Here is a 101,846-nt window from a genome sequence, read left to right as displayed (position 1 = left end):
CCGTCGTCGCCCTCGCCGCAACCGTCATCTTCTGGCTATGACACAAGAACGAGTCCTGACCCTAGACTGGAGACAGGATGTATGACTTGTACGATGGTTTTGTCGCAGGGCTGTTGCGGGGTGGGACGCGCAACCATCCTGCAACTGAATGAAAACAATGACTTAGCTGTCGCAGGTATAGGCTGCTTCCCGCCCCCGCAACCAAAAAAACACAGACAGAGCAAAGCAAACTCAAATAAGACGCATAATGGCGTTCTGTGAAGGCAGATCAATGCCGTCAGGGCGCCGTCGCGCAAAACAACATGCTGGGCTTCCTAACCTCCCAGTAGTGCGATCGATCAAACCACGGATGACGTCTCGCGTCGCAACTCAAGTGGTTGGATCAGTAAGGCGGCGCGTTCCCATAGCTCGATCATTGACCTCTCTTCCTGTCGCGTGATTGGTTGGTCGATGCAAAGTAAGCTGACATCGGATATCGTTCTACAGGCCCTGCTCATGACTGTCTGGCGGCGCAAGCCGAAGGGAAAGGTGCTGATCCACTCCGATCAAGGCAGCAAGTTCACCAGCATGGATTAGGCTGTGTTCCTGCGCGCTCATAATCTAGAGCGCTTCTTGAGCCGCCGAGGCAACGGTCATGGTCGAGCCACGGGCGCCATTGATTCAAGCCCAATGGCGTGGGCGCTTGCCGAGAAGTTCTTCAACCTGCTCAAGCGTGAACGGATCAGGCGCAGGACCTACCGTACGCGCCAAGAGGCGAGGCAGGTCAGACGCGTTCAATCATATTAACATGTTCTATAATCCATAGCGCAGGCATCCGAGGAGTGGGAAGCTGTCACCCCCCGGCTTAGAACGGCAACAGATGATAAGATGCGAAGGCGTCTAAGCAACTCGAGGCCAGTCAAACGGCCATCTGACAGAGGCCTGAAACATGCTTCTCCTGCGCAATCCATGGGACTTTGCCCCTAGCAGCCATTGGTCAGGTCAAGGTTCGGATCACGGACGCGTGTGTCGACGTTCAGCAGGCCGAGCACGGTGGAGAAGAGGTTGTCATGGCTAATGGGCTGTGCAGCTCCTTGGCTGAGGCAGCTTCGGTCGAGCTTAAACGTGGAGGTGAAGCGAGCCGAAAGCCATAGGACGAAGGGCACATTGATTTGCTCTGGCGGCGCCATGAAAGCGGGGGCCGCGTGCAGATAAAGGCCATTCTCGCCCAAGGATTCTCCGTGGTCTGAGACAAAGACCAGCGCCGGGATGACACGGTCTTGTGCTTCAAGGATATCGATCGATTGCGCGATCACATGATCGGTTTCTCGGATCGAGTTGTCATAGGCGTTGACGATTTCCTCTGCTGTGCAGTCGGAAAACTGTGTGCTCTGGCAATCTGGGAGAAAGGCGGCCCGCTCCCGCGGGTAACGCCGAGAATAGGCAGGGCCGTGGCTGCCGATCATATGCAGAACCAGCACCGTATCGGTGGTAATTTCCTTAGCGGTTTTACGGATAATCGGCAGAAAAACCTCATCCGTGCATTCTTCCGCGCAGGCGGCAGGAGCGATCTCGCGGTCGATCCTGCTCCAGCCGATACGTTTGGCGACGGTCTGATCGCCGGTGTTGTTGTCGTACCATTTCACTTCCAATCCGGCATGGCTAAGCACATCGAGCAAATTTTCACGAGAAAGCGCCTCGCTGCGCGAATAACCAGACTTGCCAAGGCCCGAGAACATGCAGTGCACTGAAACGGCGGTTGAGGTGCCGCAGGAGGTCGCAGCGCTGAAGCCAATCACATCGCGCTTCGAAAGTTCCGGCGTGGTGTCGCGAGCATAGCCGTTCAGACCGAAGTTCTGGGCCCTTGCGGTTTCGCCCACAAACAAGACCAAAAGCACCGGCTTGGTCGCAGCCGCCAGGTAAGGGCCGGGGGCAGCATCCGTGCCATAGGCATGCACCACCGGATCGGCGGCCTTCCATTGCTCGCTGGCAAAATGCCAAGTCGCGGCCAGGCTTGCGCCGGGCTGATAGGCGCCCATCACATCATGGCGCTCGCGCAGCAAAGCTGAATAGTCCTTGTAATGGCTGAAGAGCGCCGCTGCCATCAGGGCAAAGCTCGCCATGACTCCCAGCGGCCAGCGCCACAGCTGGTGGAGCGGGGCAACGCGACGCATCTTCGGCCAGAACACCAATAGCGCGGGCAGAACCCCAATCAGTAAAAGCGTTACGATCATCCGGGGCGTGATCAGTTGACCGGATTCTGTCGGTGTGGTCTCAAAGATATTGCGCACCATTTCCCGATCGATGAGCACACCAAAGTCGCGCTCAAAATAGCTGGCACCGGCGGCGATCAGGATCAGCAGAGCCGCGATGGGTCGTTGCAGGCGTCCCGGTCCCAGCAGCTCTAAAAGCAGCATTGTCAGTGCAAAGACACCAAGGCCAAAAATGATCGCTCGACTGTCGCCGTCGGGGAATTGCGCGTGCAGCCGGTTCCAGAACCCGTGGTTCAGCGCCAGAAGGATGTAGCCCGCAACAATAAGGTTAAGAAGAGTATGGGAGAGGCGAGGGCGCCAAAGCGAGGGGAAGTTCATCTAAAGGTCTTATGCTTGCGCGATCCGATGCGTCGCCTTACGCCCCTAAACCGCCAAGCTTACAGCAAGCTTGCAAAATGGAGAGGGACAGCATTTCTCTCGCCAGCCATGACGACTGGGAGTATGCAGGCGGTATGCGCCTTCTCCTTGTTGAAGACAGCGATGATCTGGCCCGCGCCGTCCTGCGCTATCTGCGCGGTCAGGGGCATGCGGTGGATCATGTTGGCGATGCTGCCGGGGCCGAGGCCGCAATGGCCGTGGGCGGTTACGCTTGTGTCATCCTTGACCTTGGGCTGCCGGACGGCTCGGGCTTGGCGCTGCTGCGAGAGGCAAGGGGGCTAAAAGATCGCACGCCGGTGATCATCGCCACAGCGCTCGACCAGATCAGTGACCGGATCGCCGGGCTTGATGCTGGGGCTGATGATTATGTGGTGAAGCCCTATAACCTCGAGGAATTGGCTGCCCGCATCCGCGCCCATGCCCGCCGGGGACAAGGGGTGCCGGAAAGCCGGTTGCGTGTTGCTGATATCGAGGTGGACCGAGCCGCCGGAAGGCTTTGGCGAGACGGCGACGAGATCCGGCTGACCTCGCGTGAATGGGCGCTTTTTGAAGCGATCTTAGGGGCAAGGGGGCGCGTCGTCAGTAAAGCCGCATTGGAGGATGCGCTCTATGCCTTCGACACGCTGATTGAGGGCAATGCCGTTGAAGTCTATATCTCACGGCTGCGCAAAAAGCTTGGCAATGAGCTGATCGAGACGCGGCGTGGGTTGGGATATGTCTTGCCATGAGACCTGAACCACCCCGAAATCCGCCACGCCCGTGGTCGATCCGAGGGCGATTGACGCGGCGGATCTTGGCGCTGGTGCTTTTGGCTTGGCTTGGATCGATCGCGCTGACCGCCTTGTTTCTTGACCACGAAATCAGCGAGATGATGGATGAAGAGATGCAAGCTGTGGCGGAAACCACGGTGCAATATCTCGACTCCAGCCCCGGTCGGGTGATTGGCCGCAGTGTCGGGATCAATCCGGGTAATGGCGAGCAAGTGCTGCGGATCTTTCCACTTGAAGCCGAAATCCCGGATGCGCCTTGGCCCAAAATTGCGGCGGATGGTTTTCACGACAGCCGAGATTGGCGGGTGCTCAGGGTTACGGCTGAAGATGCGGTGATTGAGATTGGCCACAGTCGCGCCTGGCGACGTGAGGAGATGCTAGAGGCGGCTTCGGGCTTGCTACTGCTGATCCTGCCGATGATGGGGCTGTTGGTCTGGGGGCTTGGACACAGTCTGCGCCACGGCTTTACGCCGCTGGATCGGCTAACTGCGGCGATCCGCAGCCGTGCGGCAGCCGATCTTTCGCCGGTTGCTGATGCTGATTTGCCGGTCGAGCTTGCGCCCTTGGCTGGGGGCCTGAACCTTTATGTAAGCCGCATCGACGCATTGCGGCAGTCAGAACGTAGGTTCATCGCCAATGCCTCGCATGAGTTGCGCACGCCGGTTGCCGCAATCCGGGCCCAGATCGAACTGTCAGCCGATCCCGAGGCTCGCGCTGCTTTGCCGCAACTCGACAGCCTGACTCGGCGGATCGAGCGGCTGCTGCAATTGTCGCGGTCTGAGGCAGGCTTGGGGCTGGGGCGTGGGCCGACAGATCTGCTGCAGATCCTTTGCCTTCTTATACGCGAAGTCAGCGGTCGCTCGTCTGTACCAATCTACTTCGATGATGGCGACTTGGATCGCTTTCCTTTGGCCGCGGACCCGGATGCACTGGCCATTCTGCTGCGAAACCTGCTGGAGAACGCCGTCGAACATGGCAATGGACCGGTCAAGATTCGCCTTTCCGCCCGCGAGCTATGGATCAGCAACCCTGCCGCAAGCGGCTTTGAGGAAGAACAGTTTGCCAAAGGGGCTGGTTCTTCAGGCCTTGGACTGGGGCTGAGCATAGTGCGGGAATTGGCGGAGGCTATGCGGATTGCTGTGCAGCTGCGCTATGAGAATGGGAGGGCAGAGGTGGGTTTGCGCTTCTTAGAAGTGGACGAGGTTCCGTAAGACCTGCAACTGGCCCCGCTCCAAGACGGGCAGGGCCGAGCGCGAGGTTAAATCAGCATGTGCCGTTTGAGCAGGCCGCTTCGGGCGAAGCGAAAAGCTCTGAAGGTGCGGACCATTTTTGTGCGACCTCATAGTGCTCGCCGGTCAGCAGGCTGCGCATTTCCGCCAGATAGGTCTCGACAAAGAAAGCGGTCTGCGATTCCAGCGGCGTATAGGGGCCGGGACGGTAAGAGCGCGAGGCGATGCCATCGGCATTATCCTCGGTGATCTTCTTGTCCTGCACCGTGGTGACATCCCACATCCACGAGATCTTATCGGCCTCGACATCCGCCGGCGCATCTTCGGCCACCAGCCAAGTGATGATGACATCGGTGTCATGCGGGCCGCGCGGGATCATCTGGAACATGGTCAGATAATCATTGGCCGCGCTGATGAAGGACAGCCGCCCAATGCGGAAGCCGCTTTCGCTGCCGTCATATTGCGTGCGCCCGCCCATCAGCTTCGAGACTGGCTGGCCGTCGTCCGACAGGGTCACGCGGCCTTGGCCAATCGGCTTGCGGTGCATGGCAAAGGGCATAGTGGTGAGATTTCCAGCCTCCCAAGCGCCCTTGTTGAACTCGGCATCGCCGATCACGCTGTGCCAAGCATCGATTTCTTCTTGCCATTCTTGCGCGGCTGCCTCGTTGCGCATCGCGGTGACCTTGGTGTGGCCGTTGACGCGGAAATACTCGGGATGCGCCGGGCGGCAATGGTAGCATTCAAGGAAGTTTTCCATGACCAGCTTCCAGTTGGCCTTGGTGGGATAGCTCTTGCGCGCGATGATCCGGGACTTGTCGACGCCGTGCTCTTGCAGCAGGCCGGTCAGCCCTTCGGCGACAGGGGCGAAATCCGGCAGATCGCCTTCGCCCAAGCCGCACAGCACCAGCCCGGCCATGATGCGGACCGGCACTTTGTGCAGGCCCAAAGCTTCCGGATCGACGCCTTCGGGCAGATCGGCGCGGGTCTGCAACTCGCCCGTGAGGCGGAAGCTCCAGGCGTGATAGGGGCAGACCAAGAGCCGGCCTTTGCCATCCTTGGTGCAAAGCTTGGAGCCGCGATGGGTGCAGACGTTGTAATAGGCTGCGATATCTTCGGGGCCCTCGCCGTGGCGCACGATGATGATCTCTTCGTCAAAGAGCGGGCGGATGATGTAGCGGCCCACTTCGGGCATTTCGGTGGCATGGGCCACGATCACCCATTGGCGCGGAAACCAATGCTGGCGCTCCAACTCAAAGATCTCAGGGGCGCGATAAAAGGGCTGCTGCAGCGACCAGTTTTCCTGATGCGCCTCGATCAGGTCGAGAATGGCGCGATGTGGCGTGTCGGAGAGCTGATCTTTTGGCACTTGGGCTGATCCTGAAAGTGGAAATGACTTTGTGTTGGTGATCCCAGTGCCCTAGAGCAAAATCAAACATGAATTTTTGAGATAAGCATCTCATTTTGTGATGGACGGCCCGGCATGAAAACGTTGAAATCCGCCCTTCCGCATCTGAATGCGATGGTCGCCTTTGAGGCGGTTGCCCGGCATCGGGGCCTGACGGCCGCTGCCGGAGAGTTGGCGGTGGCCCAATCGGCGGTCAGCCGGCATATCGCGACCTTGGAAGAGCGGCTTGGCCTGCCACTGCTGCTGCGGCAAGGCAACCGGATCAGCGTTACGGCTGAGGGGGAAGCACTGGCCGCCGCCATCCGAGACGGGCTTGGCCGGATCCGCGAGACGGTGGAGCAATTGACCGCGGCCGAGCAGGACACGCTGACCATCGCCAGCGGCTATGATCTGGTGCAAGCTTGGCTGATGCCGCGGTTTGAGCGGGTGACCGCCCTTGCCGCGCATCGGCGGGTGATGCTGATGACCTCACCCGAGGCAAAGGACTTTGACCGCCCGGATGTGGCGATCTCGATCCGCTTTGGTCAGCCTAGCGATTGGCCGACTTACCATGCGCAGCGCCTGTTTGGTGGCGCATGGTTCCCGGTTTGCGCGCCAAGTTTCCTTGAGCGCTACCCGTTCTTGGCCGATGAAAACCCGACCGACTTCCTGAAGGTGCCGCTTTTGCATTTAGCGTCCCAGCCCGATGCGGTGGACAATTGGCGCGCTTGGACCGGGGCCGAGCGTGAGCTGCCCGGGCCAACCTTCGGCAGCTATATGTCGATGATGCATGAGGCGATTGCCGGACGCGGCGCGGCTTTGGCTTGGGCGGGGTTCAGCGATGAGCAACTGGCTTTGCGTCAGCTTGTGCGGCTCTCGCGCCAGCCGCGCCGTCACAGCAGTGCCTTCTATATTCTGACGCAGAGGACCGCCGATGCCACGGTGCAGGCGGTGGCTTCGGCGCTGCTGGCCAGCGCCAAAGAGGTGTAAACTTGCGCCGGACAGCGGACCGCCCGGCGCAAAGGCTTATTTCAGTTTGATCGCGAAGTGCTTTTTCACCGGCGCTTCAATGGTCCAAGTGCCTTTGAACGTCGGTTCGACCACGAAAGCATCCCCCGGGTTCAGCGTCACCGGCGTGCCGCCATCGGGGGTGATGGTGATCCGGCCCTCGATCAGATGCACGAATTCATAGAACTGATAGCTGGCGTGCCAAGTGCCGGTGGTTGCCTCCCAAGTGCCCGAAATCACGCTGCCATCGGCCGAGGTGTGCTGCACCCAATAGCGCATGGTCGGATTGCCCTCGATCTTGGTCCAGCCGGCCAGATCGGCGGTGATCGGCTCGGCGCCGGGGGCGGGGAAGCGGAAAATGGTTTCGGTCATATCAGTCCTCGTGCTGCGAATGCGGTTGGCACTTGGTAGGGGGCGGCGGGCTTGGGTGCAAGCGCGGTGCCAATTTGGGGTGCCAAAGGGGCTGGTGGCAGGGCCGCAAATCGTGGATGACTGCGGCGCGCGCATGGCGTGGGCCGAAAGGGGGACAGGGGTGACGATCCGCAAAGCAAAGGCATCAGATGCCGCAGATCTGGTGCGCTTCATCAATATGGCAGCCGATGATCTGCCGCTGCATTTCTGGCGCAAGAGCGTTGGCCCTGAGGGCGATGCTTGGGCCTTTGGCCAAGAACGCGCGGCGCGTGAGGCTGGAAATTTCTCGTTCAACAATGCGTGGTTGGCCGAGGTTGACGGCAAGGTTGGTGCCTGCCTTCTGGGCTATGCGGCCGAGGAAGAACCCGGCCCGATTGATCCCGACACGCCGGCGATTTTCGTGCCCTTGCTGGAGCTGGAGGCCCTGGCGCCCGGCTCGTGGTATCTCAACGTGCTGGCCACCTATGAGGCTGCGCGCGGCAAGGGTCTTGGCTCGGCTCTGTTGCAAAAGGCCGAAGAGGTCGCCGGTGAAGCGGGCCATAAGATCATCAGCCTGATCGCGGCTGACACCCACCAAGACGCGCTGCGGCTTTACCGCGCCAAGGGCTATACCGAGATCGCACGCCGGGCCGTGGTCAAAGGCGATTGGCGGGTCGAAGCCAATGAGTGGATTCTGTTTACCAAGCCAATCGCGGCATAGGCCGGGACCGTAAAACGCAAAGGGGCTTGCGCTAGGGTGCATCCTGCTGCGACATCAGCTTTCGATGTCAGCTTATGGGTGATGATTTTTCCATCATGGCGATGCAGAGCCTTGTGCAAGACCTAAAGCGCAGCTTGCGCCAAGCTTGGGGGCGATGATGGCAAAGATCGCCCCCAGCTTAAGCCGTGAGGGCCTTGGCCTTGCCCCCTCGCGGCATGGTACCGTTACGGCCGTGTCGATGATGAAGGACGAAGGCCCCTTTCTTCTGGAATGGGTGGCGCATCATCTGACGGTCGGCTTCAACCGGCTGGTGGTTTATACCAACGACTGCTCGGACGGCACGGATACGATGTTGATCCGGCTTGAGGAACTCGGGCTCGCGTATCATCGCCGCAATGTCATTCCGGAAGGCCTGCGCCCACAACCCTCGGCACTGAACCATGCACAAGATGAGCCTTTGGTTGCCGAAAGCGATTGGGTGCTGGTCTTTGACGCCGATGAATTTCTCTGCATCCGCTATGGCGATGGCACGCTGAATGACCTTCTGGACGGGGTGAAGGCCCAAGGCGCCAATGGCATGGTGATCACTTGGCGCATCTTCGGCTCGGGCGGCGTGCATGATTGGTCACGCGCCCCGGTGACCGAGCAATATCTGCGCGCCGCCCCGAAGGAATGGAACAAGGGCTGGGGCGTGAAGACGCTTTTCCAATTTGATCCCGCGCATTGGAAGCTGGGCATCCACCGCCCGAAGATCAAAAACAAATGGCTGGAGAGCGATTTTCCCGACAGCATCAAATGGCTGAACGGTTCGGGGCGGGCGATGGAGGACTACTTCAAGTTCCGCGGCTGGCGCTCGATCACCCGGACGGTGGGCTATGATTGGGCTCAGATCAATCATTACGCGGTGAAGTCGATCGACAGCTACGCGATCCGTAAATTCCGCGGTAATGTGAACTTGAAAAAGGACAAGTATAACGCGGATTATTGGGCTTTGCAGGACCGGAATGAGGTGCAGGATGACGCGATGCTGCGCTACTCGGCCGAGCGGAAGCGGGTGTTTGACCTCTTGCTAAGCGATCCTGAGCTGAACCGACTGCACCATGCTGCATTGGACCGGGCCGAGGCGCGTTTGGCGGAATTCAAGGGCTTACCGGCCTATGATGAGATGGTGGCGGGGTTGAAGGCCGCCTCTCAGGTGCCGATTGATGCGGTGGTGGCCAAGCCCCCGCAGGCGCGTGATCCCGAGAAGATCGCCGCTTTGATGAGCCGGGTGGAAAAGCAATCCAACGAAACCGAGCGCGTCGCGCGCAAGGCCTTGGGGCCGCAGCGCGGCACCGGATTGGCCGAGCCTGCGGCCCAAGGGCTGGCTTCGGGCGTGGAATGGGTGGCGAACCATGAGATCGCCCTGCCTTTGGACCCCGGCCATTTCTCGCCCTCAGGGCTTGAGCAAATTGCAGCGGGGAAGTTTGACCGCGGAGTGGCGCGGATATTGCCGCGTCTGCTGCAAGGCGCTGCACGGCATCTGGAACTGGGCGCGGGTTGCGGTTTTCGCGCGGCAGTGCTGGCGCGGGCACGGCCTGTTCTGCAACAGATCCAGCAAGAAAGCGACCCCGGCAGGGTTAAGCTGATCCGCGCGATCTGGGAACGCAATGGCTTGGAAAAGCAGAACAATCTGACCCTGCGTGCTGGGGCATTGGACCAAGAAGCCCTGCAAGAGTTGATCGAAACCTTCCGCCCCGACAGCCTGCTGATCGCCGATCCTGCGCTGGACCCGCAGATCTTGATGCAAGCCTTGCGGAGCGGCGCTCCGGCCTTGCGGCTGATCCTTGCCGGTCCTGCCATGGCCGAAAGCCAGCGCTGGCAGGCGATCTTCCCAGCCCTTGCCGCCGCCCGCCCCGATGAGACACAACCCGAATTCCTGCTGGCCCAGTTAGCCCGGGCCGATTGAAACCCTTTTCCCGGCGCAAGGCCGGATGCCTATGGGAGCATGACATGACCAACCCGACCCGCCGCCCCGTCGCCTCGCTCTGGATCGGCCCAAGGCTGCATTACATCAACCAATTCTGCCTGCTCTCTCACGTTCAGCAGGGCCATCCGACCACGCTTTACTGCACCGAAGCCGTTGAAAACGTGCCCGAAGGTGTGATCGTGCGCCCGGCGACCGAGATCATGGACATCGATATGGAGATCGTGCGCCAGACCTCGGAAAGCTTTCTGTCGAACGTCTTTCGCTACAAGATGATCCAGAAGACCAATGCGATCTGGATTGATTGCGACGCCTTTTGCCACAAGCCCTTCCCCGATGAGATGGAGCATATCTATGCGGGCCACGGCTTCCGCGGCGCGCTGAATTGCGGCGTTGTCTATATCCCGCAGCAGGGCGCGCTGATCGACGCCTTGCTGGATTACTACGACAACCTGCCCGACGCCCCGGCTTGGTTCAACAAGCAGCAGCGCAAGCGTTTGGACAAACAAGACAGTGCTTTGCCGCAAGCGGTGCGGATCTATAACGCCGAGCGCACCTCCTTTGGCCCGCAAGCCTTCACTTGGTTCGCCCAGCAGACCGGCGATTATGAGCGCGCCCTGTCGCATGACGTGCTTTATCCGGTGCCTTTCCAGCTGAACGATGTGTTCTTTGACCCCTATGGTCGGGTCGAGGGGCATTTCACCGATCAAACCCTGTCGGTGCACCTCTACACCAATGGCACCAAGCCTTGGTGGCGCAAGAATGTGCCGCTGGCGAACTCCTATGCCGCGCGGATGTGCGAACAAACCGGCGTCGATCCGGCAAAGGCTTTGGAGCAGTGATGCCAAAGCCTCGGCTGACCTTCGTCTATATCGTCGAGCCGCCCGATTATCAGACGATGGCCTGCATGCTGCTCGCTTCAATCCGCGAGAACTTTGGGCCTGAGGTGGCAACGATCGGCTATTGCCCCGAGCACCGAATGGCCGAGCTGCACCCCGGAGTGCTAAGGGCGCATGAGATGCTCGGGGCCGAGATCCGTCCGATGCGGACGCTTGGGATGTGGGATGCGCCCTATCCGCATGGCAATAAGATCATTGCGGCGATGCAGCCGCGCGAGAGTGAATTCTCGGCTTTTGTCGACAGCGATGTGCTCTTTTTGCAGCCCAATAGCGCCGAGGCTTTGGTGAAACAGGACCATGTGTCTTGTTCGGTCGCGGCCTCGATGAACTGGGGCGAGCAATCGGTCTGGGAGCGGATCTACGCGCGTTTCGACATGAAGGTGCCGCAAGAACGGGTGCGCCTCATGCGCCGCACAAGGCAAGAGGTGGTGCCCTATTTCAGCGCCGGGCTGGTGGTTTTCCCCGAAGCCACAGGCCAAGCGCAGCGCTTCCCCGATGTCTGGTATGACACCGCCCGACAGCTGGACCGTGACGTAGATTTGCCGCACCGGCGGCCCTATCTGGATCAGATGACCCTGCCTTTGGCGATCCAGCGGGCGGGGCTTGCATGGAACATCCTGCCCGAGGCGCAGCATTACATCCTTGGCGGCCTGATGCGTGGCAAAGCCTTGCCCGAAGATCAGGTGATCCACACCGTGCATTATCGCAACCCCACGGTGCTGCGCGAAGCGGGGCTGATGAACAAGGGCCGCGCGATGATGCGCAAGCATTATGGGGTAAATTTTGTGGGCCGTTTGGCACCTGAAGCCAGCGATCCCGAAGAAGGGCAGGGCTGATTATGGGTGTCTCGCTTTGCCCCGCCACCTTTTTGATGCGGCACCGCCATGCGGCGGCAGGCGCGCAGCGCGGGCTGATCCTTGGCCGCCAGAAGCTGCATCTCAACGGCCGCCGTCTCGCCCGCTTTCTGGCCGAGACCGAGCGCGCCGGATGCCCGATGACCGAGGCCGATATCGTGCAACCCGATGGTTTCACCGAGGCGCTTTTTACCAAACTCGGCTATCCCACGATCGAGGCGATGGATTTCACTGATGCCGAGGGCGCGCAGCATGTGCATGATCTCAACCACCCCGCGCCCGCCCATCTGCATGAGCAATTCGACATCGTGATCGACGGCGGTACCACCGAGCATATCTTCCACATCGGTCAGGCCTTGGATTCTTGTCATGCGATGTTGAAGCCGGGCGGGTTGTTTCTGTCATATGTCTCGGCCGATGGCTGGTTTGGCCATGGGTTTTTCCAGACCGGGCCGGATGTGCCGTGGCGCTATTGGCATCATGCGCGCGGCTATGAGATGCTTGAAGTCTCGCTTGTCTACCGCAAAGCGCCGATGCGGGTGATCCCGGTGGAAGACCCAACCGGCAAGCCGCGCGGCGGAGAGCGCGCCTTGATCGGGCCACATATGCTCTTGACCGCCGCCCGCAAGCCTTTGACCGCAAAACCTTATGCTCCGCCGATCCAAGGACATTACGTCAGGAGTGACGACGCGTGACGGAAGAACAGGCCGCCCCTGAAGCCGCATCGCCCGAGCTTGAAAAGCTGCAAGCGCAGGTCCGGCGCTATAAGCGCAACCTGCGCAAGGCCGAGGCTGAGGGCTTTCTCGCGGGCATCCTTGCTATGCTGAAACCGGGTGATCTGGTGCTCGATTGCGGGGCGAATGTCGGCAAGATCAGCACCCAAATGGCGCGCACCGGCGCGCAGGTGCTGGCCTATGAGCCGGACCCTTACGCCTTTGCCCAACTCAGCGAAGCCTGCGCTGGGCTGGAAAACGTCACCCTGCACAATGCCGCCGTCGGGGCCTCGGGCGGAAAGATCCGGCTGATGCGGGCGCAAAACTTTGCCGAGAACCCTGCGGCGGCCTCGGTCAAAAGCACCATCATCGGCGGCGGTCGTATGATCGAAGAAAGTGACGGGATCGAGGTTGATCTGATCGATTTCCCAGCGCTTCTGCGCCAGTTGACCGCCGATGGCCGCGAGATCGCTTTGATCAAGATGGACATCGAAGGGGCCGAGCTCGACATTCTTGAGGCGCTGGAAGAGCAAGGATTGTTCGAACGGGTGCGTTGCCTTATTGTCGAGACACATGAGCGCAAATTCAAAGACTTGCGGCCGCGCTACCGTGAATTGCGCGCGCGGGTCATGGCTGGACCCTACGCGCAAAGGGTCTTTCTCGACTGGATCTAGGAGCAAAAGGTGCCATCCGGAACGCTGATCGAGAGCATCCGCTTCGGCTATGGCCCCCGTCTTGAGGATGGCATTTTGCCCGCCGCAGGGCTCGATCCCGCGCGGCTCTTGGTCCAGCTGCAAGATCCGCAAAAGCCGATCCCGCGTGAGGGGCTGACGCTGACCCATCGGCTGGCACTTCTGGCCGAGCAACGCGCACTGAGCCAAGCCGCTAAGATGGGCGGGCCGAAGGAAAATCCGGCGCAAAAGGCCTTGCAGGCTTTGATGGCCGAAGAGCTTAACGATTGGGTTTGGGATGCGGTCGTCACCCCGAACGGCTTTGCCGAAAGGCTGGTGAATTTCTGGGCCAACCGGCTGACTGTGGCCTATAAAAAGGGCCCCGGCGTGGGTTTCCTTGGCCCCTACCGCGAAGAGGCGATCCGGCCCTATATCGCGGGGCGTTTTGCCGATATGCTGGAAGCCTCGGCTTGGCATCCGGCGATGCTTGAATACCTCGACCAAGCCGCCTCGGTGGGGCCAAGTTCCGAACTGGGCAAGAAGCGCAAGCGCGGCTTGAATGAGAATTATGCCCGCGAGTTTCTGGAGCTGCACAGCATGGGGCGCGGCTATGATCAGCATGACGTGACCGAGCTGGCCCGGCTTTTTGCGGGCATGGGTTATGATGAAAACGGCCCGGGTCTCGACCTGATGCGGGCCGAGCCTTGGAACAAAAAGATCCTTGGCATGGTCTTTGAGCCGGGCCTTGATGAGATCGCGCGGTTGATCAATTTTGTCGCCCGTCGGCCCGAGACGGCGCAAAGCGTGGCGCAGGCTTTGGCGGTGCATTTCATCGCCGACCAGCCCCCCGCCGATCTGGTCGATGCCATGGCTCAGGCCTATCTTCAGCATGATACCGCGCTGATCCCGGTCTATGAGGTGCTGCTCAATCACCCCGCCGCTGCCGATCCGAAGTTCCAAAAACTGCGCCGCCCGCAGGAATATATGGTGGCGACGATGCGGGTCTTGGGGCTGGGTCTCGACCAGTCCGAGGGCAAGAACCGCTTGCGGGTGGATAAACAGCTGAACACGCTCGGCCAGCCCGCCTTTCGTGCGCCGGACCCCGATGGCTGGCCCGATACGGCCGAGGCTTGGCTTTCAGCCCCCAGCCTTGCGGCGCGGCTCAACTGGGCCGAGATGCTGGGCCGTCGCTACGGGGAGAAGGCCGAACCGGCGGCCCTGGCTGCGATCGCCTTGGGGGCGGAGGCGCGCGAGACCATCCAAGCCGTGGGTCGCGCCGAACAGCGTTGGGAGGGGGTGGCGGTGCTCCTCGGTTCTCCCGGCATGATGCGGAGGTAGAATGGCCGGGATCTTGCTCTCACGGCGCGACTTCCTGATCGGCTGCTCGGCGGCAGCCGCGCCGATCCTGACGCCAATGACCTTCGCGGCGGCTCCGGGCGAGAACCGTTTGGTGGTGATCGTGCTGCGCGGCGCGATGGATGGCTTGGATCTGCTGCGTCCTCTAGGAGACCCGGACTTTGCGCGTTTGCGCCCCAAGCTGGCGCAAAATGCCGAAGAACAATCGCTGCCGCTGAATGGGTTTTTCGGCCTCCATCCGGCCTGCGCGCCGCTGATGCCCTTGTGGCAGGCGGGCGAATTGAGCTTTGCCACCGCCGTCGCCACGCCCTATCGCAGCCGCAGCCATTTCGATGGCCAAGATGCACTGGAAACCGGCTCGGGAGAGGCCTCGGGTGCCGCGACGTTGGCGCGGGATGGCTGGCTCAATCGCGCTTTGCAGGTCACGCCGGGGGCACAGTCCTTGGGCGCGGTCACGGTCGGGGTTGAGCCGATGCTGATCCTTGAAGGCAAGGCGCGGGTGCAGCATTGGTATCCGGTGGCCGATAGCCGGATGTCGCCACAAGGGCTTGATCTCTTGGGCGATCTTTATGACGAATCCCCCGATCTCAGCCCAACCTATGCCGAGGCGCAGCTTTTGCGCGGTGAGACCGAAGCTGCCTCGGGCAACAGTGGCGAGAAGGCCTTGGGCGGCTATGTGGCCGAGCGGCTGCGTGGTGAGGCGCGGATCGCCACCTTCTCCTTCAGCGGGTGGGACACACATCATCGGCAAGAATACCACATGGGCAAGCGCCTTGCCGCCTTTAGCGAAATGCTGCTCTCGCTGCGCGAAGGTTTGGGCGCGGATTGGGCGCGCACCTCTGTGATCGCCTTGACCGAATTTGGCCGCACCGTGGCCGAGAATGGCAGCGGTGGAACCGATCATGGCACCGGCGGGGTGGCTTTGCTGGCCGGGGGCGCGATCCGCGGTGGTCAGATCATGGGCGATTGGCCGGGGCTTGATGAGGCTGATCTGCTCGCCCGCCGCGATCTGATGCCCACGGCGGATGTGCGCGGCTATGCGGGCGCGCTTTTGCATGAGATGTTTGGGCTGGCCCTTTCGGATATTGAGGGGCAAGTCTTTCCGGGGCTCAATCTGCCCCAGACGCTGCAATTGGTGCGCTAAGAATGGCTGAGGATTTGGACCGCGAAGCCCGCAAGGCCCGCCGCCGCGAAAAGCGCGCGGCGGAAGCGGCTTTGCAAACTGCGGGGCTGCAACGGCTTGATCCTTTTGAGCTTCTTGGCGACATCGACGCGTGGAACTTGCGGGCCGAGGACGTTTGGCTGCGCTTTGATGCGCGGTTGGAAGACGGCCCGCGCGCCTATCTGCGCCCCGTTGCGGGGGGCGATACTCTGGCCGATGCGCCGGGCGATCTGATGGCGATCATCGGCCTTGGCAGCCCGCGCCGCGCGGGCTTTAACGCAGGTCCGCCGCGCTTTCGCTACAACATCTTGGCGGCGCGCGATCACATCGGCGCGGTGGGGCTGGAGGGCACCGATGCGGCCCCCCGTACCGCCGCGCTGCAACAGCTGCGCCACCGCAGCCGCGAGGCGCTGATCGCCGATCACCTCTTGGCGCGCCGCTACGACCAGCGCCGCGCCTTGCCGCTGATCGTCACGCGGGTCGAAACCGATGCCGCCTGCTCGATTGCGCGGTTGGGGCAGGGGCCAGCCTTCGCCAATTTCCTGACCGCGCTGGATAATCTTAGCGACGCGGCGGCAAGCCTGAACCGTAAGCCGCAGGTTCTGGCGGTGACGCTTGGCTTTGGCTTTGAGGATCTGACCACCTCGGCCACGGATTTCGCCGCCAGCCTGCGCGGCCTCATGGCGCAGATCACGGCCGCGATGCGCGTGCGTGGTATGCGGCCACCGATCTTCCTGACCGATGCCGAAAGTGGCACCGATCAAAGCGCTGAACATCCGGCTTTGCAGGGGTTCCAAGAGCTTAGCATCAGCCCCGGCCCGCATCATCTGATCCTGACCACGCCTGCTTATGCCGGGGCGCAAGAGGGCTACGGCAGGCTGACCGAGGCGGGGCGCAGCGATCTGGCGGAACTGGACGCTTACGCGCTCGACGCCGCTTTGGCGGGCGAGGATTGGCTTTGCCCGCAGCCTTTGCTGGCGGAATATGACGGTTGTCAGATCCGCGTTACCTTCCGGGCGATGGCGGATCTGGTGATCGATACAGCAGATCCGCACCGCGCTGGGCCCTTGGCAGGATTTGCGCTGCAAGCCGCGCCGGAAGGTTGCGCCCTTCTCAACGTCGCCCTTGCGCCGGATGATCCGCGCGCGCTGATCTTAACCACCTCGGCTCCGCCGATAGGCGCCACTCTGCTCCATGCTTACGGCCTTGCCGCGCAAGGCGATGGCTTGCCGATCAACCGCAGCGCCATGCGTGACACATGGCAGGCGCCAGCGGCTTCGGGGAGCATGCTTAATCGCTGGGCGCTGCCTGCGCGCTTGCCTTTGCATCCGGGGGCGCAGCATGAGCTTTGATCGCGCCAGCATTGCGAATGGCAATATCTGTCTGATCTGGATCGATGATCTGATCGATATCTTCACTTGGCGCGATGCCTTTGGGGTGACGATCCAGACCCCCAACATTGACCGGCTGATGGCGCAGGGCACGCGCTTTGCAAATGCCTATGCCACGATCCCGCTTTGCGCGCCTTGCCGGGCCGAGGTCTCCACCGGGCTTTCACCCTTTGTCACTGGCCTCGTCGATCTCAACCGCTTTTGGCGCGATGCTTTGCCGCCCACAGCCTCATGGGTCTATGACCTGCGCCGGGCGGGGTTTCATTGCTTCACGACCGGCAAGACCGACGCCAATTACAAGCCGATGCCGGAAGACTATCGCCGGGTTCTTTTTCATGAGGATGTGGCGGCGGATGATCGTGGTCGGCGGCGGCATATACATAAATACCTCGACACCGGGCCGGGGATTGAGGGCGTCAATCACCCCAATGATGACGGGGCCTATGACCACACCTTCTATGACCATTCCGTGGCGCAAAATGCGATCGATTTTCTAGGGCGCGCCGACCCGAAGCGCCGCAATCTGATCCAGCTGGGCTTCAAGCATCCGCATTACAATCTGACCTGCCCGGACAGGTTTTATCAGATGTATGATCCGGATCAGATCATCTGGCCGCGCTCGGCGCATCCCGATGACTACCACGGCCCCCAGCCCGGGATGGCGGTCTATGAGATGGCCTATATCGTCAACGGTCGCTGGACGCCCGAGAAGGCGGGGGATGCGGCTTGGCGGCAGGTGGTGCGGGCCTATTTCGCCGCTTGTAGCCATGTCGATCATGAGATCGGGCGGTTTTTGGATGCGTTGCAGGCCTCGGCTTTGGGGCAGAACACCACGGTGATGCTGGTCTCGGACAATGGGTTCAACCTTGGCACCCATGACAGCTTTCATAAGATGAGCCAATGGGATGCGGCGGCGCATGTGCCTTTGGGCCTTTGGCATGCCGGGATGGCGGGCGGGCAGGTGGTGGATTGCCCGGTGTCCTTGCACAATATCCCCAAGACGATCTTGGATCTGGCCGGGCTTCCCGCGCGGCCCGATTGGCCCTCGGGGCAGAGCTTGCTGCCTTTGCTGGATGAAAGCTTCGGCAGCTATGACCGCAGCCAATCGCCACTGACGGCGGTCTTTGGCACGCTTTCGGTGCGCCCCTCGGACCCCGCTTTGCAGCATCTGCGCTACTTCCGCTATCCGAGCGGCGAGGAGCATGTCTACGATCTGGTCCGTGATCCGGGAGAGACCACGAACCTAATCGGTTGCGCAGAGACCCAAGCCCTGCGCAATGAGTTGGTCGCTGCGGCGGCGCGGCTGGGCCTTGATCTTTCAGGGTTGGAAAAGCCTGACTCTGGGCTGAATGCCATGATGGCTATGGATGGTGCGGTGGTGCTGCAAGGCCCTCCGGCGGACAGCCATTTCTGGGCTTACGGGGCCGCTGCCGACCGGCTGCAACCGGCCCCCGGCGGGCAGCATGTGCTTTGGTATCTGGGCGGGCCGGATGGCCATGTTTTGCGGGTGCCTGCGGGGATTGGCACGGTGCGGATCGGCACCGTCACCGCCCGAGATGAGGCCGATGGCGAGACGCCGCGCGCCTTTGAGGTGGTGGCGCATCCCGAAAGCGCGATCCTGTTCGAGGCGTCCGAGCGGGTGCCGGTGCGGGTGAGGGGCAGCCATAAGGGCGACCGGATGTATGGCCCGGTCTATGCCGGGGCGCAGTTCGAGGGCGGTGATGGCGACGATCTTTTGGTGGCGATCTCGAACCGCCGCCATGATGAGCATGCCTTCTACGGCGGGGCAGGCAATGACACGTTGATCGGGGCCGAGGGGCGCGCCACGCTGGATGGTGGCGCGGGCGATGATGTCATCTATGGCGGCACCGGCTTTAACCGGATCTATGGTGGTCCGGGCAATGATCTGATCACCGATGGCGATCGCAGCTCGGTGATCCACACCGGGCCGGGGCGCAATGTCGTCACGGCGGGCGATGGGGCGCATATCTTCCACATCGGCCCCGGTGAGAACACCATCACCGGCGGACCGGGCGGCAACAGCTATCACATCGCCTATGGCGGGATCTGCCGCATCCTTGACTACCGGCCCGAGGATCGGTTGGTCTTGGAGGCTTGGCCGCAAGCGCCAAAGATCGCAGCGGAACCCAAGGGCGTCACCATCACCCTTGGTCTTTCGGCGCTGATCTTAGAGGGCGTCACCGATCTGGACGCGGTTGAGGCAAGCCTCGCCCCCGCGCCTAAAGCCAAGCGTCGGAAGTGAGCTGCGCAGGCTTGCCCAAATCGCGCGGCTCTGTCACCTGCCCCGCAAAGAGGAGTTTTTATGACCTCGCAGCTTGATCTTATTGCCGGAGTGCCGGTGCTTTTCGTCATGGCGGCCGAGGCTGAATATGGCCCCGCCTTGCGCGCGCGCATCACGCCTTTGATGACAGGCATCGGCCCGGTCGAAGGCGCGGTGGTCCTGACCGCAGCTTTGGCGGCGATGGCGGAAAAGCCCCGGCTGGTGGTCTCGCTCGGCTCGGCCGGGTCGCGCGGGCTGCAACAGGCGCAGGTCTACCAGGTCTCGGCCGTGGGCTACCGCGATATGGATGCCTCGGCCTTGGGTTTTGAGAAGGGGCGCACGCCGTTCTTGGACTTGCCCGCGCGGATCGATCTTCCGCACCGCATTCCGGGCGTCCTGACGGCCAGCCTGTCTACCGGGGCCAATATCGTCACCGGCACGGCCTATGACCAGATCGCGGAAGAGATGGTCGATATGGAAACCTTTGCCCATCTGCGCGCCTGCCAGCGCTTTGGCCTGCCGCTGATCGGGCTGCGCGGTATCTCGGATGGTGTGGCCGAGGTACATGAGCTGAAAGATTGGACGCAATATCTGCATGTCATTGACCAGCGGCTGGCCGAGGCGGTGGATGCTTTGGCTGCGGCTTTGGAAAGCGGTGCAATCAGGCTTTGAGGCGGGCAACGCGCCCCTTCTTTCACGCCTGAAAAGCTCAACCCGTTACGCGTGCGCGATAAATGCGAAAGCCGGATTCTGCCGGTGCAAGAGAAGCCTTTTCCGCACCTCTTCTCAATTCAGCCAGTTTTGTAGATTATTATTCTACAAGCGCGCCGCAATTTGCCCAGCCCTTCTATTGCGCCACCGGGGGGCAGGTCATTAGGTTCCCAGTCTAAGGCCTGAAAGAAATCGCATGTCCCTGACCGTTCAAAATCTGACTCGCCGCTTTGGCCAAACCGAGGTTCTTCGGGGCATCGACCTTGAAGTGAAATCGGGTGAGCTGGTGGCGTTGCTGGGGCCCTCGGGCTCGGGCAAGACCACGCTTTTGAAGATCATCGCGGGTCTGGATTGGCCGGATGCGGGCCGTCTGGTGGTGGGCGGCGAGGATTGGCTGGACAAGAAGGCACAAGAGCGCCGCACCGGCTTTGTCTTTCAGCACTACGCTTTATTCCCGCATATGAAGGTGCGCGACAACATCGCCTTTGGCTTGACTGTGATGGACCGCGCGCATCGCCCTGCGCCTGCGACCATCGCCAAGAAGGTCGAGGAACTCCTGCATTTCCTGCAAATCCCGCATTTGGCCGATCGCTACCCGGCCGAGCTTTCGGGCGGTCAGCGTCAGCGCGTCGCCTTGGGTCGGGCTTTGGCGATTGATCCCGCGGTCTTGCTTCTTGATGAACCTTTCGGCGCTTTGGACGCACAGGTGCGCCGCGATCTGCGCCGCTGGCTGCGCGAGGTGCATGACAAGGCTGGCACCACCACGATTTTCGTCACCCATGACCAAGAAGAGGCCTTTGAACTGGCCGATCGCGTCGTGGTGATGGGCGCTGGGCTGATCGAGCAGATCGGCAGCGCGGATCAGATCTATGATCACCCGGCCTCGCCTTTCGTGGCCCGGTTCCTTGGCCTCACGGTCGAGATCCCGGTGACGATGCGCGCCGGTCGGGCCGAGGCTGCTGGCCTTGATACTTCGGCCTTGCCGCGCCGCGCGATGGCGGATGGCCCGGCTACCTTGTTCCTGCGCCCCGCCGATATCACGCTTTTGCCCAGCCCTGAGGGCGCCTTCCGCGTGACCGAGATTGCCACCACCGGCGCTTTGCTGCGGCTGCGCATGGAAGGCCCGGCTGACTGTCAGGCCGAGGCCGAATTGCCGCGCCGCGCGGCTCCGGCTTTGTCCCTTGGGCAAACCGTCACCCTCCGCCCCGAAGTGGGCCATATTTTCCCCGGATCGCCAACCCCGGCGCAGCCTGCGCCCGCTCCGGCCCCTGTATCACTCATCAAGGAGTCCTCCAGATGAAATCCCGTATTTTTGCTGCAGCCATCGCGCTGAGCCTTGCCGGCCCGGTGCTGGCGCAAGACAAAATCCTCAACGTCTCTTACGATGTGGCGCGTGAGCTTTTTGAAGCGATCAACCCCGAGTTCGCTGCGAAATGGAAGGCTGACACCGGCCGCGATGTCACCATCGACCAATCGCATGGCGGCTCGTCCAAGCAGGCCCGCTCGATCTTGGAAGGTCTGGGCGCGGATGTGGTGACCTTCAACCAAGTCACCGATATTGACGTGCTGGCCGATGGTGGTCTGGTCGACCCGAACTGGCGTGACGCCTTTGGCAACAACGCCTCGCCCTATTACTCGCTGCCCGCCTTCTTGGTCCGCAAGGACAACCCCAAAGGCATCGAGGATTGGGATGATCTGGTGGCCGAAGGCGTGCAAGTCGTCTTCCCGAACCCGAAAACCAGCGGCAATGCGCGCTACACCTATCTGGCGGCCTATGCCTATGCTTTGGACGCCAATGCGGGTGACCAAGCCAAGGCGCAAGAGTTTGTGAAAGCGCTCTTTGCCAATGTGCCGGTCTTTGACCAAGGTGGTCGCGCTTCGACCGTGACCTTTGCTGAAAAAGGTATCGGTGACGTGCTGATCACCTTCGAGGCTGAAACCGGTGGCATCGCCAAAGAATATGCCGACCAAGGCTTCGTCCGCGTGACGCCGTCGCTGTCGCTTTACTCGGAATTCCCGGTGGCGATCGTGGCTGAGAACGCCAAGAAAGCCGGCAGCGAGGAAGTGTCGAAAGCCTACCTCGACTTCCTCTATGCGCCCGAAGGCCAAAAAATCCTCGCCGCGCATTTCTACCGCGTGCATGACGAGGCCGCTAAAGCTGAGTTCGCCGCCAACTTCCCGGAAGTCAAACTCGTGAACGTTGACGATGTCTTCGGCGGCTGGGATCAGATCCGCACCGAGCATTTTGCCGAAGGTGCGATCCTCGATCAGGTCTTTGTCAATCAATGACAAGCGCATCGCTTCCCGCTTCGGCCAAAAGGTCGAAGCGGGTCCTTCCCGGATTTGGCCTGACGATGGGCGTGACGCTGACCTATCTCGGCGTCATCGTGCTTTTGCCGGTCATCGCTTTGGTGCTGAAAGGCGCCGAGATTGGCCCGGCGCGCTTTTGGGCGATTGCCACGGCGCCACGCACCTTGGCCGCTTTGCAACTCACGCTGACCGCTGCGGCGATGGCCACGGTGTTCAACGCCATTTACGGCGTGCTGATGGCTTGGGTGCTGGTGCGCTATAACTTTCCCGGCCGGCGTCTGCTGGACGCTTTGGTTGATATTCCTTTCGCGCTGCCCACCGCCGTGGCCGGCCTTGCGCTTTCGGCGCTTTTTGCCGCGAATGGCTGGTATGGCGCGATCCTTGAGCCGATGGGCATTCAGGTGGTCTTTACGATCTGGGGCGTGGCGGCCGCGATGGCCTTCACCTCGATCCCCTTCGTGATCCGCACCGTGCAGCCGGTGCTTGAGGATCTGGATCCGCAATATGAAGAGGCCGCCCGGACATTGGGCGCGCATCCGTTCACCATCTTCCGCCGCGTGGTCTTTCCGGCGATCTTCCCAGCGCTTTTGGTGGGGATCACCCTTTCTTTCGCGCGCTCGCTGGGTGAGTTTGGCGCGGTGATCTTCATCGCGGGCAACCTGCCCTTCAAGACCGAGATCGCCTCGCTTCTCGCGGTGATCCGGCTTGAGGAATATGATTACAACGGCGCGGCGGTGATCGCTTTGACCTTGCTGATCATCGCTTTGGTGCTGCTTGCGATCTCGAACATCTTGCAGGCGCGTGCCCTGCGCTATCGGGGGAAAACCGGATGAGCGTTGTTGCCGCTCCGGGCGCGATGGCCCCACGGGAAAGCCGGTTGGTGCCGCGCCTCTTGATCGGGGCGGCGGTTGCGCTGTCGATGATCTTTGTCGTCGTGCCGATGGCCTTCATCTTCAGCCGCGCCTTTGCCGCTGGTTGGCAGGCCTTTAGCCAAAACATCCTCTCGCCCGACACCTTGCATGCCATCTATCTCACCATGCTGGTCGCGGTGATCGTGGTGCCTTTGAACATCGCTTTCGGCATTGCCGCGGCTTGGGTGGTTGCGCGGTTCAGCTTTCCGGGCCGCAAAACCCTGCTGACTTTGATCGAGATTCCCTTCTCGATCTCGCCGATCATCGCAGGGATTTGCTACCTGCTGCTTTACGGGCGGCAGGGGCTGCTGGGGCCGTACCTTCTGGCCAATGACGTGCAGATCCTTTTCGCTTTGCCCGGCATTGTGCTGGTGACCATGTTCGTCACCTCGCCCTTCGTGATGCGCGAAGTGCTGCCCTTGATGCAGGCGCAAGGCTCCGAGCAAGAGCAGGCCGCGCTCACCTTGGGCGCGAGCGGTTGGCAGGTGTTTCGCCGTGTGACCCTGCCCAATATCCGCTGGGCGCTGCTTTACGGCGCAATTTTGTGCGGCGCGCGGGCGATTGGTGAATTCGGTGGCGTTTCGGTGGTCTCAGGCAATATCCGGGGCCAGACCAACACGCTGCCGCTGCAAATTGATCTGTTGTTCCATGATCTTAACGTTGCAGGCTCTTTCGCGGCTGCCACGACTTTGACGCTTCTGGCTTTGGTCGTTCTGATCGGCAAAACCATCATGGAAAGCCGGCGCGCTTAGGCTTTCCATCAATTCTCTTGACGAACGGCCCAGCGATCCGGTCAGCTAGCCCCATATAGCGGCATTCAGGCCCCGATTCCCGATAAGCGTAGCGTCGCCTGTCGGGGCGGGGCTTTTTTCGTTTGGGGCCTTATGAAGCGGCAGATTGACCTTGGGCTTCTCTACTCCCGCTCGGGCAGCTATGTGCTGATCTCCGAGGCCTGCCGCTTGGGCGTTTTGACCGCGATTGATGAGGTCAATGCCGACCCGGCTTTGGACATCCGCTTCACTCCGGTGGAACGTGATCCCGGCGGCAATCTCGATCTTTACGGCCCGCTTTGCGAAGAGCTTTTGCAAAGCAGCACGGCGCGGCATGTTATTGGCTGCGTCACCTCATCCAGCCGCAAAGAGGTGATCCCAACGCTGGAACGCGCGCGCGCCAGCCTGTGGTATGTGGTGCCCTATGAAGGCTTCGAGGCATCGGACCATGTGGTCTATACCCATGCCTGCCCAAACCAGCATCTGCTGCCGCTTTTGCGTTGGAGCTTTGAGCGTTTCGGCAAAAGCGCCTATCTGACCGGCTCGAACTACATCTGGGGCTGGGAGATGAACCGGCTGGCCCGTGAGCGGATCAGCGAAGCCGGGGGCGAGATTCTGGGTGAACGCTACCTGCCGATCGGCTCAACGGATGTTGAGCGGATGATCGCGGAAATCCGCGCCACGCGGCCCAATTTCATCCTCAACAATCTGATCGGCCAAACGCAATATACCTTCCTTAGGGCCTATGCCGCCTTGGGGCAGCTGGACCCGCATTTCACCGCGCAAAGCTGCCCGGTGCTGTCGTGCAACCTCACCGAATGTGAACTGCCAGCGATTGGCGAGGCCGCCGAAGGGTTGATCGCCGCTGGCCCCTATTTCCGCGCCACCCAAGGCCAGCCGACAAAGGGGCGCTTTGGTTCATCGCATGAGGCTTCGGGCTATGCGGCGGTCTGGATGTTGGCGCGGCTTCTCAACGGCCGTCCGGGGGCCGAGCAACTGCCGATCTCTTCGCTGCTCACGCCCGAAGCGGCGGCGCAGATCCGCGTGGATCGGCACACCCATCACACCGCTTTGCCAGCGCTGATCGGGCAGGTGCGGGCCGGTCAGTTTGAGGTGATCGCAGATTTTGGAAGGGTCGATGCCGATCCTTGGCTGACCCAAGCTCGGTCCGAGGCAGGTCAACCAAAGCTGCGGGTGGTGCCATGAAGCGCCGGGTCCGCAGCCAGAACTTGGGCGGCGCGCGCGCAATGATGCTGCATCGCCCGCATCCCACCGTGCAGGCTTTGGAGCGGCAATTGACCGCGATTGGCCTGCAAGTTGAGCCCTGCTGGCCCGATTTGCCGCCTTCGGTGATGACGGCGGATTTTGTCTTCTTCGACGCCGATTACGGCCATGACAGCCAGTTTCCATGGGAGGCCGGAGAGGCACCGATGCCCTTGATCGCCCTTATCGGCAGCGAGGCGCCGGGGCGCATCGAATGGGCGCTGAATGCCGGCGCGGATGCGCAACTTGTGAAGCCCATCGGCGGCAGCGGCGTCTTCTCGGCACTTTTGACCGCGCGGGCGGCTTTTGATGCAAGGCAGGCTTTGGCGGCCGAGATCGCCTCTTTGCGCCAGCGGCTCGACCAGAGGCAAACCGTGGTGCGGGCGGTGGGAATGTTGATCGGGCTTGGGAAGTCCGAGGATGAGGCCTATGCCCAGCTGCGCGCCATGGCGATGGCTTGGCGGATCAGCTTTGAGGCCGCGGCCGAGCGGGTGGTGGCAGCGCAACGACCCCCGCGCGCCGAAGGGGGCCGTGATGAGTGATCTGACCGTCCTTCCCGCGCCCCCGAACACGACCCTGCGCCGGTTGATGCGCCGCAAGCTCGCGGTGCTAGGGCTGGCGATCATTGCCTTGGTGGTGCTTGGCGCGGTCTTCGCGCCGCTGATCGCGCCCTATGCGCCGCAAGAACAGCATTTTGACGGGCTGACGCTGGAGGGCGCACCCCTGCCGCCCAATGCGACCTATCTGATGGGCACCGATCTTCTGGGCCGCGATCTTCTCAGCCGGATGCTTTACGGCGCGCAAACCTCGCTGGTGATTGGCGTTCTGGCCAATGGTATCGCTTTGGCGATTGGCACTTTGGTCGGCGTTACCGCGGGCTTTTTCCGCGGCTGGATCGGCAGCGCCTTGATGCGGCTGACCGATCTGATGATGGCCTTTCCCGCACTTTTGCTGGCGATCTGCCTTGCGGCGATCTTCTCGCCCTCGCTTTGGATCGTGGTGATGGTGATCGCTTTGGTCAATTGGGTGCAGACCGCGCGGGTGATCTACACCGAGACCACGGCGCTTGCCGAGCGCGAGTTCATCGCCGCCGAGCGGGTTTTGGGCGCGAGCACCGGACGGATCCTCTTCAAACATATCCTGCCGCATCTGGTGCCGACGGTGATCGTCTGGGGCACGCTGGGCATCTCAACCACCGTGCTTTTGGAGGCGACGCTCTCCTTCCTTGGCGTTGGCGTGCAGCCCCCCACCCCAAGCTGGGGCAATATCATCTTCGAGAACCAAACTTATTTCCAAGCCGCCCCTTGGCTGGTCTTCATCCCCGGTGCCGCCATCGTGCTTCTGGCCCTTGCCTTCAATCTGGTTGGAGACGCTTTGCGCGAAGTGCTGGACCCAACGCAAAGAGGGCGCAGCTGATGGCCTCTTATATTCTGCGCCGCTTGGTCCAATCTGCGCTGATCCTGCTGGGCGTCAGCTTCATCACCTTCGTGCTGCTTTTCGTCCTGCCCGCCGATCCGGTGCGCCAGATCGCGGGCCGCGCCGCCACTGCGGCAACGGTTGAGAATATCCGCCAGCAGCTCGGCCTCGATCAGTCTTTCATCGTGCAATACGGCCGCTACCTCGCGAACCTTTTGCAAGGCGATCTGGGCCGCAGCTATCTGCAAAAGACCGATGTGGCCGAGCTGATCTGGTCGCGGCTTCCCGCCTCGCTTCTTTTGATGCTGGCCGGGATCGGGGCTGAGCTGGCGATTGGCCTGACGCTTGGCGTGGTGGCCGCGCTTTGGAAGGGCAAGGCGCTGGACCAAGGGCTGATGGTCGGCAGCTTCGTCGCCGTCTCGGCCCCGCAATTCGTGGTCGGGCTGCTGCTTCTTTACGTCTTCGCGGTGAAGCTTGGCTGGTTCCCGATTGGCGGCTACGGCACCGCCGCGCATCTGGTCCTTCCCGCCGTCACTTTGGGCATCCTCGGCTCGGGCTGGTACAGCCGGATGATGCGCTCTTCGATGATCGAGGTATTGCGCGCCGATTACATTCGCACCGCCCGCGCCAAGGGTTTGGGCCGCGCGCGGGTGATCCTGCGCCATGCTTTGCCAAATGCCGTGCTGCCGATCATTGCGATGATTGGCATCGATATCGGCATCTTCATGGGCGGCATTGTCGTGGTGGAATCGGTCTTTGGCTGGCCCGGCATTGGTCAGCTGGCTTGGCAGGCGATCCAGCGTGTCGACATCCCGATCATCATGGGCGTCACCCTCGTCTCCGCTGCTTTCATCGTGCTCGGCAACTTGCTTGCCGATCTGGTCGCCCCGCTGATCGACCCCCGCATTCGTCTTCGCTGAACATAAAAAAACCAACGGGAGAGATAAAATGAAACATTGGCTTGCCTCCACTGCTCTGGCGCTCTGCCTTGCCACCCCAACCCTTGCACAAGACTATACGCCGGACCCGAATGCCAAAGCGGGCGGGGATATTATCATCACCTATAAGGATGATGTGGCGACGCTGGACCCGGCGATTGGATATGACTGGCAGAACTGGTCGATGATCAAATCGCTGTTTGATGGGCTGATGGATTACGTCCCCGGCACCACGACGCTGCGCCCAGGTCTGGCCGAAAGCTATACTTTGTCCGAGGATGGGCTGGTTTATACGTTCAAGCTGCGTGCTGGTGTGAAATTCCACAACGGGCGTGAGATGACGGCCGAGGATGTGAAATACTCGCTCGACCGCGTGGTGAACCCCGAGACGCAATCGCCGGGCGCGGGCTTCTTCGGCTCGATCGCTGGGTTTGAGGCGGCGGGGCCTGAGGGGCTGTCCGGTGTGAAAGTGATCGATCCCTTGACGGTTGAGATCACCCTTTCGCGCCCCGATGCCACCTTCCTGCATGTCATGGCGCTCAACTTCTCTTACGTCGTGGCGAAAGAGGCGGTTGAAGAGCATGGCGCTGATTTCGGCAAGAACCCGGTTGGCACGGGGGCCTATTCTTTGGCCGAATGGACCATCGGTCAGCGGCTCGTCTTCCAAAAGAACCCCGACTTCTGGACGCCGGGGGTGCCTTATCTCGACAGCATCACGGTTGAGGTTGGCCAAGAGCCAGTTGTGGCCCTCCTTCGCCTGCAAAACGGTGAGGTGGATGTGCCCGGCGACGGTATTCCGCCTGCCAAATTCGTCGAGGTGATGGGCGATCCCGATCAAGCCGCGCGGGTGGTCGAAGGCGGTCAGCTCCACACCGGCTATATCACGATGAACGTCACCCAAGCGCCCTTCGACAAGGTCGAGGTGCGCAAAGCCGTAAATATGGCGCTGAACAAAGACCGGATTGTTCAGATCATCAATGGCCGCGCCGTGCCGGCAAACCAGCCGCTGCCGCCTTCGATGCCGGGCTATGCGGCGGATTATAAAGGCTATGCCTATGATCCCGAAGGCGCAAAAGCGCTTCTGGCCGAAGCCGGCTACGCCGATGGTTTTGAGACCGAGCTTTATGTGATGAACACCGACCCCAACCCGCGGATCGCCCAAGCGATCCAACAGGATCTGGCGGCGATTGGCATCACGGCGAGCCTGCAAAACTTGGCGCAGGCCAATGTGATTGAGGCAGGTGGCGCTGGCACCGCGCCGATGATCTGGTCGGGCGGCATGGGCTGGATCGCGGACTTCCCCGATCCGTCCAACTTCTACGGCCCGATCTTGGGCTGCGCTGGTGCGGCCGAAGGCGGCTGGAACTGGTCGAAATACTGCAATGAGGCCTTGGATGCAGAAGCGATCAAAGCCGACAGCTTCAAAGACCCCAATGACCCCGCCCGCCTTGCGATGTGGTCCGAGATCTATGTGAAGATCATGGAGGACGCGCCTTGGGCTCCGGTCTTCAACGAGCAACGCTACACGATGAAATCGCCCCGCATGGGCGGCGATGATGCGCTGTATGTCGATCCGGTGTCGATCCCGATCAACTACGATTATGTCTATGTGACCGAGTAAGCTCATGTGCAAAGCCTGCAATTACACCATTCACGGCGCGCAACATCACTTCGGCTGGGACAATGCTTTGACCCCAGCCGAATGGGTGGAGCCGGGATCGACGATCCTGTTTCACTGCCATGATTCCTCGGCGGGCCAACTTGGCCCGTCGTCCAAGCTCGCGGATGTGACGGCGCTGGATTTCGCCCGGATCAATCCGGTCTCGGGGCCCATCTTCATCGATGGGGCCGAGCCGGGGGATGCGCTGAAGGTCACCATCGAAAGCTTCACCCCGCAGGCGCAGAACGGGCGCGGCTGGGGCTGGACGGCGAATATTCCCGGCTTTGGTTTGTTGTCCGATCAGTTCAAGGACCCGGCGCTGATCGTCTGGGATTTCGATCCCGCGACGCTGGAGCCCGCGCTTTGGTCCTCCCAAGCGCGGATTCCGCTGAAACCCTTTGCCGGAACGATTGGCTGCGCTCCGGCCGAGGCGGGGCATCATTCGGTGGTGCCGCCGCGCCGGGTGGGGGGCAATCTCGACATCCGGGATCTGGCTGCTGGCACAGTGCTTTACCTGCCGGTTGAGGTGGGTGGCGCGCTTTTCAGCGTGGGCGACACCCATGCTGCCCAAGGCGATGGTGAGGTCTGCGGCACCGCCATCGAAAGCCCGATGGACGTGGTGCTGACCTTGGATCTGGTGAAGGGCGCAAATCTTAAGATGCCGCGCTTCACCACACCCGGCCCGGTGACCCGGCATCTTGATGCCAAGGGCTATGAGGTCACCACCGGCATCGGCCCAGACCTGATGAGCGGGGCGCGCGATGCGGTTTCGGGCATGGTCGACCATCTTTGCGCCACGCGCGGCATCTCGGCGGTCGAGGCCTATATGCTCTGTTCGACCTGCGGCGATCTGCGGATCTCCGAGATCGTTGATATGCCGAATTGGGTGGTCAGCTTCTACTTCCCGCGCGCTGTCTTCGAATGAGCGCGAATGACAAAACGGCGGGCGCTGCGGTGCCCGCCCTTCCTCAGTCTGTGCTGTCGGTTCAGGGACTTACAGTCTCGGTGCCGGGGCAGGATTTGGTCAAGGCGCTGTCCTTTGACCTCGCCAAGGGCGAAACTCTGGCCATCGCGGGCGAGAGTGGTTCAGGCAAGTCGATCACCTCTCTGACGGTGATGGGGCTTTTGCCGCCGCAGGTGCAGGTCACGTCGGGCGCGGTGCAGCTTGAAGGCCGCGATCTTCTGACCCTGCCCGAGGCGCAGATGCGCCAGATCCGCGGCGGGCGGATCGCGATGATCTTCCAAGAGCCGATGACCAGCCTTAACCCGGTGATGACCATCGGCGCGCAATTGATCGAGGCGATCACCGCGCATGAGGCCTTGCCCCGCGCCGAAGCGCGCGCCCGGGCGCTTGAGGCTCTGACGGCGGTGCGGATCTCGCAGCCCGAGCGGCGCTTGCGGCAATATCCGCATGAGCTTTCGGGCGGCATGCGCCAGCGGGTAATGATCGCCATGGCCTTGGCACTGAAGCCTGATGTGCTGATCTGTGATGAGCCGACGACGGCATTGGATGTGACGGTGCAGCGCGAGGTCTTGGACCTTCTGCACGATTTGCAGCGCCAGATGGGCACCGCTTTGATCCTGATCACCCATGATATGGGCGTGGTGGCCGAGATGGCGGATCGGGTTATCATCCTGCGGCATGGCCAAATGGTGGAAGAGGGGGCCGTCGCCCAAATCTTCCACGCGCCACAAGCGCAATACACCAAGGATTTGCTGGCCGCCGTGCCGAAGATGGGCAAAGGCGAAGGCGCTGAGCTTCAAATATCGGTCGAGCCTCCCATTGCGCGGCTGACAGATGTGCAGGTGCGCTTCGACCTGCGCGGTGGGCTTTTGCAGCGTGTCACCCACCGCGTGCATGCGGTCGAGGGGGTAAGTTTCGACATACGCGCCGGTGAGACCTTTGCCTTGGTCGGCGAATCCGGTTGCGGCAAGTCGACCATCGCCAAAGCCTTGGTCGGGCTGGTGCCGCATCAGGGCCGGATCGAGGTGGGGGGCCAAGCGCTGAACGCACTCAGCACGGCCGAGCGACGACGCCTGACCCGCGATCTGCAAATGGTGTTCCAAGATCCAATGGCGGCTTTGGACCCGCGCATGACGGTGGGCGATCTGGTGGCCGAGCCTTTGCTGATCCACGGGCTTGGCACTCCGCAGGAACGCGCCGCCCGTGTGGCCGAGCTTTTCGCCCAAGTCGGCCTGCCGCCCGAGGCGATGCAGCGCTACCCGCATGAATTCAGCGGCGGTCAGCGGCAAAGGATCTGCATCGCGCGGGCCTTGGCGCTGCGGCCGAAACTTATCATTTGCGACGAAAGTGTCTCGGCGCTGGATGTCTCGGTGCAGGCGCGGGTGCTGGCATTGCTGGGCGATCTTAAGCGCGATCTGGGGCTCTCATTCCTGTTTATCAGCCATGATATGGCGGTGGTTGAGAATATCTGTGACCGGGTGGCGGTGATGTATCTGGGCCAGATCGTCGAGACTGGCAGCCGCGCGCAGGTCTTTGGTAACCCCCAGCACCCCTATACCCGCCGCTTGATGGAAGCTGTGCCGGTGCCCGATCCTGCGCATCGCCGCCCACCGCTGCCCCGGCTGACGGGCGAGGTGCCAAGCCCGATCCATCCGGTTGGGCAGGGGCCGCAAAGGGTGCTGCTTGAAGACATTGGCGGCGGCCATCTGGTGGCGCGGGCTGATGCGCAATCCCAAGCGGCGGCTTAAATCCAACAGGCTGAAGTGCCGTGACTTCCCCCTTGCATTTCAACCTGCATCCACGACAAATCTTTGATCATGGACGCTTTTTCGCCTCCCGTCTGGAGACTTTGATGATTGATCTGAACCTCGCCGCCCTGACCGCCGCTTTGGACGCTTTGCCCAAGCTTTATGCCGGTCCCGGTGGCGTGGCAGGGGTGGTCAAGGATGGCAAGGTCATCGCAAGCCGCGCTTGGGGCTATGCCAGCCTTGAGGATGGGCAGGCGATGACGCCGCAGACGCGGCTGCCGATCTGCTCGATCTCGAAGCAATTCACCTGCCAAGTGCTGTTGGCCTCGGTTGGGGATCCTGCGCAGCTGGACGGCAAAGTCGCGGCTTTCCTGCCTCAATTCACCGGCCCGCTGCCCAGCACGCGCCAGCTTTGTGACAACCAGTCGGGTGTGCGGGACTATTGGGCGCTGACCGTGCTGCAAGGCGGTTTGGCCGAGCAAGAGTTCCGCCGCGACGATGCTTTGCCGCTGATCGCGCGGATGAAGACCGGGCATTTTCCGCCCGGTACGTCTTATTCTTATTGCAACTGCAACTACCGCATCGTCTCGGAGATGATCGAGGCCGCGACCGGCGAGACTTTGGAGCATCTTTACGCCAAGCATATCTGGGGCCCGGCCGGGATGAAATCGGCGGTGCTGACCTCGGACACCCGATACCCCGAGGATGGGGTGGTGGGCTATGAGGGCAATGACGCCGCCGGTTACTTCCCGGCTGAGAATGCGATCTATTGGGTCGGCGATGCGGGGATTTCGGCCTCGGTCGAGGATATGCTGGCCTATGAGGCTTGGATTGATGCGGGGCGCGATGATGCCTCTCACCTTTACCGCCAGATCTCCGAGCCGCCGCATTTTGCCGATGGTAAGCCCGCCGCTTATGGTTATGGCCTTGCGCATCATCTGATGGGCGGAATGGCTGTTACGGGCCACGGCGGGGCGCTGCGCGGCTTCCGCGCGCACCGGCTTTACGCCGCAGATGCGCGGCTGTCGGTGGTGGTGATGTTCAACCATGAGGCGGATGCCTTTGGCGCGGCGAAGGGGCTTTTGGAGGCGGCGCTGGGCGTCACTCCTGTAAAACCCGCACCGGTCGCCGAGAGTTGGGAAGGGCAGTGGCTGGCCGACAATGGTTTGCTGGTCCGGTTAGAGCCTGCGCGCACCAGTGTTACGATGCGCTATGCCACCGGGCCAGAGACGCTGACGCTGAACGCCGAAGGCAAACTTGCCGCCGCCGGTTTGACGCTTGAGCGTCAGGGCGCTGATTTGGCGATGGTGCGCGAGAAAGAGAATGTCGCGCCGAAGCTTACCCCGCTGCCGGTGCTGAACGCCGCCAATGGGGCGGAGATTGCGGGCCGCTATGCCTCGGATGAGTTGGAGGCCGAGATGGTGATCGAGGCCCGCGATGGCGGCGTCTATGCGCGGTTCGAAGGCATGTTGGGCCGTGGCCGGATGGAACGTATGGCGCCGGCGGGCAAAGACGTTTGGATCTTGGCCACCCGGCGCTCGATGGATGCGCCGCCCCCCGGCGATTGGACCTTTGTTGTGCAGCGGGATGCGGCAGGCCAGATCACCGGCGCGCAGCTTGGCTGTTGGCTTGCGCGCGGGGTGCCTTACCGCAAGGTCTAAGGCCCGGCTCAAAAGACAAAACCCGGACCGATGGCCCGGGTTTTGCCTCATCACGCTAAGACGCTGATCAATACCACATATCCTGCACGGCGGCTTTGCGGCGGGCGATGAAGTCGAGCAGAGCCTCATCGGTGCCTTGGTCGATCGCGGGCGCTTGATATTCCGCCAACAATTTCTTCCAGCGGGTATTGGCGCGGGCGGCATAATCGATGCCGCCTTGCTCGTCCCAAGTCTCCCAAGGCTGGTTGTCGTCCAGAGCCGAGTCCCAATAGGCGGTCTCGTAATGGCGCAAGGTGTGCTGGGTGCTGAAGAGGTGTTGCCCCGGCCCAAGCTCGTTCAAAGCTTCAAAGGCGAGCGTGTCCTCATTGACCTCGATCCCGTCGAGATAGGCGTGCAAGGCACCGCACATATCCATGTCCATGACCATCTTTTCATAGGACATCGACAGCAGACCATCGAGGAAGCCAGCTGAGTGCAGGATGTAGTTCGCCCCGCCTTGGATCGCCGACATCATCGACATCATGCTTTGCTGCATCGCCTGCCCATCGGGCAGTTTCGAGGTGCTGAAATTGCCCGCGCAGCGCAGGGGCAGCTTCAAGCGGCGCGCCAGCTGGCCCATGACCAGCGAGGCCAAGGCCGGTTCCGGCGTGCCGAAGGTGGGCGAGCCGGATTTGAGGCTCATCGAGGAGAAGAAGGCTGCCAGCACCACCGGCGCACCGGGGCGCACGAGCTGGGCCAAGGCGCAGGATGACATGCTTTCCGCCAGACCCTGCGCCACCATGCCTGCCATGGTCAGCGGTGCGACGGCCCCGCCCAGCAGGAAGGGCAGGTGGATCGAGCCTTGGTTGGCGGCGGCATAGGCGCGGATGCCCGACGCCGTCACCCCATCCAGCACCATCGGCGAGGTGGTGTTGAAATTGCCCATGATGACGCAGTTTTGGTCGACGAACTCGGCACCAAAGAGCACGCGGCACATCTCGATGCTGTCCTCGGCCCGCTCGGGCGCGGTGATCGAGCCAAGGAAGGCGCGGTCGGAATAGCGCATGTGGCTATAGACCATATCGAGGTGGCGCTTGTTCACCGGGATATCGGTCGGCTCGCAAACGGTGCCGCCGGAATGGTGCAACCAAGGCGAGGTTTGGCCGAGCTTGATGAAATTGCGGAAATCCTGGATCGAGCCGTAGCGGCGGCCCTTATCCAGATCCATCACGAAGGGGCTGCCGTAAGAGGGCGCCAGCACCACATTCTTGCCGCCGATCTGCACGTTATTGGCGGGGTTGCGGGCATGCTGGGTAAACTCCGCCGGGGCGGTCTTCAGGATCTCGCGCACCATGCCGGGCTCAAAGGTCACCCGCCAGATGCCCTCCGAGATATCGCGGACCTTGGCGCCAGCCTTGCGGTACAGCTCCATCGCCACGGCGTCATCGCGCAACTCGATGCCGATCTCGGCCAGAAGACGCTCGGCGGTGGCCTCGATCTTCTCAAGGCTTTCCTCCGAGAGGATGTCATAGGTCGGGATATTGCGGATGATATAGGGGCGCTTCACCCCGCCCGGACCGCCGCTGCGGGCCTCGCGCCGCTGAGTGCGGCCTCCGCGGACGCGTTTGGGTTCAAGGCTGCTGTCGCCGTCGTGCATGGCTGAAATCCTTCACAAGTTGATTATAATTAGATTGTGACTAAGACCCCGTAACGCTGGAAAATTCTCATGAGGTTGATAAGTTTAGTTTATGGAAAGCCTGCGCCAGATCTTGCCCTCGCTGAACGCCCTTGCGGTTTTTGAATGCGCAGGAAGGCTGGAAAGCTTCAGCGCGGCGGCGCGAGAGCTGCATATGACGCAAGCGGCGGTGTCTTATGCGATTGCCAAGCTGGAAGATCAGCTCGGCACGGCACTTTTCTTGCGTGAATACCGCCGGGTGCGGCTGAGCGAGGCCGGGCAACGCTTTCATGCCGATGTGACGATTGGCCTGTCGCATATCCAGCGCTCTGCCCAAAGCTTGCGGGCCACGGCCAGCGGCAGCCATGTGAGCCTTGCCTGCTCCACCGCCTTTGCCGCCTATTGGATGGTGCCACGGATGGAGCGTTTCCGCGCTGATCTGCCCGATGTGGATCTGCGCATCCATTCCGCGGACCGTGACCTTGATCTGATGGGCGAGGGGATCGCCTTGGGAATCCGCGGCGGGGTGCCGCAAGATTGGCCGCAATATGACGCTGAGGCTTTGGCGCCCGAGGAGATCTATCCGGTCTGTGCGGAATCCTATCTCAACCGCAATCCCTTGCCCCATACGCCCGAGGAATTAACGACCCATACGCTGATCCATCTGGATGAGCCGTTCCGTTCGGCCACCACTTGGGCGCAGTGGTTCACCGCTTTGGGCGTGCCGTCGCGGCACCTGCCAAGGGGCTTGCAGATCAATGATTATGTGCTGGTGCTGCAATCGGTGCTGGCGGGCCAAGGCGTGGCCTTGGGTTGGCATCATTTGGTCGAGGGGATGGTGGAGCAAGGGACTTTGGTGCCTTTGACCGATCAGTCACTCAGCACTGGCAAAGCGTTTCATGTGATCTGGCCCAAGCAGATCCCGCTCAGTAGGCCAGCCGCGCTGGTGCGCGACTGGCTGGTGGCGCAACGCGCCCTTTGATCAGGCGAGCGCTTTCGCCGCTTTACGCTTGGCCACGCGGGCGCGGATCGCCTCGACATCCGTCACCGGGGTCGCGGCGAAGAGCTGGCGGGTATAGGCGTGCTGCGGATCGGCAAACAAAGCCTCACGCGTGCCAATCTCCACCGCTTCGCCCTTCGAGATCACCATCACATCATCGGCGATATAGCGCACGACCGAGAGGTCATGGCTGACGAAGACGTAAGTCAGTGCGAACTCGTCTTGCAGATCGGCGAGCAGGTTCAGAACCTGCGCCTGCACCGAAAGGTCCAAGGCCGAGACCGGCTCATCCAGCACCAAGAGCGAGGGATTCAGCATCAAGGCCCGCGCGATCGCGATCCGCTGGCGCTGCCCGCCCGAGAACATATGCGGGTAGCGGTTGAAATGCTCGGGCATCAGCCCGACCTTCGCCAGCATCGCCTCGGCCCGTTCGCGCCGCTCAGAAGCGGTGATCTCGGGCTTGTTGATGATCAGCGGTTCCATCAGCACATCGCCGACCTTCTGGCGCGGGTTCAAGCTGCCATAGGGGTTTTGGAACACCATCTGCACCTTGGAGCGCATCGCCGGACCGGGGCGGCGGGCCGAGATATCGACCTTTTCGCCATCGATCAGCAGCTCACCGCCCGAGGGCGCATCGATCAGCGCGATGACGCGGGCCAAAGTGGATTTGCCCGAGCCGGATTCGCCAACGATGGCAAGGGTCTTGCCCTTCTCCACCTTGAAATCCACGCCTTTCAGCGCGCGCACGGTCTTGGCGCGGGCAAACATGCTGCCCGGCACATGGTAGTCTTGGACGATGGCACGGCCTTCGACCACAGGCGTGGTGGTGGGAGTGGAACCGCTCATTTCGTGCCCTCCAGCGCCATGAAGTCCGAGACGGTGGGCAGGCGATCCCCGGTGGCATTCTCGGGCAGAGCCGAGAGCAGCGCGCGGGTATAGGGGTTCTGCGGGTTTTCAAACAGCGACAGAACGTCTGCCTCTTCCATCTTCTTACCCTTATACTGCACCACCACGCGATCGGCGGTTTCCGCGACCACGCCCATGTCATGGGTGATCAGGATCAGCGCCATGCCGTAATCTTCCTGAAGCTTCATCAGCAGATCCAAGATCTGCTTTTGAATGGTCACGTCCAAAGCCGTGGTCGGCTCATCCGCGATCAGAAGTTTCGGCTGCGAGGCGATGGCGATGGCGATCATCACGCGCTGGCATTGCCCGCCCGACATCTGATGCGGATAGGAATTGAGCTTCTCTTCCGGCTCGGGGATGCCGACGGCTTTGAAAAGTTCCAAGGCGCGGGCGCGGGCTTCTGCCCGGCTCATGCCAAGGTTCAGCCGCAAGACCTCTTCGATCTGATAGCCGGTGGTGAAGCTGGGGTTCAGCGAGGCGATCGGCTCTTGGAAGATCATGGTGATCTCACGCCCGATCAACTGGCGACGCTCGGCCTTGGACAGCTTCGAGATATCGCGGCCGTCATAGGTCATCTCATCGGCGGTGATGGTGGCGGTGTCGGGCAAAAGCCCCATCACCGCCAGCATCGAGACCGATTTGCCCGAGCCGGATTCGCCAACGATGGCCAGCACTTCGCCTTTGTCCACGGTCACGTCGATGCCGTCGACAGCGGTGAAGCTGCCGGTGGCGGTGGCGAATTTAACCGTGAGGTTGCGGATGTTCAAAAGACCCATGATCTCAGCTCCGCTTCAGTTTGGGGTCAAGCGCGTCGCGCAGGCCATCGCCCATCAGGTTGATTGCCAGCACCGAGACAAGGATCGCGATGCCGGGGAAGGTGACGACCCACCAAGCCGACAGGATGAACTCACGCGCCTCGGCCAGCATGGTGCCCCATTCGGGCGAGGGCGGCTGTGCGCCCATGCCAAGGAAGCCCAAGGCGGCGGAATCGAGCACGGCGGAAGAGAAGCTCAGCGTTGCTTGCACGATCAACGGGGCCAAGCAGTTCGGCAGGATGGTCTTGAACATCAACCGGAAATTGCCAGCCCCGGCCACGCGGGCGGCGGTGACATATTCGCGCTTCATCTCGGTCATCACGGCTGCACGGGTCAGGCGGGCGAAGTGGGGTTGGTAGACGATGGCGATGGCGATCATCGCATTGGTCAGGCCCGGCCCCAGAATGGCCACCAGCACCAGCGCCAAAAGCAGCGAGGGGAAGGCCAAAATCACGTCCATCACGCGCATGATGACGGTATCGACCCAACCGCCGAAGAAGCCGGCGAGAAGGCCAATGATGATGCCACCGACCAAAGCGATCGAGACCACAACGATGCCGATGAACAGCGAATATTGCGCGCCGAAGATCAGGCGCGACAGGATATCGCGGCCCACTGCATCGGTGCCCAGAAGGAAGCTCGACCGTCCGGCCTCGTCCCAAACCGGCGGCACCAAAAGTGCGTCGCGGTATTGCATCGTCGGGTCATGCGGCGCGATCAGGCTGGCAAAAGCCGCGATGAGCACCAGCAGGACGAAGACCACAAGCCCAACGACAGCGCCGCGGTTCTGGCTGAAGTAGAACCAGAATTCGGCCAGCATCTTGCGCCGAATGGCGGCATCCGAGAGTTTTACAGTTGTATCGGTCATTTGTTACGGATCCTCGGATTGATCAGACCATAGGTCAGGTCCACCAGAAGGTTCACCACCATCACCAAGCCGGCGATCAGCAGCAGGCCCGATTGCACCACCGGGTAGTCACGGCGCGAAATGGAATCGATCATCCATTTGCCGATGCCCGGCCAAGAGAAGATGGTCTCGGTCAGGATCGCGCCCGCCATCAAGACACCGACTTGCAGGCCGATGGTCGTGATCACCGGGATCATCGCATTGCGCAAGGCATGGATGCCAATGACGCGGCGTTCCGGCATGCCCTTGGCGCGGGCGGTGCGGACGTAATCCTCGCCCATCACTTCCAGCATGGCCGAGCGGGTTTGCCGCGCGATCACTGCCAGCGGGATCGTCGCCAGCACAACCGATGGCAAGATCAGATGTGACAGAGCCGAGGAGAAGGCGCCCTTTTGCCCCGACATCAGGCTGTCGATCAGCATGAAGCCCGTGGTGTCGGGGAAGTAATACATTAGGCTGATCCGGCCCGAGACCGGGGTCCAGCCCAAGATGCCCGAGAAGAAGATGATCAGCAGCAGGCCCCACCAGAAGATCGGCATCGAGAAGCCCACCAAAGCGGTGGTCATCGAGATCTGATCGAACCAAGAGCCGCGCTTGATCGCCGCCATCACGCCCACCGGCACGCCGATCAGTGTGGCGATGATGATGGCGCAAAGCCCCAGCTCAACCGTTGCCGGGAACAGGGCCATGAATTCGCCCAGTACCGGCTTTTTGGTGACCAGCGAATTGCCAAGGTCGCCTTGGAAGAGCCTTCCGAGGAAGTCGAAATATTGCAGTACGACGGACTTGTCATAGCCCAACTGCGCCGAAAGCTCGGCATGACGCTCGGGCGAGACGCCGCGTTCGCCGGCCATCAACAGGACCGGGTCGCCGGGCAGAATTCGCACGAAGCTGAAGGCGATGATGGTGATGCCTAAGAAGGTCGGCACCAGATACAGAAGTTTTGACAGAATAAACCGGGCCATGACCTAGTCCCTTGAAAGACGCGCGGGGGACCAGCCCCCGCGCGCTCAGTTTCGCTAAAAAAGAGCAGTGCCGATTATTCGGCAATGTCCACGGTTTCGAAAGTGAAGTCGCCCAAGGGGCTCATCACAAAGCCCGACACTTTGGCCGACATCGGCACATATTGGGTCGAGTGCGCAATGGTGTACCACGGCGCTTGGTCCTTGAAGATGACCTGAGCTTGCTCATAAAGCGCGGTGCGCTCGGCCGGATCGGCCGTCACTTTCGCGTCTTTCAGCAAAGCCGAGAACTCTTCGTTGCACCAGAAGGCACGGTTTGCACCGCCTTCAACAGCCGAGTCGCACGACAAGAGCACCGACAGGAAGTTGTCCGGGTCACCATTGTCACCGGTCCAGCCAAGGATGACGGCGCCGTCACGGCCCGCTTCCATCGACTTCGCCAGATACTCGCCCCATTCATAGGAGACGATCTCGACCTTGACGCCGACCTTCGAGAGATCTTCTTGCATCATCTCGGCGGTGCGGCGTGCGTTCGGCATGTAGGGACGCTGAACCGGCATCGCCCAGATCTTCATCGACAGATCTTTAACGCCTTCTTCTTCCAGCATCTTTTTGGAAGCTTCGGGGTCATAAGCGTCGTCAACGATCGCGTCGTTATACGACCACATGGTCGGCGGGATCGGGTTCTTAGCGCCTTCAGCATGGCCTTGGAACACGGCGTCCACGATGGCTTGCTTGTTGATCGCCATGTTCAGGGCCTTGCGGACCTTGGCATTGTCGAACGGAGCGATGGTGGTGTTATAGGCCAGATAGCCCACGTTCAGACCGGCTTGCTCGTCAAGCTTGAGGTTCGAATCCGCGCGGATGCCGTCGATGTCAGCCGGAGCCGGATAGGGCATCAGGTGGCATTCGCCAGCTTTCAGCTTTTGCAAGCGCACAGCGGCGTCGGGGGTGATCGCGAAGACCAGATCGTCGATCAGCGGCGCGGTGCCCCAGTATTCGGCGTTCTTGGTGTAACGGATCACGGCGTCTTTTTGGTAAGCGACGAACTTGAACGGACCGGTGCCGATCGGCAGGTTGTTCAGGTCTTCTTTGGTGCCAGCAGCTTCCAGCGTCTCGGCATATTCCTTCGAAATGATCGAAGCGAAGGGCATGGCGATGTTCGCAAGGAAAGGCGCTTCCGGCGAGTTGAGCGTGATCTTGACGGTGTAATCGTCGATCTTCTCAACCGACTTCACCAGGTTCGGCATGTCCATCGAGTTGAAATACTCGTAGGTGATGCCGGCCACATACTGGTTCCACGGGTGATCAGCCGAAGCCTGACGCTCGTAGGAGAAAACCACGTCATCGGCGTTGAAATCACGGGTGGGGGTGAACTTTTCGTTCGAGTGCCACTTCACGCCCTGACGGAGCTTGAAGGTATACTCAAGACCGTCTTCCGAGACTTCCCAGCTTTCGGCCAGGCCCGGCTCGACTTCGGTCGTGCCTTTTTTGAACTCGGTCAGGCGGTTGTAGATCGGGTGAGCCGATGCATCAAAGGTGCCGCCCGAGGTATAGGGCGCCGGATCAAAGCCCTCAGGCGATGCTTCCGAGCAATAGACGAAGGTTTTAGCTTCGGCCATCGTAACGGTCATTGCCAGCGTCATCGCTGTGGCAAGAACGGGAAGATGTTTCATCTGCGCAGTCTCCTACTTGGTCGTGTTGATCGCCCGCCGGTTGCCCAGCCAGTGCATCGTTGCGCCCTAATGGCGCGAATTCTAAGCGCCGTCAGCCAGTTCCCTTACGGCACGAAGGCTATGGGACTTATGGTCGGAGACCGTCGCCCCATGCAGCATCTTGCCAGTCCATAAGATTCGCGCAACTCCCGGTCCTGGGTTGGACCAACTGTGCGGGTGCTGACCCAGATAGTGAATGCTGTCGCCGGCCTTTAGGCGGAATTCCTGACCGTCGATCACCTGCAAGACTTGACCTTCCAGGATGAAAATCAACTCCTCGCCGGAATGTTCCACAGTTTCAGAGGCATATCCTTCGGGCATGTTCAGCACGAAGGAGGTCAGCTCATGGCCAGGAAACTCGGCGCCGACTTGCTCATAGATGATCGAATTGCCCGAGACCGAAAACCGCTCACGCGACTCGGCGCGCGTAACGCTGTCAGCTTGGCGCGGGGTCGCGATGAAATGGTCAATCGCCACGTCCAACGCAGCCGCAATCTCGGCCAAAGTGCCAAGGGTGGGGACGGCCATATCGCGCTCAACCTGGCTCAGATAGCCAACGGAGACGCCCGACATGGCGCTCAGCTGTTGCAACGTCAGACCCATGACCTGACGGCGTTTGCGGATTCGTCTGCCCAAGGCGACAGGCGTAGAGGCGGTTTTGCGAGCCATAAATTCCTGATGTGGCAGCATCGGAGCTGCCAGAGCTTGATCGTAAAGATTTTACGGATGCAATAACAATTATTGGCAGAGTAAAAATTTTTGTACTGCATCTGCGGGGCAAAATGCAAAATCCCGGCCCAAGGGGCCGGGATTGCAAAAGGTCTTCAAGCCAAGGGCTTAGCCCAATCGCTTAGGCGCGCACGAGCTTTTCATATTCAGTGGCGACGCGCTTGGTCAGCTCACCCACCTCAAAGCGCCAAGGGCCGATTTCGCCCACCGGGGTCACCTCGGCGGCGGTGCCGGTCAGCCAGCACTGCTCGAAGCCTTCGACTTCTTCGGGCAGGATGTGGCGCTCATGCACGGTGATGTTCATGTCTTTGAGCATGCCGATGACGGTTTGGCGGGTGATGCCGTTCAAGAAGCAATCGGCTTTCGGGGTGTGCACTTCGCCGTCTTTGACAAAGAAGATGTTGGCGCCGGTCGCCTCGGCCACATAGCCGCGGTAGTCATACATCATCGCATCCGAGCAGCCCTTGGCCATCGCGGCGTGCTTGGACATGGTGCAGATCATGTAAAGGCCAGCGGCTTTGGCTTCCGAGGGGATGGTCTCGGGCGAAGGACGCTTCCATTTCGAGATGTCGAGCTTGGCGCCTTTGAACTTGGCGTCGCCATAGTAAGCGCCCCAAGACCAAACAGCGATGCCAAGACGCACCGGGTTGCCCAGAGCGGCGACCCCCATCTCCTCACCGGCACCCCGGAAGGCGATGGCGCGGATGTAGCAATCGGTCAAACCATTGGCCTTGATCACCTCGGCCTTGGCGGCATTGATTTGCTCAACAGTATAGGGGATATCCATATCCAAGAGCTTGCCGGACCGGATCAGCCGCTCGGAATGTTCGGTCGACTTAAAGATTTTTCCGTTGTAGCAACGCTCACCTTCAAAGACGGCCGAGGCGTAGTGAAGGGCGTGGGTCAAGAAATGGACCTTCGCGTCCCGCCAGTTCACAAGTTCCCCATCCATCCAGATGAAGCCGTCCCGATCGTCGTATCCAGCCATGATAGGCCCTCCGGTTTGCGAATATTGCGCGCTAAAGGTCCGCATCGGACATATTCTTGCGCGAAATCGAGAAAGTCGTATGTCTTGTGTCTTGGAATGTCAACAAGGCTGACGTAAATTCAGCCGGAACGAATGCGTGAATTTCGGAGGACCTCATGGTCGAGCGTGCCGGTGGTGAATCCCTGCTTTTCCTTACGGATGAGCAGCTCCGTAAGGGGATCGAAGCGATGTTTTTCGCCTATCGCGGCTTTACGGCCGACCCGGACCGCATCCTGTCGGGCATCGATTATGGCCGGGCGCATCACCGAGCGATCCATTTCGTGCATCGCTCGCCCGGCACGACGGTTTCGAACCTGATGACCATTCTTGGCGTGACCAAGCAAAGCCTGAACCGGGTGCTGCGGACCTTGATCGACGATGGCCTGATCCGCAGCGAAAAGGGCCTGGTGGACGGGCGCGAGCGGCATTTGTTCCTGACGCCTAAGGGGCAAGAGCTGGAACGGCAATTGTCTGATGCGCAGCGCGCGCGGATGCGGGCGGCCTATCGCGCGGCGGGGCCGGCGGCCGTTGCGGGCTTTCGGCAGGTGCTTGAGGCGATGATGGACCCAGAGATGCGCAACGCCTACAACCGCCTGAAGGAGGGCGGCGCATGAGTGTATCTGATCTGCATCTGCTGGTGGTGGATGATGACGAGCGCATCCGGGGGCTTTTGCAAAAGTTCCTGATCCGCAGCGGCTTTATCGTCACCGTGGCCCGGGATGCAGCCCAAGCGCGCCGGCTTTTGGCGGGGCTCGAGTTCGATCTGATCGTGCTGGATGTGATGATGCCGGGCGAAGATGGCATCTCGCTGACCCGCGATCTGCGGGCGCGGATGCAGGTGCCGATCCTTTTGTTGACCGCCAAGGGTGAGGCGGCCAATCGGATCGAGGGGCTTGAGGCGGGGGCGGATGATTATCTCGTCAAACCCTTTGAGCCCAAAGAGCTGCTTTTGCGCATCAATGCCATTTTGCGCCGGGTGCCGCAGGTGAAACCGGCCGAAGCCGCGCCCAAGGTGCTGCATCTCGGTGCGGTGCGCTACGATATGGACCGAGGTGAGCTTTGGCGCGGGCAGGATTTGATCCGTCTTACCGCCACCGAAGCCGCCCTGATGCGGCTTTTTGCCCATGCACCGGGTGAGGCGGTGAGCCGCGAGCGGCTGGTGGGCGACCTGGGCCGTGAGGATGCTGCGCAAGAGCGGGCTGTTGACGTGCAGATCACCCGGCTGCGCCGCAAGATCGAAGATGATCCCAAAGCTCCGCGTTATCTGCAGACGGTGCGGGGTGAGGGTTATATGCTCGCGCCGGATTGAGTTTGGCCGAGGCCGGGGGGCCAGCCCCCCGGACCCCCCGGGATATTTATAAGACAGAAAATGGGGGCAGGGTTCGGTGATTGTTTTTTCGCATTCTGACAGTGACGGCCATGTGACCCCGCCGGGACATCCTGAGCGGGTGGATCGGATGGCGGCGGTTGAGGCGGGGTTGAGGGATTTGTCCTTGGAGCGACGGGTGTCGCCACTGGGCAGCCGGGCTGACGTGCTTTTGTGCCATCCTGCCGCTTATCACGATCACATCGCGCAATCGGCCCCGCCCGAGGGCTGGGCGCAGATTGACGGCGATACCTATTTGAGCCCCGGCTCTTATGCGGCAGCGATGCGGGCTGTGGGGGGCATGGGGGCTGCGGTGGATGCAGTTCTGGGCGGAGAGGCGGCCTCGGCTTTTGTTGCTTGCCGCCCTCCGGGACACCATGCCGAAGCGGCGCGGGCGATGGGCTTTTGCCTTTTTGGCACGGTGGCGATTGGGGCGGCGCTGGCCTTGCAGCGCCCTGAGGTGAAGCGCGTGGCGATTGTGGATTTCGACGTGCATCACGGCAATGGCACGCAGGATCTTTTGTGGGACGAGGGGCGCTGTCTTTTCACCTCAAGCCAAGAGATGCCGCTGTTTCCGGGCACGGGCCGCGCGGATGAGCGTGGCGCGCATGGCCAGATGATCAACCTGCCTTTGCGCGCGGGCAGTGACGGTGCCGCAATGCGGGCGGCTTATGAGCGGCTGATCCTGCCCGCGGTGTCCGAATGGCAGCCCGATCTTCTGCTTGTGAGTGCAGGTTTTGACGCCCATCACGCCGATCCCTTGGCCAGTCTGCAGTGGGAGGCCGATGATTTCCGCTGGCTTGCGCAGCGGCTTTGGGAGGTTTCGGGCGGGCGGGTGGTATCCGCTTTGGAAGGCGGTTATGATCTGCCAGCCCTGACCGAAAGCGTCCGGGCCTATGTAGGCGAGATGGCGAGGCTTTCAGCATGACCGTGACCCCAAGCGCGAAACCCCCCGAGGAAATGGCCTTTGAAGAGGCGATGGCGGCTTTGGAGGCCGTGGTGAACCAGTTGGAGCGCGGGGATGTGAAGCTGGACGAATCCATCTCGCTTTACGAGCGCGGCGCGAAGTTGAAGAAGCGCTGCGAGGATCTGCTGAAAGATGCGCAGGAAAAGGTTGAGAAAATCCGCCTTGCCGAAGGCCGTGTCGTGGGCGCGGAGCCGGTGACCGGGCTGTGAGCTTTGACGATAGGTTGAAGGCCGATGCCGCGCTGGTGCAAGCGCGGCTCGATCAAGCTTTGGCGGGTTTGGCCGATGTGCCGGTGATTCATGCCATGCGTTATGCGGTGCAGGGCGGCAAACGCTTGCGGGCTTTCCTTGTGCTGGAATCGGCGCGGATGCTGGGTGTGGAGGAAGCGCGGGCGTTGCCCGTGGCTGCGGCGGTTGAAGCGCTGCACGCCTATTCTTTGGTGCATGATGACCTGCCGGCGATGGATGATGACGACCTTCGCCGCGGTCAGCCGACCGTCCATGTGAAATGGGATGAGGCGACGGCGATCCTTGCGGGCGATGCTTTGCAGACTCTGGCATTCGGGCTTTTAGTCGATGCCGAAGTTGGTCCGGCTGAGGTTCAGGTGGCCTTGGTCAAGGCCTTGGCTGGCGCCTCGGGAGCCAAGGGCATGGTTTTGGGCCAAGCCTTGGATATCGCGGCTGAAAGTGCGGACACTCCGCTGACCTTAGAAGAGATCACCGCTTTGCAAGCGGGCAAAACCGGCGCGCTGATTGGGTTTTCGGCAACGGCAGGCGCCCTCCTTGCCGGGGCGGATCCTAAGCCTTTGGCCGATTACGCCGCCGCCATCGGCCTTGCTTTTCAAATTGCCGATGACATTCTGGATGTCACGGGCGATGCCGCCACGGCAGGCAAAAGGGTTGGCAAGGATGAAGAGGCGGGCAAAGCCACTTTCGTCTCGCTGCTCGGCCTTGAGGATGCACGCGCCCGTGCTGCAGAACTTGTGGCCGCGGCGGAAGTTGCCCTTGAACCCTATGGTTCGCGTGCTGAGAACTTGATCGCCGCCGCGCGGTTCACTATTGCGCGGCACAGCTGAGAAGGAGCGCGCCATGTCCGATCAATCGCAACATCGGCCGCATACGCCGGTCCTCGACCGCGTCACTCTGCCTTCGGATCTGAAGGGGCTGAGCGACCGTGAGCTTCACCAGCTGGCCGATGATCTGCGGGCCGAGACGATCTCGGCCGTTTCGGTCACCGGCGGGCATCTCGGTGCGGGTCTGGGCGTGGTTGAGCTGACCGTGGCTTTGCATGCGGTCTTTGACACGCCGCGCGACAAGCTGATCTGGGATGTCGGGCATCAATGCTATCCGCATAAGATCCTGACTGGGCGGCGCGATCGCATTCGCACTTTGCGGACCGAAGGCGGGCTTTCGGGCTTCACCAAACGCTCGGAATCGCCCTATGACCCCTTTGGCGCGGCGCATAGCTCCACCTCGATCTCGGCGGCTTTGGGCTTTGCGACGGCGGCAGATTTGGGCGGCGATCCCGGCGATGCGATTGCGGTGATCGGCGACGGCGCGATGTCGGCGGGCATGGCCTTTGAGGCGATGAACAATGCCGGCGCGATGAAGACCCGGCTTTTCGTGATCCTCAACGACAATGAGATGTCGATCGCGCCGCCGGTTGGGGCTTTGTCGAGCTACCTCTCGAAGCTTTACGCCGAAGCGCCGATGCAGGACCTGAAACAGGTGGCCAAGGGCTTTGTCGGGCTCTTGCCCGAGCCTTTGCAGGAAGGTGCGCGCCGGGCCAAGGATATGCTTAAGGGCATGGCCGTGGGCGGCACGCTCTTTGAATCGCTTGGCTTTTCCTATGTCGGCCCGATTGACGGCCATGATCTCGACCAGCTTTTGCCGGTCTTGCGCACGGTGAAGGCGCGGGCCACTGGGCCGATGCTGATCCATGTGCTGACCAAGAAGGGCAAGGGATATGGCCCGGCGGAGAACTCGGCCGACCGGGGCCATGCCCGCGCCAAGTTCGATGTGGTCACGGGCGAGCAAAAGAAGACCCCGTCCAATGCGCCAAGCTACACCAAGGTTTTCGCCGAGAGCCTGATCCAAGAGGCCGAGCGCGATGATAAGATCGTTGCGGTGACGGCGGCGATGCCCGATGGCACCGGCTTGGACTTGTTCGCCAAACGCTTCCCGCGCCGCACCTTTGACGTGGGCATCGCCGAGCAACATGCGGTGACCTTCAGCGCGGGCATGGCGGCGGGCGGGCTGAAACCCTTCTGCGCGCTTTACTCCACCTTCTTGCAGCGCGGCTATGATCAGGTCGTGCATGATGTGGCGATCCAGCGCCTGCCGGTGCGTTTTGCCATCGACCGCGCGGGGCTGGTGGGGGCCGATGGTGCGACCCATGCGGGCTCGTTCGATGTGGCCTTCTTGGCCAATTTGCCGGGCATGGTGGTGATGGCCGCTGCTGATGAGGCCGAGCTGCGCCACATGGTGGCAACCGCTGTGGCGCATGACGACGGCCCGATCGCTTTCCGCTTCCCGCGTGGCGAGGGCTGCGGGGTTGAGATGCCAGCGCGCGGAACCCCGCTTGAGATCGGCAAGGGCCGGGTGATGCGCGAAGGCGCGCGGGTGGCTTTGCTTTCCTTCGGCACAAGGCTTTCCGAGGTTCTAAAAGCCGCCGAGTCGCTGGCGCAGCGTGGCATGGCCCCCACGGTCGCCGATGCGCGTTTCGCCAAGCCCTTGGACCGCGAGCTGATCTTGCGCCTGGCGCGCGAGCATGAGGCTCTGATCTGTATCGAAGAGGGCGCTGTTGGCGGCTTTGGCAGCCATGTGGCGCAGCTTTTGGCGGATGAGGGCGTCTTTGACCGCGGCTTCAAGTTCCGCTCGATGGTGCTGCCCGACACCTTCATCGACCATGCCACCCCCGAGGCGATGTATCGCAGCGCTGGTATGGATGCCCCGCAGATCGAGGCCAAAGTGCTTGAGGTTCTGGGCGTGCCGGTGGTCGGGATGCGGGCGGGCGCCTAAGGGCCACTAAGCCAGCAAAGGCTCTAGCAACTGGTCGAAAGCGTCCCAGCTTTCGACCTCAAGCCGCACCACCAACACCAAAACTTTGGGCCGGAACCACGCGGGCAGGCGGGCTGCGTCCTTTTCTGTCGTTACAAGTTGCGCGCCTGAGGTGTCCGCCTCAAGCGCCAAGCGGCGCAAAAGCGCATCCTCAAAAGGTTCATGATCCGACAGCGGCAGACTGCGGACGAGAATGGCCCCCTCTCCGCGCAAGGTGGCGAAGAACTTTTCCGGGTGGCCGATGCCCGCAAAGGCAATCACTCGCTCGCCCTGCCAATCCATGCCCATTTGCAAAGGCGCGAGGCGCCCGCGCAGGTGTGGCACCGGGATGTCCTCGGCCCAGTCAGCGTTGAAGCGCGCCTGCGCGCCAGCCTCTCCGATCGAGAGCAAAAGATGCGCGCGGGCAAGGCCATTCGCGACCGGCTCGCGCAGCGGGCCTGCGGGCAGGCAACGGCCATTGCCAAAGCCCCGTTCAGCATCGACCACGATCAGGCTGATATCTTTGGTAACCGAGGGGTTTTGAAACCCGTCATCCAGCAAGATCACTTGCGCGCCGGCAGCCTCGGCCGCCTTGACCCCAGCCGCACGGTCGCGCGCGATCCAAGTGGGGGCAAAGGCCGATAGCAACAGCGGCTCGTCGCCGGTCTCTTGCGCTTTGTGGCGGTTGGCATCGACCTGCACCGGGCCGGTCAGACTGCCGCCGTGCCCTCGGCTGACGATATGCACCGCCATACCCCGGCTCTGCAGGCGCTGCGCAAGCGCAATCGCCGTCGGCGTCTTGCCGGTGCCGCCCGCATTGAGATTCCCGATGCAGATGACCGGAACCTTGGCGCGATAGCCTTTCTCGCCCGCCATCCGCCGCCCGGTCACGGCACCATAGATCCAACCCAAAGGCGCCAGCAGTCGCGCTGCCAGAGCGGGGCGGTCGGGGGCGGTGAACCAAAACGCTGGGGTGCGCATCAATATTTATCCTCTAACAGCGCTTGGATCCGGGCCAAAAGCGCATCCGTCGCCTCGGCTCCATCCGAGGCCACCGTCCAGGCGGCCTGCGCCAGACGGGCGGCGCGGTCGGGGGCGAGGAGATCGCCCAAAGCCTCGGCCAGATCTTGGGCGGTGGCAACCGCCCGGGTCGCCCGCGCCGCGCCAAGCCGGCCAAAGGCCATGCCATAGGACCCTGCCATCGGCCCATGCAGAATGGCCGAGCCCAAGGCCGCCGCCTCCATCGGGTCGCGCAGAGCGCCTTGGCCCAAAAGGCTGCCCCCCAGAAAGCTGATCGGGGCAAGACGATACCAGAGGCCAATTTCCTCGGGGCTGTCGACAAGGAAGACTTCGGTATGGGCCTCAGGCTCCTCCTCTTGCGCGCGGTGTGCAATCGCCCAGCCTTCGGCCTCGGCCCGCGCGGCAAGCGCCGAGGCGCGGTCGGCGCGATCAGGCAGGACGATCAGCAAAAGCCGGTGCGCGTGCTGCAAAGCCGCACGATGGGCGGCGATGATCGCCGCTTCCTCGGCCTCGGGTAGGGCGGCGGCAAACCAAACGGGCCGGGTGGCAAAGGTTGCTGCAAGGGCGGCCCGTTCGGCCTCATTGCCGGGCTTTGCGGCCGAAGCCTCTTCCAGTCGGCCGGTCACCGCCACGGCCGAAGGCGCTGCCCCGGCTTTGCGGAAATTGCGTGAGGCTGCCTCGTCAATAGCGCCGATCCACGAAAATTTCGCCAACGCACCGCGGGTAACGCCCGGAAACCAGCCATCGCGCTCTTTGGGCAGACGGGGGGCGACGGCATCGGCCATCATCAGCGGCAGCTGACGCAATGCTGCTTCGCTGATCATCGCCGGGCGCAACTCTCCCTCCGAAAAGAGACAGAGATCGGGGCGCCAATGGTCCAAAAAGGCACGGGCCTCAGGCGTGGTGTCTGGCGGGGGCAGTTGCACCAAGGCGCCGGGCTGATCGGGCAGCGGATCATGGCAGGTGATCAGGCTAAGCACCGCATCATCAAGCCAAAGCCGCAAAGCCAACTCACGCAGGCCCCGCGCGGCATTGGCATCGGGCGCATGCATCCAGACCAGCGCCCCATTGGGCCGCGCCGGGCGTGGCTGATCGCGGCCCGACTCGCGTCGTTTGGCCAATGAGTAAAGCGTAAGTCCGAGGTTCAAAGCCATTGCGGCGATCTATGCTCAGCCCGGTCCAGAGCCTGCGTTCGGTGCGCCGTTTTGCTCCTGCAAGCGGCTGATGTCGGCGATGAAATAGCGCATATGGGCATTATCGACGGTGCGCTGGGCCTCGGCCTTCCAAGCGTTGAAAGCGGTTTCGTAATCGGGGAACAGCCCGACCACATGCAGCTGCGACACGTCACGAAAGACGTTGCGCTGCGGATCGACAAGCTCTCCGCCAAAGACAAGATGCAGGCGCTGAGTCATGGAAGCCTCGCAGGTTGGATTGCGGGCAAGCTATCCTGAAGCGGAAGCGGGCGAAAGATGTGCAAGGCGGCGGCGGGCGGGAACGCAGCGGACCTTTGAGGTTAATGTGAAGCCAGCTGTGCCAGATAGCATTGAAAAGCGCGGGCGCGTTGGCGGGCAAGCTGCACCGCCTTGGCGGGGGTGATGGCGGTGAATGAGATCGCATCACCGGGGCGCAGCTGCGCCAGCCCGTCGGTGTCATCCAAAAGCACGGTCGCAATCTTGGGATAGCCGCCGGTGGTCTGATGATCGGCCATCAGGATCGAGGCGATGCCATCGCCCGAGACCTGCACCGCGCCACGCGTCAGCCCTTGCGAGGGGATGCCAAGTGCGGCCTCCGGCGCGATGTTAGGCCCGGCGAGGCGCTGGCCCATGCGGTCAAAGGCGGCGGTGAGGCGGAAGGTTTGGCTTAGGAAGCGCGCAACGGTTCCATCGCTGAAAAGCGCATCCTGCGGCCCAAGTATGACATTCAGTCGCCTGCGCGGACGGCAGAACACCGGGCAAGGAATGGGCCTTTCCGGCAGTGTTCGGCACTCATTTACTGTTAGACTTTGGCCTGCCCGCAACGCCCCACCGCCTAAACCGCTGAGCCCGTGGGTCGCCGTGGCGCCGAGCCAAGTGTCCGCCTCCAACTGGCCTGCGACGGCAAGGCAGCACCAGCTTCCCCAAGGGCCGGGGCGCAAAGTAAGCTCATCGCCCTGCTGTAAGGTGACAACCTGCCAGGCCCGCAAAGCCTGACCATTGCGAGACACGGCAAAGCCACCTCCCGCGATGGCCAGAGTTAATGTGCCGCGTGTTAGCCGAAGTCGCAGCCCAGCGGGCGAGACCTCGATGCCGCTTTGTCCGGCTGGATTGCCGAGCGCGGTGTTGGCAATGGTCAAGGCCTTGCGGTCCATCGGCCCCGAGTTTGGCACGCCAAAGCGCATCAGACCCGGACGCCCCGCATCTTGCAGCGTCACATGCGGACCCGCCTCAAGGACCTCGATTTCTGCCTTGTTAGAGACCATTTTTGGCCTCGTTGAACTGGATCTTATCGCCCACCGCAAAGGCGAAGGGGCGGTCAGGATTGCCGGTCAGCACTTGTGCGTCGGTCCTGCCGATGCGCCACCAGCCAGTCGGCATGGTGAGGGTGGTGATCAGGCACATACCGCCTGCGATGATGACCGATCCGGCTGGCACATTGCGCACCGCGTTGGGTTTGCGATCAATCGCCAAGGGTGCCGGAAGGCCCGAGAGATAAGCATATCCCGGCGCAAAGCCATACATCGCAACTTCATAGGTGCCAGATTGATGGCAGCGGGCAACCTCGGCCTCCGAAAGGCCGCATTGCCGGGCGACCTCGGCAAGGTCAGAGCCGTCATAGACCACCGAAACTTCGTGCCGGTTTCCGGCAAGAACAGTCTCTAATGCAGCTGAATTTAGCGTTTTCAGGTGCTGCTCGACGGTTGCGCGATCTGTCACGAGCGGATCAAATCGCACCAGCAGAGTCACGAATGCAGGCACGGCTTCGATGAAGCCTGCAAAGGGCTGAGCCGCCAAAGCCGCATCAAGTGCCAAGACGGCGCGATGCGCTTCTTTGTCGATCGCAGTGGCGAATTCCAGCATCACCGCCTGATCCCCAACGGGTAGAAAGCGGGGTGCTCTGGGGCTGTCCTTAGACAAAACTGGCCACCGAGATGCCGCGCTCGGCCAGCCCGGCGCGGATCACGCGGGCCATTTGCACCGCCTCGGGGCTGTCGCCGTGGATGCAGATGGATTGCGCCTGAAGCGCGATGGGCTCTCCGTCGATCACCGGCATGAGCCCGGTGTCGAGATAGGAAATCAGCCGTGTTAGAGCCGCTTTTGGGTCATGGATCATCGCTTGCGGATGGCTGCGCGGCACCAAGCGGCCGGTGGCGAGATAGGCGCGATCGGCAAAGATCTCGGCCGTGGTGGTGATCCCCGCGGCCTCACCCGCCGCCTGTAACTCGGTTCCCGAGATGGCCAGCAATCCGAGCCCGGCTGAAGCCGCCGTCTCAGCAATCGCATCCGCCACCGGGCGCTGATCGGCGGCCAGATTGGCCAAAGCGCCATGGGCTTTCACATAAGCCACCTTAGCGCCGCAGAGCCGCGCCACGCCTTGCAAGGCGCCGATCTGGGCCGCAACCATCGCGCGGATTACCGCTGGTTCCATCGGCACAACCACACGGCCGAAATTGGCAGGGTCGGCATAGCCCGGGTGCGCGCCGATCTGAACGCCGCGCGCCTTGGCCAATTGCAAGCTGGCCAGCATCAGCGAAGGGTCCGAGGCATGGCCGCCACAGGCGATATTGGCCGAGCTCACCAGACCCAGCATCGCCGCATCATCTCCGATCCCCTCGCCAAGATCGGCGTTCAAATCAATCCGTTGCATCGGCGCTCCTTTGCGCCAGTGGAGCATGCGGCGGGCCGCAGGGCAACGCCACTTGCGCCATGGCCGGTTAGGCCGCAGAATAAATCGCAATTGTTCGATTATATTCAGGGGCAAGTCATGGAATTGGTGGAAGGTTTAAGCGGCGGCAGCTGGGTGGGGATTAGCTTCGCGCTCTTCGTCGTCCTGTGCGTTTTCCTTGGCGTACGGATCGTGCCGCAAAGCGAAAAGCATGTGGTCGAGCGCTTTGGCCGATTGCGGGCGGTGCTGGGGCCGGGGATCAACTTCGTGGTGCCTTTCCTTGACCGGATCGCGCATCGCGTCTCGGTGCTGGAACGGCAATTGCCGACCGCCAGCCAAGACGCCATCACCGCCGATAACGTCTTGGTAAAGGTGGAAACTTCGGTGTTCTACCGGGTGACGGAGCCGGAAAAGACCGTCTACCGGATCCGCGATGTGGATGGCGCAATTGCCACCACGGTCGCCGGGATCGTGCGCAGCGAGATTGGTAAGTTGGAACTGGATCAGGTGCAGTCGAACCGGGCGCAGCTGATTGAGCGGGTGCGCGAGCAGGTCACTGCGATGGTCGATGACTGGGGCGTCGAGGTGACGCGGGCCGAGATCTTGGACGTTAACCTTGATGAAGCGACCCGCGCGGCGATGTTGCAGCAGCTGAACGCCGAACGGGCGCGGCGCGCGCAGGTGATGGAGGCCGAGGGCAAGAAACGCTCGGTCGAGCTTGCCGCCGATGCCGAGCTTTATGCCGCCGAGCAACAGGCCAAAGCCAAGCGCGTCACAGCCGATGCCGAGGCCTATGCAACGGGCGTGATTGCTGAGACCATCAAAGAAAGCGGGCTTGAGGCGGCGCAATATCAAGTGGCGCTGAAGCAGGTCGAAGCGATGCAGGCAATTGCGGCGGGCCATGGCAAACAAACCATCTTGCTGCCTGCCAACCTTTTGGAATCCTTCGGGGATGCGTTCAAAATGCTGAAAGGTAGGCCGTAGATGGCGGGGCAGATCTGGGCGATTTGGTGGGCATGGATCGTGGCCGGACTGGTGCTGGCAATCATTGAGATCTTTGCGCCGGGGTTCTTTTTCCTTGGCTTTGCGATCGGGGCCGGGGTCACCGGCATCGTTGTGATGACCGGGCTGGCCAGCTCACTTCCGGTGCTTTTGGTGATCTTCGCTCTGTCCTCGGCCGTGGCTTGGTTCGTGGTTCGCCGCTTGGTCGGCGTGCGCGAGGGGCAGGTGAAGATCTGGGACCGCGACATCAACAACAACTGAACGGGTTGTTTACAAAGATTAAGGGCGGCCCAGATCGGGCCGCCCTTTTGCATCACTTATAGCCGTCTTACGCCTTCGGCGCTGTGCTTCCCAAGGCCTCGGCCTTGGGGCGGGCGTCGCTGGGCAGCTCACCCGTGGCGAGATAGATCGCCTGTTCGGCAATCCCGGTCGCATGGTCGCCAGCGCGCTCGATGTTCTTGGCGATGAAATGCAGATGCATCGCCGGGGTGATGTTGGACTGGTTCTCCAGCATATGCGTCAGCAAAGAGCGGAAGAGCGTATTGTACATCGTGTCGATGTCGAGATCGCGGGCGCGCACATCGGCGGCCAGCACGGCATCTTTGCGGGTCAGGGCGCGCATCGCCTCTTCCAGCATCACCGCCACCATCTTGGCCATGCGGCGGATGGTGCTGGTGGCGCCTTCGACCTGGCGGCTTTGCGCCAAAGGCAGGGTGCGCTTGGCGACGTTCTTGGCCAGATCGCCCACCCGCTCAAGGCTGGAGGAGGTGCGCATCACCGCCAAGATCAGCCGCAGATCGCTGGCCGTGGGGCTGCGCCGTGCGATCAGCCCGGCGGCATCCAGATTGATCTGCTCATCCAGCGCGTCGATGTCCTTATCGGCGCGGATCATCCGCTCGGCCGCGTCGGTGTCTTGCGCCTCAAGCGCGACGGCGCTGTCGACCAAAGCGCGCTCGACCAGACCGCTCATCAGCGTCAGCTTGGCCAAAAGCGCATCGATCTCACGGTCGAAGGCCGAGGAGATATGCGGGGTGTCGGGGGTCATCGCCATGCTCTTAGCCGATCCGTCCGGTGATATAGCTTTCGGTGCGCGGATCTTGCGGGTTGGTAAAGATCTGCTGAGTGTCGCCGTATTCCACCAGATTTCCAAGGTGGAAGAAGGCGGTTTTTTGGCTGACACGGGCAGCTTGCTGCATCGAATGGGTCACGATGACGACGGAATACTGCTCGCGCAGCTCATCAATCAGCGCCTCGACTTGGGCGGTGGCGATCGGGTCCAAGGCCGAGCAGGGCTCGTCCATCAGCAGAACCTCGGGGCCGGTCGCCACGGCGCGGGCGATGCAAAGGCGCTGCTGTTGGCCACCCGAAAGCCCGGTGCCGGGGGCGGAGAGGCGGTCTTTCACCTCGTTCCACAAAGCAGCACGGCGCAGCGAGGTTTCCACGATCTCATCCAGCTCGGCCTTGTTGCGGGCCAGACCGTGGATGCGCGGGCCATAAGCCACGTTGTCATAGATCGACTTGGGGAAGGGGTTCGGTTTTTGGAACACCATGCCGATGCGGGCGCGCAATTGCACCGGATCGACGCGCTTGTCGTAGATGTCCTGCCCGTCGAGCAGGATCTTCCCCTCGACCCGGGCCGAGGCCACGGTGTCGTTCATCCGGTTGAGGCAGCGCAGGAAGGTGCTTTTGCCGCAGCCCGAAGGGCCGATGAAGGCGGTGGTGGTCCGGTCAAGGATATTGACCGAGACATCCTTCAACGCGTGGTTGGTGTCATAATAGACCTGCACGCCCGAGGCCGTGATGCGGGGCTTAAGGGCGGTGGTGTCGGAAACTGGGGTTTGCATGAGGTTCATGTCCATTAGCCTGTCAGATCACCAGCGGCGCTCGAAGCGGCGGCGAAGGAGGATTGCGGTCGCGTTCATCGCAACAAGGAAAACCAGCAGCACGATGATCGCACCGGAGGCCCGTTCTACAAACGCAGGATCGGCCCTTTGGGTCCATTGGTAAACCTGAACCGGCAAAGCCGAGGCGGGTTCCATCAGACCGGCAGGCGGGGCCGAGGGGTAGTCTTTTACGAAAGCCACCATGCCAATCAGCAGCAAAGGCGCGCTCTCGCCCAAGGCGCGGGCAAGGCCAAGGATGGTGCCGGTCAGGATGCCGGGCATCGCCAAGGGCAGCACATGGTGGAAGATGGTCTGCATCCGGCTGGCGCCCACACCCAAAGCCGCATCGCGGATCGAGGGCGGCACGGCTTTCAGCGCGGCGCGGGTGGCGATGATGATGGTCGGCAGCGTCATCAGCGTCAGCACAAGGCCACCAACCATCGGTGCCGATTGCGGCAGGCCAAGGAAGTTGATGAACAGGGCCAAAGCCAGAATGCCGTAAACGATCGCCGGAACCGCGGCGAGGTTGGCGATATTCACCTCGATGATATCGGTCCAACGGTTCTGGGGTGCCAGTTCCTCAAGATAGATCGAGGCGGCAACACCGATCGGCAGCGACAGCACCAGCACGATCAGCATCATGTAAAGCGAGCCGAGCATGGCGACGCCAACACCTGCTGCTTCAGGACGCAGCTCCGAAGCATCGGCGCTGGTGAAGAAGCCCCAGTTGAAGGGCATCGACAACAGGCCTTTGTCCTTCATCGCCTGCGCCACTTCCAACTGCTCGACCGAGATATTGCTGTCGAGCTTGGCGCTTTCCATCGTCACACGGCCTTTCTCAAAGCCGTCGATGCGGCTGGTGGCCAGCGCGTGGAAGGTGATGGTTTGGCCCACCAGCGAGGGGTCGGCCAACACCAGATCGCGCAAGCGGCGCGGGGCCTCGTCCGACTTCATGCCCGAAAGCTGCTTGGGCGTCAGGGCCGAGACGTCGATGTCATGGGCGGCCAAAGTATCGGCCAAGGCTTGATCCAAAATCTTGCCATAGCCGATGGTTGTGACCTTCTTCATCACCTCGGGGTCACGGCTGCCGGTTTTGTCCAACACCGCTTCGTCCAGCGTGACTTGCAACTCAATGCTGGTTTGGCGGAACGAGGAAACCCCGTTGCCCAGCACCGAGACCAGCAAGAAGATCAGTGCGAAGATGCCCATCGCGACTGCCGCCATGCCGTAAAGCCGAAACCGGGTTTCAGCGGCATTGCGGCGGCGGGTGCGCAGATCGGACTCAAACAGCGATTTTACCGGCGGCTCTGCTTGTTGCGATATCTCGGTCATTCGTATTGCTCGCGATATTTGCGCACGATGAAGAGCGCCAGAATGTTCAAGCCAAGGGTGAAGACGAAGAGCGTCAGGCCAAGGGCGAAGGCAACCAAGGTCTCAGGGCTGGCAAATTCGGTGTCGCCGGTCAGCTGGCTGACGATTTTGACGGTGACGGTGGTCATCGCCTCAAACGGGTTCATCGAAAGTTTTGCCGCGGCCCCTGCGCCCATCACCACGATCATCGTCTCACCAATAGCGCGGCTGGCGGCCAAGAGCACCGCGCCCACGATGCCGGGAAGGGCGGCGGGCAGGACGACTTGGCGCACGGTTTCCGAAGGGGTTGCCCCGATGGCGTAAGACCCATCGCGCAAGCTCTGCGGCACCGAGTTGATGATGTCATCGGAGAGCGAAGAGACATAAGGGATCAGCATGATCCCCATCACCAGACCCGCGGTCGCCACCGAAGACGAGCTCGCGCCCAGACCCAAAGGCATGGCGAGCCAATCGCGCAGCAAGGGGCCAACCGTCACCAGCGCGAAGAGGCCGTAAACGATCGAGGGGATACCGGCGAGGATCTCAAGCAAGGGCTTGGCGACGCTGCGGACGGTGGGAGAAGCATATTCCGACAGATAGATTGCCGAAAGGATGCCCAGAGGCACCGCGATGACCAAGGCCACGAAGGAGACATAAAGCGTGCCCCAGACCAGCGGCCAAACCCCCAGCGACGAGCCGCCGCCGAATTTCGGGTTCCAGGTCAGCGAGAAGAAAAAGTCTTTCGCCGGGTAGAGTTGGAAGAAGTGCCAGGATTCGAAGACCAGCGAGAAGACAATGCCAAGCGTGGTCAGAATGGCGACGGTCGAGGCCCCGATCAGCAAGACGCGGATGAAGGATTCAACGATGTTGCGGGCGCGGAGCTCGGGCGTGACCCGGAAGGCCGAGATCAAAAGCCCGGCGACTGCCAGCGCCAAAGCGGCGACGATCATGCCAAAATGGCCAAGGCTGGCCGAGGCGCGATAGGCCTTGGCGGCCTCAAGCACATTGGGGGTGGTGGTCTCGGCCACAGAGACGCCCAGACGACCCAGCGCCGAGCGCAGGCCAGCCGGATCGGCTTGCAAAGCGGCAAGCTCGGTCTCGGACATGCCATCGGCGACCAGTTGCTCGGTTCCAACGGCGATCCGCTGCACATCGCTCATCACCAAGGAGAGCGTGGTGCCTGCGGGAATATCGGCAGGGGTAATCATGCCAGCGACCGAGCGCTCGATCAGCAGCGGCTGGGCGATCAGCCAAACAAGCAGCGTCAGGAAGGCCGGCAAAGCGGTGAAAAGGAAGACCGAGGCCCCGTAATAGGACGGCAGGGAGTGCAGTTTGCGTGCATCCCCCTCAACGGCAGCAAGGGCCCGTTGACGGCCCAAAAGGTAACCTAGGGCGGAAAGGCCCAGAATGATCAGCGTCAGAAGAGCTATGCTCATGGTCCACGTCCGTTAAGGAGGGGCTTGGATGTGAAAGATGGCGGCAGGGAGCGTGCCGCCATCTTCCAACGGCTTGGTTTATTCCAGCGGGCCCATCGGGGTTTCCGCAGCGACAGCAGCTTGGGTCGCCGCCAGCTCCGGGTCAGACACCAGACCGTAGGCCGCCATCGGGCCATCGGGACCAGCCATGTCGTCGCTCACGAAGAACTCGACATATTCTTTCAGGCCCGGAATGACGCCGAAGTGCGCCTTCTTAACGTAGAAGAACAGCGGGCGCGAGACCGGATAGTCACCGCTTGCGATTGCCTCAACCGTCGGCACGACGCCCGACATGGTTGCGACTTTCAGCTTGTCCGAGTTGTTTTGGTAGAAGGACAGGCCAAAGACGCCGATGGCGTTTTTGTTGGCGCCGATGCGGGCCAGGGTCTCGGTGTAGTCGCCGTCGATGTCGACCGAAACGCCGTCGGTGCGCAGAGCCATGCACTTGTCTTCGGCTTCGTCAGCCTTGGCCGAATCGTCTGCTGCGGTCGAGGCAGCGACGAAAGCTTCGTATGCGCCGCTGTCTTCACAGCCTTGCACGATGACTTTCTCGTCGAAGACTTCGCGGGTGCCGTGTTTGGTGCCGGGGATGAAAGCAAGGATGTCTTGCGCCGGCAGAGCCGCGTCAACGTCAGCCCAGGTTTTGTTCGGGTTGGCAACGATCGCGCCGTCTTTCACCACGTCTTTTGCAAGGGCGTTGAACCATTGCGCCGGGGTATAGGCGAAGTCCGGGCCAGCGATGTCCGAGGCAAAGACGATGCCGTCATAGCCAAAGCGGACTTCCATGATCTCGGCCACGCCATTGGCGGCGCACAGATCGATGTCGCTTTGCTTGATGCGGCTCGAGGAGTTGGCGATGTCGATGGTGTTTTCGCCGACGCCTTGGCACATGTTCTTACGGCCGGCACCCGAGCCGCCGCCTTCGACCACCGGGGTGGCGAAGTCAAAGTTCTCACCAAAAGCCTCGGCCACGATGGTGGCATAGGGCAGCACGGTGGACGAGCCGCTGATTTGGATATTGTCGCGGGCCTGAGCCACGCCAGCGGTCATCGCGGCCATGGCGAGCGCCGAAGCGGTGAGCATCACGGATTTCATCAGTATCTCCTGAATGTCCTGTGGCCGCATGGAACGACCGCGCCCCGGATAGGACGTTTATGTGACGGTCATGTCAGAGTTTTGTGAAGCCTATGTGACAATGCGTCAAAAACTGCGGGCCGGGGTAAATTCTTTGGCCCGCAGGTTTTGGTCCGATGGAAGGCGATCAGCTCACCAAGCCCGCGGCCTTCGCCTGCGCTTGAAGCCTTTGGCGCTGATAGGCAATGAAATCTGCGGGCGGTTGCTGGGCCTGCAAAATCTCTAGGAAGGGATCTTGGACCTTAGTGCGGTGGCGAGAGAATTCTTCGATGATCGCAAGGCCGCAGAAGGGGACATAGCCTTCGGCATAGCCGCCTTCATGCGCGGCCAAGACCCGGCCGTCACACAATTCATCGGCCAAGGCTTTGATCTGGCAAGCCATGGCGCGGAAAGTGTCGGAATGCGCCTGCATCCGTGCCAAGGGGTCAAAGGAATTGGCATCCAGCCCCGAGGCGACAATGATCATATCAGGCTTGAAGGCGCGCAATGCTGGTGCGACCAACAGCTCAAACGCGTCCATATAGGTCTGATGGCCACCGCCCGGCAAAAGCGGGATGTTAAGGTTATAGCCCTCACCTTGGCCTTGCCCCCGCGTCTCGGCGCGGCCTTGATCGGGCGGGAAGCAGTTTTCTTGATGCAGGCTGATGGTCAGCGTGTCGTCGCGGTCGATGAAACAGGCCTCAGTGCCATTGCCGTGGTGCACATCCCAATCCACCACCGCCACGCGCAATGGGCCAACCTCGGCCCGCAAGGCTTCGATCGCCAAGGGGATATTGGCCAAAAGGCAAAAGCCCATCGACGCATCGGGCAGGCAATGGTGCCCCGGCGGGCGCGAGATCACATAGGCATTGTCGAGGTGCCGGTGATAGACGTCCGACACCGCTTGCTTCACCAGTCCTGCCGACAAGGCGGCAATCTCAAAAGACCCCGGACCAAAGGGCGAGTAATAGCCCGCATTGCCACCTTGGGCATCCGAGAGCGCCTTGAACTTATCCAGATAGCTGGCGGGGTGGATCCGCTCCATCTCGGCCCGGGTCAGGGCTTGCGCCTTGCGCCATGAGAGTTGATCGCCAAGGCCCGAGACCTCGACCAAGTTCTTCAGCCGCCGTTTGGTCTCGGGGCTTTCGGCATGACCCGCGCCCGAAGGCGGCTGTAGAAAGCCGCCGACTGGCGCGATGATCACATGCTCGCCCGTGGTGTGCCAAAGGCAATGTTCGTCGAAGTAAAAGCCGGTCGTCATCACGAATCCTCCCTTATGGTTTTTGCCAAAGGTTGGTCGGTCTGGGCCCGAAAATCTACCGTTCATTTTCCCTAAGCGCGTGCTTTTCTAAGTAAAAAGCGTCGCGTGCCTTAGGGTTACAGAAGCTGGGTCTCAACCTCGATATTGCCACGGGTGGCGTTGGAATAGGGGCAGATGAAATGGCCGCGCTCGACGATCTTTTCGGCCACAGCGCGATCCAGCCCCGGCAGGCTGACCACCAGCTTTACCTTGATGCCAAAACCACCGTCCGAGCGCGGGCCGATGCCGACATGGGCATTCACCGTTGCCGTGTCTGGCACGGTGCCAAGCTTTTCTGACCCCGCAGCAAAGCGCATCGCGCCAAGGTAGCAAGCGGCATAGCCCACCGCGAACAGCTCTTCCGGGTTGTGCCCCAGCCCCGAGCCGCCCAGCTCTTTTGGGCTGGTCATGGTGACGGTGAGTTGGCCATTGACCAGCCCGGCAATGCCATTGCGCCCGCCGCCGCTGGCCTTCGCCTCGGTCCAATATTTGGCGTCTACAGTCATCTTTGGCTCCTCTTTCTGGCGATGTGATCGGGATATTTGCGCGATAAAGGGCCAAGCTTTGGCGCTTTGCGGCATCATGGGCGCTTAGGGGCTAAGGCCAACAGAAGTCTGACCACCGGCGCGCTGAGCGGCGAAAATTGGCTGAGCCAGCTGCAACCGCCCGCAAATGCGCGCTGTAATTCCTTTGCCGATTCGCATGGGCCAGAGTAGGATTCGCGCCATTAGGCCATTTTTGGCTGGGTTTTGTTCATGATGCGCATTTTTCTGCTGTTGCCGTTTCTGGTTATTTGTTTTGTGACACCCGCTGCCGGGGAAACCCGCGCCAGTGACCGGGTGGCTCTGGTGATCGGCATGTCGACTTATTCGTCCGTGCCGCCGCTGAAAAACACCCTCAGTGATGTGAAAGCGCTGGCCGCTGACCTGAAAACGATGGGGTTTGCCGTCGATATTTCGATGGATGCGACCAAGGAGGAGACCTTGGCGCAACTGCAAGATTTCGCCTTTAAGGCCGAAACTGCGGATCTGGCTTTGATTTATTACGCCGGACATGGCGTTTCGGTTCAAGGCACGACCTTTCTGATCCCGATCGATGCTCAGGTGCAGAGCGCCAAGGATATTGTGACCGCTTCGGTGACGATGGACCAAATGCTCTCTGCTGTGGACGGCGCGCGGAAGATGTCGATCCTTATTCTTGACAGCTGCCGCGACAACCCTTTCCCCGATGTGATCGACCTGCGCGACCCCGAGGTGGCGAAGGGCCTCACCACGGGCAAAGGGGGGCTGGCAGCACCCTCGCCCGAGCGGGGGACTTTGGTGGCCTTTGCCGCCCGAGATGGCGCCGTGGCGCTGGACGGCGATGGCGAGAATAGCCCCTTCAATATTGCTTTGCGCAAGAACATCGTGATCGAGGGGCTAGAGATTGGCCTGATGTTTCGGCAGGTCCGCGACGATGTTTTGGCCGCGACCGGCAATGCGCAAGAGCCTGCCACCTATGGCTCTTTGCCCGGACAGCCCTTCTTTCTGACTGGCGGTGACGCTGTGGAAAGTGAGGCCGGGGTGGAAGATCTGGCAATGGCTTGGGCCCGCATCGTCGATGAGGATCTGGCCAATCTGCAACGGCTGGCAGATGCGGGGGATTCACGCTCGGTGGTGGGGCTGGCATTGGCCAAGCTTGACCGGCAGCATGCCAATTACGATCCCAGCGGGGCGGTTGCTTTGCTCGAACAAGCCGCCGCCCAAGGCGACCCTGAGGCGCAGTATCGCTTGGCCAAAGTGCTGGAGGGCGGCTTTGGCGTCACGGCCGATCCGGCCCGGGCTTTGGGTCTTTATCAAGCCTCGGCTGACGCCGGGATCGCGGCGGCGGTGAATGATATGGGCGTGCTGACCTATTTTGGCGAGCTCGGCCTGACGGCGGATAAAAGCAAAGCGCTGGGCCTGTTCCGGCAAGCTGCGGATCTTGGCCATACCGAAGCGATGGTGAATGTGGCCAGCTTTGCCGCCAATGGCTTGATCGAGGATATGGGCCCTGATGAGGCGGCCAATCTGATCTATGGCGCGTTGCGCGGCGGCAGTGCGCGGGCGCTTGAAGAGGTTCTGGCCCGCCCTGAGGCCTTTCCCAAGCAAACTTGGGCCGCCTTACAAGGGGTTTTGGCCGAAAAAGGCCTCTATGAAGGTGAAATAGACGGTTCGTTTGGTCCGGGGACGCGTCGTGCGGTCCTTGCGGCCTACGGTATTTTTGAAGCGGAGTGACAAAATGAAAAGCCTTTGCCTTAAATTAGTCGCAGTGCTTTTTGGATTGAGCTTCCTGCCCAGCGGCGCTCTGGCGGGCCCTTTGCCGATCTTGCATCCGCAGTTTGAAGTCACGCCCTTGCGCGACGGCGCTTCGGGTTTGGTCTGGCAAAGCAATTGCCGCAACGGCGGTCGCGACGATAATTATCGCCCACCGTCTGACAGCGGCGATGACGAAGACACGGGTGGCGAAGGCGGCGGTGGAGACGATGAGGGCTTTGCCCTATTGGACCAAGGTGCCCGCGTTATTTTGGCCGGTTTCAGCGGGGATTGCGAAGACTTCGGTCCCAACACCTTGGGCCTGCGCGACGATACGACCGCAAAGATCGTGCAGGTCTTGGCCGAAGCCAATGTTACCTGCGGCCGTGGCGTTGCGGGGGTTTACCGCATCGATTGTCTCAGCACCTATTACAAACGCATCGCGAGACAACTGCCAAACACCGGGGATTATGCGCCGATCAAAGCCGCCTTGAACAAGGCCGCCAATGATCTTGACCGGATCGTACAGCAGAATCTTGACACCAGCGCCCCGCGCGTCTCGCCCAGCCAAGGCGGCAAGCCGGATGCCAAGCGGGTCAAGCCGCTGCGGGCGGTGCGCAGCGATCGGCTAGAAGTTGCGACGCAACAGGCCGAAGCTGTCGTGAAAGAGGCCGAGCTTTTGATTTTGCGCTCTGGCGGCGATCCTGAGCGTCGCACGCCGCATTACACCGCCGTCGCGGCAGCGGTTGAGGATAATCTTCTGATCCTGCGCTCGGCGTAAGCGCCACAGTGAAGAAAGAAGGGGCCCGAGGGCCCCTTTTTATAGCTTAGTGAACGACATGCTGTTCGGGCGGGCTGCGCCGGCTGGCGATCAGCTTGTCGCCGACGATCAGACCTTCGGGACCGGCGCTGACCGTGACCGTCGAACCATCAAGCACTTCACCGGCCAACAACATCTCGGCCAGCGGGTCTTGCAGGTGGCGCTGGATCACCCGCTTCAGCGGGCGGGCGCCAAAGACCGGGTCATAGCCCTCATCCGCCAGCCATGCCTTGGCCTCGGCATCGATCTCAAGCGAGATCTTGCGGCCCGCCAGACGCTCTTCCAAGCGGCGCAACTGGATCTCGACGATGCCCGACATATCCGCCCGGTTCAGCCGATCGAAGATGATCTGCTCGTCCAGACGGTTCAGGAATTCGGGGCGGAAATGGCTCCGCACCGCTTCCATCACCTCGGCCCGCGCACGGGTTGGATCAGCGCCCTCGGGCAGCTCGCTCAAAGAGCGCGCGCCAAGGTTCGAGGTCAAGATGATGAGGGTTTGTTTGAAATCGACCTTGCGGCCCTGACCATCGGTCAGAATGCCGTCATCCAGCACCTGCAAGAGCACGTTGAACACATCCGGATGCGCCTTTTCGACCTCATCGAAGAGCACGACTTGATAGGGCCTGCGCCGCACAGCCTCGGTCAGAACCCCGCCCTCATCATAGCCGACATAGCCCGGAGGCGCGCCGATCAACCGGCTGACCGCATGTTTCTCCATGAATTCAGACATATCGATGCGGACCATCGCGGTGTCATCGTCAAAGAGATACTCGGCCAAGGCCTTGGTCAGCTCGGTCTTACCCACGCCGGTTGGGCCAAGGAACAGGAACGAGCCCAAGGGCTTATTCTCATCCGAGAGGCCCGCACGCGAGCGGCGCACGGCTTTCGACACCGCCTCGACGGCGGCGTGTTGGCCAATCACCCGGCGGCCGAGTTCCTCTTCCATGCGCAGAAGCTTGTCGCGTTCACCCTCCAGCATCTTGGTGGTGGGGATGCCGGTCCAACGCTCGACCACTTCAGCGATCTGCTCGGGCCGCACGGACTCGGCCACCATCGCATCGCCTTCGCGGCCCTCCGCCTCGCCCAGCTTTTTCTCAAGCTCCGGGATGCGGCCATATTGCAGCTCACCGGCGCGGGCAAAATTGCCCTCACGCTTGGCTTGCTCCAATTCAGCCCGCGACTGGTCAAGCTGCTCTTTCAAGCCGCGCGCTGCTTCCAAGCTTTCCCGCTCTGCCTGCCATTTGGCGGTCAGCTCCGAGGATTTTTGTTGCAGATCAGCCAGTTCGCGTTCCAGCTTCTCCAGCCGGTCTTTCGAAGCCGCGTCATCCTCTTTCTTCAAAGCCTCAGATTCGATCTGGAACTGCAGGATCTGGCGATCCAAAGCGTCCAGTTCTTCGGGCTTCGAATCCACCTCCATCCGCAGGCGGCTGGCGGCCTCATCGACCAGATCGATGGCCTTATCGGGCAAGAAACGGTCGGTGATATAGCGGTGCGACAGCGTTGCCGCCGCGACCAAAGCCGAGTCGGCGATTTTCACGCCGTGGTGCATCTCATATTTCTCTTTGATCCCCCGCAGGATCGAGATCGTATCCTCGACCGTCGGCTCCGAGACGAAAACCGGCTGGAAACGACGGGCCAAAGCCGCGTCCTTTTCCACATGTTTGCGGTATTCGTCCAAGGTGGTGGCACCCACGCAATGGAGTTCCCCCCGCGCCAGCGCGGGTTTGATTAGATTGGCGGCATCCATCGCGCCATCGGCCTTACCGGCCCCCACAAGCGTGTGCATCTCATCGATGAAGAGAATGATCTCACCGGCAGCGGCTTCAATCTCTTTGAGGATCGCTTTCAGACGCTCTTCAAACTCACCGCGATACTTCGCACCGGCAATCAAAGCGCCCATGTCCAAGGCCATGAGCTTCTTGTTGCGCAGAGATTCCGGCACATCGCCGTTGACGATGCGCAGGGCGAGGCCTTCGGCGATGGCGGTCTTACCGACCCCCGGCTCACCAATCAGCACCGGATTGTTCTTGGTGCGGCGCGACAACACCTGCATGGCGCGGCGAATCTCTTCATCGCGGCCAATGATCGGGTCAATCTTGCCATCGCGGGCGGCTTGGGTCAGGTCGCGGGCATATTTGCTCAGCGCCTCCATCGTATCCTCGGCCGAGGCGGAATCGGCCGTGCGCCCTTTGCGCACATCATTGATGGCCGAGTTCAGCCCCTGCGCCGTCACGGCACCAGCGGTCAAAGCATCCTTGGCGCGGGTGTTCACCAAAGCCATCGCGGTCAAAAGCCGCTCAACCGGGACAAAGCTGTCGCCCGCCTTCTTGGCGACCTGCTCAGCCTCATCCAAAACGCGCACAAGGCTGGGGTCGACATAGGTCTGCCCGTCGCCGCCCGACACTTTCGGCAGCTTGGCGATGCTGGCGTTGATCGCCTCATTCACCCGCTCGGGCGCACCGCCGGCTTTGCGGATCAGATTGGCAGCAAGCCCTTGATCGTCATCCATCAAGGCTTTGAGAAGATGGTCCGGCAGCACCCGCTGGTGGCCTTCCCGCATCGCAATGGTCTGCGCGGATTGAATGAAGCCGCGCGACCTTTCCGTGAACTTTTCCATGTTCATCCGGTCGTCTCCTTTTCTCAAGCACCGTCCTGCAGCCGCCCTTGGAAAGGCACGGCCCGCATCGGCCTTGGTCCAGATGTGGGACGGCGGCGGTCGGGGTTCAAGCGGTAAGGGCCTGCAAGCGTCGGATTTTTCTAAGCCGCAGCTTTGGCCTTTTGTTGCCGATTGAGCGCCCCCCAATCGGCGGTTTTACCGGACATCCTGTCGCGGGGGGTTGCAACCTGCGGTGATGGTGGCGCATCTGCCCCAAACTCCGGAGAGCGTAATGCGTGACATCATCGAACCGATTCTGCCGCAAGTGCCGGTGGAGGGCATCGCCCTGCACATTGGCCGGTCGCGGCTGTCTATGGGCGATGCGGTGGTGCCGCGGCTCATGGCCGACGGCCAGGTTGGGCTTTGGGCGCGGGTGGTGCGGCCATGGATGGGCATCATTCCGGTCTGGCGCGACGGCTTCATTGGCCAGCTTGGCCCCGTTGCCAGTGAAATTCTTGCCCCCGCAATCGAGGCGGGCCAGAAGATGCGCCTGCGGGTGGTGATGCTGACGCCCGAGCATCTGGCCGGAGACGGCCAGCCCGAGATCCATGTCTCGATTTGGGGCGATCCAAAACTTCTGGTGCCCTTCTTGGACCGCGCTTTGGCCCAAGCCGAGCCTACGGCGGTGAAAAAGGCGAAGAAAACCGTCTCTAATCCCGCGGTTTCGGGGTCAGAAGCTTTTTCGGACGAAGCGCCTCGGCGGCTTTGAAAAGGCTGAAGGTCTGGTTGACGTAATTCACCACCCCGCCGATTTTCTCTAGGTAGGCCTCAAGATCAGCGGTCTTTTCCGCCTCGACCAGTTGCACAGGGCGGCTGGGGTCAGTGGCTTCGAACTGGCAATAGAACAGCGGCTCGCCCCGGCGCAGCACGATGTCTTTGCCGGGCTCATGCCATTCAAAGGCCCACATCAAAGGGCGCGGCCAGATCGAGATTGGGAAGCGGCCGCCAAAGATCGTGCCGGGCAGCGGGTCGGGCCGATAGTGCAGGAAGGCCGAGAGCTGAGTGACGAAGACCATCTCATCGGCGATGAAGCAATAGGGCAGCTGCAGCTGAACGGTGGGGCGGTCGGGGTAACGCCATTCGCTCTCATTGACCAGCGTTAGCACCTCGCCCAGCTTGTTAGAGCGGATCGAGCTGGCCGCCCCGGCGCGGTTGATCAGGACAGGCTTGCCCTTATCGTCGCGGCCAAAGCCGATATGCAGATCGAAGGGGCATTTCACCATGAAATAGCGGCTTTCCAGCTGGATCACAGCGGGGCAGCGGCTGGCAGATTTGGCATGGGCGCGGTTGGTTTGGCGCTGGCTGACGCGCTCCGGCGGATCAAACAGCACCGCGCCTTTGTCCGAGGTCAAAAACCAGCCAACCGAGACCGGACCCGAACTGGGGCCTTGCTCTGGCCGCTCGAAATTCAGCGAAATATCCATGCGGCTGCCCCGTCCCTTTGGCCCCTTTGTGCTGATGTAATGCGGTGGGGCCTGACTAAATTTTGCCGCCAGACTCGCGCCAAAGCCCGGTCAAGTCAACGCAGGGCCTGTTTTAAGGCTTGGACTAAAGCCGCATCAGTGCGTCTTTCATTGGCAGGGCCAAAGCCCAAGTCCACCGCGCGCCCGCTGACGGCCACGCATCTTGAACATGAGCCGTGGATCTCGGTGATCCCCAAGGGCGTGAAAAGAGGCGCAGTCTCGGCACTGATGCCTGAGCCGGGCATGATGGAAATCCGCCCGGCGGCTTGATGGATCAAGGCGGCAAGCTCGGGGATACTTTCCGTCGCGCGCGGCTTGCCGCCCGAGGTTAAAATACGCGAAAACGGCAATGTTAGAGCCTGTTCCAGCGCCTCTGCCGGGTCTGGCACCAGATCAAAAGCACGGTGCAGCGTCAGATCCATCCCTTCCGCCGCGGCGCAAAGCCGGGCAAGGGCGGGTAGGTCCAAGGCGCCATCCGGCAGGCTGGCCCCGATCACCACGCCCGCCAGACCCGCAGCGCTGGCGGCGGCGATATCGACCTCCATCTGGGTAAGCTCAGCCTCGGAATAGACGAACCCACCCGCGCGGGGGCGGATCATGGCCATCACCTGCAGGCCGCATTGCGCCGCCTCGGCCATGAAACCGATAGAAGGGGTAAGGCCGCCCAAGGGAAGGGCCGCGCAAAGCTCAATTCGGTCTGCGCCGCCCTTTACCGCCGCCGCCAGTCCTGCAGAGTCGTCAACGCAAACCTCAAGCGTCACCGCCACTGGGCAGCTCCCGCCAAAGCCGCGCCCAAAAGGCCGGCATCGGCACCGAAATGCGCGGGGACGGCCAGCGGATCGGCACTTTTGCGCAAAAGGCGGTTGCGCAAAGCCTCATCCAAAAATGCCACCAATCCGGGGGCTTGCGAGAGTCCGCCGCCCACCGGCACCACCGAGGCGCCCACCACGTTCAGCACCATCGACAAAGCCCCGGCCACAAGCTCTCGCCAAAGCTCAAGCGTTGCGGTCGCCGCAGCCTCGCCCGCGTTCCAGCGCGTGATGATCTCTTCCGAGCCCAGATCCTCACCGCTGCGCAACTGGTGCAGCCGCTCCAACCCGCGCGCGCCGCCGATCATATCGATGCAGCCCTTCTGCCCGCAGCCGCAGCGCATGGCATATTCGCCGTGGATGACCGGCCCGTGGCCCCATTCGCCGGCATAGCCGCCCGCACCGTGAACCAACCGCCCGCCGATGACCAAGCCGCCGCCGACTCCTGTGCCAAGGATGACGCCAAAGACATTGTCATGCCCGCGCCCCGCGCCGCGCCAAGCCTCGGCCAAGGCAAAGCAATCGGCATCGTTCAACACCAGCACCGGCAGACCGGTCGCGGCGCGCAATGTCGGACCTAAGGCCAGCCCATCAATCGCGGCGATATTGGCCACGGTACCGATATTGGTGTCGGGATCGACCACCCCCGCGATCGAGATCGCCAGCCCGCGCGCCGCGCTGCCCGTGGTAAAACGGGTGATCGCACCAGTGAAAGCGTCAATATCTTGTGATGGCGTAGGCACCTCGCCCAAGGGTTGCAGCCTTTCGCCGTCCCAAAGCGCTGCGCGGATGCGGCTGCCGCCGATATCGAATGCCAGGATCATTCGAGCCTCCCTTTGGGACAGTCTTGACACCCCGCGCCGCCAAGGTCAAACCGCCGCCAATGTAGCGCAAAGGAGAGCTCCGATGACCGCCGATGACCGCTTGATCGTGGCTTTGGACGTGCCAAATATCGTGCAGGCCTTGGCGCTGACCGAAAAGCTGGGCGACAGGGTCAGCTTTTATAAGATCGGGCTGGGGATGCTGACCGGCGGTGGATTGGCTTTGGCCAATGAGCTGAAGCAAGAGCACGGCAAGCGCATCTTCCTTGATATGAAGTTCTTCGACATCGGCGCTACTGTCGAAGCGGCGGTGCGCGGCATCGCCCAATTTGACCTTGATTTCCTGACCGTGCATGGCGACCCGCAAGTGGTGCGCGCTGCGGGCGAGGGGAAAAAAGGCTCTAACACCAAGATCTTGGCGGTGACTGTTCTGACCAGTCTCGACCGTGCCGACCTTGACGCCAATATGATCCTGCCCGGCACGCCCTCGGAAATCGCGGTCGAGCGTGCGGCCCGCGCGCTTGAAGCTGGCGCAGATGGTGTGATCTGCAGCCCGCAAGAGGCGGCTTTGGTTCGGGCTTTGCCGCAAGCGGCGGGCCGTTTGATCGTCACCCCGGGCGTGCGTCCGGCCGGCTCGGCGGCGGGCGACCAAAAACGTATCGCCACGCCGGCCGAGGCGATCCGTGCCGGTGCCAACCATATCGTGGTGGGCCGTCCGATCTGGGCTGCCGAGGATCCGGCTGCTGCAGCGCGGGCCGTCGTGGCCGAACTGCCCCGGCGCTAGCTCTTATTGTTTTCTTGCGTGACCGGGGGGACCCGGTCTAACATCCAAGTTGTTATTTAACATGATAACTAGATTGGTGTGACACGCATGGCCGCTTTGGCAAACCAGATCGCGCAACTGGACCTGCACCTTGCGCGCTTTCGCAGGACCGGGATCTTAAACCTGATCAACGGGCAAGATGTGACGGGAGATCAGTGGTTTGAGACCCGCTCACCGGTCGATGACAGCCTGATCGCGCGCGTGTCTTTGGGCGCGGCCGAAACGGTGGATGCGGCGGCCAAAGCGGCGAAGGCGGCCTTCCCGGCTTGGGCCGCCATGCCGGGGGATCAGCGCAAAGCGATTCTCCACCGTATCGCCGATCTGATCGAGGCCCGGGCCGAGGAGATCGCGCTTTGCGAATGTTGGGACACCGGCCAAGCTTGGCGCTTCATGTCGAAAGCCGCGCTGCGCGGGGCCGAGAATTTCCGCTTCTTCGCCGATCAGGCCCCCGGCGCGCGCGATGGACAAAGCCTGCCTTCGGCCGAGCATTGGAATGTGACCTCGCGCCACCCGATTGGCCCGGTGGGGGTGATCACGCCCTGGAACACGCCCTTTATGCTCTCGACCTGGAAGATCGCCCCAGCTTTGGCGGCGGGCTGCACGGTGGTGCACAAACCGGCTGAGTTGTCGCCGCTGACCGCCCGGCTCTTGGCCGAGATTTGCCATGAGGCGGGTCTGCCGCCCGGGGTTCTGAACCTCGTGAACGGCATGGGCGAAGGCGCGGGCAAGGCGCTCACCGAACATCCCGATATCAAAGCCATCGCCTTTGTGGGCGAGTCGCAGACCGGCAGCATGATCATGCGCCAAGGGGCGGAGACGCTGAAGCGGGTGCATTTCGAACTCGGCGGCAAGAACCCGGTGGTGGTGTTCGACGACGCCGATCTCGACCGCGCCTTGGATGCGGTGGTCTTCATGATCTACTCGTTGAACGGCGAGCGCTGCACCTCCTCAAGTCGGCTTTTGGTGCAAGAGAGCATCGCTGAGGCCTTCCACGAAAAGCTGATTGGGCGTGTGCAGAGACTAAAAATCGGCCATCCGCTGGATCCGGCGACCGAAGTCGGGCCACTGATTGACGCAGGCCATCTGGCCAAAGTGCAAAGCTATGTTGCGGCCGGAAAGGCCGAAGGTGCAAGCCTTGCAGCGGGCGGCCAGCGTATCGGCGAGAAGGGCTGTTTCATCGCACCGACCCTCTTCACCGGCGCCACCCCGCAGATGCGCATCGCGCAGGAAGAGGTATTCGGCCCCTTCCTCACCAGCCTCACCTTCCGCGATGAGGCCGAGGCCCTTCAGATCGCCAATGGCACCAGCTTTGGCCTTGCGGGCTATCTTTGGACCAATGATGTCGCCCGCGCGATGCGCTTTTCCACGGCGCTGGAGGCGGGGATGATCTGGGTGAATTCTGAGAATGTCCGCCACCTGCCCACGCCTTTTGGCGGGGTGAAATCCAGCGGCATCGGCCGCGACGGCGGTGATTATTCCTTTGATTTCTATATGGAAACGAAGAACATCGCCTTCGCCCACGGTACGCATAAGATCCAGCGGCTGGGAGTTTGACATGCCGGTCCCCACACCAAACCTCTACCCCGCCTTCAATACGGTCCGCCTCAGCCATGTCGAATTTGGCGTGCGGGATCTGGCGCGCAGCCGGGCCTTCTACGTCGACACTTTGGGCCTGCAAGTCACCGACGAAGACGCCAACACCATCTACCTGCGCGCCTTGGAAGAGCGCGGCCATCACAGCATCATCCTGCGCAAATCCGACCGGGCCGAGGCCAAGGAACTGGGCTTCAAGGTCTATGATGAGGAAAACCTCGACCGCGCGGCGGCGTTTTTTGCGGGCAAAGACCTGCCGGTCTCTTGGGTCAAGCGCCCCTACCAAGGCCGCACTTTCCTGACACGCGACCCGCAAGGGATACCTCTGGAGTTCTACGCCAAGATGGATCGCCTGCCGCCGATCCACCAGCAATATAGTCTCTACAAAGGCGTAAAGCCGCTGCGGATCGACCATTTCAACTGCTTCTCGCCCAACGTCGATGAGGCTGTCGCCTTCTGGAATGAGATCGGTTTTCGGGTGACCGAATATACCGAAGATGCCGAGAGCGGTCGGCTCTGGGCCGCTTGGACGCATCGCAAGGGCGGCGTGCATGATCTGGCCTTCACCAATGGCACCGGCCCGCGCCTGCATCACACCGCCTTTTGGGTGCCGACGCCGCTCAACATCATCGATCTTTTGGATCTGATGAGCACGACCGGCTGGCTGGCCAATATCGAACGCGGTCCCGGCCGGCATGGCATCTCGAATGCCTTCTTCCTTTACATCCGCGATCCTGATGGTCACCGGATCGAGATCTATTGCTCGGATTATCAAACGGTTGATCCTGACCTTGAGCCGATCCGTTGGGATCTAAAAGACCCGCAGCGCCAAACCCTTTGGGGTGCGCCCGCGCCTCGGTCATGGTTTGAAGAGGGCAGCGTATTTGCCGGAGCAGCCCTGAAGGAGAGTGACCTCAAGGCCACTCCGATCGTGGCGCCATGATGCGGCTTGCCACCTTCACTGTCGATGGACAGCAGCTTTGGGGCGCAGTGGGCGAAACGGGCATGATCGCTCTCTCCGATGCCTTTCCGCAATGGCCCAGTTTGCGCTGGGTCATCGCGGCGCGCGGGCTAGAAACCGTCTCTAACATGGCCAAAACCCGCGCTGTTTCGCATCCTTTCGGCAGCTTTCGCTGGGACATCCCGGTGCCGGATCCCGAGAAGATTATTTGTGTTGGCGTCAATTTTCCCGACCGCAACGCCGAATATAAAGACGGCCAAGACGCCCCGCCGCATATGTCGCTTTTCCCGCGCTTTGCCCGCAGTTTCATTGGGCATAATGAGCCGCTGACCCGCCCGCCGGAAAGCCCGCAGTTGGATTACGAGGGCGAGATTGCAGTGGTGATAGGCAAAGCCGGTCGGCGGATCTCACGCGCCGATGCTTTGTCTCATATCGCAGCCTTAACCCTTTGCAACGAGGGCACTATTCGAGATTGGGTGCGCCACGCAAAGTTCAACGTCACCCAAGGCAAGAATTGGGACGGTTCGGGCGCGATCGGTCCTTGGCTGGTCCCGTTTCAGTCACCCTCGCAGATCGAGGATGTCGGCCTTAGCACCAAAGTGAACGGTGAGATCCGTCAGCAAGACCGCACGGGCCGGATGCTGTTCCCGGTGGCCGAACAGATCTCCTATATTTCCACCTTCACCAGCTTGGTGCCTGGCGACATCATCATCACCGGAACGCCTACCGGCGCCGGTGCGCGTTTTGACCCGCCGAAGTGGCTGGTTCCCGGCGATCAGATTGAGGTCAGCGCTGAGGGTATCGGAAGTCTGATCAACGGGGTGCGTGACGAATGACGCCTGACGCCATTTCCGCCTGTGTAGAGACGCTTTTGACCGCTGAGCAAAGCGGCAAACAATGCGGTTTGATCTCGGCGGCGCATCCAGAAGCAGGCTTGGATGACGCCTATGCAATCCAATCGGAACTGGTGGCGCGCAAGCTCTCATCGGGGCGGCAGGTCATCGGTTGGAAGATTGGCCTGACCTCTCGGGCCATGCAATCGGCTTTGGGCATCTCAACGCCGGATTCGGGTGTTCTGCTTGATGACATGCATTTTGACGATGGCGCCACGGTGCCGAAGGGCCGCTTCATCCAACCACGCGTTGAGGCAGAGATTGCTTTTGTGATGAAGGCCCCTTTGGGCGGCGCGCATATCCGCCGCGATGATGTCGTCGCCGCGACGGACTATGTCTGCCCCAGTCTTGAAATTCTGGACACAAGGGTTCTGCGGCAAGATCCGGTGACGGGTCTGGCGCGCAACATCATAGACACTGTGGCGGATAATGCGGCCAATGCCGGGATCGTGCTGGGCCGGCAACGCCATAAGCTTTCCGCCTGCGATCTGCGGCGCGTCGGCGCCATCGTCAAGCGCGATGGCGTGGTGGAAGAGACAGGCCTTGGCGCCGGCGTGCTGGACGACCCCGTGACCGGCATCCTGTGGCTGGTCCATCGGCTGGCGCAATACGGCCAAAGCATTGCGCCGGGGCAGGTCGTGCTTTCGGGCAGTTTCATCCGCCCGATCGAGGCTCCGTCCGGCAGCCAGTTCCATGCCGATTTCGGTGATTTCGGCCATGTTAGGGTCAGTTTCGGCTGATCACACCCTCGGCAAGCCAAGCGTCAAACGTCTCTAACACCGCTCGGGTGAAAGCATCGTCGTTGATGTGGCAGTCGAGTTCCACCAGATCAACGTTCTCTGGGCAGGCTTGGCGCAATGCATCACAAAAGACCGCAAGTCCCTGAGGATCTGCCAGCGGGCCATCGGGGCGATCCCATTCATTGCCCCCTTGATTGGGCAAGAATAGAGCCGTTTTCCCCACGGCTGAGCGAAGCTTCGCACTCATCTCTTGTGCCATCATTTGCCGTTGTTCGGCGGTTTGCACATAAGAAGACAAGAGCCGGTTATGGGCATGGACGGGCGCGTCGCGGAACCGCTCGGGCGCGGGTTGCCAGCCCACCACATCGACCAAATCATAGCAGCCAATCGATACCATCTGCGGCGTGCCGCGCCGCCCGGCATTGGTCATCCGGTCCGGCCCGGCGGTGATGGCCGAGCCAAAGAGGTGGTTGCCCACTTCTTGCGGGGCGAAATCCATCACGCAGGCAAAAACCCCTTCGGCCGCCAGCGATTCAAACGCCCGCCCGCCCATGCCCGTGGCGTGAAACACCGCCACCTCAAAGCCGCGCGCCTCAAGCTCGGGCTTCAGCGTCACCATATAACGCAGCACGGTTTTGCCAAAGCTGGTCATCCCAATCAGCGGGCGCTGCCGGTTGGGCGGCTCAACGGCGCGCACCGCCCCCAAAATCGCCCCGGCAGCCTGACTGAGCGAGGCTTTGCAGATCGCATTCAGCCCATAAAGCCCTCCTGCCCACAGGATCATCTGGATATCCGGCGCCAAACGCTCGGGTGGCAGCATCGGCGAGAAACTGACGGTCGAGACCACAAGTTTCGGCACGCCCAAGGGCAGAACCGAACAGGCGTCGAGCGCCAGATCGGTGCCCATCGACCCCCCAAGCACCAGCACACCGTCAAACACATCGTCACGGTGCAGGCGGCTGGCAAGTCTCGCCGCCCCCCGGGCCATCGCCTGCATGGCCAGGTTCTCATCACGCCAAGATATGGCCTCGGCGATGGTCGAGCCCCCGGCCTCGATCACCTGATGCTTGGACCAATCGGTGGGGAAGGGTGGGTCGCCCAGCACCGAGACATCCATCGTCAGCGCGGTGCCGCCTTGCTTGCGGATCACCTCGGCCAGATAGCCAAGCTCATCCGCTTTGGTGTCAAAAGTTCCAACGATAAGGATGCGATCGCCCATCAAAAACCGTCCCTATTATAGCTGAATCCATGCGGTTTTGAGGTCGCAATACTTATCCAGCGCATGCAGGCTTTTGTCCGCGCCATTGCCCGATTGCTTGGCCCCCGCCAGCGGCACAGTACCATCCGCCCCGCCGTAGGTGTTCACATGCACCACGCCCGCCCGCAGTCCGCGGATCATCCGGTGCGCGCGCGACAGATCCGAAGTCCAGACCCCAGCGGCGAGGCCAAAATCGCTGGCATTTGCCAAGTGCAAAGCCTCAGCCTCATCCCGGAAAGGGGTGACGGCCAGAACCGGGCCAAACACCTCTTCGCGGTAAAGCCGATGGCTGGGCTGCACGCCGGTGATGATGGTGGGGGCCATATACCAGCCGCCCGTTTCCTCCAGCAGCTGCGCCCCGCCGGTGACCAGGGTCCCGCCCTCACGGGTCGCATCGGCCACAAAGCCAAGATTGGCTTGCAACTGGGGCAACGAGTTGATGGCACCAATTTGGCTTGCCAGTGACAGCGGGTTGCCGACCGTCATCATTGCAGTGATTTCAGCCATGTTAGAGACGAATTCGTCATGGATCTCGGCCTGAACCAAGAGCCGAGAGCCGGCGACGCAGACTTGGCCTGCATTGCGGAAAATCGCCCCGGCGGCGGCGCGGGCGGCGGCTTTTAGGTCAGGCGCATCGGCAAAGATGATGTTTGGGGATTTGCCGCCCAGCTCCAGATAGCAACGCTTCAGGTTCGACCGTGCGGAATATTCCAAAAGCCGCCGCCCAGTCGCGCCCGAGCCGGTGAAGACCATCACATCGACATCGGGTGACAGGGCAAGCGCCTCGCCAGTCACACGTCCGGGACCGGTCACAACGTTGAAAACACCCGGCGGAACGCCCGCCTCAAGCGCCAGTCCGGCCAGGCGGAGCAAGGTAAGTGACGCGGTTTCAGCCGGTTTCAGCACCACCGAATTGCCCATAGCCAGCGCTGGGGCGATTTTCCAAGCGCCGATCATCAGCGGGAAGTTCCACGGCACGATGGCCCCCACCACGCCCACAGGCTCGCGGTGGATCAGCCCCAGAATATTGGGCGCGGTGGGGGCAATCTCGCCGTAAACCTTGTCCAAAGCTTCCGCATAATAGCGGAAGGTCGCGGCGGCGCTGGCGGGCTCTGCCTTCAGCGCCATCGAGATCTCGGTGCCGTTGTCGCGCACGCCCAAAACGGCCAATTCGGCCATATTAGTCTCGATAAGATCGGCCAAACGATGCAGCACAGCCTTGCGGGCGGCAGGTGCAAGACCTGACCAGCGGCGGTCCTCAAAGGCCGCGCGCGCCGAGGCGCAAGCCCGCGCGACATCACCGGGAGAGGCTGCGGCAAGAGTGGTGAGCTGAGCCCCATTGATCGGCGACACCACCGGGTTTTCACCGTCACTGCCCGCCTGCCAAGTACCTTCGATCAGCAGTTGCCCCGGCTTGACGGCGGCATTGGCTAGGCGGTCGATGGTGGCTTGATCCATAGTGCTTCCCTGTTATGTCCGGTTCATTATTTGAACCGTTGTTTTAAAAATTAGATTGACGGGCAGGGCGCCAGCTGTCAACAAAATTGCAATCGGGAAGGGCGTGGCATGGGCACCGTCAGCAAGGCGCTGGAACTTTTGGACCTTTTCACCCAGCGGCAGCCGCAACTCGGCTTGTCGCAGATCGCCCGTGAGGCGGGGCTCAACAAAGCGACCTGCCACCGTCTTCTGCAAGAGATGGAGGGCGCGGGCTTTGTTGAGCAGACCGGCCCTGCGCGGGAATACCGGCTTGGGCCGGCGGTGCTGCGGCTCGCCGCTTTGCGCGAGGCTGCGGTGCCGACCCAAGCGGCGGCGATGCCAGCTCTGCGGAGCTTGGCCGAGGTGACGGGCGAGACCGCGCATCTGTCGCGCCTTGTGGCGGGGCGGCTGCAAACCATTGGTTTTGCTTACGGAACCCAGCACAGCATGATGGTGCGGATGGAGGATGCAGATTTCCTGCCCTTCCATGCCACCGCCAGCGGCATGGTCGTGCTCGCCTTTCAGCCCGACTCTCTCGCGGCGCAACTCCTTGGCGCGGCGCTGCCCCAGTTGACCCAATCCACCGCCACCGATCCAGCGGCTTTTCTAAGCCGCCTTCCAGCGATCCGTGCGCGCGGCCATGCCGAGACGGAATCCACCTTTGAGCCCGAGGTTCATGGCCTCGCTCTGCCGCTTTTTGATGCCAATTCCGCCTGTTTAGGCTCGATTGCTGTGGCAACGCCCGCCGCGCGGATGGGGCCGGATCAGCGCCAGAAGACCCTCGCCGCGCTGGTGAAAGCGGCAGCCGAGATCACCCGAGCGTGGGGCGGGCAATTGCCGCCCGGCCTTGAAACCCTGTGGCGCGACGTCGCCTGACCGAAAGGATCTGCCATGAAGGACGCCAATTTTCTGAAAGCGAACAATGCGCGCAGTCTGTGGCACCCGATGACGGCGCCCTCGGACAGTCTGAAGAACCAGCCGACCATCGTGACCGGCGCGCAAGGCGTGCGGATCACCGATGTCGATGGGCATGAGGTGGTGGATGCGGTTGGCGGGCTTTGGAACGTCAACCTTGGCTATTCCTGCCAGCCGGTGAAAGACGCCATCGCGGCGCAGTTGGACACGCTGCCCTATTACTCGATCTTCCGCGGCACCTCGAACGACAAGGTGATCGAACTGGCCGAGGAGTTGCGGGCGTTTTTTGCCCCAGATGGCCTTGTTAGAGCCTTTTTCACCAGCGGTGGCTCGGATTCGGTGGAAACCGCTTTGCGGCTGGCGCGGCAGTACCACAAGATCCGCGGCGAGGGCGCGCGGGTCAAATATCTGAGCCTCAAAAAGGGTTATCACGGCACCCATACCGGCGCGGCATCGGTTAATGGCAATGCCAATTTCCGCACCGCTTATGAGCCGCTTTTGCCCGGCTGTTTCCACATTCCGGCCCCCTATACCTATCGCAACCCTTTCAATGAGACCGATCCGGCCAAGCTGGCGCAGCTTTGCTTGCAGGCTTTGGAGGATGAGATCGCCTTCCAAGGCGCGGGCACCATCGCCGCCTTCATCATGGAGCCGATCTTGGGCGCGGGCGGGGTGATCCCGCCGCATCCAAGCTTCATGCCGGGGGTGGAGAAGATCTGCCGCAAACACGGCATCTTGCTGATCGCTGATGAGGTGATCACCGCCTTTGGCCGTACCGGCGCTTGGACCGGCGCGCGGCTTTGGGGCGTGAAGCCGGACTTTGCCTGCACCGCGAAAGCCATCACCAATGGCTACTTCCCCTTCGGCGCGGTGATGATCGGCGAGGCGGTGGCCGAGGTCTTTGAGAGCGACGAGACCGGGCGCGCGGCGATTGGCCATGGCTATACCTATTCCGGGCATCCGGTGGGGGCGGCGGCGGCGATTGCTTGTCTGGCCGAGACGCAAAGGCTGAATGTCAAAGACAATGCCGCCGCGAGGGGGGCTGAACTGCATGCCGGGCTTTTGGCTTTGCAGTCGAAGTATGAGGCCATTGGCGATGTGCGCGGGGGGCATGGCTTGATGCATGCGATCGAGCTGGTCTCGGACCGCGCCAGCAAAGCAGCACCTGATAAGGCCACGGCAGGCAAGGTGCAGAAGGTCGCTTATGAGGCCGGGGCGATGGTGCGGGTCTCGGGACCGAACATCATTCTCTCGCCGTCCTTGGTGCTGACCGCTGAGGATGTGCAGGTGATTTTGAGCGCGCTTGACGCCGGTTTCGCGGCTTTGTGACGGGGCGCTTGTGGAGAGGGCGGCGGAGGGGTTTTGCACCCCTCCGCACCTCCCCGCAGGATATTTAGGGACAGAAAATGAAAGGCGGGAGGCTCTCAGTTTCAGGCTGGGGTGGGCCAGCAATCCATGGCGGCAATCGCCTCTTCGGCCGTCTCGACCACTTTGAAGAGATCGAGGTCTTCGGGGCTGATCACACCGGCTTCGGCGAGCATCTTCCAATTCACCAGCTGATCCCACCATTCCGCGCCAAAGAGCAGGAAGGGGATGCGTTTCATCCGGCCGGTTTGGATCAGGGTCAGGGCTTCAAACATTTCATCCAAAGTGCCAAAGCCGCCGGGGAAGACGCAAACTGCCGCCGCGCGCATCAGGAAATGCATCTTACGGATCGCAAAATAGTGGAAGTTGAACGCGAGTTCCGGGGTGACGTAGAGGTTTGGTGCTTGCTCATGCGGCAGCACGATGTTGAGGCCGATGGATTGCCCGCCCGCTTCTTGCGCGCCGCGGTTGCCCGCTTCCATCACGCCGGGGCCGCCGCCGGTGCAGACCACCCAATTGCGACCATAGGTCTCTAGGCTGCGCTCGGTCATCACTTTGGCAAAGCGGCGGGCTTCGTCGTAATAATGGGTGAGATCGGCCAGAGCTTGGGTCTTGGCCAGATGCTTTTGCTCTGGCGCCGGAATGCGCGCGCCGCCGAACATCACCACCGTGGTCTCAATCCCGCGCTCATCCATAATCAGCTGCGGCTTCAAGAGTTCAAGCTGGAGCCGGACCGGGCGCAGATCCTCGCGCGTCATGAAGTCTTTATCGGCGAAGGCCAGCCGATAGGCCGGAGACATCGTCTGCGGCGTCTGCGGCGCGCGCTTGGCGGTCTCGATATCCTGTTCACAATCGCGGAACGGATGGCTGCGCGGTTCGTCTTTCATGGCATGTCCGATTGCGTGAGCTTTCCCTTAGCTCTATAGCCCAACCGACACTTTAGGAACCGCGAAAAGGAACCGTCCGATGCCGAATGCTGCCCTTGAGACTGCGATCGAAGCCGCATGGGAGGCCCGTGACGGCATCTCGCCCGCCACCAAAGGTGAGGCGCGCGACGCGATTGAGGCAACTTTGGCGGCGCTGGATTCGGGCTCGCTGCGGGTGGCGGAAAAGCGTGGCAATGATTGGCATGTGAACCAATGGGCCAAGAAGGCGGTGCTGTTGTCCTTCCGCCTGACCGATATGTACGAGATTTCCGGCTCCAATGGCGGCACCAACTGGTGGGACAAGGTGCCTTCGAAGTTCCAAGGCTGGACCGAGGCAAACTGGCGCGAAGCCGGCTTCCGCGCTGTGCCGGGCTCGATCGTGCGCCGCTCGGCCTATATCGCCAAGAACGTTGTGCTGATGCCCTCCTTCGTCAACATCGGCGCTTATGTCGATGAAGGTACCATGGTCGATGGCTGGGCCACCGTTGGCTCTTGCGCCCAGATCGGCAAGAACGTGCATCTTTCGGGCGGCGTTGGCATTGGTGGTGTGTTGGAGCCGATGCAGGCCGGCCCGACCATCATTGAAGACAATTGCTTCATCGGCGCCCGTTCGGAAGTGGTCGAAGGCTGCATCATCCGCGAAGGCTCGGTCCTTGGTATGGGGGTCTTCATCGGCCAATCGACCAAGATCGTTGACCGGGAAACCGGTGAGGTGATGTATGGTGAAGTGCCGGCGGGTTCGGTCGTTGTCGCAGGCTCGCTGCCCTCGAAAAACGGCGTGAACCTTTACTGTGCGGTGATCGTGAAGAAGGTGGACGCCAAGACCCGCGCGAAAACCTCGATCAATGAGCTGCTGCGCGACTGAGCGTGAGTTACGGCGGGCAGGGGCGCTATGCCTCGCCTGCAAAGGGAGATCGCTATGATCGAAGAGCCGCAAGAGCAGGGTGATGAGGCGGGCGAGGCGGAAGCGCCGCGCAAGGAAAAGGTCCGCCGCCCGCAGCAGGTCTATACCCTGATCGTTGAGGTTGGGCGCAAGGCTGATGACGGCCTGCCCGCCAAGGCCACCGGCGCGGCGCTGATGTGCTACGCCAGCGGCGTCGATGAGGCCGAGGCCGTGCGCGAAACCGTTGCCATTCTGAAGGATGCCGATCTGGCGCCTTTGGAAGTGCAGGGGCTTGGCACTTTGGACGAGCGTCTGAAGGCTGGCGAAGAGATCTCGGCTGAAGAGATCGAGTTGATGGACCGGGCTTTGGCAGAGAACTCGGTCGTGGTGGCGCAGATGACGCCGTTCTACGACTAAGATTTCAGCTTTCTTTGCCCTCTTTCCGCTAGGTGTTGCGCCGCCCCGCCTTGGCGTCTTAGGACTGTGCAAACCTTTGCGAGAGCCGCCATGTCCCTGAAATCCCCCGTCGATCCCGTCGCGCTGACCGCTGCCTTGGTGCGCTGCAATTCGGTGACGCCCGCTGAGGGCGGCGCTTTGCAACTCTTGGAAGGCCTGCTTGCTGAGGCCGGGTTTGACTGCACCCGGGTGGACCGCAACGGCACGCCCAATCTCTACGCCCGTTGGGGCGCGCGCGGTGCCAATCGCAGCTTTGGCTTCAACGGTCATACCGATGTGGTCCCGGTGGGCGATCTTGCCGCTTGGACGCAAGACCCCTTTGGCGCGGCGATCATCGACGGGGTGATGTATGGCCGTGGCACGACGGATATGAAATCGGGCGTCGCCGCCTTTGCCGCCGCAGCAGTTGATTTCGTGCGCGAGACCCCGCCCGATGGCGCAGTGATCTTGGCGATCACCGGCGATGAAGAGTGCGATGCCACCGACGGCACCGTGGCTTTGCTGGATTGGATGGCGCAGCAGGGCGAGCGGATGACGCATTGCCTTGTGGGCGAGCCGACTTGCCCCAACCATATGGGCGAGATGATGAAAATCGGCCGCCGTGGCTCGATGACCTGCTGGTTCTCGGCCACCGGCGTGCAGGGCCATTCCGCCTATCCGCACCGCGCCAAGAACCCGCTCTCGGCGCTTGTGCAGCTTCTGGCGCGGCTTGAGGCAAAGCCGCTGGACGAAGGCACCGATCATTTCGATGCCTCGACTTTGGCGATCACCACCATCGATTGCGGCAACCCCGCGACCAATGTGATCCCAGCCAAGGCGCAAGCCACCGTCAATATCCGCTACAATGATCTGCACACCGGGCAAAGCCTGGCCGATTGGCTGCGCTCCCATGCCGATGCGGTCGAGGCCGCGACCGGCGTGCAAATCGCCACCCGCTTCCAGCTTTCGGGCGATGCTTTCCTCACTCCGCCCGGCGAGTTCTCCGCCATGCTCCGCCGCGCCGTTCAGGCTGAAACCGGGGTGGAGCCGGTCTATTCGACTTCCGGAGGCACCTCGGATGCGCGCTTTGTGAAGGATCACTGCCCGGTGGTCGAGTTTGGCCTTGTAGGCAAGACCATGCATCAGGTGGATGAGCGCGTCGAAGTGGCACAAATCCACCAGCTCAAAGCCATCTACGCCCGTGTCTTGCAGGATTACTTCTCATGATCGAAATCGCCGCCACCCGCGATATCGCCACCTGCCGCGCCCTGCGCCGGGTGGTCTTCATCGAAGAGCAAGGCGTCTCCGAGGCTGATGAGCTTGACGATCTCGATGAAGAGGCGGTCCACATCCTTGCGACCGAGAACGGTACCCCCGTCGGCTCGGCGCGGATCTTGCTGGGCGGTGAGACGGCCAAAGTCGGACGCGTCTGCGTGCTCTCGGCGCAACGCGGCACCGGGCTTGGCGCGGCCCTGATGCGCGCCGTGGTCGCGGAATGCCGCACGCTTCCCGGCATCGAAAAAGTAAAGCTCGGCGCGCAGACCCATGCTTTGGGTTTTTACGAAAAGCTGGGCTTCGCCGCCTATGGCCCGGAATATCTTGATGCCGGCATCCCGCACCGCGATATGCAGCTTTTGCTCTAAACCCCATCGAAGAATGAGTATTTAGATCAAGGTGAGAGGCTTTGGCGTTTCATCTTGACCAAAATACTCCCGCCGGAGGCGTAAATCTTCCAAGGCTTGCCAAGCTGAAAACCGCCAGTTTTCCTAGCGCGCTGGTCGTGATAGGGCTGGCGCATGATAGCGCTTCCGTCGAAAGACCAGATCCGTCAGTGGATCGCCGAGAATCCCGGCCTCACCTCGAAACGTGACATTGCTAAGGCCTTCGGGCTGAAGGGCGATGCGCGCAATGAGCTGCGGCGTTTGCTGCAAGAGATTGAAGCGGAGGATGGCGGCAAACCCGCCACCCGACGCTTCCATCCAAAGGGCGAGTTGCCCCCCGTGGCTTTGCTGCGGGTGCTGAAACCCGATGTCTCGGGCGATCTTTTCGCCGAGCCGATGGAAGAGGGCGTCGACAAAGACGCCGGGCGCATCCTCATCATCCCGCAAAAGGGCAACCCGGCTTTGGCCGAGGGCGACCGGATTCTGGGGCGTCTGCACCGGGTGGATGCCGAGGATCACGTCTGGGAAGCGCGGCTCATTCGCCGGCTGGGCTCGAACCCGCTGAAGGTCTTGGGCGTCTTCCGCAAAGGCTCGGAAGGCGGGCGGATCGTTCCCATCGATAAGGGCCAAGACAAAGAATGGCGGGTGCGGGCCGAGGATGACCTCGACGCCCGCGATGGCGAGTTGGTCGAGGGCGAAGCCATCGCCAACCGTCGCATGGGCCTGCCACAGGCAAAGATCACCGAGCGTTTGGGCGATCCTTCCGGCCCGCGCGCGGTCAGCCTAATCGCGATCCACCAGCACGGCATCCCCGACCAATTCCCCGATGCCGCCATGGCCGAGGCCGATGCGCCGCGCCCTCTGACGCTTGAGAACCGCACCGATCTGCGCGATCTGCCCTTTGTCACCATCGACCCGGCGGACGCCCGCGACCGCGACGATGCGGTGCTGGCCATGGCCGATGACACCCCCGGCAACCCCGGCGGCCATATCATCTGGGTCGCCATCGCCGATGTGGCCTATTACGTCCGCCCCGGCGGCGCTTTGGACCGCGAGGCGCGGCGGCGCGGCAACTCGACCTATTTCCCCGACCGCGTCGTGCCGATGCTGCCCGATATCCTCTCGGGCGATCTGTGCTCCTTGCATGAAAACGTCGACCGGCCCTGCCTGGCCGTGCGGATGCAGATCAACGCCCAAGGCCATAAGATCGGGCAGGAATTCCATCGTGGCCTGATGCGCTCGCGCGCCAGCCTTGAATATGGCCAAGTGCAAGCGGCGGTCGAAGGTCGTCCTGACGACAAGACCGCGCCCTTGGTCGAGAGCGTTCTGCGCCCGATCTATGCCGCTTACGAGGCGCTTTTGCGCGCGCGGGAAGTGCGTCAGCCGCTGAACCTTGACCTGCCCGAACGCCAGATCAAGCTTTCGGATGAGGGCAAAGTGCTTTCGGTCGATTTCAAAGACCGGCTTGATGCGCATAAGCTGATCGAAGAATGCATGGTTCTGGCCAATGTCGCTGCGGCCGAGGAACTCCAGCGCCTGAAGCAGCCGCTGCTTTACCGCGTGCATGAAGAGCCGAACCCCGACCGGCTTGAGGCTTTGCGCGAAGTGGCGGAATCCTCGGGCTTCACGCTTGCCAAGGGGCAGGTGCTGAAAACCGCGCATCTTAACCGGCTCCTCGCCGCTGCCGAAGGCACCGATTACGCCGAGCTTTTGAACCTCTCGACCCTGCGCTCGATGGCGCAGGCCTATTACGATCCGCGCAATTTTGGCCATTTCGGCCTCGCTTTGCAAAATTACGCGCATTTCACCTCGCCGATCCGGCGCTACTCGGACCTCATCGTCCACCGCGCTTTGATCCGTGGCGGGCGTTGGGGCGATGACGGGCTTTCCGATTTCGACATCGAAATGCTGACCGACACCGCCAAGCTGATCTCGGATTCCGAGCGTCGCTCGATGATGGCGGAACGCGACACCATCGACCGCTATCTTGCCGCCTATCTCTCGGACCGCGTGGGGGCCAGCTTCACCGGCCGCGTTGCGGGCGTGCAGCGCTTTGGGCTTTTCATCAAGCTCGATGAGACCGGGGCGGATGGTCTGGTGCCGATCCGCGAAGTGGGGCGTGAGTTCTTCCATTTCGACGCTGATGCGCAAACGCTGACCGGCGCGGACACCGGCCTGATCATCGGCATCGGTGCGCGGGTCACTGTGCGCCTGCGTGAGGCGGTGCCGGTCACCGGGGGACTGATCCTTGAGCTTCTTGAGATCGACGCCAAGGCGCTGCCCGCCAAGCGCGGTCCGCGTGGCAAGGCGCCGCGTCGGGCGGCGGCCCGTGCCGACACCCGCGAGAAGGCCAAGAAGCGCGTGGTGCGGCGGCGGAAATGAGGGCGCTGGTGCTTCTCCTTTGCCTGTGCGGCCTGCCCGCCTTGGCGCAGACGATTGAGGTGGAAGGGACAAGCATGGCGTCTGGCCGAGAAGACGGGACCGAGGCGGGGTTGCAGGCTTGGGTGCAAGAGTTCCGCGCCCGCGCTTTGGAAGCCGGGGTCTCCGCCCCGGTCTTCGACCGAGAAATGCGCGGGGCGAGCTACCTTCCCGATGTGATCGCCCGCGACCGCCGCCAGACCGAGTTCACCAAGACGATTTGGGATTATCTCGACATCGCCGTCTCGGAGGAGCGGGTGGCGATGGGGCTTAAGGCCCTGAAAACCCACGCCGATCTTCTGGCCAAGATCGAAGCCGAATACGGCGTTGAGAAAGAAGTCGTCGTCGCAGTTTGGGGTCTAGAGACCAGCTACGGCAGCTATCGCGGCGACACTGACACGCTCTCGGCCTTGGCGAGCCTCGCTTATGACGGACGGCGCGGCGCATTCTTTGAGGCGCAGCTGTTGCAGGCTTTGCAGATCCTTGGCGAAGGCCATGTTGCCCGCGCGGATTTCAAAGGCTCATGGGCTGGCGCGATGGGCCATACCCAGTTCATGCCCACCAGCTGGGCGGAATTCGCGGTGGATCACGACGGCGATGGCAAGCGCGACATCTGGGGCGCGGACCCCGGCGATGCCTTGGCCTCGACCGCCAATTACCTGCGCCATTGGGGATGGACCAAGGGCCAGCCTTGGGGGCTAGAGGTCACTCTGCCGCAAGGCTTTGACTATGACCAAACTTCTGAGCGGGTGAAAAAGCCGGTCGCTGCTTGGCACGATCTGGGCGTCAAAGCCGCTCATGGCAGCGCTCTGCCCGAGGGGGCCGAGGCCAGCATCCTTCTGCCCGCCGGCCATTCCGGCCCCGCCTTCCTGATCTTTCCCAACTTCCAAGTGATCGAGAAATACAACCTCGCTGATGCCTATGTCATTGGCATTGGTCACCTTTCTGACCGCCTTCGCGGCGGTGATCCAATCAAGGCACCTTGGCCCCGGCATTGGCGCGCGCTCACCTTAGATGAGCGCAAAGAGCTACAAGCGGCTTTGGTGGCGCTGGGCCATGACACCGGCGGTGTTGATGGAAGGATCGGGCCAAAAACCATCGCGGCGGTGAAGGCTTGGCAGAAGACCGTCGGTCAGGTGCCTGACGGCTATCCCAGCCCAGACGTTTTGTCCGAGCTGCGCGGGCCCGGCTGAAGATCGCCACTCACGTCACTGTGATGCCCAGTGGCGTGCAACTTTGATCTAGTGCATGCAATGGCTGAACGGCGCGATTGCTTCGTGCAATGCCGTGTCATTTAGATCCGTTGCCCTCCAGCAACCCACAAGACCTTAGGGAGCTAGGTTTATGAAATTGTTGAAGCTTGTGATTGCCAGTGCAACTGTGGCCCTGCTGGCCAATGGCGCTGCGCAGGCCGATGCCCCCGCGCGTGAGGCGGTGATGAAAGAGATCGGCGCTGCGATGGGCGGTTTGGGCCGCATCGCCAAGGGTGAAGTGGCCTATGATGCCGCCGCCGCCGAGGCCGCTAAAGCCGCGTTGATCGCCGCCGCCGCCGCCGTGCCCGAGGCCTTCAAAGAAGAAGGCCCGGCGGATGCTGCCTCTGAATCGAAAGCTGAAATCTGGACCAACTGGGAAGATTTCGTGAAGCAAGCCGATGCTCTGACCGCAGCCGCAACCGCTGCTGATGTCAGCTCGGCCGAGGCGATTGGCGCTTCGATGGCGGCGCTGGGCGGTACCTGCAAGGATTGCCACACCGCTTACCGCGTCATGAAATAAGCCCAACACGGGTCAGACAAAAAGACCGGGGCCGCATGTGCGCGCCCCGGTCTTTCTATGTGCGATCGCTCGTTTCCCGGCTTAGCCGCAGTAAACCCGGGTGATGGTGCCACGCTCGTTCACCGAGATATTCAGCCGCCCGTTGGAATAATCGGCGGTCATAATGCCACCCGGCTCCAAGATCCGCACCGGGCTGTCGAAGGTCAGCGCCGACAGAGTGCTGCGATTTTTCCCGACCAGTTCCTGATATTCCGACGCGCCGCAGGCGTTGGGGTCCATATCCACAGGCGGCGGCGCGCTGTCTTCGGGCACACAAGCGGCCAGCAGGATGGTCGACAGAAGGGCGGTGGCGATCAAAGGTTTTTTCATGGTTCTCATTTGCGCGCTCATTTGCGATCCATCGAGAGGATCGCTTTGGGTTGTGGGGCTCAGGTCCGGCACTCAAGGTCAGGTCTCAGGGCTTCAGGTGACGCAGGCATATCTTGATGCGCCGTCTACGAAGGCGGCGTGACGGTGATCAACTTCGCAGCACGGCATTGGTTCCCCCATACTCTACACCGCTCTTGGAAGCGCTGAAACGCAAGGACAAAGGGGCGAATAATCGCACAGCATGTCGCTTCCGCCGTTGCATTCCCGCCCAGTTTCGCACAGCTTTGCCGCAACCCAATTCTGAGGAGGACAACCTATGCGCACCCGCGCCGCAGTGGCCCTTGCGCCCGGCAAACCGCTTGAAATCATGGAAGTAAATCTCGAAGGCCCGAAGAAGGGCGAGGTTTTGATCGAAGTGAAGGCAACCGGTCTTTGCCACACCGACGAATTCACCCGCTCGGGCGCGGACCCCGAAGGCATCTTCCCTTGCATCTTGGGCCATGAAGGCGCGGGCATTGTGATCGAAGTTGGCGAAGGCGTCACCACGCTGAAGCCCGGCGATCATGTGATCCCGCTCTACACCCCCGAATGCCGCGAGTGCTATTCCTGCCTTTCGGGCAAGACCAACCTCTGCACCGCGATCCGCAACACCCAAGGCCAAGGCCTGATGCCCGACGGCACCACCCGCTTCTCGATGCTGGATGGCACGCCGATCTACCACTACATGGGCTGCTCGACCTTCGCCAATCACACCGTGATGCCCGAGATCGCTCTGGCGAAAGTGCGTGAAGACGCGCCTTTCGACAAGATTTGCTACATCGGTTGCGGTGTCACCACCGGCATCGGCGCCGTGATCAACACGGCTGGCGTTGAGATGGGTTCGACCGCAGCCGTCTTCGGCCTTGGCGGCATTGGTCTGAACGTCATCCAAGGCCTGCGCATGGCCGGGGCTGACATGATCATCGGGGTCGATCTCAACGACGACAAAGCTGAGATGGCGAAAAAGTTCGGCATGACCCATTTCGTGAACCCTTCGAAAATCGAAGGTTCGGTCGTGCAAGAGATCGTCAACCTGACCAAACGCGGCAATGACCACATCGGCGGCGTGGATTACTCCTTCGACGCCACCGGCAACGTCAAAGTCATGCGCGACGCGCTGGAATGCTCGCACCGCGGTTGGGGTGTTTCGGTCATCATCGGCGTGGCACCGGCGGGGGCTGAGATCTCCACCCGTCCGTTCCAACTGGTCACTGGTCGTCAGTGGAAAGGCACCGCTTTCGGCGGCGCCAAAGGCCGCCGCGATGTGCCGAAATTCGTCGATTGGTACATGGACGGCAAGATCGAGATCGATCCGATGATCACCCACAAGCTGAAGCTGGAAGAGATCAACCACGGCTTCGACCTCATGCATGAGGGCAAGTCGATCCGGGCCGTGATCGAGTTCTGATTGCAAGCCAAAGCCTAACAGCGGGCGGCGCGGGGATCCCTGCGCCGCCCGTTTGCGTCTCTCGATCGGGTTTTACTCGACCTTGTCGCCCCAGCCTGCGACAAGAGGGCAAAGGAGCCCAAGATGCCCGCAGAACCCCGCGCCCCCCGCCTTTGCGTCCTCATTGACGCCGACAATATCCCGGCTTCGCATGCCGAGGCGATTTTTGAGGAAATCGCTTCCTTGGGAGAGGCATCGGTGCGCCGGATCTATGGCGATTGGTCGGCCCTGCGGCTCAACGCTTGGGCCAAGAAGGTCGCCGCTTTGGGTCTGGTCGCCGATCAGCAATTTGCCAATACCAAGGGCAAGAATGCCTCCGACATCGGTTTGGTGATCGCGGCGATGGACTTCCTGCATTCGGGGCTTTTCGACGGCTTCGTCCTCGTCTCCTCGGACAGCGATTTCACCCGCCTTGCCGCGCGGATCCGCGAGCAAGGCTTGGATGTCTATGGCATCGGCGAAAAGAAAACGCCCGAGGCCTTCCGCATGGCCTGCAAACGCTTCATCTATGTTGAAAACCTTGCCGGTGGCGAAGAGCCGAAGCCCACCGTGGGCAGCCCCGTGGGCGCGCCTGTCGCCCCCGAGCAGCGCCCGAACAGCAAAGAGCCGCCCGCCAAGGCGATCCCCCTCATCGCCGCCGCGATGCGCGCCATCGACCCCGAGGGCGAGTGGTATTCTTTGGGCCTCATCGGCCAGTTCATCACCCAAGCGAACCCCGATTTCGACACCCGCACCTACGGCGCGCCGAAGCTCTCCGACCTCATCCGCCGCCTGCCGCGGTTTGAGGTGATGCAGGACGGCTCGCTCCTCAAGGTGCGCGATAAGGCCTAAGGCTTATGTGCAGCGCTGCCGAGATCACTCTCTCGCAATAGGGCTAACCACACAGCCAAAGCCCGCTTATCTTTGCCCCCGAAAGAGAGGTGTGTCATGGAAATTACCCTTGGCGTTGGCACGTTTGGCGATGTGGCGGTGGATGCGAACGGCCTGCCCGTTGCCCAAGATCAGACCCTGCGCGATGTGGTGGAACAGGCCGTGCTGGCGGATGAGGTTGGCATCAATTTCATCGGTCTGGGCGAACATCACCGCCCGGATTTCGCCATCTCCGCCCCCGAGATGGTGCTGGCCACGATTGCCGGGCGCACCAAAAACATCCGCCTTGGCACCGCCGTCACCGTGCTTTCGACCGATGATCCGGTGCGGGTGTTTGAGCGGTTCTCGACGCTTAACGCTTTGTCGAATGGCCGGGCCGAGCCGATTGTGGGCCGTGGCTCCTTCACCGAAAGCTACCCGCTTTTCGGCTATGATCTGAACGATTACGACATCTTGTTTGAAGAAAAGCTCGACCTTTTCGCCAAACTGGTGCGGCAGCCAAAGGTCACTTGGAGCGGCAAGACCCGCACGGGCCTGCGCGATCAAGCGGTCTATCCGCCGCTGGGGCCGGAAGGCATGCCGGTCTGGGTTGGCGTCGGTGGCAGCCCCGAAAGCGTGGTGCGGGTGGCGCGGCAAGATCTGCATATGAAGCTGGCAATCATCGGTGGCGATCCGCGTCGCTTCGCGCCTTACGTTGACCTCTACCAACGCGCCTGCGCGCAATTCGGCAACACGCCGAAGCCGATCGGTGTGCATTCACCGGGCTTTGTGGCCGAGACGGATGAGGAAGCACGCGAGATCCTTTGGCCGCATTACGCGACCATGGTTGGCCGTCTGGGCCGTGAGCGTGGCTGGTCGCCGGTGACGAAGGAAAGCTTCCTTTCTGAGATCGCCTCTGGTTCGCTCTATGTCGGCTCGCCCGAGACGGTGGCGAAGAAAATCGCCAGCACGATCAAGGCTTTGGGCCTGCAACGGTTTGAGATGAAATATGTGACCGGCCCGGTGCCGCACAGCGATCTTATGAACTGCCTGCGGCTTTACGGGACAAAAGTCATGCCGATGGTGCGCGAACTCGTCGCTAAATAAGCGCTAAAGCGCCACCTTACCCAAGGTGGCGCTCACCGCGTTTTTTCGCCAATTCCATCTGATGCTGACGCTCGCGGAACCGCGCGCGATCGGCTTCGGAATATTCCTCAACACAAGCCGCGCAGCACACGCCTTCTTCATAGGCGGCATGCGCGCGCCCCTCGGGCGTCACCGGACGCCGGCAGGCGCCGCAACTGGAGTTTTGCCCCGGCACCAGCCCGTGACCGACCGAGACACGGCCGTCAAAGACATAGCATTCGCCTTCCCAAAGCGATTGCTCGGCGGGCACATCTTCCAAATATTTCAAGATGCCACCCTTCAGGTGCAGCACCTCATTCACCCCTTGCGACAGAAGGTAATTCGTTGATTTCTCGCAACGAATCCCGCCGGTGCAGAACATCGCAATCCGCTTGCCGGTGAACTGCGCGCGGTTTTCTTCCCACCAAGCCGGGAAGTCGCGGAAGCTCTCGGTGTTGGGGTTCACTGCACCCTTAAAGGTGCCGATCCCAACCTCGTAATCGTTGCGCGTGTCGATCACCGCCACATCCGGGTCCGAGATCACCGCATTCCAATCCTCGGCCCGCACATAGTTGCCCACGGCGGCCCGCGGATCGACGCCCTCGATCCCCATCGTCACGATCTCGCGCTTCAGCTTCACCTTCATCCGGCCAAAGGGCATGGTCTCCGAGAAGCTTTCCTTATGCTCCAGCCCCGCACAGCCCGGCAGGGCGCGCAGATGCGCCAGCACCGCGTCGATCCCCTCACGAGGCCCGGCAATGGTGCCGTTCACCCCTTCACCGGCCAGCAAAAGGGAACCCTTCACGCCCTGCGCAAGGCAAAGCTCCAACAGCGGCGCGCGCAAAGCAGCCGGGTCGGGGAAGGGGGCGAAGTGGTAAAGTGCGGCAATGGTTTGCATGATGCCGTCATGCTCTGCCTTGCGCGCGATTTCAAGCCACTCGCTTGACGCAACCCAAACCGCGACTTACGCAGGTTTTTCAAGCCTGTGGGAGGATGAGATGCGACCGGCTGACCCAGCGCAACCCGCCGATGCCGCGTTGATCGTGATCGATGTGCAGAATGATTTCTGCCCCGGTGGTGCTTTGGCCGTGGCCGAGGGCGATCAGATCATCAACCAGATCAATGGGTTGATGGGGCAGTTCCAGAATGTCGTCTTCACGCAAGACTGGCATCCTTCGGATCACCTCTCCTTTGCCGACAACCACCAAGGTGCGGCACCCTTCACGCTGACCGAGATGCCTTACGGACCGCAGGTGCTCTGGCCGCGGCATTGTGTCATCGGCAGCAAGGGCGCTGATTTTCATCCCGATCTCAACGAAGGCCCGGCGCAAATGGTGATCCGCAAAGGGTTCCGCACCGGGATCGACAGCTATTCGGCCTTTTTCGAGAATGACCGCAGCACCGTCACCGGGCTTGATGGTTATCTCAAAGCGCGCGGTATCACCTCGGTGACCTTGGTCGGCCTCGCGCTGGATTATTGCGTGGCCTATTCTGCCTTGGATGCGGCGGCTTTGGGCTACAAAGTCACCGTTCTTGAAAGCGCATGCCGCGCGATTGATCTTAACGGATCGCTGGCCGAGGCCCGCGACAAGATGCGCGCCGCTGGCGTGACGCTGGGGGGCTAACGTGGTCGATATCGCAACGCGGGTGCACAATCACAATTGGCGGATCGACCCGATCGTCCGCAGCCTGATCGACACCGACTTCTACAAGCTCTTGATGTGCCAATCGGTTTTCCGCAACAAGCCGGACACCTCGGTCACTTTCAGCCTGATCAACCGCAGCAAATCCGTGCGGCTGGCCGAGCTGATCGACGAAGGCGAGCTGCGCGAACAGCTGGATCACGTCCGCAGCCTGTCGCTGTCGCGCGGCGAAAGCACTTGGCTGCGCGGCAACACCTTTTACGGCAAACGCCAGATGTTCCGCCCCGATTTCATGGAGTGGTTCGAGGCTCTGCGCCTGCCCGACTACCACCTTGAAAAACGCGACGGCCAGTATGAGCTGACCTTCGAAGGCACATGGCCCGAGGTCATGCTGTGGGAAATCCCGGCGCTCGCCGTCTTGATGGAGCTGCGCAGCCGCGCCTTCCTGAAGAACATGGGCAAGTTTGAGCTGGAAGTGCTCTACGCCCGCGCGATGGCTCGGGTCTGGGAAAAAGTGGAACGCCTCCGCGCCCTTCCGGCGCTGAAACTGGCCGATTTCGGCACCCGCCGCCGCCACGGCTTCCTGTGGCAAGATTGGTGCGTGCAGGCGCTGCAAGAGGGGCTTGGCGACAAGTTCATCGGCACCTCCAACTGCCGCATCGCCATGCGCCGCGATATCGAGGCCATCGGCACCAACGCGCATGAGCTGCCGATGGTCTATGCCGCCTTGGCCAATAACGATGCCGAGTTGGCGCAAGCGCCCTATCAGGTTCTGGCCGATTGGCATGAAGAGCATGACGGCAACCTGCGCGTGATGCTGCCCGACACCTATGGCACGGCGGGTTTCCTTAAAAACGCCCCTGATTGGCTGGCCAGCTGGACCGGCATCCGCATCGACTCGGGTGATCCGGCCACCGGGGCCGAGACGGCGATCCAATGGTGGCAAGAGCGCGGCGAGGATCCCAGCGAGAAGCTTGTGATCTTCTCGGACGGGCTTGATGTGGCCGAGATCGAAAAGCTTTACGCCCAGTTCCACGGTCGAGTGAAGGTGTCGTTTGGCTGGGGCACCATGCTGACCAATGACTTCCGTGGCTTGGTGCCGGGCGACGGGCTTGCCCCCTTCAGCATGGTCTGCAAGGCGATCAGCGCCAATGGCCGCCCCACGGTCAAACTCTCGGACAATGCCAACAAAGCGATGGGTCCGGCGGAAGAGATCGCCCGCTACAAGCGCGTCTTCGGGGTGGGAGAGCAGCAAGCGGCAGAGATCTTCGTCTGATCATTGGCTTATAACGCCAAGAAAAAGCCCGGGCCAATCGCCCGGGCTTTTCGCATTTCATCAGCCTGCAATCACATGAACTGGGCGCCGATCAGGTAGAAAAGCGCGCCCATCAAGGCCGCGGCTGGGATGGTGATGACCCATGCCCAAACGATCCGCCCAGCCACGCCCCAGCGCACCGCATGCACCCGGCGGGCGGAGCCCACGCCAATGATCGAGGCGGTGATGGTATGGGTGGTCGAGACCGGGATCCCCATCCAAGTCGCCCCGAACAGCGTCATCGCCCCTGCGGTTTCAGCCGCAGCACCTTGGGTCGGCGTCAAACGGGTGATCTTTGAGCCCATCGTATGCACAATGCGCCATCCGCCCATCATGGTGCCCAGACCCATCACCGCAAAGCAGCTGAAGATGACCCAGGGCTCCACGGTGAACTCATCGTAATAGCCGTTGGTGTAAAGCAGCACCGCGATGATACCTGCGGTCTTTTGCGCGTCATTCGAGCCATGACCCATCGAATAGAGCGCCGAGGAGACCAACTGCATCCGCCGGAAGAACTTTTCCGCCCAGACCGGATTGGCCCGCAAGAAAAGCCAACTGATCAGCACGATCAAAAGCACACCCAGCACGAAGCCGGTTACCGGCGACAGCACAATGGCGAAGACGGTTTTTGACAGCCCGCCCCAAACGATTGCGCCAAAACCAGCCTTGGCCACACCGGCGCCCACGATCCCGCCCACCAAAGCATGCGAAGAGGAAGACGGGATGCCAAACCACCAAGTCAGCAGGTTCCAGCCAATGGCGCCCATAAGTGCGCCGAAAATCACGGCATTATTGATAAGGTCGGGCGAGACCAACCCCGTGCCGACTGTGGATGCAACCTTGGTCGAAAAGCCAAAATAGCTGCCGACGAAATAGGCCACGAAGTTGAAAAACGCCGCCCAGCAAACCGCAACAAAGGGCGAAAGCACCCGTGTCGAGACGATGGTGGCAATGGCATTCGCCGCGTCATGCATACCGTTCAAAAGATCGAACAGCAGAGCAACCGCGATCAGGAAGACCAGCAGGAAGGTTACCGATACGGGATCCATCTGGCGCGCCCTTAGACGTGTTCGATCACGATGTCGCCGATCACATGGGCAACATCCTCGAACCGGTCACAGCATTTCTCCAGATGGTCATAGATCTGCGACCCAACCACGAAATCCAGCGGTTTGCCGTCTTGCTTGGCCTTGAACATCTCACGCAAGCCGGCGTCGTTCAGGTGATCGGATTCCTCTTCGATCCGGCTGATCTCGGCCACCAACTCATGCAGCCGCGCGGCATTGGCGCTCATATTGCGCATCAAGGGCAGCGCCTCGGCGACAATGTTTGACAGGGCGATCACCCGGTCCGCCATTTCGCGCATATTCGGCTCAAAGCTGGTGATATTGTAGAGCAAGGCCTTTTTGCCGGTCTTGTTCATCTGGTCGATCGCATCGTCGAGCGTGGTCGACAAAGCCTTAATATCAGAGCGATCAAAGGGCGTGATGAAGCTGCGGCGGATCGATTCCAGCACTTCGTAAGAGATCAGATCCGCCTCTTTCTCTTGCGCCGACAGCTTGGCGCAGCGCGCCGAGGTCTCGGCGCCGCCCTCAACCACTTGCCGCAGGGTCAACGCCGCCTCTTGGGCCTTTTTCGCTTGGGCTTCAAAAAGTTCGAAGAAGTTGTCCGAGCGCGGAAGGAGCGCTCTGATGAAGCTGAACATGGTCGTTTCCGCTGTGCTGATTGTAACGGTTTTGTGACTAACCGCTACAATCAAGGCGCGCAACTGCCTTAGCTGCGCGCCTCTTGGTCACAAAGCCAGCTGTTCAGCCCAGCCCACAGCGCGGGCGATGTGGCGCGCATGCACCGGGTCATTCGCCTCGAGCCGCGGCATCATCCAGCCGACCGAGGCGCAGGTCCGCGCCAGCGTCATTGTGTCGACCAGATCGGTGTCCGTCGTGCCATATCCCGCCATCAAAGCCGCGCGAATCTCGACCCGTGCTGGCTCGTTTAGGTTCTGCGACATGGTGGTGCCCAGATCGTAAAGCGGGAAACCCCAGCCAGAATCGTCAAAGTCGATCAGGCAGACCGAGTTGCCCTGCACCAGAACATTTTCCCGCAGCACATCGGCATGAACAAGCTGGACGGTGTTCAGGGGCGCCAGACGCTCGCGCAAGGCCGCGCGGGCGCGCACCAGCGTGGCGCGCTGCGCCTCCGAGGCAGCCGGATGCTCCCAGAACCGGCCCCAGAACGGCGTCTCGCCGGTCAGCCCGTCCAAATCCCAGCGCGGCCGTTCGAAATCCGCAGGCAGTGTCAGCCCTTGGGTGACATCATGCAATTTGCGGACCAACTGGCCCAAGGCATGGTGCTGGTCCAAAAGCTGGGGCAGGGGGGTGGCAAAGGGCACGCCGCCCTCGCCCAAAGCATCCCCCTCGATCCATTCGATGACCGAAGCCGCGCGGCCATTCGACAGCGTGACCAGAAACTGGCCATCCCGCGCGGGCAAAGCGGCGGGCACCCGCACGCCTTTCTCCGCCAAAGCCGCGCACCACCACAGCTCAGACCGGATCGCGGCATCGGGCTGATAGCCCTGCCGGTGCAGCCGCAATGCCGCGCGCTCGCCCGAAGGCAAACGCATCTCAAACACGGCATTCTCGCGGTTGCGGAGCAATCGAACCGGGTTGCCGCCCCAATGTGCGGCGGCCTCAAGGGCAAGTTCTTCGATCATGCCGGCACCTTGGTCTCGGCCAAAGCCGCTGCCAATGCGTCAATCAAAAGATCAGCATGTTCGATGTCAAAAGCCATCGGCGGGCGGATCTTCAGGACGTTGCGATCGGCCCCGATCACATTCATCAAAAAGCCCCGTGCGACCATGTTTTCCACCAGCTGAACAGAAAATGCCGTGGCACCTTTGTCGCCGTCGCGCAGCTCCACCGCGAAGAACAGCCCATTGGCCCGCACATCGGCAATCAGCGGATGGTTCAGCGCCTCCAGCCGATCCTTCACATAGGCCGAGGACTTCGCCGCGCGCTCTTGCAAACCTTCTTCTTCAATCACCTGCAGTACCGCCATCGCAGCAGCGGCCGAGACGGGGTTGCCGCCAAAGGTGTTGAAATAGCTAAAGACATTGCGGAAGCTCGCCATGATCTCTGGGGTCGTGACGACCGCCGCCACCGGATGGCCATTGCCCATCGGCTTGCCCATGGTGACGATATCGGCCTTAAAGCCCAAACGCTCATGCCCCCAGAAATGGCTGCCCGAGCGGCCAAAGCCCGGCTGCACCTCATCGGCGATGATCAAGGCGCCTTCGGCGCGCAAAGCGGCCTCGGTCGGAGCCAGCCAGCCGGGAGCCAGCGAGGGCAGCCCTTCATTGGCAAACATCGGGCAGATCAGCAGCGCCGAGGTGCCAAAGCCTGCCGCTGCCAGTTCGGCCATTGCCGCTTTCACATGGCCCGCGAAGATCGTGCCGTCGGGGTCAGGCCGCAGCAAAGAATTCGGCGCCGGGACCAGCCGCACATTCGGCCAACGCTCACCGATCTGGGGGCGGCGGGCGGAAAGCTGCGACACGGCAGTGGTATTGCCGTGATAGGTGTCATCGGTGACGATGATCCCGGTCTTGCCGGTCGCCGCCTGCGCCATCCGCAGGGCGATGTCATTCGCCTCAGACCCGGTGCAGGTCAGGATGCCTTGGCCGATGCCATTCTTAAAGGTCCCAAGCAGGCGTTCCAGATAATCCAGAACCATATCATGCAAATAGCGGGTGTGGGTGTTCAGCGTTGCGGCCTGCTTGGCGATCGCTTCCACCACTTTCGGATGGCAATGGCCGACATGCGGCACGTTGTTGTAGCAATCAAGATAGCGCTTGCCCGCGGCATCCCAGAGCCAAACCCCCTCACCGCGCACCAGATGCACCGGGCTGCGGTAAAAAGTCGGCACATTCGGCCCCATCAGCCGTGCCCGCCGCTCCACATGGGTCTCGCTCATTCGTCATCTCCGATTTTGCCCCGCAGGGCTTTAACATCGCCGCGGATGGATTTTGTCGCCAAACGGCGTTTTTGGCTGCCATAGGTGGGTTTGGTGGCGATCCGTCGCTTTGGGGCCACCAAAGCGGCTTGGATCAACTCAATCAGCCGCTCGCGCGCAATTTCGCGGTTGCGGGCCTGAGAGCGCGTGTCTTCCACCTGCAAGACAATCGCGCCTTCACTCGTCCAGCGCCGCCCGGCCAACCGCTTCAATCGCGCCTTCACCGGATCGGGCAAATGCGGCGAGCGTTCGGCCTCAAACCGCAACTCAACCGCGCTGGAGACTTTGTTAACGTTTTGCCCGCCCGGACCCGAGGCGCGCATGAAGCTTTCGCTCAGCTCCCAATCGGCAATCGCCAAAGTATCCGTGACCCTTAACATAGGCGCAAACTAGCCTTGCCGCAGGGTCACCACAAGTCAGCACGGGGGGCAAATCCATGTCGCCAAAAGAGAAAGGGTCGCCTGAGCGGCGACCCTTTCCGAGTTCCAAGGAGATGGGCCAGTTAGGAATTTGGCCCAATCAAGCGGTCTGCCTTACCAAGGGGTTGCCCCTAGTATGCACCCCTCCTGACTGTCCCGACGCCATTCTCCAATATCACTCTAGACACTGGATCACCTCCTTTCAAATGTTGCCGATAGGAGGAGCCTGACACAGATTTTGTGTGGGTCAACTGAATTCACGCAACCTTTGTGATCAATTTCCCGATGGCAATGCGGAACGGGGCCAAAGCCAAGACCGCAATCGCCAGTTTGACAAGGAAGTCCGCCGTGGCAAGCGACACCCAGAAGGGCACCACCGGGCCAAGCCCGATCAGCGGCATCAGCTCGCCCGCCCAAGAAACATCATTGCTGGGTTCCAGCATCGACAGCGTCGCGGAAAAGGCGATGGGGAAGAAGATCGCAGTGTCGATCACTGAGCCCAAAGCCGAGGCGATCAGCGGCGCCTTCCACCAACTGCGCTGGCGCAGCCGGTTGAAGATGACAATATCCATCAGCTGGGCGGTCAGGAAGGCCACGCCCGAGCCGATGGCGACGCGCAAGGTGACCAAGGGGCCGAACTCGCCCATGATCTGCGTGCCAATGGCCGAGCAGACAAGCCCGGTCAGAAAGCCCACAAACACCACCCGCCGCGCGGCTTCGGGGCCGTGCAACCGGTTGGTTATGTCATTGACAAGAAAGGCAAGGGGGTAGGTCAGCGCCCCCCAGGTTAGGTAAAATCCAAGCGGATGTTGAACAAGGATGTTCGAGGCCACAACAACGATGGCCATGGCAAGAATGCCGGGCAGAAGACGGGTCATATCTCTATCCGTTTTTACAAGGTCGCGGAGACTTGGTCCGCGAGCCATTCCCGGGGACGGCGGCGGTCTAGTCCTCTGCGAGGCCCACGTCAACTGGGCCCGCATCTTCGGGAAGGACGTATTCCACAACTTCTTGGCGCAAGAAGAAGTAGAAATTATTGTCCGAGACCATGGTCAGCCGGATCCGTCCCTGCGCATCGCGCCAAATCGCCAGACCTTCAAGATTGTCATGCGTGCCGACCTCGGTTTGCAGCACCGTCTCGCCCGGGCCAGCGCCCTGCGCCCCGATGTCAAACACCCGCACCCGCGAGGCAAAGCCCCGCACCCCGCGAAAGGCGCGTTCGAGCAGGTAGAGCCGGCCATCGGGGCCGAAATCGGCGCTGACCGGCAGGAAGTCTCCTTCACGCGGGATGTCAAAGGGCTGCGACCACTCGGCGCCATCAAAGACAAAGACCGGAAAAGGCCGGTCCAGCGCGCCAGACCGCTCGGGCATTGTGTAAAGCCAGCCCCGGTGATCGATCGCCAAAGCCTCCAGCGCCGAGTTCTTTTGCATCGCGCCAAAGGCCTCGGGCGAGGGCAGATTGCGCGCCTTGGCGCCCAAAGACTCATAGCTGCGGACCCGCGCTGGGCCTTCGAATGAGATGTAGATCCGCCCCTTGGCATCGCGGGCAATGCCTTCGCTGTCATTGCTGCCGCGCTGCAAAGGCGCGCCATTCTCGTCGCGCAACACCTGCATCGGCGCGGTCTCGATCCCGGTGATCATCCCTTCGGCATCGCGCAAGATCTGGCCTTCGGCCATCACCCCATGGTCCGAGAGCACGACAAAACCGCTGCCATCGGCGGCTAGGTCAAAACCCGACAGCCCGCCCAAAAGCGCGTCCGCGCTGGACCAGCGAAAGGCTTGTAGGAAATCGGCCGGTTGGGTCGC

Annotated in this window: 97 protein-coding genes and 1 pseudogene (1 of these 98 only partly in view); 58 read left to right on the top strand and 40 right to left on the bottom strand. The window is 61.7% G+C overall.

Annotation, left to right across the window (positions count from 1 at the left end; genetic code table 11):
* Positions 1-411 precede the first annotated feature (411 nt).
* Positions 412-883, top strand: a pseudogene (locus Q9295_RS09445) (DDE-type integrase/transposase/recombinase); the annotation flags it as partial.
* Between the two features lie 79 nt (positions 884-962).
* Here Q9295_RS09445 and Q9295_RS09440 read toward each other — a convergent pair.
* Positions 963-2,570: a phosphoethanolamine transferase gene (locus tag Q9295_RS09440; protein WP_306680300.1), complete on the bottom strand. Its 1,608-nt coding sequence runs from the start codon at positions 2,568-2,570 to the stop codon at positions 963-965.
* A 134-nt stretch (positions 2,571-2,704) separates the two neighbouring features.
* Between Q9295_RS09440 and Q9295_RS09435 the strand changes: the two genes are divergently transcribed.
* The gene (locus Q9295_RS09435) at positions 2,705-3,358 is read left to right on the top strand and encodes a response regulator transcription factor (RefSeq protein ID WP_306680298.1); all 654 of its coding nucleotides are present in this window, start codon (positions 2,705-2,707) and stop codon (positions 3,356-3,358) included.
* Positions 3,355-4,611 carry a histidine kinase dimerization/phospho-acceptor domain-containing protein gene (locus tag Q9295_RS09430; protein ID WP_306680297.1) on the top strand — a complete coding sequence of 419 codons (1,257 nt, stop codon included), beginning with the start codon at positions 3,355-3,357 and terminating at the stop codon, positions 4,609-4,611. Before Q9295_RS09435 ends, Q9295_RS09430 begins: the two co-directional genes overlap by 4 nt.
* 52 nt (positions 4,612-4,663) lie before the next feature.
* Here the strand turns inward: Q9295_RS09430 and Q9295_RS09425 are convergent, their stop codons facing one another.
* Positions 4,664-5,995, bottom strand: coding sequence for an aromatic ring-hydroxylating oxygenase subunit alpha (locus tag Q9295_RS09425; protein ID WP_306680295.1), 1,332 nt, complete (start codon positions 5,993-5,995; stop codon positions 4,664-4,666).
* Between the two features lie 114 nt (positions 5,996-6,109).
* Here Q9295_RS09425 and Q9295_RS09420 point away from each other — a divergent pair, with 114 nt between their 5' ends.
* Positions 6,110-7,003 carry a LysR family transcriptional regulator gene (locus tag Q9295_RS09420; protein ID WP_306680294.1) on the top strand — a complete coding sequence of 298 codons (894 nt, stop codon included), beginning with the start codon at positions 6,110-6,112 and terminating at the stop codon, positions 7,001-7,003.
* Between the two features lie 36 nt (positions 7,004-7,039).
* On the opposite strand, the gene Q9295_RS09415 is transcribed toward Q9295_RS09420, so the two are convergent.
* Complete coding sequence (locus tag Q9295_RS09415; protein ID WP_306680293.1) at positions 7,040-7,393, bottom strand: cupin domain-containing protein; 354 nt, start codon at positions 7,391-7,393, stop codon at positions 7,040-7,042.
* A gap of 160 nt (positions 7,394-7,553) precedes the next feature.
* Here Q9295_RS09415 and Q9295_RS09410 point away from each other — a divergent pair, with 160 nt between their 5' ends.
* From Q9295_RS09410 to Q9295_RS09300, 23 genes are all read left to right on the top strand, one after another.
* Positions 7,554-8,132, top strand: coding sequence for a GNAT family N-acetyltransferase (locus Q9295_RS09410; protein WP_306680292.1), 579 nt, complete (start codon positions 7,554-7,556; stop codon positions 8,130-8,132).
* 157 nt (positions 8,133-8,289) lie between these two features.
* A complete protein-coding gene (locus tag Q9295_RS09405; RefSeq protein ID WP_306680290.1) occupies positions 8,290-10,080 on the top strand; it encodes a glycosyltransferase family 2 protein in 1,791 nt (596 codons plus the stop codon).
* Positions 10,081-10,124: 44 nt separating this feature from the next.
* Entirely contained in the window at positions 10,125-10,940 is an 816-nt protein-coding gene (locus Q9295_RS09400) for a hypothetical protein (RefSeq protein WP_306680289.1), read from the top strand.
* Entirely contained in the window at positions 10,940-11,833 is an 894-nt protein-coding gene (locus Q9295_RS09395; RefSeq protein WP_306680288.1) for a GT-B fold glycosyltransferase domain-containing protein, read from the top strand. The genes Q9295_RS09400 and Q9295_RS09395 overlap by 1 nt, the downstream gene beginning before the upstream one ends.
* A gap of 2 nt (positions 11,834-11,835) precedes the next feature.
* A complete protein-coding gene (locus Q9295_RS09390) occupies positions 11,836-12,546 on the top strand; it encodes a class I SAM-dependent methyltransferase (RefSeq protein ID WP_306680287.1) in 711 nt (236 codons plus the stop codon).
* Positions 12,543-13,238: an FkbM family methyltransferase gene (locus Q9295_RS09385; protein ID WP_306680286.1), complete on the top strand. Its 696-nt coding sequence runs from the start codon at positions 12,543-12,545 to the stop codon at positions 13,236-13,238. Before Q9295_RS09390 ends, Q9295_RS09385 begins: the two co-directional genes overlap by 4 nt.
* A 9-nt stretch (positions 13,239-13,247) precedes the next feature.
* Complete coding sequence (locus Q9295_RS09380; protein WP_306680285.1) at positions 13,248-14,573, top strand: DUF1800 domain-containing protein; 1,326 nt, start codon at positions 13,248-13,250, stop codon at positions 14,571-14,573.
* Between the two features lies 1 nt (position 14,574).
* A complete protein-coding gene (locus tag Q9295_RS09375) occupies positions 14,575-15,735 on the top strand; it encodes a DUF1501 domain-containing protein (RefSeq protein ID WP_306680284.1) in 1,161 nt (386 codons plus the stop codon).
* Positions 15,736-15,737: 2 nt separating this feature from the next.
* Complete coding sequence (locus tag Q9295_RS09370) at positions 15,738-17,105, top strand: hypothetical protein (RefSeq protein ID WP_306680283.1); 1,368 nt, start codon at positions 15,738-15,740, stop codon at positions 17,103-17,105.
* Positions 17,095-19,407 carry a sulfatase-like hydrolase/transferase gene (locus tag Q9295_RS09365; protein ID WP_306680282.1) on the top strand — a complete coding sequence of 771 codons (2,313 nt, stop codon included), beginning with the start codon at positions 17,095-17,097 and terminating at the stop codon, positions 19,405-19,407. The genes Q9295_RS09370 and Q9295_RS09365 overlap by 11 nt, the downstream gene beginning before the upstream one ends.
* Positions 19,408-19,467: 60 nt before the next feature.
* Positions 19,468-20,097 (top strand): 5'-methylthioadenosine/S-adenosylhomocysteine nucleosidase, encoded by a 630-nt coding sequence (locus Q9295_RS09360; RefSeq protein WP_306680281.1) that lies wholly within the window; start codon positions 19,468-19,470, stop codon positions 20,095-20,097.
* A 235-nt stretch (positions 20,098-20,332) separates the two neighbouring features.
* Complete coding sequence (locus tag Q9295_RS09355) at positions 20,333-21,436, top strand: sulfate/molybdate ABC transporter ATP-binding protein (RefSeq protein WP_306680280.1); 1,104 nt, start codon at positions 20,333-20,335, stop codon at positions 21,434-21,436.
* Positions 21,433-22,425: a sulfate ABC transporter substrate-binding protein gene (locus Q9295_RS09350; protein WP_306680279.1), complete on the top strand. Its 993-nt coding sequence runs from the start codon at positions 21,433-21,435 to the stop codon at positions 22,423-22,425. The genes Q9295_RS09355 and Q9295_RS09350 overlap by 4 nt, the downstream gene beginning before the upstream one ends.
* A complete protein-coding gene (cysT, locus tag Q9295_RS09345) occupies positions 22,422-23,279 on the top strand; it encodes a sulfate ABC transporter permease subunit CysT (RefSeq protein ID WP_306680278.1) in 858 nt (285 codons plus the stop codon). Before Q9295_RS09350 ends, cysT begins: the two co-directional genes overlap by 4 nt.
* Positions 23,276-24,109, top strand: a complete 834-nt coding sequence (cysW, locus tag Q9295_RS09340) for a sulfate ABC transporter permease subunit CysW (RefSeq protein ID WP_306680276.1) — start codon at positions 23,276-23,278, stop codon at positions 24,107-24,109. The genes cysT and cysW overlap by 4 nt, the downstream gene beginning before the upstream one ends.
* Before the next feature lie 132 nt (positions 24,110-24,241).
* Positions 24,242-25,333: a transporter substrate-binding protein gene (locus Q9295_RS09335; RefSeq protein ID WP_306680275.1), complete on the top strand. Its 1,092-nt coding sequence runs from the start codon at positions 24,242-24,244 to the stop codon at positions 25,331-25,333.
* Positions 25,330-25,932, top strand: a complete 603-nt coding sequence (locus Q9295_RS09330; RefSeq protein ID WP_306680274.1) for an ANTAR domain-containing response regulator — start codon at positions 25,330-25,332, stop codon at positions 25,930-25,932. The genes Q9295_RS09335 and Q9295_RS09330 overlap by 4 nt, the downstream gene beginning before the upstream one ends.
* Positions 25,925-26,806 (top strand): ABC transporter permease, encoded by an 882-nt coding sequence (locus tag Q9295_RS09325; RefSeq protein WP_306680273.1) that lies wholly within the window; start codon positions 25,925-25,927, stop codon positions 26,804-26,806. The genes Q9295_RS09330 and Q9295_RS09325 overlap by 8 nt, the downstream gene beginning before the upstream one ends.
* Positions 26,806-27,726, top strand: coding sequence for an ABC transporter permease (locus Q9295_RS09320; protein WP_306680272.1), 921 nt, complete (start codon positions 26,806-26,808; stop codon positions 27,724-27,726). Before Q9295_RS09325 ends, Q9295_RS09320 begins: the two co-directional genes overlap by 1 nt.
* A 28-nt stretch (positions 27,727-27,754) precedes the next feature.
* Entirely contained in the window at positions 27,755-29,365 is a 1,611-nt protein-coding gene (locus tag Q9295_RS09315) for an ABC transporter substrate-binding protein (protein WP_306680271.1), read from the top strand.
* A 4-nt stretch (positions 29,366-29,369) separates the two neighbouring features.
* Complete coding sequence (locus Q9295_RS09310) at positions 29,370-30,329, top strand: acetamidase/formamidase family protein (protein ID WP_306680270.1); 960 nt, start codon at positions 29,370-29,372, stop codon at positions 30,327-30,329.
* Positions 30,326-32,116, top strand: coding sequence for an ABC transporter ATP-binding protein (locus Q9295_RS09305; protein ID WP_306680269.1), 1,791 nt, complete (start codon positions 30,326-30,328; stop codon positions 32,114-32,116). Before Q9295_RS09310 ends, Q9295_RS09305 begins: the two co-directional genes overlap by 4 nt.
* 107 nt (positions 32,117-32,223) lie before the next feature.
* Positions 32,224-33,777: a D-aminopeptidase gene (locus Q9295_RS09300; RefSeq protein ID WP_306680307.1), complete on the top strand. Its 1,554-nt coding sequence runs from the start codon at positions 32,224-32,226 to the stop codon at positions 33,775-33,777.
* A gap of 67 nt (positions 33,778-33,844) precedes the next feature.
* Here Q9295_RS09300 and Q9295_RS09295 read toward each other — a convergent pair whose 3' ends face one another.
* Positions 33,845-35,413: a trimethylamine methyltransferase family protein gene (locus Q9295_RS09295; RefSeq protein ID WP_306680268.1), complete on the bottom strand. Its 1,569-nt coding sequence runs from the start codon at positions 35,411-35,413 to the stop codon at positions 33,845-33,847.
* 91 nt (positions 35,414-35,504) lie between these two features.
* Here Q9295_RS09295 and Q9295_RS09290 point away from each other — a divergent pair, with 91 nt between their 5' ends.
* A complete protein-coding gene (locus tag Q9295_RS09290) occupies positions 35,505-36,413 on the top strand; it encodes a LysR substrate-binding domain-containing protein (protein WP_306680267.1) in 909 nt (302 codons plus the stop codon).
* Here the strand turns inward: Q9295_RS09290 and Q9295_RS09285 are convergent, their stop codons facing one another.
* From Q9295_RS09285 to Q9295_RS09255, 7 genes are all read right to left on the bottom strand, one after another.
* A complete protein-coding gene (locus Q9295_RS09285; protein WP_306680266.1) occupies positions 36,414-37,277 on the bottom strand; it encodes an ATP-binding cassette domain-containing protein in 864 nt (287 codons plus the stop codon).
* Positions 37,274-38,113, bottom strand: a complete 840-nt coding sequence (locus Q9295_RS09280) for an ABC transporter ATP-binding protein (RefSeq protein ID WP_306680265.1) — start codon at positions 38,111-38,113, stop codon at positions 37,274-37,276. The genes Q9295_RS09285 and Q9295_RS09280 overlap by 4 nt, the downstream gene beginning before the upstream one ends.
* 4 nt (positions 38,114-38,117) lie before the next feature.
* Positions 38,118-39,020, bottom strand: coding sequence for an ABC transporter permease subunit (locus Q9295_RS09275; RefSeq protein ID WP_306680264.1), 903 nt, complete (start codon positions 39,018-39,020; stop codon positions 38,118-38,120).
* The gene (locus tag Q9295_RS09270; protein WP_306680263.1) at positions 39,017-40,024 is read right to left on the bottom strand and encodes an ABC transporter permease subunit; all 1,008 of its coding nucleotides are present in this window, start codon (positions 40,022-40,024) and stop codon (positions 39,017-39,019) included. Before Q9295_RS09270 ends, Q9295_RS09275 begins: the two co-directional genes overlap by 4 nt.
* Positions 40,025-40,098: 74 nt before the next feature.
* Positions 40,099-41,697, bottom strand: a complete 1,599-nt coding sequence (locus Q9295_RS09265) for an ABC transporter substrate-binding protein (RefSeq protein ID WP_306680262.1) — start codon at positions 41,695-41,697, stop codon at positions 40,099-40,101.
* 81 nt (positions 41,698-41,778) lie between these two features.
* Positions 41,779-42,405, bottom strand: a complete 627-nt coding sequence (locus Q9295_RS09260; protein ID WP_306680261.1) for a helix-turn-helix domain-containing protein — start codon at positions 42,403-42,405, stop codon at positions 41,779-41,781.
* 181 nt (positions 42,406-42,586) lie between these two features.
* Positions 42,587-43,453, bottom strand: coding sequence for a branched-chain amino acid aminotransferase (locus tag Q9295_RS09255; RefSeq protein WP_306680260.1), 867 nt, complete (start codon positions 43,451-43,453; stop codon positions 42,587-42,589).
* Between the two features lie 155 nt (positions 43,454-43,608).
* Between Q9295_RS09255 and Q9295_RS09250 the strand changes: the two genes are divergently transcribed.
* The 6 genes from Q9295_RS09250 to dxs all read left to right on the top strand — a co-directional run bounded on the left by Q9295_RS09250 (position 43,609) and on the right by dxs (position 48,845).
* On the top strand, positions 43,609-44,106 hold the full coding sequence (locus Q9295_RS09250; RefSeq protein ID WP_306680259.1) for a MarR family winged helix-turn-helix transcriptional regulator: 498 nt from the start codon (positions 43,609-43,611) through the stop codon (positions 44,104-44,106).
* Positions 44,103-44,801 (top strand): response regulator, encoded by a 699-nt coding sequence (locus tag Q9295_RS09245; RefSeq protein ID WP_306680258.1) that lies wholly within the window; start codon positions 44,103-44,105, stop codon positions 44,799-44,801. Before Q9295_RS09250 ends, Q9295_RS09245 begins: the two co-directional genes overlap by 4 nt.
* Positions 44,802-44,877: 76 nt before the next feature.
* Positions 44,878-45,786, top strand: a complete 909-nt coding sequence (locus tag Q9295_RS09240; protein WP_306680257.1) for a histone deacetylase family protein — start codon at positions 44,878-44,880, stop codon at positions 45,784-45,786.
* Complete coding sequence (locus Q9295_RS09235; RefSeq protein WP_306680256.1) at positions 45,783-46,034, top strand: exodeoxyribonuclease VII small subunit; 252 nt, start codon at positions 45,783-45,785, stop codon at positions 46,032-46,034. Before Q9295_RS09240 ends, Q9295_RS09235 begins: the two co-directional genes overlap by 4 nt.
* Entirely contained in the window at positions 46,031-46,900 is an 870-nt protein-coding gene (locus Q9295_RS09230; RefSeq protein WP_306680255.1) for a polyprenyl synthetase family protein, read from the top strand. Before Q9295_RS09235 ends, Q9295_RS09230 begins: the two co-directional genes overlap by 4 nt.
* Positions 46,901-46,913: 13 nt before the next feature.
* The gene (gene dxs / locus Q9295_RS09225) at positions 46,914-48,845 is read left to right on the top strand and encodes a 1-deoxy-D-xylulose-5-phosphate synthase (RefSeq protein WP_306680254.1); all 1,932 of its coding nucleotides are present in this window, start codon (positions 46,914-46,916) and stop codon (positions 48,843-48,845) included.
* A gap of 6 nt (positions 48,846-48,851) precedes the next feature.
* Here dxs and lpxK read toward each other — a convergent pair whose 3' ends face one another.
* The 6 genes from lpxK to Q9295_RS09195 form a co-directional block, all read right to left on the bottom strand.
* Positions 48,852-49,844 carry a tetraacyldisaccharide 4'-kinase gene (lpxK, locus tag Q9295_RS09220; protein WP_306680253.1) on the bottom strand — a complete coding sequence of 331 codons (993 nt, stop codon included), beginning with the start codon at positions 49,842-49,844 and terminating at the stop codon, positions 48,852-48,854.
* A complete protein-coding gene (locus Q9295_RS09215; RefSeq protein WP_306680252.1) occupies positions 49,844-51,037 on the bottom strand; it encodes a 3-deoxy-D-manno-octulosonic acid transferase in 1,194 nt (397 codons plus the stop codon). Before Q9295_RS09215 ends, lpxK begins: the two co-directional genes overlap by 1 nt.
* Positions 51,038-51,052: 15 nt before the next feature.
* Positions 51,053-51,295 carry a DUF4170 domain-containing protein gene (locus Q9295_RS09210; RefSeq protein ID WP_306680251.1) on the bottom strand — a complete coding sequence of 81 codons (243 nt, stop codon included), beginning with the start codon at positions 51,293-51,295 and terminating at the stop codon, positions 51,053-51,055.
* A 101-nt stretch (positions 51,296-51,396) separates the two neighbouring features.
* Positions 51,397-52,341 (bottom strand): 5-oxoprolinase subunit C family protein, encoded by a 945-nt coding sequence (locus Q9295_RS09205; RefSeq protein ID WP_306680250.1) that lies wholly within the window; start codon positions 52,339-52,341, stop codon positions 51,397-51,399.
* Entirely contained in the window at positions 52,331-52,996 is a 666-nt protein-coding gene (locus Q9295_RS09200; RefSeq protein WP_306680249.1) for a 5-oxoprolinase subunit B family protein, read from the bottom strand. Before Q9295_RS09200 ends, Q9295_RS09205 begins: the two co-directional genes overlap by 11 nt.
* The gene (locus Q9295_RS09195; RefSeq protein WP_306680248.1) at positions 52,989-53,726 is read right to left on the bottom strand and encodes a LamB/YcsF family protein; all 738 of its coding nucleotides are present in this window, start codon (positions 53,724-53,726) and stop codon (positions 52,989-52,991) included. Before Q9295_RS09195 ends, Q9295_RS09200 begins: the two co-directional genes overlap by 8 nt.
* A 117-nt stretch (positions 53,727-53,843) precedes the next feature.
* On the opposite strand from Q9295_RS09195, the gene Q9295_RS09190 reads away from it, so the two are divergent.
* Complete coding sequence (locus Q9295_RS09190; protein ID WP_306680247.1) at positions 53,844-54,728, top strand: SPFH domain-containing protein; 885 nt, start codon at positions 53,844-53,846, stop codon at positions 54,726-54,728.
* Positions 54,729-55,007 carry an NfeD family protein gene (locus Q9295_RS09185; RefSeq protein ID WP_306680246.1) on the top strand — a complete coding sequence of 93 codons (279 nt, stop codon included), beginning with the start codon at positions 54,729-54,731 and terminating at the stop codon, positions 55,005-55,007.
* A gap of 67 nt (positions 55,008-55,074) precedes the next feature.
* On the opposite strand, the gene phoU is transcribed toward Q9295_RS09185, so the two are convergent.
* The 7 genes from phoU to Q9295_RS09150 form a co-directional block, all read right to left on the bottom strand.
* Positions 55,075-55,791 carry a phosphate signaling complex protein PhoU gene (phoU, locus tag Q9295_RS09180; protein ID WP_306680245.1) on the bottom strand — a complete coding sequence of 239 codons (717 nt, stop codon included), beginning with the start codon at positions 55,789-55,791 and terminating at the stop codon, positions 55,075-55,077.
* 10 nt (positions 55,792-55,801) lie between these two features.
* Positions 55,802-56,599 (bottom strand): phosphate ABC transporter ATP-binding protein PstB, encoded by a 798-nt coding sequence (pstB, locus tag Q9295_RS09175; RefSeq protein ID WP_373457446.1) that lies wholly within the window; start codon positions 56,597-56,599, stop codon positions 55,802-55,804.
* Between the two features lie 18 nt (positions 56,600-56,617).
* The gene (gene pstA, locus Q9295_RS09170; protein WP_306680242.1) at positions 56,618-57,961 is read right to left on the bottom strand and encodes a phosphate ABC transporter permease PstA; all 1,344 of its coding nucleotides are present in this window, start codon (positions 57,959-57,961) and stop codon (positions 56,618-56,620) included.
* The gene (pstC, locus tag Q9295_RS09165; protein WP_306680241.1) at positions 57,958-59,415 is read right to left on the bottom strand and encodes a phosphate ABC transporter permease subunit PstC; all 1,458 of its coding nucleotides are present in this window, start codon (positions 59,413-59,415) and stop codon (positions 57,958-57,960) included. The genes pstA and pstC overlap by 4 nt, the downstream gene beginning before the upstream one ends.
* 78 nt (positions 59,416-59,493) lie before the next feature.
* The gene (locus tag Q9295_RS09160; RefSeq protein WP_306680240.1) at positions 59,494-60,549 is read right to left on the bottom strand and encodes a substrate-binding domain-containing protein; all 1,056 of its coding nucleotides are present in this window, start codon (positions 60,547-60,549) and stop codon (positions 59,494-59,496) included.
* Between the two features lie 166 nt (positions 60,550-60,715).
* Complete coding sequence (locus tag Q9295_RS09155) at positions 60,716-61,828, bottom strand: histone deacetylase-like amidohydrolase (RefSeq protein ID WP_306680239.1); 1,113 nt, start codon at positions 61,826-61,828, stop codon at positions 60,716-60,718.
* Positions 61,829-61,944: 116 nt separating this feature from the next.
* Positions 61,945-62,373 (bottom strand): organic hydroperoxide resistance protein, encoded by a 429-nt coding sequence (locus Q9295_RS09150; protein WP_306680238.1) that lies wholly within the window; start codon positions 62,371-62,373, stop codon positions 61,945-61,947.
* A 249-nt stretch (positions 62,374-62,622) separates the two neighbouring features.
* Between Q9295_RS09150 and Q9295_RS09145 the strand changes: the two genes are divergently transcribed.
* Together Q9295_RS09145 and Q9295_RS09140 are read left to right on the top strand one after the other, a co-directional pair.
* Positions 62,623-64,122 (top strand): caspase family protein, encoded by a 1,500-nt coding sequence (locus Q9295_RS09145; RefSeq protein ID WP_306680237.1) that lies wholly within the window; start codon positions 62,623-62,625, stop codon positions 64,120-64,122.
* A gap of 4 nt (positions 64,123-64,126) precedes the next feature.
* Positions 64,127-64,921, top strand: coding sequence for a hypothetical protein (locus Q9295_RS09140; RefSeq protein ID WP_306680236.1), 795 nt, complete (start codon positions 64,127-64,129; stop codon positions 64,919-64,921).
* 46 nt (positions 64,922-64,967) lie between these two features.
* Here the strand turns inward: Q9295_RS09140 and clpB are convergent, their stop codons facing one another.
* Positions 64,968-67,583: an ATP-dependent chaperone ClpB gene (clpB, locus tag Q9295_RS09135; RefSeq protein WP_306680235.1), complete on the bottom strand. Its 2,616-nt coding sequence runs from the start codon at positions 67,581-67,583 to the stop codon at positions 64,968-64,970.
* A 265-nt stretch (positions 67,584-67,848) separates the two neighbouring features.
* Here clpB and Q9295_RS09130 point away from each other — a divergent pair, with 265 nt between their 5' ends.
* A complete protein-coding gene (locus Q9295_RS09130) occupies positions 67,849-68,325 on the top strand; it encodes a hypothetical protein (RefSeq protein WP_306680234.1) in 477 nt (158 codons plus the stop codon).
* On the opposite strand, the gene Q9295_RS09125 is transcribed toward Q9295_RS09130, so the two are convergent.
* From Q9295_RS09125 to Q9295_RS09115, 3 genes are all read right to left on the bottom strand, one after another.
* Positions 68,267-69,040 carry a hypothetical protein gene (locus Q9295_RS09125; protein ID WP_306680233.1) on the bottom strand — a complete coding sequence of 258 codons (774 nt, stop codon included), beginning with the start codon at positions 69,038-69,040 and terminating at the stop codon, positions 68,267-68,269. The genes Q9295_RS09130 and Q9295_RS09125 overlap by 59 nt on opposite strands.
* A gap of 95 nt (positions 69,041-69,135) precedes the next feature.
* Complete coding sequence (locus Q9295_RS09120; RefSeq protein ID WP_306680232.1) at positions 69,136-69,846, bottom strand: copper homeostasis protein CutC; 711 nt, start codon at positions 69,844-69,846, stop codon at positions 69,136-69,138.
* Positions 69,837-70,712: an ROK family protein gene (locus tag Q9295_RS09115; RefSeq protein WP_306680231.1), complete on the bottom strand. Its 876-nt coding sequence runs from the start codon at positions 70,710-70,712 to the stop codon at positions 69,837-69,839. The genes Q9295_RS09120 and Q9295_RS09115 overlap by 10 nt, the downstream gene beginning before the upstream one ends.
* 82 nt (positions 70,713-70,794) lie before the next feature.
* Between Q9295_RS09115 and pyrF the strand changes: the two genes are divergently transcribed.
* The 5 genes from pyrF (at position 70,795) to hpaH (ending at position 75,719) form a co-directional block, all read left to right on the top strand.
* The gene (pyrF, locus tag Q9295_RS09110) at positions 70,795-71,493 is read left to right on the top strand and encodes an orotidine-5'-phosphate decarboxylase (RefSeq protein WP_306680230.1); all 699 of its coding nucleotides are present in this window, start codon (positions 70,795-70,797) and stop codon (positions 71,491-71,493) included.
* An 87-nt stretch (positions 71,494-71,580) separates the two neighbouring features.
* Entirely contained in the window at positions 71,581-73,086 is a 1,506-nt protein-coding gene (gene hpaE / locus Q9295_RS09105) for a 5-carboxymethyl-2-hydroxymuconate semialdehyde dehydrogenase (RefSeq protein WP_306680229.1), read from the top strand.
* Between the two features lies 1 nt (position 73,087).
* Positions 73,088-74,068 (top strand): 3,4-dihydroxyphenylacetate 2,3-dioxygenase, encoded by a 981-nt coding sequence (hpaD, locus tag Q9295_RS09100; RefSeq protein WP_306680228.1) that lies wholly within the window; start codon positions 73,088-73,090, stop codon positions 74,066-74,068.
* On the top strand, positions 74,068-74,922 hold the full coding sequence (locus Q9295_RS09095; protein WP_306680227.1) for a fumarylacetoacetate hydrolase family protein: 855 nt from the start codon (positions 74,068-74,070) through the stop codon (positions 74,920-74,922). Before hpaD ends, Q9295_RS09095 begins: the two co-directional genes overlap by 1 nt.
* Positions 74,919-75,719, top strand: a complete 801-nt coding sequence (gene hpaH / locus Q9295_RS09090; protein ID WP_306680226.1) for a 2-oxo-hept-4-ene-1,7-dioate hydratase — start codon at positions 74,919-74,921, stop codon at positions 75,717-75,719. Before Q9295_RS09095 ends, hpaH begins: the two co-directional genes overlap by 4 nt.
* On the opposite strand, the gene Q9295_RS09085 is transcribed toward hpaH, so the two are convergent.
* Together Q9295_RS09085 and Q9295_RS09080 are read right to left on the bottom strand one after the other, a co-directional pair.
* Complete coding sequence (locus Q9295_RS09085; protein ID WP_306680225.1) at positions 75,706-76,938, bottom strand: Tm-1-like ATP-binding domain-containing protein; 1,233 nt, start codon at positions 76,936-76,938, stop codon at positions 75,706-75,708. The two genes, hpaH and Q9295_RS09085, sit on opposite strands and share 14 nt — an antisense overlap.
* A 15-nt stretch (positions 76,939-76,953) precedes the next feature.
* On the bottom strand, positions 76,954-78,435 hold the full coding sequence (locus Q9295_RS09080) for an aldehyde dehydrogenase family protein (protein ID WP_306680224.1): 1,482 nt from the start codon (positions 78,433-78,435) through the stop codon (positions 76,954-76,956).
* A gap of 108 nt (positions 78,436-78,543) precedes the next feature.
* Here Q9295_RS09080 and Q9295_RS09075 point away from each other — a divergent pair, with 108 nt between their 5' ends.
* The gene (locus Q9295_RS09075; protein ID WP_306680222.1) at positions 78,544-79,329 is read left to right on the top strand and encodes an IclR family transcriptional regulator; all 786 of its coding nucleotides are present in this window, start codon (positions 78,544-78,546) and stop codon (positions 79,327-79,329) included.
* Positions 79,330-79,344: 15 nt separating this feature from the next.
* The gene (locus Q9295_RS09070; protein ID WP_306680221.1) at positions 79,345-80,697 is read left to right on the top strand and encodes an aminotransferase class III-fold pyridoxal phosphate-dependent enzyme; all 1,353 of its coding nucleotides are present in this window, start codon (positions 79,345-79,347) and stop codon (positions 80,695-80,697) included.
* 101 nt (positions 80,698-80,798) lie between these two features.
* Here the strand turns inward: Q9295_RS09070 and Q9295_RS09065 are convergent, their stop codons facing one another.
* Positions 80,799-81,620, bottom strand: coding sequence for an LOG family protein (locus Q9295_RS09065; RefSeq protein WP_306680220.1), 822 nt, complete (start codon positions 81,618-81,620; stop codon positions 80,799-80,801).
* A 79-nt stretch (positions 81,621-81,699) separates the two neighbouring features.
* Between Q9295_RS09065 and dapD the strand changes: the two genes are divergently transcribed.
* From dapD to Q9295_RS09030, 7 genes are all read left to right on the top strand, one after another.
* Positions 81,700-82,524, top strand: a complete 825-nt coding sequence (dapD, locus tag Q9295_RS09060) for a 2,3,4,5-tetrahydropyridine-2,6-dicarboxylate N-succinyltransferase (protein ID WP_306680219.1) — start codon at positions 81,700-81,702, stop codon at positions 82,522-82,524.
* A 54-nt stretch (positions 82,525-82,578) separates the two neighbouring features.
* On the top strand, positions 82,579-82,959 hold the full coding sequence (locus tag Q9295_RS09055; protein ID WP_306680218.1) for a DUF8846 family protein: 381 nt from the start codon (positions 82,579-82,581) through the stop codon (positions 82,957-82,959).
* Between the two features lie 90 nt (positions 82,960-83,049).
* Entirely contained in the window at positions 83,050-84,204 is a 1,155-nt protein-coding gene (gene dapE / locus Q9295_RS09050) for a succinyl-diaminopimelate desuccinylase (RefSeq protein ID WP_306680217.1), read from the top strand.
* Positions 84,201-84,620, top strand: coding sequence for a GNAT family N-acetyltransferase (locus Q9295_RS09045; protein ID WP_373457445.1), 420 nt, complete (start codon positions 84,201-84,203; stop codon positions 84,618-84,620). Before dapE ends, Q9295_RS09045 begins: the two co-directional genes overlap by 4 nt.
* Before the next feature lie 153 nt (positions 84,621-84,773).
* A complete protein-coding gene (gene rnr, locus Q9295_RS09040) occupies positions 84,774-87,020 on the top strand; it encodes a ribonuclease R (protein WP_306680216.1) in 2,247 nt (748 codons plus the stop codon).
* Positions 87,017-88,249: a lytic murein transglycosylase gene (locus Q9295_RS09035; RefSeq protein WP_373457444.1), complete on the top strand. Its 1,233-nt coding sequence runs from the start codon at positions 87,017-87,019 to the stop codon at positions 88,247-88,249. The genes rnr and Q9295_RS09035 overlap by 4 nt, the downstream gene beginning before the upstream one ends.
* A gap of 151 nt (positions 88,250-88,400) precedes the next feature.
* The gene (locus tag Q9295_RS09030; protein ID WP_306680214.1) at positions 88,401-88,829 is read left to right on the top strand and encodes a cytochrome c; all 429 of its coding nucleotides are present in this window, start codon (positions 88,401-88,403) and stop codon (positions 88,827-88,829) included.
* Between the two features lie 81 nt (positions 88,830-88,910).
* On the opposite strand, the gene Q9295_RS09025 is transcribed toward Q9295_RS09030, so the two are convergent.
* Complete coding sequence (locus Q9295_RS09025) at positions 88,911-89,207, bottom strand: I78 family peptidase inhibitor (protein WP_306680213.1); 297 nt, start codon at positions 89,205-89,207, stop codon at positions 88,911-88,913.
* Between the two features lie 307 nt (positions 89,208-89,514).
* Here Q9295_RS09025 and Q9295_RS09020 point away from each other — a divergent pair, with 307 nt between their 5' ends.
* The 3 genes from Q9295_RS09020 (at position 89,515) to Q9295_RS09010 (ending at position 92,640) form a co-directional block, all read left to right on the top strand.
* Complete coding sequence (locus Q9295_RS09020; protein ID WP_306680212.1) at positions 89,515-90,645, top strand: S-(hydroxymethyl)glutathione dehydrogenase/class III alcohol dehydrogenase; 1,131 nt, start codon at positions 89,515-89,517, stop codon at positions 90,643-90,645.
* A 123-nt stretch (positions 90,646-90,768) separates the two neighbouring features.
* On the top strand, positions 90,769-91,515 hold the full coding sequence (locus Q9295_RS09015) for an NYN domain-containing protein (protein WP_306680211.1): 747 nt from the start codon (positions 90,769-90,771) through the stop codon (positions 91,513-91,515).
* A gap of 96 nt (positions 91,516-91,611) precedes the next feature.
* Positions 91,612-92,640 carry an LLM class flavin-dependent oxidoreductase gene (locus Q9295_RS09010; protein ID WP_306680210.1) on the top strand — a complete coding sequence of 343 codons (1,029 nt, stop codon included), beginning with the start codon at positions 91,612-91,614 and terminating at the stop codon, positions 92,638-92,640.
* A 16-nt stretch (positions 92,641-92,656) separates the two neighbouring features.
* Here Q9295_RS09010 and trhO read toward each other — a convergent pair whose 3' ends face one another.
* Entirely contained in the window at positions 92,657-93,556 is a 900-nt protein-coding gene (gene trhO, locus Q9295_RS09005; protein ID WP_306680209.1) for an oxygen-dependent tRNA uridine(34) hydroxylase TrhO, read from the bottom strand.
* A 100-nt stretch (positions 93,557-93,656) separates the two neighbouring features.
* On the opposite strand from trhO, the gene pncA reads away from it, so the two are divergent.
* Together pncA and pncB are read left to right on the top strand one after the other, a co-directional pair.
* Positions 93,657-94,283: a bifunctional nicotinamidase/pyrazinamidase gene (gene pncA / locus Q9295_RS09000; RefSeq protein ID WP_306680208.1), complete on the top strand. Its 627-nt coding sequence runs from the start codon at positions 93,657-93,659 to the stop codon at positions 94,281-94,283.
* Position 94,284: 1 nt separating this feature from the next.
* The gene (gene pncB, locus Q9295_RS08995; RefSeq protein WP_306680207.1) at positions 94,285-95,577 is read left to right on the top strand and encodes a nicotinate phosphoribosyltransferase; all 1,293 of its coding nucleotides are present in this window, start codon (positions 94,285-94,287) and stop codon (positions 95,575-95,577) included.
* A gap of 71 nt (positions 95,578-95,648) precedes the next feature.
* Here the strand turns inward: pncB and Q9295_RS08990 are convergent, their stop codons facing one another.
* From Q9295_RS08990 to Q9295_RS08960, 7 genes are all read right to left on the bottom strand, one after another.
* Complete coding sequence (locus tag Q9295_RS08990) at positions 95,649-96,665, bottom strand: inorganic phosphate transporter (RefSeq protein WP_306680206.1); 1,017 nt, start codon at positions 96,663-96,665, stop codon at positions 95,649-95,651.
* Between the two features lie 11 nt (positions 96,666-96,676).
* Positions 96,677-97,321, bottom strand: coding sequence for a DUF47 domain-containing protein (locus Q9295_RS08985; RefSeq protein ID WP_306680205.1), 645 nt, complete (start codon positions 97,319-97,321; stop codon positions 96,677-96,679).
* An 87-nt stretch (positions 97,322-97,408) separates the two neighbouring features.
* Complete coding sequence (locus tag Q9295_RS08980) at positions 97,409-98,326, bottom strand: phosphotransferase enzyme family protein (protein WP_306680204.1); 918 nt, start codon at positions 98,324-98,326, stop codon at positions 97,409-97,411.
* On the bottom strand, positions 98,323-99,582 hold the full coding sequence (locus Q9295_RS08975) for an aspartate aminotransferase family protein (protein ID WP_306680203.1): 1,260 nt from the start codon (positions 99,580-99,582) through the stop codon (positions 98,323-98,325). The genes Q9295_RS08980 and Q9295_RS08975 overlap by 4 nt, the downstream gene beginning before the upstream one ends.
* Positions 99,579-100,001 carry an alternative ribosome rescue aminoacyl-tRNA hydrolase ArfB gene (gene arfB / locus Q9295_RS08970; RefSeq protein ID WP_306680202.1) on the bottom strand — a complete coding sequence of 141 codons (423 nt, stop codon included), beginning with the start codon at positions 99,999-100,001 and terminating at the stop codon, positions 99,579-99,581. Before arfB ends, Q9295_RS08975 begins: the two co-directional genes overlap by 4 nt.
* A gap of 296 nt (positions 100,002-100,297) precedes the next feature.
* Positions 100,298-100,918 carry a queuosine precursor transporter gene (locus Q9295_RS08965; RefSeq protein WP_306680201.1) on the bottom strand — a complete coding sequence of 207 codons (621 nt, stop codon included), beginning with the start codon at positions 100,916-100,918 and terminating at the stop codon, positions 100,298-100,300.
* 67 nt (positions 100,919-100,985) lie between these two features.
* A protein-coding gene (locus tag Q9295_RS08960) for an esterase-like activity of phytase family protein (protein WP_306680200.1) crosses the window boundary here: on the bottom strand, positions 100,986-101,846 show its 3' portion. Its footprint extends 30 nt past the window's final position; the window shows 861 of its 891 coding nt (coding positions 31-891); its start codon lies off the right edge, out of view; its stop codon occupies positions 100,986-100,988.

This window comes from Pseudogemmobacter lacusdianii (assembly GCF_030848395.1).
Taxonomy (GTDB): domain Bacteria; phylum Pseudomonadota; class Alphaproteobacteria; order Rhodobacterales; family Rhodobacteraceae; genus Pseudogemmobacter; species Pseudogemmobacter lacusdianii.
Note: the sequence above shows the minus strand (reverse complement) of the source record. Positions and strands in the feature narration are given on the sequence as shown.

Bases quoted from the DNA above. Each gene is read 5' to 3' on its own strand.
- Q9295_RS09295 (WP_306680268.1), bottom strand. From the start codon at position 35,413: ATGCACGACGGCGACAGCAGCCTTGAACCCAAACGCGTCCGCGGAGGC.
- Q9295_RS08975 (WP_306680203.1), bottom strand. From the start codon at position 99,582: ATGAGCGAGACCCATGTGGAGCGGCGGGCACGGCTGATGGGGCCGAAT.
- Q9295_RS09405 (WP_306680290.1), top strand. From the start codon at position 8,290: ATGGCAAAGATCGCCCCCAGCTTAAGCCGTGAGGGCCTTGGCCTTGCC.
- Q9295_RS09355 (WP_306680280.1), top strand. From the start codon at position 20,333: ATGTCCCTGACCGTTCAAAATCTGACTCGCCGCTTTGGCCAAACCGAG.
- Q9295_RS09430 (WP_306680297.1), top strand. From the start codon at position 3,355: ATGAGACCTGAACCACCCCGAAATCCGCCACGCCCGTGGTCGATCCGA.
- Q9295_RS09265 (WP_306680262.1), bottom strand. From the start codon at position 41,697: ATGAAACATCTTCCCGTTCTTGCCACAGCGATGACGCTGGCAATGACC.
- Q9295_RS09245 (WP_306680258.1), top strand. From the start codon at position 44,103: ATGAGTGTATCTGATCTGCATCTGCTGGTGGTGGATGATGACGAGCGC.
- Q9295_RS09320 (WP_306680272.1), top strand. From the start codon at position 26,806: ATGGCCTCTTATATTCTGCGCCGCTTGGTCCAATCTGCGCTGATCCTG.
- Q9295_RS09150 (WP_306680238.1), bottom strand. From the start codon at position 62,373: ATGACTGTAGACGCCAAATATTGGACCGAGGCGAAGGCCAGCGGCGGC.
- Q9295_RS09190 (WP_306680247.1), top strand. From the start codon at position 53,844: ATGGAATTGGTGGAAGGTTTAAGCGGCGGCAGCTGGGTGGGGATTAGC.
- Q9295_RS09330 (WP_306680274.1), top strand. From the start codon at position 25,330: ATGAAGCGCCGGGTCCGCAGCCAGAACTTGGGCGGCGCGCGCGCAATG.
- Q9295_RS09025 (WP_306680213.1), bottom strand. From the start codon at position 89,207: ATGAGAACCATGAAAAAACCTTTGATCGCCACCGCCCTTCTGTCGACC.
- cysT (WP_306680278.1), top strand. From the start codon at position 22,422: ATGACAAGCGCATCGCTTCCCGCTTCGGCCAAAAGGTCGAAGCGGGTC.
- clpB (WP_306680235.1), bottom strand. From the start codon at position 67,583: ATGAACATGGAAAAGTTCACGGAAAGGTCGCGCGGCTTCATTCAATCC.
- dapD (WP_306680219.1), top strand. From the start codon at position 81,700: ATGCCGAATGCTGCCCTTGAGACTGCGATCGAAGCCGCATGGGAGGCC.
- Q9295_RS09205 (WP_306680250.1), bottom strand. From the start codon at position 52,341: ATGGTCTCTAACAAGGCAGAAATCGAGGTCCTTGAGGCGGGTCCGCAT.
- Q9295_RS09255 (WP_306680260.1), bottom strand. From the start codon at position 43,453: ATGGCTGGATACGACGATCGGGACGGCTTCATCTGGATGGATGGGGAA.
- Q9295_RS09435 (WP_306680298.1), top strand. From the start codon at position 2,705: ATGCGCCTTCTCCTTGTTGAAGACAGCGATGATCTGGCCCGCGCCGTC.
- Q9295_RS09075 (WP_306680222.1), top strand. From the start codon at position 78,544: ATGGGCACCGTCAGCAAGGCGCTGGAACTTTTGGACCTTTTCACCCAG.
- Q9295_RS09325 (WP_306680273.1), top strand. From the start codon at position 25,925: ATGAGTGATCTGACCGTCCTTCCCGCGCCCCCGAACACGACCCTGCGC.
- Q9295_RS09360 (WP_306680281.1), top strand. From the start codon at position 19,468: ATGACCTCGCAGCTTGATCTTATTGCCGGAGTGCCGGTGCTTTTCGTC.
- Q9295_RS09260 (WP_306680261.1), bottom strand. From the start codon at position 42,405: ATGGCTCGCAAAACCGCCTCTACGCCTGTCGCCTTGGGCAGACGAATC.
- Q9295_RS09250 (WP_306680259.1), top strand. From the start codon at position 43,609: ATGGTCGAGCGTGCCGGTGGTGAATCCCTGCTTTTCCTTACGGATGAG.
- Q9295_RS09420 (WP_306680294.1), top strand. From the start codon at position 6,110: ATGAAAACGTTGAAATCCGCCCTTCCGCATCTGAATGCGATGGTCGCC.
- Q9295_RS09020 (WP_306680212.1), top strand. From the start codon at position 89,515: ATGCGCACCCGCGCCGCAGTGGCCCTTGCGCCCGGCAAACCGCTTGAA.
- Q9295_RS08985 (WP_306680205.1), bottom strand. From the start codon at position 97,321: ATGTTCAGCTTCATCAGAGCGCTCCTTCCGCGCTCGGACAACTTCTTC.
- Q9295_RS08980 (WP_306680204.1), bottom strand. From the start codon at position 98,326: ATGATCGAAGAACTTGCCCTTGAGGCCGCCGCACATTGGGGCGGCAAC.
- dapE (WP_306680217.1), top strand. From the start codon at position 83,050: ATGTCCCTGAAATCCCCCGTCGATCCCGTCGCGCTGACCGCTGCCTTG.
- dxs (WP_306680254.1), top strand. From the start codon at position 46,914: ATGTCCGATCAATCGCAACATCGGCCGCATACGCCGGTCCTCGACCGC.
- Q9295_RS09010 (WP_306680210.1), top strand. From the start codon at position 91,612: ATGGAAATTACCCTTGGCGTTGGCACGTTTGGCGATGTGGCGGTGGAT.
- Q9295_RS09130 (WP_306680234.1), top strand. From the start codon at position 67,849: ATGCGTGACATCATCGAACCGATTCTGCCGCAAGTGCCGGTGGAGGGC.
- Q9295_RS09415 (WP_306680293.1), bottom strand. From the start codon at position 7,393: ATGACCGAAACCATTTTCCGCTTCCCCGCCCCCGGCGCCGAGCCGATC.
- Q9295_RS09335 (WP_306680275.1), top strand. From the start codon at position 24,242: ATGAAGCGGCAGATTGACCTTGGGCTTCTCTACTCCCGCTCGGGCAGC.
- Q9295_RS09395 (WP_306680288.1), top strand. From the start codon at position 10,940: ATGCCAAAGCCTCGGCTGACCTTCGTCTATATCGTCGAGCCGCCCGAT.
- Q9295_RS09270 (WP_306680263.1), bottom strand. From the start codon at position 40,024: ATGGCCCGGTTTATTCTGTCAAAACTTCTGTATCTGGTGCCGACCTTC.
- Q9295_RS09085 (WP_306680225.1), bottom strand. From the start codon at position 76,938: ATGGGCGATCGCATCCTTATCGTTGGAACTTTTGACACCAAAGCGGAT.
- Q9295_RS09080 (WP_306680224.1), bottom strand. From the start codon at position 78,435: ATGGATCAAGCCACCATCGACCGCCTAGCCAATGCCGCCGTCAAGCCG.
- Q9295_RS09045 (WP_373457445.1), top strand. From the start codon at position 84,201: ATGATCGAAATCGCCGCCACCCGCGATATCGCCACCTGCCGCGCCCTG.
- Q9295_RS09210 (WP_306680251.1), bottom strand. From the start codon at position 51,295: ATGACTCAGCGCCTGCATCTTGTCTTTGGCGGAGAGCTTGTCGATCCG.
- Q9295_RS09095 (WP_306680227.1), top strand. From the start codon at position 74,068: ATGCGGCTTGCCACCTTCACTGTCGATGGACAGCAGCTTTGGGGCGCA.
- Q9295_RS09365 (WP_306680282.1), top strand. From the start codon at position 17,095: ATGAGCTTTGATCGCGCCAGCATTGCGAATGGCAATATCTGTCTGATC.
- Q9295_RS09065 (WP_306680220.1), bottom strand. From the start codon at position 81,620: ATGAAAGACGAACCGCGCAGCCATCCGTTCCGCGATTGTGAACAGGAT.
- Q9295_RS09290 (WP_306680267.1), top strand. From the start codon at position 35,505: ATGGAAAGCCTGCGCCAGATCTTGCCCTCGCTGAACGCCCTTGCGGTT.
- Q9295_RS09285 (WP_306680266.1), bottom strand. From the start codon at position 37,277: ATGAGCGGTTCCACTCCCACCACCACGCCTGTGGTCGAAGGCCGTGCC.
- arfB (WP_306680202.1), bottom strand. From the start codon at position 100,001: ATGTTAAGGGTCACGGATACTTTGGCGATTGCCGATTGGGAGCTGAGC.
- Q9295_RS09400 (WP_306680289.1), top strand. From the start codon at position 10,125: ATGACCAACCCGACCCGCCGCCCCGTCGCCTCGCTCTGGATCGGCCCA.
- pstA (WP_306680242.1), bottom strand. From the start codon at position 57,961: ATGACCGAGATATCGCAACAAGCAGAGCCGCCGGTAAAATCGCTGTTT.
- Q9295_RS08990 (WP_306680206.1), bottom strand. From the start codon at position 96,665: ATGGATCCCGTATCGGTAACCTTCCTGCTGGTCTTCCTGATCGCGGTT.
- Q9295_RS09310 (WP_306680270.1), top strand. From the start codon at position 29,370: ATGTGCAAAGCCTGCAATTACACCATTCACGGCGCGCAACATCACTTC.
- hpaE (WP_306680229.1), top strand. From the start codon at position 71,581: ATGGCCGCTTTGGCAAACCAGATCGCGCAACTGGACCTGCACCTTGCG.
- Q9295_RS09315 (WP_306680271.1), top strand. From the start codon at position 27,755: ATGAAACATTGGCTTGCCTCCACTGCTCTGGCGCTCTGCCTTGCCACC.
- Q9295_RS09280 (WP_306680265.1), bottom strand. From the start codon at position 38,113: ATGGGTCTTTTGAACATCCGCAACCTCACGGTTAAATTCGCCACCGCC.
- Q9295_RS09440 (WP_306680300.1), bottom strand. From the start codon at position 2,570: ATGAACTTCCCCTCGCTTTGGCGCCCTCGCCTCTCCCATACTCTTCTT.
- Q9295_RS09235 (WP_306680256.1), top strand. From the start codon at position 45,783: ATGACCGTGACCCCAAGCGCGAAACCCCCCGAGGAAATGGCCTTTGAA.
- Q9295_RS09160 (WP_306680240.1), bottom strand. From the start codon at position 60,549: ATGAAATCCGTGATGCTCACCGCTTCGGCGCTCGCCATGGCCGCGATG.
- pncA (WP_306680208.1), top strand. From the start codon at position 93,657: ATGCGACCGGCTGACCCAGCGCAACCCGCCGATGCCGCGTTGATCGTG.
- Q9295_RS09035 (WP_373457444.1), top strand. From the start codon at position 87,017: ATGAGGGCGCTGGTGCTTCTCCTTTGCCTGTGCGGCCTGCCCGCCTTG.
- pstC (WP_306680241.1), bottom strand. From the start codon at position 59,415: ATGAGCATAGCTCTTCTGACGCTGATCATTCTGGGCCTTTCCGCCCTA.
- Q9295_RS09070 (WP_306680221.1), top strand. From the start codon at position 79,345: ATGAAGGACGCCAATTTTCTGAAAGCGAACAATGCGCGCAGTCTGTGG.
- Q9295_RS09140 (WP_306680236.1), top strand. From the start codon at position 64,127: ATGAAAAGCCTTTGCCTTAAATTAGTCGCAGTGCTTTTTGGATTGAGC.
- Q9295_RS09370 (WP_306680283.1), top strand. From the start codon at position 15,738: ATGGCTGAGGATTTGGACCGCGAAGCCCGCAAGGCCCGCCGCCGCGAA.
- Q9295_RS09125 (WP_306680233.1), bottom strand. From the start codon at position 69,040: ATGGATATTTCGCTGAATTTCGAGCGGCCAGAGCAAGGCCCCAGTTCG.
- Q9295_RS09275 (WP_306680264.1), bottom strand. From the start codon at position 39,020: ATGACCGATACAACTGTAAAACTCTCGGATGCCGCCATTCGGCGCAAG.
- trhO (WP_306680209.1), bottom strand. From the start codon at position 93,556: ATGCAAACCATTGCCGCACTTTACCACTTCGCCCCCTTCCCCGACCCG.
- hpaD (WP_306680228.1), top strand. From the start codon at position 73,088: ATGCCGGTCCCCACACCAAACCTCTACCCCGCCTTCAATACGGTCCGC.
- pyrF (WP_306680230.1), top strand. From the start codon at position 70,795: ATGACCGCCGATGACCGCTTGATCGTGGCTTTGGACGTGCCAAATATC.
- Q9295_RS09015 (WP_306680211.1), top strand. From the start codon at position 90,769: ATGCCCGCAGAACCCCGCGCCCCCCGCCTTTGCGTCCTCATTGACGCC.
- Q9295_RS09215 (WP_306680252.1), bottom strand. From the start codon at position 51,037: ATGGCTTTGAACCTCGGACTTACGCTTTACTCATTGGCCAAACGACGC.
- Q9295_RS09030 (WP_306680214.1), top strand. From the start codon at position 88,401: ATGAAATTGTTGAAGCTTGTGATTGCCAGTGCAACTGTGGCCCTGCTG.
- Q9295_RS09350 (WP_306680279.1), top strand. From the start codon at position 21,433: ATGAAATCCCGTATTTTTGCTGCAGCCATCGCGCTGAGCCTTGCCGGC.
- cysW (WP_306680276.1), top strand. From the start codon at position 23,276: ATGAGCGTTGTTGCCGCTCCGGGCGCGATGGCCCCACGGGAAAGCCGG.
- hpaH (WP_306680226.1), top strand. From the start codon at position 74,919: ATGACGCCTGACGCCATTTCCGCCTGTGTAGAGACGCTTTTGACCGCT.
- lpxK (WP_306680253.1), bottom strand. From the start codon at position 49,844: ATGCGCACCCCAGCGTTTTGGTTCACCGCCCCCGACCGCCCCGCTCTG.
- Q9295_RS09305 (WP_306680269.1), top strand. From the start codon at position 30,326: ATGAGCGCGAATGACAAAACGGCGGGCGCTGCGGTGCCCGCCCTTCCT.
- Q9295_RS09185 (WP_306680246.1), top strand. From the start codon at position 54,729: ATGGCGGGGCAGATCTGGGCGATTTGGTGGGCATGGATCGTGGCCGGA.
- Q9295_RS08965 (WP_306680201.1), bottom strand. From the start codon at position 100,918: ATGACCCGTCTTCTGCCCGGCATTCTTGCCATGGCCATCGTTGTTGTG.
- Q9295_RS09195 (WP_306680248.1), bottom strand. From the start codon at position 53,726: ATGCAACGGATTGATTTGAACGCCGATCTTGGCGAGGGGATCGGAGAT.
- Q9295_RS09055 (WP_306680218.1), top strand. From the start codon at position 82,579: ATGATCGAAGAGCCGCAAGAGCAGGGTGATGAGGCGGGCGAGGCGGAA.
- phoU (WP_306680245.1), bottom strand. From the start codon at position 55,791: ATGACCCCCGACACCCCGCATATCTCCTCGGCCTTCGACCGTGAGATC.
- Q9295_RS09145 (WP_306680237.1), top strand. From the start codon at position 62,623: ATGATGCGCATTTTTCTGCTGTTGCCGTTTCTGGTTATTTGTTTTGTG.
- Q9295_RS09375 (WP_306680284.1), top strand. From the start codon at position 14,575: ATGGCCGGGATCTTGCTCTCACGGCGCGACTTCCTGATCGGCTGCTCG.
- Q9295_RS09115 (WP_306680231.1), bottom strand. From the start codon at position 70,712: ATGATCCTGGCATTCGATATCGGCGGCAGCCGCATCCGCGCAGCGCTT.
- Q9295_RS09390 (WP_306680287.1), top strand. From the start codon at position 11,836: ATGGGTGTCTCGCTTTGCCCCGCCACCTTTTTGATGCGGCACCGCCAT.
- pstB (WP_373457446.1), bottom strand. From the start codon at position 56,599: ATGAACCTCATGCAAACCCCAGTTTCCGACACCACCGCCCTTAAGCCC.
- rnr (WP_306680216.1), top strand. From the start codon at position 84,774: ATGATAGCGCTTCCGTCGAAAGACCAGATCCGTCAGTGGATCGCCGAG.
- Q9295_RS09155 (WP_306680239.1), bottom strand. From the start codon at position 61,828: ATGACGACCGGCTTTTACTTCGACGAACATTGCCTTTGGCACACCACG.